Origin of the sequence: Shewanella sp. NKUCC01_JLK (assembly GCF_019345615.1) — a bacterium.
GTDB classification, from domain to species: Bacteria; Pseudomonadota; Gammaproteobacteria; order Enterobacterales; family Shewanellaceae; genus Shewanella; species Shewanella oncorhynchi.
The window spans coordinates 1-115,343 of record NZ_JAHKRD010000021.1 but is presented as its reverse complement, the minus strand read 5'-3'; the positions used below and the strand labels follow the sequence as shown (position 1 = coordinate 115,343).

At 46.7% G+C, this 115,343-nt stretch carries 94 protein-coding genes, 1 tRNA gene, 1 pseudogene and 1 riboswitch (1 of these 97 running past the window's edge); of the genes and pseudogenes, 33 read left to right on the top strand and 63 right to left on the bottom strand.

Annotated elements, in window-relative coordinates:
- On the bottom strand, window positions 1–233 hold the 5' portion of the coding sequence (gene murI, locus KO537_RS20130) for a glutamate racemase (RefSeq protein WP_173242618.1). The gene continues 592 nt to the left of window position 1, outside the view; only the first 233 of its 825 coding nucleotides appear in the window; its start codon is at window positions 231–233; its stop codon lies off the left edge, out of view.
- A 222-nt stretch (window positions 234–455) separates the two neighbouring features.
- Between murI and trmA the strand changes: the two genes are divergently transcribed.
- Complete coding sequence (trmA, locus tag KO537_RS20125) at window positions 456–1,553, top strand: tRNA (uridine(54)-C5)-methyltransferase TrmA (RefSeq protein ID WP_173242616.1); 1,098 nt, start codon at window positions 456–458, stop codon at window positions 1,551–1,553.
- A 107-nt stretch (window positions 1,554–1,660) separates the two neighbouring features.
- Here trmA and fabR read toward each other — a convergent pair whose 3' ends face one another.
- Window positions 1,661–2,275 (bottom strand): HTH-type transcriptional repressor FabR, encoded by a 615-nt coding sequence (fabR, locus tag KO537_RS20120; RefSeq protein ID WP_105251021.1) that lies wholly within the window; start codon window positions 2,273–2,275, stop codon window positions 1,661–1,663.
- Window positions 2,276–2,419: 144 nt separating this feature from the next.
- Between fabR and KO537_RS20115 the strand changes: the two genes are divergently transcribed.
- The 3 genes from KO537_RS20115 (at window position 2,420) to mnmH (ending at window position 5,786) form a co-directional block, all read left to right on the top strand.
- Complete coding sequence (locus KO537_RS20115) at window positions 2,420–3,526, top strand: fatty acid desaturase (protein ID WP_173242614.1); 1,107 nt, start codon at window positions 2,420–2,422, stop codon at window positions 3,524–3,526.
- Window positions 3,527–3,621: 95 nt separating this feature from the next.
- The gene (gene selD, locus KO537_RS20110; protein ID WP_173242612.1) at window positions 3,622–4,680 is read left to right on the top strand and encodes a selenide, water dikinase SelD; all 1,059 of its coding nucleotides are present in this window, start codon (window positions 3,622–3,624) and stop codon (window positions 4,678–4,680) included.
- Window positions 4,680–5,786 carry a tRNA 2-selenouridine(34) synthase MnmH gene (mnmH, locus tag KO537_RS20105; protein ID WP_173242610.1) on the top strand — a complete coding sequence of 369 codons (1,107 nt, stop codon included), beginning with the start codon at window positions 4,680–4,682 and terminating at the stop codon, window positions 5,784–5,786. Before selD ends, mnmH begins: the two co-directional genes overlap by 1 nt.
- 78 nt (window positions 5,787–5,864) lie before the next feature.
- Here the strand turns inward: mnmH and KO537_RS20100 are convergent, their stop codons facing one another.
- The 14 genes from KO537_RS20100 to KO537_RS20035 form a co-directional block, all read right to left on the bottom strand.
- On the bottom strand, window positions 5,865–7,727 hold the full coding sequence (locus tag KO537_RS20100; RefSeq protein ID WP_173242608.1) for an MFS transporter: 1,863 nt from the start codon (window positions 7,725–7,727) through the stop codon (window positions 5,865–5,867).
- Complete coding sequence (locus tag KO537_RS20095) at window positions 7,718–8,329, bottom strand: TetR-like C-terminal domain-containing protein (protein ID WP_173242606.1); 612 nt, start codon at window positions 8,327–8,329, stop codon at window positions 7,718–7,720. Before KO537_RS20095 ends, KO537_RS20100 begins: the two co-directional genes overlap by 10 nt.
- Before the next feature lie 312 nt (window positions 8,330–8,641).
- Complete coding sequence (locus KO537_RS20090) at window positions 8,642–9,085, bottom strand: GNAT family N-acetyltransferase (protein WP_173242604.1); 444 nt, start codon at window positions 9,083–9,085, stop codon at window positions 8,642–8,644.
- A gap of 7 nt (window positions 9,086–9,092) precedes the next feature.
- A complete protein-coding gene (cysQ, locus tag KO537_RS20085; protein ID WP_011848162.1) occupies window positions 9,093–9,905 on the bottom strand; it encodes a 3'(2'),5'-bisphosphate nucleotidase CysQ in 813 nt (270 codons plus the stop codon).
- 304 nt (window positions 9,906–10,209) lie between these two features.
- Window positions 10,210–10,791, bottom strand: coding sequence for an ADP compounds hydrolase NudE (nudE, locus tag KO537_RS20080; protein WP_212601707.1), 582 nt, complete (start codon window positions 10,789–10,791; stop codon window positions 10,210–10,212).
- A gap of 235 nt (window positions 10,792–11,026) precedes the next feature.
- A complete protein-coding gene (locus KO537_RS20075) occupies window positions 11,027–19,489 on the bottom strand; it encodes an Ig-like domain-containing protein (protein WP_173497011.1) in 8,463 nt (2,820 codons plus the stop codon).
- Entirely contained in the window at window positions 19,486–20,346 is an 861-nt protein-coding gene (locus tag KO537_RS20070; RefSeq protein WP_219235528.1) for a sulfotransferase, read from the bottom strand. The genes KO537_RS20075 and KO537_RS20070 overlap by 4 nt, the downstream gene beginning before the upstream one ends.
- Window positions 20,347–20,415: 69 nt before the next feature.
- Window positions 20,416–20,952, bottom strand: a complete 537-nt coding sequence (locus KO537_RS20065) for a tail fiber protein (protein WP_113941567.1) — start codon at window positions 20,950–20,952, stop codon at window positions 20,416–20,418.
- Window positions 20,953–20,963: 11 nt separating this feature from the next.
- On the bottom strand, window positions 20,964–21,494 hold the full coding sequence (locus KO537_RS20060; RefSeq protein WP_168826978.1) for a tail fiber protein: 531 nt from the start codon (window positions 21,492–21,494) through the stop codon (window positions 20,964–20,966).
- A 12-nt stretch (window positions 21,495–21,506) separates the two neighbouring features.
- Window positions 21,507–22,028 (bottom strand): tail fiber protein, encoded by a 522-nt coding sequence (locus KO537_RS20055; RefSeq protein WP_168826977.1) that lies wholly within the window; start codon window positions 22,026–22,028, stop codon window positions 21,507–21,509.
- Between the two features lie 84 nt (window positions 22,029–22,112).
- Entirely contained in the window at window positions 22,113–22,604 is a 492-nt protein-coding gene (locus tag KO537_RS20050; protein ID WP_219235526.1) for a GNAT family N-acetyltransferase, read from the bottom strand.
- A gap of 278 nt (window positions 22,605–22,882) precedes the next feature.
- Window positions 22,883–24,022, bottom strand: coding sequence for a sulfotransferase family protein (locus KO537_RS20045; RefSeq protein WP_219235523.1), 1,140 nt, complete (start codon window positions 24,020–24,022; stop codon window positions 22,883–22,885).
- Window positions 24,022–26,067, bottom strand: a complete 2,046-nt coding sequence (locus tag KO537_RS20040) for a phytanoyl-CoA dioxygenase family protein (protein ID WP_219235521.1) — start codon at window positions 26,065–26,067, stop codon at window positions 24,022–24,024. Before KO537_RS20040 ends, KO537_RS20045 begins: the two co-directional genes overlap by 1 nt.
- Entirely contained in the window at window positions 26,045–26,632 is a 588-nt protein-coding gene (locus KO537_RS20035) for an aspartyl/asparaginyl beta-hydroxylase domain-containing protein (RefSeq protein WP_173497006.1), read from the bottom strand. The genes KO537_RS20040 and KO537_RS20035 overlap by 23 nt, the downstream gene beginning before the upstream one ends.
- 160 nt (window positions 26,633–26,792) lie before the next feature.
- Between KO537_RS20035 and yrfG the strand changes: the two genes are divergently transcribed.
- Window positions 26,793–27,455 (top strand): GMP/IMP nucleotidase, encoded by a 663-nt coding sequence (gene yrfG, locus KO537_RS20030; RefSeq protein ID WP_219235519.1) that lies wholly within the window; start codon window positions 26,793–26,795, stop codon window positions 27,453–27,455.
- Between the two features lie 143 nt (window positions 27,456–27,598).
- Here the strand turns inward: yrfG and KO537_RS20025 are convergent, their stop codons facing one another.
- The 12 genes from KO537_RS20025 to gspC all read right to left on the bottom strand — a co-directional run bounded on the left by KO537_RS20025 (window position 27,599) and on the right by gspC (window position 39,265).
- Window positions 27,599–28,360 (bottom strand): type II secretion system protein N, encoded by a 762-nt coding sequence (locus KO537_RS20025; RefSeq protein WP_219235517.1) that lies wholly within the window; start codon window positions 28,358–28,360, stop codon window positions 27,599–27,601.
- Between the two features lie 14 nt (window positions 28,361–28,374).
- Window positions 28,375–28,851 carry a type II secretion system protein M gene (locus tag KO537_RS20020; protein WP_219235515.1) on the bottom strand — a complete coding sequence of 159 codons (477 nt, stop codon included), beginning with the start codon at window positions 28,849–28,851 and terminating at the stop codon, window positions 28,375–28,377.
- Between the two features lies 1 nt (window position 28,852).
- A complete protein-coding gene (gspL, locus tag KO537_RS20015; protein WP_168826965.1) occupies window positions 28,853–30,040 on the bottom strand; it encodes a type II secretion system protein GspL in 1,188 nt (395 codons plus the stop codon).
- 183 nt (window positions 30,041–30,223) lie between these two features.
- Entirely contained in the window at window positions 30,224–31,222 is a 999-nt protein-coding gene (gene gspK, locus KO537_RS20010; RefSeq protein ID WP_105251000.1) for a type II secretion system minor pseudopilin GspK, read from the bottom strand.
- Window positions 31,219–32,001, bottom strand: a complete 783-nt coding sequence (gene gspJ / locus KO537_RS20005) for a type II secretion system minor pseudopilin GspJ (RefSeq protein WP_105250999.1) — start codon at window positions 31,999–32,001, stop codon at window positions 31,219–31,221. Before gspJ ends, gspK begins: the two co-directional genes overlap by 4 nt.
- Window positions 31,982–32,350 carry a type II secretion system minor pseudopilin GspI gene (gspI, locus tag KO537_RS20000; RefSeq protein ID WP_105250998.1) on the bottom strand — a complete coding sequence of 123 codons (369 nt, stop codon included), beginning with the start codon at window positions 32,348–32,350 and terminating at the stop codon, window positions 31,982–31,984. The genes gspJ and gspI overlap by 20 nt, the downstream gene beginning before the upstream one ends.
- The gene (gspH, locus tag KO537_RS19995) at window positions 32,337–32,912 is read right to left on the bottom strand and encodes a type II secretion system minor pseudopilin GspH (protein WP_113941577.1); all 576 of its coding nucleotides are present in this window, start codon (window positions 32,910–32,912) and stop codon (window positions 32,337–32,339) included. Before gspH ends, gspI begins: the two co-directional genes overlap by 14 nt.
- Window position 32,913: 1 nt before the next feature.
- Window positions 32,914–33,348 (bottom strand): type II secretion system major pseudopilin GspG, encoded by a 435-nt coding sequence (gene gspG, locus KO537_RS19990; protein WP_105250996.1) that lies wholly within the window; start codon window positions 33,346–33,348, stop codon window positions 32,914–32,916.
- A 63-nt stretch (window positions 33,349–33,411) separates the two neighbouring features.
- Window positions 33,412–34,635 (bottom strand): type II secretion system inner membrane protein GspF, encoded by a 1,224-nt coding sequence (gene gspF / locus KO537_RS19985; RefSeq protein WP_105250995.1) that lies wholly within the window; start codon window positions 34,633–34,635, stop codon window positions 33,412–33,414.
- Window positions 34,636–34,638: 3 nt separating this feature from the next.
- Window positions 34,639–36,204: a type II secretion system ATPase GspE gene (gene gspE / locus KO537_RS19980; protein WP_212600805.1), complete on the bottom strand. Its 1,566-nt coding sequence runs from the start codon at window positions 36,202–36,204 to the stop codon at window positions 34,639–34,641.
- A complete protein-coding gene (gspD, locus tag KO537_RS19975; protein WP_219235513.1) occupies window positions 36,197–38,311 on the bottom strand; it encodes a type II secretion system secretin GspD in 2,115 nt (704 codons plus the stop codon). Before gspD ends, gspE begins: the two co-directional genes overlap by 8 nt.
- A 24-nt stretch (window positions 38,312–38,335) precedes the next feature.
- A complete protein-coding gene (gspC, locus tag KO537_RS19970; protein WP_131525237.1) occupies window positions 38,336–39,265 on the bottom strand; it encodes a type II secretion system protein GspC in 930 nt (309 codons plus the stop codon).
- A 253-nt stretch (window positions 39,266–39,518) separates the two neighbouring features.
- Between gspC and hslR the strand changes: the two genes are divergently transcribed.
- The 4 genes from hslR to KO537_RS19950 all read left to right on the top strand — a co-directional run bounded on the left by hslR (window position 39,519) and on the right by KO537_RS19950 (window position 44,349).
- Window positions 39,519–39,917, top strand: a complete 399-nt coding sequence (gene hslR, locus KO537_RS19965; RefSeq protein WP_011848177.1) for a ribosome-associated heat shock protein Hsp15 — start codon at window positions 39,519–39,521, stop codon at window positions 39,915–39,917.
- A gap of 14 nt (window positions 39,918–39,931) precedes the next feature.
- Window positions 39,932–40,792, top strand: a complete 861-nt coding sequence (gene hslO, locus KO537_RS19960) for an Hsp33 family molecular chaperone HslO (RefSeq protein ID WP_105250990.1) — start codon at window positions 39,932–39,934, stop codon at window positions 40,790–40,792.
- Window positions 40,793–40,990: 198 nt separating this feature from the next.
- On the top strand, window positions 40,991–42,532 hold the full coding sequence (locus tag KO537_RS19955; protein WP_173497001.1) for a phosphoenolpyruvate carboxykinase: 1,542 nt from the start codon (window positions 40,991–40,993) through the stop codon (window positions 42,530–42,532).
- 257 nt (window positions 42,533–42,789) lie between these two features.
- Window positions 42,790–44,349: an AbgT family transporter gene (locus tag KO537_RS19950; RefSeq protein ID WP_219235510.1), complete on the top strand. Its 1,560-nt coding sequence runs from the start codon at window positions 42,790–42,792 to the stop codon at window positions 44,347–44,349.
- A gap of 196 nt (window positions 44,350–44,545) precedes the next feature.
- Here KO537_RS19950 and KO537_RS19945 read toward each other — a convergent pair whose 3' ends face one another.
- Window positions 44,546–44,902 carry a hypothetical protein gene (locus KO537_RS19945; protein WP_219235508.1) on the bottom strand — a complete coding sequence of 119 codons (357 nt, stop codon included), beginning with the start codon at window positions 44,900–44,902 and terminating at the stop codon, window positions 44,546–44,548.
- 499 nt (window positions 44,903–45,401) lie between these two features.
- Here KO537_RS19945 and KO537_RS19940 point away from each other — a divergent pair, with 499 nt between their 5' ends.
- The 3 genes from KO537_RS19940 to KO537_RS19930 all read left to right on the top strand — a co-directional run bounded on the left by KO537_RS19940 (window position 45,402) and on the right by KO537_RS19930 (window position 50,468).
- A complete protein-coding gene (locus KO537_RS19940) occupies window positions 45,402–46,652 on the top strand; it encodes a dicarboxylate/amino acid:cation symporter (protein WP_105250986.1) in 1,251 nt (416 codons plus the stop codon).
- Between the two features lie 509 nt (window positions 46,653–47,161).
- On the top strand, window positions 47,162–48,298 hold the full coding sequence (locus KO537_RS19935; protein WP_219235506.1) for an FUSC family protein: 1,137 nt from the start codon (window positions 47,162–47,164) through the stop codon (window positions 48,296–48,298).
- A 133-nt stretch (window positions 48,299–48,431) separates the two neighbouring features.
- Window positions 48,432–50,468 (top strand): M14 family metallopeptidase, encoded by a 2,037-nt coding sequence (locus KO537_RS19930; protein WP_219235504.1) that lies wholly within the window; start codon window positions 48,432–48,434, stop codon window positions 50,466–50,468.
- A 26-nt stretch (window positions 50,469–50,494) separates the two neighbouring features.
- Here KO537_RS19930 and KO537_RS19925 read toward each other — a convergent pair whose 3' ends face one another.
- On the bottom strand, window positions 50,495–51,262 hold the full coding sequence (locus KO537_RS19925) for a class I SAM-dependent methyltransferase (protein WP_219235502.1): 768 nt from the start codon (window positions 51,260–51,262) through the stop codon (window positions 50,495–50,497).
- A 271-nt stretch (window positions 51,263–51,533) separates the two neighbouring features.
- Between KO537_RS19925 and KO537_RS19920 the strand changes: the two genes are divergently transcribed.
- The 3 genes from KO537_RS19920 (at window position 51,534) to KO537_RS19910 (ending at window position 53,912) form a co-directional block, all read left to right on the top strand.
- On the top strand, window positions 51,534–52,319 hold the full coding sequence (locus KO537_RS19920; RefSeq protein WP_219235500.1) for a hypothetical protein: 786 nt from the start codon (window positions 51,534–51,536) through the stop codon (window positions 52,317–52,319).
- Window positions 52,320–52,627: 308 nt separating this feature from the next.
- Entirely contained in the window at window positions 52,628–53,098 is a 471-nt protein-coding gene (locus KO537_RS19915; protein WP_219235499.1) for a hypothetical protein, read from the top strand.
- Between the two features lie 121 nt (window positions 53,099–53,219).
- Complete coding sequence (locus tag KO537_RS19910) at window positions 53,220–53,912, top strand: hypothetical protein (protein WP_219235497.1); 693 nt, start codon at window positions 53,220–53,222, stop codon at window positions 53,910–53,912.
- A 646-nt stretch (window positions 53,913–54,558) separates the two neighbouring features.
- Here KO537_RS19910 and KO537_RS19905 read toward each other — a convergent pair.
- The 3 genes from KO537_RS19905 to KO537_RS19895 form a co-directional block, all read right to left on the bottom strand.
- Window positions 54,559–55,620 (bottom strand): ATP-binding protein, encoded by a 1,062-nt coding sequence (locus KO537_RS19905; RefSeq protein WP_219235494.1) that lies wholly within the window; start codon window positions 55,618–55,620, stop codon window positions 54,559–54,561.
- Window positions 55,621–55,997: 377 nt separating this feature from the next.
- Window positions 55,998–56,453, bottom strand: a complete 456-nt coding sequence (locus tag KO537_RS19900; RefSeq protein WP_219235492.1) for a GIY-YIG nuclease family protein — start codon at window positions 56,451–56,453, stop codon at window positions 55,998–56,000.
- An 11-nt stretch (window positions 56,454–56,464) separates the two neighbouring features.
- On the bottom strand, window positions 56,465–58,600 hold the full coding sequence (locus tag KO537_RS19895; RefSeq protein ID WP_219235491.1) for a S9 family peptidase: 2,136 nt from the start codon (window positions 58,598–58,600) through the stop codon (window positions 56,465–56,467).
- Window positions 58,601–58,780: 180 nt separating this feature from the next.
- Window positions 58,781–59,012: riboswitch (FMN riboswitch) on the top strand.
- Between the two features lie 190 nt (window positions 59,013–59,202).
- Here KO537_RS19895 and ribB point away from each other — a divergent pair.
- Window positions 59,203–59,856 (top strand): 3,4-dihydroxy-2-butanone-4-phosphate synthase, encoded by a 654-nt coding sequence (ribB, locus tag KO537_RS19890; protein WP_105250977.1) that lies wholly within the window; start codon window positions 59,203–59,205, stop codon window positions 59,854–59,856.
- 435 nt (window positions 59,857–60,291) lie between these two features.
- Complete coding sequence (locus KO537_RS19885) at window positions 60,292–63,516, top strand: EAL domain-containing protein (protein WP_219235489.1); 3,225 nt, start codon at window positions 60,292–60,294, stop codon at window positions 63,514–63,516.
- Between the two features lie 72 nt (window positions 63,517–63,588).
- Here KO537_RS19885 and ftnA read toward each other — a convergent pair whose 3' ends face one another.
- Window positions 63,589–64,125 (bottom strand): non-heme ferritin, encoded by a 537-nt coding sequence (ftnA, locus tag KO537_RS19880; protein WP_105250975.1) that lies wholly within the window; start codon window positions 64,123–64,125, stop codon window positions 63,589–63,591.
- A 349-nt stretch (window positions 64,126–64,474) separates the two neighbouring features.
- On the opposite strand from ftnA, the gene glp reads away from it, so the two are divergent.
- The 4 genes from glp to KO537_RS19860 all read left to right on the top strand — a co-directional run bounded on the left by glp (window position 64,475) and on the right by KO537_RS19860 (window position 67,563).
- Window positions 64,475–65,728, top strand: a complete 1,254-nt coding sequence (glp, locus tag KO537_RS19875) for a gephyrin-like molybdotransferase Glp (protein ID WP_173242548.1) — start codon at window positions 64,475–64,477, stop codon at window positions 65,726–65,728.
- A 10-nt stretch (window positions 65,729–65,738) separates the two neighbouring features.
- Entirely contained in the window at window positions 65,739–66,509 is a 771-nt protein-coding gene (gene moeB, locus KO537_RS19870) for a molybdopterin-synthase adenylyltransferase MoeB (protein WP_173242546.1), read from the top strand.
- 128 nt (window positions 66,510–66,637) lie between these two features.
- Window positions 66,638–67,300, top strand: a complete 663-nt coding sequence (locus tag KO537_RS19865) for a Bax inhibitor-1 family protein (protein WP_168826929.1) — start codon at window positions 66,638–66,640, stop codon at window positions 67,298–67,300.
- Between the two features lie 17 nt (window positions 67,301–67,317).
- The gene (locus tag KO537_RS19860; protein ID WP_131525670.1) at window positions 67,318–67,563 is read left to right on the top strand and encodes a DUF333 domain-containing protein; all 246 of its coding nucleotides are present in this window, start codon (window positions 67,318–67,320) and stop codon (window positions 67,561–67,563) included.
- An 86-nt stretch (window positions 67,564–67,649) separates the two neighbouring features.
- Here KO537_RS19860 and rlmF read toward each other — a convergent pair whose 3' ends face one another.
- Window positions 67,650–68,750: a 23S rRNA (adenine(1618)-N(6))-methyltransferase RlmF gene (rlmF, locus tag KO537_RS19855; RefSeq protein WP_173242544.1), complete on the bottom strand. Its 1,101-nt coding sequence runs from the start codon at window positions 68,748–68,750 to the stop codon at window positions 67,650–67,652.
- A gap of 58 nt (window positions 68,751–68,808) precedes the next feature.
- Window positions 68,809–69,237, bottom strand: a complete 429-nt coding sequence (locus KO537_RS19850; RefSeq protein ID WP_105250969.1) for a flagellar basal body-associated protein FliL — start codon at window positions 69,235–69,237, stop codon at window positions 68,809–68,811.
- A gap of 170 nt (window positions 69,238–69,407) precedes the next feature.
- Between KO537_RS19850 and KO537_RS19845 the strand changes: the two genes are divergently transcribed.
- Entirely contained in the window at window positions 69,408–69,971 is a 564-nt protein-coding gene (locus KO537_RS19845; RefSeq protein WP_131525672.1) for a chorismate lyase, read from the top strand.
- 117 nt (window positions 69,972–70,088) lie between these two features.
- On the opposite strand, the gene KO537_RS19840 is transcribed toward KO537_RS19845, so the two are convergent.
- Complete coding sequence (locus KO537_RS19840; RefSeq protein ID WP_219235487.1) at window positions 70,089–72,680, bottom strand: immune inhibitor A domain-containing protein; 2,592 nt, start codon at window positions 72,678–72,680, stop codon at window positions 70,089–70,091.
- Window positions 72,681–73,005: 325 nt separating this feature from the next.
- Window positions 73,006–73,599 (bottom strand): YhgN family NAAT transporter, encoded by a 594-nt coding sequence (locus KO537_RS19835; RefSeq protein WP_173242540.1) that lies wholly within the window; start codon window positions 73,597–73,599, stop codon window positions 73,006–73,008.
- Window positions 73,600–74,082: 483 nt separating this feature from the next.
- Here KO537_RS19835 and KO537_RS19830 point away from each other — a divergent pair, with 483 nt between their 5' ends.
- On the top strand, window positions 74,083–75,735 hold the full coding sequence (locus tag KO537_RS19830; RefSeq protein WP_173497909.1) for a metal transporter: 1,653 nt from the start codon (window positions 74,083–74,085) through the stop codon (window positions 75,733–75,735).
- Window positions 75,736–75,796: 61 nt separating this feature from the next.
- Window positions 75,797–76,600, top strand: coding sequence for an NRDE family protein (locus KO537_RS19825; RefSeq protein WP_173496987.1), 804 nt, complete (start codon window positions 75,797–75,799; stop codon window positions 76,598–76,600).
- Window positions 76,601–76,639: 39 nt separating this feature from the next.
- Here KO537_RS19825 and KO537_RS19820 read toward each other — a convergent pair whose 3' ends face one another.
- The gene (locus KO537_RS19820; protein WP_105250965.1) at window positions 76,640–77,092 is read right to left on the bottom strand and encodes a DUF4440 domain-containing protein; all 453 of its coding nucleotides are present in this window, start codon (window positions 77,090–77,092) and stop codon (window positions 76,640–76,642) included.
- 133 nt (window positions 77,093–77,225) lie between these two features.
- Between KO537_RS19820 and KO537_RS19815 the strand changes: the two genes are divergently transcribed.
- Window positions 77,226–77,789: a lysophospholipid acyltransferase family protein gene (locus KO537_RS19815; RefSeq protein WP_113941259.1), complete on the top strand. Its 564-nt coding sequence runs from the start codon at window positions 77,226–77,228 to the stop codon at window positions 77,787–77,789.
- A gap of 26 nt (window positions 77,790–77,815) precedes the next feature.
- On the top strand, window positions 77,816–78,439 hold the full coding sequence (locus tag KO537_RS19810; protein WP_198573368.1) for a LysE family translocator: 624 nt from the start codon (window positions 77,816–77,818) through the stop codon (window positions 78,437–78,439).
- Here KO537_RS19810 and KO537_RS19805 read toward each other — a convergent pair.
- Window positions 78,436–79,704: a mechanosensitive ion channel domain-containing protein gene (locus KO537_RS19805; protein WP_198573369.1), complete on the bottom strand. Its 1,269-nt coding sequence runs from the start codon at window positions 79,702–79,704 to the stop codon at window positions 78,436–78,438. The two genes, KO537_RS19810 and KO537_RS19805, sit on opposite strands and share 4 nt — an antisense overlap.
- Before the next feature lie 209 nt (window positions 79,705–79,913).
- Between KO537_RS19805 and KO537_RS19800 the strand changes: the two genes are divergently transcribed.
- Complete coding sequence (locus KO537_RS19800) at window positions 79,914–80,492, top strand: porin family protein (RefSeq protein ID WP_219235484.1); 579 nt, start codon at window positions 79,914–79,916, stop codon at window positions 80,490–80,492.
- Between the two features lie 26 nt (window positions 80,493–80,518).
- Here KO537_RS19800 and KO537_RS19795 read toward each other — a convergent pair whose 3' ends face one another.
- Entirely contained in the window at window positions 80,519–80,911 is a 393-nt protein-coding gene (locus KO537_RS19795; RefSeq protein WP_198573371.1) for a DUF1090 domain-containing protein, read from the bottom strand.
- Window positions 80,912–81,126: 215 nt separating this feature from the next.
- Here KO537_RS19795 and KO537_RS19790 point away from each other — a divergent pair, with 215 nt between their 5' ends.
- The gene (locus tag KO537_RS19790; RefSeq protein ID WP_219235482.1) at window positions 81,127–81,747 is read left to right on the top strand and encodes a DUF3157 family protein; all 621 of its coding nucleotides are present in this window, start codon (window positions 81,127–81,129) and stop codon (window positions 81,745–81,747) included.
- Window positions 81,748–81,886: 139 nt separating this feature from the next.
- Window positions 81,887–82,882, top strand: a complete 996-nt coding sequence (locus tag KO537_RS19785) for a DUF481 domain-containing protein (RefSeq protein ID WP_219235480.1) — start codon at window positions 81,887–81,889, stop codon at window positions 82,880–82,882.
- On the opposite strand, the pseudogene KO537_RS19780 reads toward KO537_RS19785, so the two are convergent.
- The 4 genes and pseudogenes from KO537_RS19780 to KO537_RS19765 form a co-directional block, all read right to left on the bottom strand.
- A pseudogene (locus KO537_RS19780) lies at window positions 82,865–83,086 on the bottom strand (VOC family protein); the annotation flags it as partial. The gene KO537_RS19785 and the pseudogene KO537_RS19780 sit on opposite strands and share 18 nt — an antisense overlap.
- Window positions 83,087–83,184: 98 nt before the next feature.
- Window positions 83,185–84,483, bottom strand: coding sequence for a M23 family metallopeptidase (locus KO537_RS19775; RefSeq protein ID WP_219235478.1), 1,299 nt, complete (start codon window positions 84,481–84,483; stop codon window positions 83,185–83,187).
- 498 nt (window positions 84,484–84,981) lie between these two features.
- Window positions 84,982–85,404 (bottom strand): VOC family protein, encoded by a 423-nt coding sequence (locus tag KO537_RS19770; protein WP_219235476.1) that lies wholly within the window; start codon window positions 85,402–85,404, stop codon window positions 84,982–84,984.
- Between the two features lie 18 nt (window positions 85,405–85,422).
- Window positions 85,423–86,061 (bottom strand): MliC family protein, encoded by a 639-nt coding sequence (locus KO537_RS19765; RefSeq protein ID WP_131524607.1) that lies wholly within the window; start codon window positions 86,059–86,061, stop codon window positions 85,423–85,425.
- A gap of 450 nt (window positions 86,062–86,511) precedes the next feature.
- Between KO537_RS19765 and KO537_RS19760 the strand changes: the two genes are divergently transcribed.
- On the top strand, window positions 86,512–87,840 hold the full coding sequence (locus KO537_RS19760; RefSeq protein ID WP_113941250.1) for a M48 family metallopeptidase: 1,329 nt from the start codon (window positions 86,512–86,514) through the stop codon (window positions 87,838–87,840).
- Between the two features lie 45 nt (window positions 87,841–87,885).
- On the opposite strand, the gene KO537_RS19755 is transcribed toward KO537_RS19760, so the two are convergent.
- From KO537_RS19755 to fdhD, 5 genes are all read right to left on the bottom strand, one after another.
- Window positions 87,886–88,110 (bottom strand): sulfurtransferase TusA family protein, encoded by a 225-nt coding sequence (locus KO537_RS19755; RefSeq protein WP_107946198.1) that lies wholly within the window; start codon window positions 88,108–88,110, stop codon window positions 87,886–87,888.
- Window positions 88,111–88,130: 20 nt separating this feature from the next.
- Window positions 88,131–89,168: a YeeE/YedE family protein gene (locus tag KO537_RS19750; protein WP_219235474.1), complete on the bottom strand. Its 1,038-nt coding sequence runs from the start codon at window positions 89,166–89,168 to the stop codon at window positions 88,131–88,133.
- Between the two features lie 10 nt (window positions 89,169–89,178).
- Complete coding sequence (yedF, locus tag KO537_RS19745; protein ID WP_107946196.1) at window positions 89,179–89,412, bottom strand: sulfurtransferase-like selenium metabolism protein YedF; 234 nt, start codon at window positions 89,410–89,412, stop codon at window positions 89,179–89,181.
- Window positions 89,412–90,626, bottom strand: coding sequence for a selenium metabolism membrane protein YedE/FdhT (gene yedE / locus KO537_RS19740; protein ID WP_107946195.1), 1,215 nt, complete (start codon window positions 90,624–90,626; stop codon window positions 89,412–89,414). The genes yedF and yedE overlap by 1 nt, the downstream gene beginning before the upstream one ends.
- A 110-nt stretch (window positions 90,627–90,736) precedes the next feature.
- On the bottom strand, window positions 90,737–91,573 hold the full coding sequence (gene fdhD / locus KO537_RS19735) for a formate dehydrogenase accessory sulfurtransferase FdhD (protein WP_219235472.1): 837 nt from the start codon (window positions 91,571–91,573) through the stop codon (window positions 90,737–90,739).
- A gap of 141 nt (window positions 91,574–91,714) precedes the next feature.
- On the opposite strand from fdhD, the gene KO537_RS19730 reads away from it, so the two are divergent.
- Window positions 91,715–91,809, top strand: a tRNA-Sec gene (locus KO537_RS19730).
- 1,913 nt (window positions 91,810–93,722) lie between these two features.
- Here KO537_RS19730 and selA read toward each other — a convergent pair.
- From selA to hutC, 8 genes are all read right to left on the bottom strand, one after another.
- Window positions 93,723–95,144 carry an L-seryl-tRNA(Sec) selenium transferase gene (selA, locus tag KO537_RS19720; RefSeq protein ID WP_219235470.1) on the bottom strand — a complete coding sequence of 474 codons (1,422 nt, stop codon included), beginning with the start codon at window positions 95,142–95,144 and terminating at the stop codon, window positions 93,723–93,725.
- A gap of 96 nt (window positions 95,145–95,240) precedes the next feature.
- The gene (gene fdhE, locus KO537_RS19715; protein WP_105250948.1) at window positions 95,241–96,146 is read right to left on the bottom strand and encodes a formate dehydrogenase accessory protein FdhE; all 906 of its coding nucleotides are present in this window, start codon (window positions 96,144–96,146) and stop codon (window positions 95,241–95,243) included.
- Window positions 96,146–96,787 (bottom strand): formate dehydrogenase subunit gamma, encoded by a 642-nt coding sequence (locus KO537_RS19710; RefSeq protein ID WP_105250947.1) that lies wholly within the window; start codon window positions 96,785–96,787, stop codon window positions 96,146–96,148. Before KO537_RS19710 ends, fdhE begins: the two co-directional genes overlap by 1 nt.
- Window positions 96,784–97,695 (bottom strand): formate dehydrogenase subunit beta, encoded by a 912-nt coding sequence (gene fdxH, locus KO537_RS19705; protein WP_276572378.1) that lies wholly within the window; start codon window positions 97,693–97,695, stop codon window positions 96,784–96,786. The genes KO537_RS19710 and fdxH overlap by 4 nt, the downstream gene beginning before the upstream one ends.
- 2 nt (window positions 97,696–97,697) lie before the next feature.
- On the bottom strand, window positions 97,698–100,712 hold the full coding sequence (gene fdnG / locus KO537_RS19700) for a formate dehydrogenase-N subunit alpha (protein WP_158683032.1): 3,015 nt from the start codon (window positions 100,710–100,712) through the stop codon (window positions 97,698–97,700).
- A 675-nt stretch (window positions 100,713–101,387) separates the two neighbouring features.
- The gene (gene hutH / locus KO537_RS19695; RefSeq protein WP_219235468.1) at window positions 101,388–102,929 is read right to left on the bottom strand and encodes a histidine ammonia-lyase; all 1,542 of its coding nucleotides are present in this window, start codon (window positions 102,927–102,929) and stop codon (window positions 101,388–101,390) included.
- A 52-nt stretch (window positions 102,930–102,981) separates the two neighbouring features.
- The gene (hutU, locus tag KO537_RS19690) at window positions 102,982–104,649 is read right to left on the bottom strand and encodes a urocanate hydratase (RefSeq protein WP_173496972.1); all 1,668 of its coding nucleotides are present in this window, start codon (window positions 104,647–104,649) and stop codon (window positions 102,982–102,984) included.
- A 155-nt stretch (window positions 104,650–104,804) separates the two neighbouring features.
- Entirely contained in the window at window positions 104,805–105,512 is a 708-nt protein-coding gene (gene hutC, locus KO537_RS19685) for a histidine utilization repressor (RefSeq protein ID WP_219235466.1), read from the bottom strand.
- A 233-nt stretch (window positions 105,513–105,745) separates the two neighbouring features.
- Between hutC and hutI the strand changes: the two genes are divergently transcribed.
- The gene (gene hutI, locus KO537_RS19680; protein ID WP_219235464.1) at window positions 105,746–106,972 is read left to right on the top strand and encodes an imidazolonepropionase; all 1,227 of its coding nucleotides are present in this window, start codon (window positions 105,746–105,748) and stop codon (window positions 106,970–106,972) included.
- A 112-nt stretch (window positions 106,973–107,084) separates the two neighbouring features.
- Here hutI and KO537_RS19675 read toward each other — a convergent pair whose 3' ends face one another.
- The 3 genes from KO537_RS19675 to KO537_RS19665 all read right to left on the bottom strand — a co-directional run bounded on the left by KO537_RS19675 (window position 107,085) and on the right by KO537_RS19665 (window position 109,139).
- Window positions 107,085–107,837 carry a siderophore-interacting protein gene (locus tag KO537_RS19675; protein ID WP_219235462.1) on the bottom strand — a complete coding sequence of 251 codons (753 nt, stop codon included), beginning with the start codon at window positions 107,835–107,837 and terminating at the stop codon, window positions 107,085–107,087.
- Entirely contained in the window at window positions 107,830–108,390 is a 561-nt protein-coding gene (locus tag KO537_RS19670) for a MarR family winged helix-turn-helix transcriptional regulator (RefSeq protein ID WP_113941237.1), read from the bottom strand. The genes KO537_RS19675 and KO537_RS19670 overlap by 8 nt, the downstream gene beginning before the upstream one ends.
- Window positions 108,391–108,866: 476 nt before the next feature.
- Entirely contained in the window at window positions 108,867–109,139 is a 273-nt protein-coding gene (locus KO537_RS19665; RefSeq protein WP_014610083.1) for a hypothetical protein, read from the bottom strand.
- 673 nt (window positions 109,140–109,812) lie between these two features.
- Here KO537_RS19665 and KO537_RS19660 point away from each other — a divergent pair.
- Window positions 109,813–111,636 (top strand): glycerophosphodiester phosphodiesterase, encoded by a 1,824-nt coding sequence (locus KO537_RS19660; protein WP_219235461.1) that lies wholly within the window; start codon window positions 109,813–109,815, stop codon window positions 111,634–111,636.
- Window positions 111,637–112,011: 375 nt separating this feature from the next.
- Here the strand turns inward: KO537_RS19660 and KO537_RS23275 are convergent, their stop codons facing one another.
- Together KO537_RS23275 and KO537_RS19655 are read right to left on the bottom strand one after the other, a co-directional pair.
- Window positions 112,012–112,137 carry a hypothetical protein gene (locus tag KO537_RS23275; RefSeq protein ID WP_276572377.1) on the bottom strand — a complete coding sequence of 42 codons (126 nt, stop codon included), beginning with the start codon at window positions 112,135–112,137 and terminating at the stop codon, window positions 112,012–112,014.
- A gap of 313 nt (window positions 112,138–112,450) precedes the next feature.
- The coding region (locus KO537_RS19655; protein WP_219235459.1) for an InlB B-repeat-containing protein at window positions 112,451–115,343 on the bottom strand (2,893 nt) is incomplete at its 5' end.

Genomic DNA, 115,343 nt, shown 5'->3' with positions numbered 1-115,343 from the left:
GTACTTGCAGTATTGCAGGCAACGACCACTATCATTGCATTGGTACGAGCCACTAGATCGCATACTAATTCGACACAGCCAGAAATTAATACCTGCTCTTCCAGCTCCCCATAGGGCAACCTAGCGTTGTCGAAAAGATAGCAATAGTCGCTATGGGGCAAACTCTTGCGGATTTCAGCCAGTACAGATAGACCACCAATCCCAGAATCAAACACTAATATAGGTCGCGACAAGCGAATCTCCAGTTTCGGATATATAAATAAACTATACAGATTGGACGCATTAACGATTCGATGGCTGCTTTACCGACGGAATCCAGCCAAATACCATAGAACCACATTCAAGTGCGCGGATTTTCCCATAGCTTTGCGAAAACCGCAAAAGCAAGATACTGGACATTCGTGTCACCTAGTATAATATTTGCGCCCCAATTTACAGCAACGGTGAATCAAACAATGAACTTAGCAGCAATGGACCCTCAGACTTATGATGCGCAGTTAGAACACAAGCGTATCAAGCTAGAACAAGCCTTTGCCCAATTTGAAACACCGAGTGTTGAAGTTTTTGCCTCAGAGCCAGCTAACTACCGTATGCGCGCCGAATTCCGCATGTGGCATGATGGTGACGACTTATACTATTACATGTTCGATAAAGTATTGAATGAGAAAGTACGTTGCGATCAATACTTACCAGCTAGCGTACTCATCAATCAAATGATGTCGGCCTTAATCGCCGAGCTGAAACCGAATCCGAGTCTAAGGCACAAATTGTTCCAAGTGGATTTTTTGTCGACTTTAAGCGGCGAGATTTTAGTGTCTTTGCTTTATCACAGGCAGCTTGATGACCAATGGCGCGCCGATGCGGCTGCACTGAAAGCCAAGTTAAGTAGCCAGTTTAACGTCAACATCATCGGCCGTGCCCGTAAGCAAAAAATCGATTTAGATAAAGACTTTGTGGTTGAGTCATTACAAGTAAATGATAACACCTTCTTATATAAGCAAATCGAGAACAGCTTTACTCAACCCAATGCCAAAGTTTCCGTAAAAATGTTGGAGTGGGCTATCGATGCGACTCAAAACAGTAAGGGGGATTTACTCGAGCTCTACTGTGGTAATGGCAACTTCTCTATCGCACTGGCGCAAAACTTTAATCGCGTGTTGGCCACCGAACTAGCCAAGCCTTCAGTGGATGCAGCACAGTACAATATCGAAGTGAATGGTATTGATAATCTGCAGATTATTCGTATGTCAGCCGAAGACTTTAGCGATGCCATGGCGAAGAAACGCAGCTTTAGACGTTTAGAAGGTATCGATCTTGACAGCTATGTTTGCAACACCATTTTTGTCGACCCACCACGCGCGGGGATTGATCCTGATACGCTGGCGTTAGTCCAAGGTTATGAGCGGATTTTGTATATTTCCTGCAACCCTGAAACCTTAAAAGATAACCTGCAACAACTGAACGAAACCCATAGAGTGACCCGCTTTGCCTTGTTTGATCAGTTCCCTTACACAGATCACATGGAAACGGGTGTACTACTCGAGCGTCGTTAATCACTTCAGATACACTGAGCTCGACTGCATAACACTTAAACGTAAATTCGCTAAAAATAATGGAGCCTAAGGCTCCATTATTTTAGTAAATCTACATCTCACTCAGATTAGCGGTGTTCAACCTTATGCTGCAAAGCCTCGGCGCCTTTGGCGACCATGCGCAATTGCATGACTAATTGATCGGCAAGAATTTTGCGGTCAGCCCGTTTCATATCTAATGCTGAAGCGCCGGCATTAAACACCAGTGTCACTAAAGCTTCAGCCTGTGCACGAGCTAGCAAGGGGGTTCGCCCCGCTTTGGCTTCGGTATAATGAGCCAATTCAGAAATAAAATGCTCAATTTCGCGGGCAACTGCCGCACGGAATGCAGCCGAGGTTCCAGAGCGTTCATGCAATAAGATACGGAATACGTTTGGATTAGAATCAAGCACTTCCATAAAGGTATCAACGGAAATACGAATCACACTGCCACCCACTTCAGCTCGCTGACGGCCTTTACGCATCATCTGCCTTAGGGTTAACCCGCCCTCGTCAACCATAGTAAGACCGAGTTCGTTCATATCTTTAAAATGGCGATAAAAAGATGTCGGCGCGATATTAGCTTCCCGAGCAACCTCTCGCAAACTCAGACTTGAGAAACTGCGCTCAGCACTTAGCTGATTAAAGGCCGCATCGACTAAAGCTCTGCGAGTTTTCTCTTTTTGCTGTGCTCGAATACCCATTCTTAAATCCGCTAACTGAATGTAATAACGCGATAATACCGCTTTTAGGCATTAAACACAGCCCCATCGTCCTTGACCAAACAATATAGCTAAGCTAAATTAGCTTACAGATGTACGCTCAAAAGCGAATTTTGGAAACCTATAATGAAAAAACCCCCTATCATCTGGCTTAATGTCAGTCTGTTTGCCATCACTTTCCTCAGTGCGGTAATTTTAGTTCCATGGCGCGGTATTGTTCATGGCTATGGTGCCAGTGAATGGATCGCTTTTATTGTTTTAGCCTTTGCCAGTGGCCTGTCAATCACCGCGGGTTATCACAGACTCTGGTCACACAAGGCCTATAAAGCCCATCCGGCGGTGCGTTTTATATATGCCCTTGGTGGTGCTTTAGCATTACAAAACAGTGCATTGCACTGGGCATCTGATCACAGAGTCCACCACAAGCACGTAGATGATAACGACAAGGACCCGTACTCAGCCAAAATGGGATTCTGGTACAGTCATATCGGTTGGATGCTGCGTGAGTATCAGTCGCAACGCTATCACGATTATCAAAATGTGCGTGATCTGCAAAATGACCGCATTGTCATGTGGCAACACAAACATTACCTCACACTCGTGTTGCTGATGAACATTGGACTGCCAGTAATGCTTGGTTGGCTCAATGGTGACGTGCTGTCTATGTTATTGATGGCGGGTTTACTGCGTTTAGTGGTGGTGCATCACTGCACTTTCTTTATCAACTCTTTAGCCCACGTGTGGGGCAGTCAGCCTTATACCGATAAGAATACCGCCCGCGATAATGGCTTCTTGGCCATGTTGACCTACGGTGAGGGTTATCATAATTTCCATCATATTTTCGAAAATGACTATCGTAATGGCATTAAATGGTGGCACTACGATCCAACCAAATGGTTGATTAAGTCATTATCTTGGTTGGGATTAGCTAAGGATTTGCGTACGAGTCCACAGGAACGTATCGAGAGCGCACGCTTACAGATGCAGTTATTACGTACCAAGCGGAAGGTTAATAACCTACCTAATGCTGATGAAATTATTGAAAAAATCCAAGCAGAGTATGAGTTATTAAAGCTGCACTTAATGGATTACTATCAAGCACAGAAAACCTTGCTTGAGGCCAAGCGTAAACAACTTGTCGATCAGCAACTATTGCAACAAGTTGAAGAGCTAAAGGCGCGTTTCTTAGTCCAGCAAAAACATTGGCGCAGCCTGACCGCAACTTATAGCTAAGCCACAATTCTGCCCGAAAGTCATACGGCCACCTTGCATGGTGGCCGTATCTGATTATGATGATGCCTTAATCACTTAAATAGGCTGTTGAGATCATGTCAGATTCCCCAGTTACACTCCCAGAATCAATCAAGCTAACAGAATATAGTCATGGCGCAGGTTGTGGCTGCAAAATATCCCCTAAAGTGCTCAGCACTATCTTAGCCTCGCAATTACCTGTATTTACCGATCCAAATCTGCTGGTTGGCAATCAGAGCCGCGACGATGCTGCAGTGTACAAACTCAATGATGACATAGGCATCATTAGCACTACCGATTTTTTTATGCCAATTGTTGACGATCCATTCACCTTCGGTCGTATCGCAGCGACCAATGCGATCAGCGATATTTATGCCATGGGCGGCACGCCTATTATGGCGATTGCAATTTTAGGTTGGCCAATCAATAAACTACCCGCAGAAATCGCACAGCAAGTGGTCGATGGCGGCAGACAAGCCTGCATGGAAGCAGGGATCATGCTAGCCGGTGGTCATAGCATAGACGCACCCGAACCTATTTTTGGTCTCGCGGTTACCGGGCAAATTGCCTTAAGTGATTTAAAGCAGAATGATACCGCTAAAGCCGGCGATCGTTTATATCTCACTAAACCTATCGGCATTGGTATTTTAACCACAGCGCAAAAACAGAAAAAACTCCGCGATGAAGATAGTCTCATTGCGGTCAATGCTATGTGTCAACTCAATACTATAGGCGTGACCATTGCAAAAATTAGCGGTGTAAATGCCCTGACCGATGTCACAGGTTTTGGACTGGCGGGACACTTACTCGAAATGTGCCAAGGCGCCAACCTCACTGCGAAGCTTAAATTTGATGCAGTGCCATTGTTACCACGCGCCTTAGATTATTTGGCTTTAGGTTGTGTTCCTGGTGGGACTCACCGTAATTACGATAGTTATGGCGAGCATCTCCCTGAACTCAGCGAGCATCAAAAAGCGATACTGTGCGATCCGCAAACCAGTGGTGGCCTGTTAGTTGCCGTCTCGGCCGCAGCTGAAGCGGAATTAATCGCCCTACTCGATGCGAACCACATAACCCCAATCTGCATTGGGTCACTGGAAACACCGACCACTGCAGCGAATGTGGTGTTGTGCTGATGCCAAGCGCTATTATAGCCGCAGAGCAATATAGGGAGATCTTTCTCAATCAACATCCGATGATGGATGTGCGAGCGCCCATAGAGTTCACTCGGGGCGCGTTTCCCAACTCGACCAACTTACCCTTGATGCTGGATAGTGAAAGGGAAAAAGTCGGTACTTGTTATAAGCAATTTGGTCAGCAAGCCGCGATTGCACTAGGCCACTCACTGGTGAATGGTTCCATCAAGCAACAGAGAATCGAGGCTTGGGCTAGCTATGTTAAAGCCAATCCTAATGCTTACCTTTATTGCTTTCGCGGCGGCCTGCGCTCGCAACTCACTCAGCAATGGCTTAAAGAAGCGGGTATCGAAGTCCCTTATATTCAGGGTGGCTATAAGGCCATGCGCCAATATCTGATTGGCGTGATTGAAGCGGCACCGACTCAACAGCCGTTATTGAGTTTGAGCGGGATGACGGGCTGCGGTAAAACCGATTTTCTACTACAGCGTAAAGAAGCGGTTGATCTTGAAGGAATCGCTAATCACAGAGGCTCTAGTTTTGGAAAGAATATCGACCCACAGCCAACGCAGATTAACTTTGAAAATCAACTCGCCATTGCCTTGCTACAGCACCAAACAAGTGGCACGGCGTGTTTACTGCTCGAAGATGAAAGCTTCCTGATTGGGCGTTCGGCGCTGCCGCAGACATTTTACAATGCCATGCAAGCCGCTAATGTTTTAGTGCTAGAAGAGTCGGATGATGCGAGGCTCGAACGCTTACGCTATGAATATGTGCATAAAATGTATAGCGGCTTCTGTGAGCGCCTAGGGCCGGAAGCAGGTTTTGCGGCTTTCAGTGAATATCTATTACAGAGTTTAGTGAGCATTCGCAAACGTCTAGGCGGAAAACAACATCAAGAACTGCAAGATTTGATGCAACAAGCCCTCGATCAACAAATCAGTCAGAATGATACTTCGCTGCACTTAGTCTGGATAAACCTGTTATTGCACAAGTATTACGATCCTATGTATCAATACCAATTACAGAAAAAGTCTGAACGTGTACTCTTTAAAGGTTCGCACCAAGCGATGCATGAGTGGCTGGATAGCTATCAAACACGATAAATCGCCACCCTAAAATAAAATAACCGCGAACATTTGCTTCGCGGTTATCACTTCACTTTATTTCATACCTTAACGAATTTATGAATTGCCCAGCAGGCTCGCCACTTGGACTCTCAAAGATTCCTTATTCGCAAGCTTACCATCGACGGCATCCGTTAAATCCACCGACACCCTTGACCAAAAACGCTTGGGCATTTTAGCCAAGGCATGTCCGCCCTTGTGACTAAAGTAAGAACCCCATAATCCGTGCAATGCCATAGGAATGACTGGCACAGGATCTCTGGCCAAAATCTTATCAATTCCGGGACGAAAATCGCCAAGTTCACCGTCAGGTGTGAGTCGACCCTCAGGGAAAATACATACCAACTCGTCATTGACGAGCGCTTCATGAATCGCCTCGAAGGCACGATTATAGGTCTCTTCACTTTGCTTAGGCGAACAGATAGGGATCACACCAGCGTGGCGGAACAAATACTTCAACAGAGGAATTTCGCTGATGGATTTATCCATCACAAAGCGGATTGGCCGTGTCGACGCTCCCATAATAATCAATGCATCCACATAACTCACATGGTTACAGACTATGATGCCAGCCCCTTCCTTTGGAATTTTCTCTCGGCCTGTGACTGTCACTCGATACATGACATGACTGAGTAAGTAACTGATAAATCGTTGTGTAAATTCTGGTACTTGTGAATAAACATAGAGCGCGACTACAGCATTCATCACGGCGAGTAGCAGAAATAACTGTGGAATAGTCCAACCTGCAACGCCCAGAAACAGCATAGATAACAGTGCCGAAACCACCATAAACAATGAGTTCATAATGTTATTGGCAGCAATCGCCTGAGCACATTCGCCCTTAGGCGAACGAGATTGAATAAACGCATACAGGGGGACGATAAACAAGCCACCGCTAACGCCGATCATAAAGAAATCCAGCATCACCCGATAATGTTGCGACTCGCCAATAAAGACCTTTAATCCATAGACAAAACCAGCATCCACTGGCGCAGGTGGAATAGCCCAAAGCAAATCGACACCAAAGATAGTTAATCCCAATACCCCAAATGGCAGCAAACCGAGTTCCACATGGCCGTAGGAGAAACGTTCACAAACGAAGGAGCCAACAGCAATCCCGATGGAAAACATGCCTAATAATAATGACACCACAGTCGCACCAGAATGCAAATGCAGCTTAGCAAAGTTAGGAAACTGAGTCAGATAGGTCGCGCCTAAAAACCAAAACCAACTGATAGCGAGGATAGCCATCCAGATTGAAGGCGTTTGACGGGCTTTTTTGATGCTACGCCAAGTGCCCGATAACGGCCTGAAACGTATTTTTTCAATGACGCCCTGCGGTGGTAATGCAGGAATCGCTCGGCTCGATAAATATCCTGCAAAGGCTAATACAGCAACAGTAATCGCCGACCAAAGCGTACCGTTTTCATCAGAAACCAAGATCCCCGCACTCAAAGTGCCCACCAGAATCGAGAGAAAAGTGCCCATCTCAACCCAAGCGTTGCCTGTGACTAACTCGTCCTCTTTCAACGCTTGGGGTAACAAGGAATATTTAACCGGACCGAAGTATGCTGACTGGCTACCCGTTAAAAATAACAGTAATAACATCATCATGTAGCTCTCACTCAGAATCGCAATCGCGGCGCTAAACATGATGATGACTTCGAGTAATTTCAATCGGCGAATAAGTTTAGCCTTATCCATATTATCGGCGACTACACCCGCATGGGCCGAAAAGAGGAAAAATGGTAAAATGAACACCCCAGCCGCCAAGTTCACAAACATATCGACGCTTATGGGTAGGTCTTTCACTTGGCTAAAGGTCACTAATAGCAGCAACACATTTTTATAGATGTTGTCATTCAATGCGCCTAAGCACTGAGTCGCAAAATAGGGTAAAAAACGTTTTGTTAGCAGCATGATAGTTCCTTCTGGTAACCCATTCCTTGTAAATACGCTTGGACGTGACTCTCGAGTAAATCCTGCAGTGATAATGACTCAGCGAAGAGCTTATTATCGAGTGACAGAGAGGTCAGCCCATGAATCCCCCCCCATAATACCCGGCTCATACTGAGATGCTGTGTCTGCGTAACCTCGGGAAATAGTTGCGCCAATTCACGCTCAATCAGAGTAAATAACCCCGCTATCAATTGCCCTTGCGATTCAGGCAAGGGTTCAGAATCGAGTAATTGCAGCTCAAAAACCAGCTTGAAAGCTTGGCGCTGCTCATGGGCGAATTGACTATACTCCCACGCCATTGCAATAATTTTACCTAAACTGTCGGCTGCGCGAACACCCGTCAATCGGTCGTGCAAAGTCCTAAGCGTTGACTCAGAAACCGCCAGTAATAAATAGTTGTAGCTGCCGAAAATATTAATCAAGGTACTAGGGACATAACCAATTTGACTGGCCACTTTGCGTAAACTGAGCCCTATGGCACCTTGATCTATCAGTAACTCAGTTGCCGCTTGTATTGCCATCGCGCGAATTTCATCATGGCTGTGTTCTTTTCGTCTGGCCATAGGTCTCATCCCCTGTTGAATAGCAAGAGACTAACAGCAGTTAAAATAAAAAACAACGTTCAAAATAAGTTTATTTTACGTACAGGAGAGGGTAAATAATGAAGGATATTATTGAGGATGATGGATAAAGATAGGCACTCGAATTAGATTCCCTCAGCAAGCCGAACTGGATCCGTGGGATGACATCACCTAAAAGAGCATAAAAAACGGCGCACTCAGTCAGCACACCGTCCATTATTTTTAAAAATCATTCTTAATTCAAAGGTGATTTTTATTTGAGGATAATCTTTGGTTCAAAGATAAGCGCTCGATTTAAGGCCTGCGATAAGTCATCACAACCCTATCTGCGCCAGCGCCAAAATAATCGGCTTCAAAAGTTGAATCAATGAAACCTAAATGCTGATATAAGCCATGGGCAGGGTTACTCGGATCAACGGTTAAACACACCCGCTCAACTGACACGGGCAACTCGGCTAAACATTGTTGCATCAAACGCTTGCCGAATCCCTTCCCGCGAGCATTTTCACTCACTGCGATAGATAATATCCACATGCAGTTAGGATCGCTACTCTGGGCACTGAGCAAATAGCCTTGTAGCTGATTATCTGCATCCACGGCCACTAAAAATTGCTCTGGCCAACAATCAAATCCCTGACGGAAGAAGAAATCAGGATAGCTGTGCTCACCAAAAATGGCCTGTTCGAGCTGATAAACCGCGAATAACTCTGACTTTAATACCGGACGTATAGACTGCATTTGAAAATCATTCACCTATTAAAATCTTATCCCACTCTAAGTTGGGTGCGCCAACTACGATGAAATTAGGGTTCTCTAAGCTCTCGCGCTCATTGTAGGTTAACGGTTGCAGCTCAGTATCCATCAGCTGTCCACCCGCTTCCTCGACGATAATTTGCGCAGCTCCCGTGTCCCATTCACCCGTTGGTCCGACTCGTACATAACAATCAGCACGACCTTCCGCGACAAGACAGCTCTTCAACGCTGCGCCCCCCATCACGACTAACTCGCAGTGTTTGGGATGGTTGAATAGGGTCAACACAGATTGGGGGTCCTGACGGCGACTTACGGCCAATCTTAGGGATACCTTTTCACGGTGCTCAATTTGGCGACTGCTAATACGCACTTCTTGTTTATCCGTGCGTTTGTACGCCCCTAAACCAGCAATAGCGTAATAACACACTTGTGTCATAGGCACATAAACCACGCCCATCACGGGACGATTGTGTTCCACCAGCGCGATAATGACTGAAAAATCACCACTGCCGGCGATAAACTCCCCCGTACCATCGAGCGGATCCACCAACCAATAGCGCTTCCAAGATTCACGCACACTCAACGGAATGTCAGCGGCTTCTTCAGATAACACAGGAATATCAGGCGTTAAGGCGGTTAATCGGTCACAAATGATCTTGTTCGCCGCTAAATCTGCGGAAGTGACAGGGGTATTGTCAGACTTCATTTCTCGCTCAAAATTACCTTTGAGATAAATGTCACGGATAGTTATCCCTGCATCGGTCGCAATCGCAATAACTTCGTCGATCAACTCTTCTGGCTTCATAACAACTCCAATCGCCTGCTGAGCGAATGTTTTGCAAGCGTGCAAACTCTGAACGCTTAAAAGGAAAAAGATTATTTAAGTTATATACCCAAGCTACCTGAAGATACGAGTTTCAGAGCGCCTTGGGTGCTTCAATTCAAGGCGCATCAATGACAGAATGTCGGCCACCTTTTAAATTGATGCAACACCGAAGTGGAGTGCCCTAGGCGCTCCGTCCCGGCGGGTTTTAACGCACTTTATGCTGTGTTGGTTATTTTTAACTTAGCCCGCTAGGTCTGCAAATAACCGCCTTGCCTAAAGTGCGTTAAACTCCCGCTGAATCCTGCATCTTCAGGTTGTTTGGGTATAAATATTTTTGCGCCAAAAACAACGCGCTCACACTACGGGATTCAGAAAAATCGACATCATCGAGCAAGGCTTCCCAATCGGCGAGCGCCCAAGGCACCACATCAATTGGCTCAGGCTCATCACCTTCAAGGCGACTCTCATACAGATCTTCTGCAAGAAAAATTTGCATCTTACTAGAGAAATAACCCGGAGCTAGGCTGAGTTCTTTCAGTAAGGTGAGCTTATTCGATCCAAAGCCAATTTCTTCCTGTAATTCACGATTAGCAGCTTCTATTGCTGTCTCACCGGGATCGATCAAACCTTTTGGGAAACCGAGTTCGTAATTATCAGTTCCTGCAGCATATTCGCGTGCCAGTAGCATTTTCCCTTGATGAATAGGCACTATCATCACAGCGCCACGACTACCGCCTTTCATGCGCTCATATTGGCGCTCTACACCATTGGAGAACTTAAGATGCACTTGCTCAATTTGAAATAATCGGCTTCTCGCGACAACTTCGGTATGCAATATTTCCGGCTTATTCTGCCGTTGCGACATAACTGCCTCTGGATAAAAAAGCGATAAATTAAATAAGGTAAGTGACAATCTTACTATCCTGTCTTTAATCTACAACCTGAATTTATTACATGCTCCTAATGGTAAGCCACAAATCCTTTGCGATATGCATCACAAACCCAGCCCAGCCTTAAGTGAACACCTTCAAAATATTCTCAAATACGATGTTTTATTGGATAGTAAAAAGGGGCGAATGCCCCTTTTGATATGCTAACGCTTAAAATTGATATCGTAGATTGAGCTGGTAACTGAGGAAATCATTAGGCTCGATATCCACATATTGATATCCCAAACCTACAGACCATGACTCAGTAAATTGATAGCTAAAACGCACGCCCGCATACCAATCTGTACCATCAAGCTCTGTAGTTAAACGGCTATTGCCCATAGTGCTACTGATATCCGCTTGCCACCTAAACAACCCGATGGGTACTTCAAACCGCCAAGCTTCATGTTGGAGTAAAGTGAAACGTAATCCCAGCATGACACCATCGACCAGTACTGGCGTTACGGCTTTGACCTGCTCATGATATTGCTCAGGGGTGAGACTTGCGCCCTCAATCCTCGCAGTCCCATTACCAAAGTCGGCATAGCCTAATTCGATGGCAACAAAGGGAGTCCATTGATAACCGATACTCACACCCAAAGCAGTATCTTTATCATCAACCGATGTTACAAAGCCTGTCCCCGCTTGTGGCTGTAGATCTCGCCTGCTGCTATCAACCTGAGCTTGCCCGACAAATCCCTCGACATACCAGTTATCAGCCGCATTTGCTTGATTAACGGAGCCTGCGAGCAACACAGCGCCCAAGACTAATTTATGTAATTCCTTACGGCGAATTAACCCCATTGTAAGAATCAAACCTAATGCCCATAAGGACATACCGCCTCCACCCGACTTGTTATCTATCACCACATCTTGGTATGCCTTAACTGTGATTAACGCTTGCCCAGTTGCTTCGCCGCCCAATCCATCACTAATCTGATAACTCACAGTATCTACTCCATCAAATCCAGTTTTAGGGATATAACGTAGTTTATTAGACTCAACAGAAACCGTTCCTTGCTGCGCGGTTGCGCTGACTAAGGTTAAAACGTTGCCATCGGGATCGCTGTCATTACTCAACACATCGAGTAACAAGCTCGTTCTGTCATCTATGGCAGCACTATCGTTCACTGTCGTAGGTGCCGTATTGCCATTAACAATCACAGTCAACTCACTACTCGCAGTACCACCTTTACCATCAGTAATGCTATACACCAGCACATCTGTACCGATGAAATCGGTTGCTGGCGTGTAACTTAACTGCTGATTAGCCAAGATAACTACAGTTCCGAACTCGCTGGTGACTTGTGTTACCGTCAAGGCATCACCATCGCTATCCGTATCATTGGCGAGCACATCGACATCGAGACTCTGATTCCAAGGTAAAGATGCCGTATCTGGGTTCGCCACAGGTAAATGGTTACCATTGAGTATCACTGACACACCACTTGGGTCGACAATGGTTCGGTTAGCGACGCCATCGTCATCGTTTGGCCCGCCATCTTCTATGGTTAACTGCACACACCAATGGCCTTCAGTTAATCCTGAAGTCCAACGATTATCTCCAGGAGGAGGGCAGAAACCACGCTCACCTTCACTACTGGCGACACTATTGCGCGCATCAATCACAAAATCCTTCCAACCATTTTGGGCTTGATACTTACGATATACTGCATTGGCAGGAACTGGCGAACGTTGTGGTATCACCAGACTGTAACTCTGCCCTTGTTGCGGTAGTCCTGTCGCAATGAAGTCAAAAATCCCCCCCACATTAGCCGCGATACTGTCTTCAGGAACCAGATTAGGTAATAGTTGAATACCACTTTGCTCTTGCATCAGTGCAATATTACCTAAGCGTAAGCACACGCCCGCTTGCCCCTCAGCCAAGAAGTACACAGGCTGTAACTCACCTTCAGGCATCACGTTACAATCATTGATTGCATCCAAGTAATCTGGAATGCCATCGCGGTCTGTATCGGTAAATCCCTCTTGGTTATCAGGGATCAAATCACCGTCGGTATCAGTCCCTGTCAGAGGTGGCAAAGATGGGCGCACAACAATATAAACTTTCTCCGTAGTAGACAGCGCGGGTAAGCCGCTATCCGTCACAGTCAGGCTCACAGGATAAATGCCCGGCAAGACCTCTGTCGGCAAGAAGAACATCCCCGCATCATCGGACTGCAAGTTCAGCGCACCACTCGACCATACAGATGTCAAAGTATCGTTCATGTTGGCATCGCTAATCTGCGCATGAATATGAACCTCGCCACCATTTTGTGCCACGATCAACTGACGTTCACCCGCTTGAGTCACCTCAAGAGTCACACTCGGGGCAATGTTAGCCTCAGTGATCGACACTTGTGTTTGCTTCTTACTGCCTAAATTCAAACTTGGATCTAGGCTGATCAACACATCTTCTTCAGCCTCAACTTCCCCATCCTCTATGGTTCTAAAGTGAATATGAGCCAATGTACCTGAAGTAATCTCCACTACCGAATCGACTAAGTCATGATCATTGCTGTCTGCGGAACCTGCAACAGTATAAGGAACTGATATTGGATACTCAGGCGCGACACCGTTTAAGTGAATACTAACAACAACCTCATTACCCTCACCCACGACTTGATCTTTACTCAAGGAAATTAATGGATGCACTTTTACTTTCTGAGCCTTAGTCGCTTTGTTGCCATCACGATCTACGGCTTGCCAGTAAGCAAGGTAACTACCAGGGGCAAAGAATAAACGCTTATCGACCAAAGAAACGGGCAGTGGATGACCATTACGATCGACGGCCTTCGCAAACCCTAGATCCACCCGAGTGAACAAGCCTGTTGCATTAACCTCAACATCACTAGGTACAGTAATAACAGGTAAATTGTCAGCCTCCCCACCTTCTACCAGTAAGTTGACTTTTGCACTTGCGCGCCCTTTCTGACCATCACTAATGGTATAACGAAGTGCGACCGGACCAACATAAGCTGCAGGGGCAGTAAATATGAGTCCATCAGCAGTAATCTGCACACTACCTATGTCTGCTGCCGCGCCATCGATAGTCAAAGTATCACCGTCCACATCAACATCATTCTCTAGCGCAGGTAGTGTGTATTTATCATCCGCGGTGCTGGCTAGAGTGTAATTATCATCTACAGCTTGTGGGTCATCATTCACTGGTGTGACATTCATGGTGATAGTCGCAGGCTCAGAACTCAGTTCAGCATCCTTAGCAATAAAGCTTATCTGATCTGCACCGTTGAAATCTTTCTCCGGTGTGTATAACCACACAGTTCCATGCTGCTCCAAAGTGCCCGATTCAGGTTGGCTCACCACTTCATAGGTAAGAGGATCACTATCTGCATCCTCCCCAGTAAGCGTGATCATCACAGAGCTATCTTCCTCTAAGGTCACACTTGCACTCGTCGCAACAGGCGCATCGTTAACGTTAGTCACTGTAATGCTAAAGGACTGCTCAGCCGTTAAGCCATCCGTGTCCGTCACTCGTAAGGTGACAGCATGACTGCCCACATCCGCATTGCTCGGCGTACCACTGAGTAAACCTGTCACCGAGTTGAAACTCAACCAGCTTGGTATCGTCACCGCACTAAATGTCAGTACGTCGTCCACATCGACATCTGTAGCGGCAAAGGTATAGCTGTAAACAGCGTCTTGCACAGCGGCCGTAGTTTCTGTTGAAGTGATGGTAGGTGCATCGTTGCTATTAGTGACTGTAATACTAAACGATTGATCTGCTGTTAATCCGTCAGCGTCCGTCACTCGCAGTAACACAGCATGACTGCCCACATCCGCATTGCTCGGCGTACCACTGAGTAAACCTGTCACCGAGTTGAAACTCAACCAGCTCGGTTTGGTCACTACACTGAGGGTTAACACAGCACCCACATCTAAGTCGGTAGCGATCACTGTGTAACTATAAGCTATATCTTGAGTTGCTGTAGTGATGGCTGGAGAGCTAATCACAGGTGCATCGTTGACGTTGGTCACAATAACCATGAAGGATTGGTCAGCCGTTAAGCCATCTGTGTCGGTCACCCTCAGCGTCACTGGGTGAGAACCCACATCAGCATTAGTAGGCGTGCCGCTTAATACACCAGTCGCGACGTTGAAGCTTAGCCAGCTAGGCTTAGTTATCGCGCTTAACGTAAGTACATCGCCCACATCAGTATCCGCAGCCGTAAAGATGTAGCTATACGCTGCATCTTGGGTCGCTGCAGTCATAGCCATAGAACTAATCGTCGGTGCATCGTTGAGGTTCGTCACAGTTAAATTAAACGCTGGTAGACTCGCAGATAAAGCGCCATCAGAAACGCTGATAACAATTCCATTAGTCACACCAACATCTTGATTTAATGGAATACCAGACAACATGCCTGTCGCGGTATTAAACGTTGCCCACGTAGGTTTATTACTAATACTAAAGCTAAGTGTATCTCCCACTGAGTCAGACGCTGTTGGCGTAAACTGGTACGAAGCATCCTGATTCACTATTAATATCGGCGAACCACTAATAGTCGGTGCACCATTTGGCGTCACAGAGTTACTCGCACTTGAAGCATTACCACTTCCCACAGTATTCGCCGCAGTAACACTAAATGTATAGGCCGTACCATTTGAAAGCCCTGTAACTGTAATTGGAGATCCTACTCCCGAACCCGTAAAACCACCGGGGCTAGATGTCACTGTATAAGCCGTAATTGATGAACCGCCATTAAATATCGGAGCAGTGAAGCTAACAACCGCTTGGCTATCCCCTGCGATTGCGGCTCCTATGGTTGGCGCTCCAGCCACGACAGCATTTACCACAAAGGTTCTGCTCACCTGTGTAGCAGGTAAATAGCTACTATTACCTGCTTGATCTGCATTAATAGTACAGCTACCTGCCGTCACAAAGGTCAGCGCACCACCGGAGGTAATAGTACAAACGCCCGTAGTGGATGAAGTAAAGACAGGTGTTAAGCCTGAATCAGCTGTAGCCGTTAATGTTGGCGTAGTGCCAAAGTTCTGTGCACTTGGGGCAGCAAAAGTGATGGTCTGGATTGCTGCGGGTGTTATCTGATTGGATGCAACCGATGCAGAGCCAGTACCCGCCACATTATCGGCAGTTACAGTAAAGGTGTACGCTTGACCATTGGTTAAACCGGTCACCACAATCGGAGATGAACCACCGTGTACTGGAACGACATCCGCCGGGTTTACCGTCACGGTATAACCAGTAATCGCCGAGCCACCAATATTCACTGGGGCAACAAAGGCAACACTTGCCTGGGTATCACCGGCGATTGCAGTCCCTATGGTTGGTGCACCGGGAACTACGGGGCTAACGCTGAAAGACTGGCTCACCTGCGGTGCAGCCAGGAAAGACAAATCGCCCGCCTGATCCGCATTGACCGTACAGGTTCCTGTCGTTATAAAGGTCAACACACCGCCACTGGTAATAGTACAAACACTGGTGGTAGATGAGGTGAAAGTGACAACATAACCACCTCCTGCCGATGAGCTTGCGGTCAGCGTTGGCGAAGTACCAAAGTTCCGTGTTCCTGGATTAGCAAAGGTAATCGTCTGTGGTGATGCCGGAATGATCGAGTTGGAAGCTGCCGATGCTGCACCCGTCCCCGCCGAGTTGCTCGCGGTTACCGTAAAGGTATAGGCCACTCCGTTAGTCAACCCAGTCACAGTAATCGGCGAACTTGATCCTGTACCCGTGAAGTTGCCTGGGTTAGCGGTGACTGTGTAGCCTCCGGCAAGGATCGGTGCGCCGCCAGTGCTTACCGGTGCCGAAAAGGTCACAGTGGCCTGAGTATCACCTGCGGTCGCAGTACCAACAGTTGGGGCACTGGGAACGACGGCATTCACAGTAAAGGTTCGGGATACCGTCGGGGCAGGGTTGGTAGCAGAGTCGCCCGCTTGGTCAGCATCGATAGTACAGCTACCGGCGGTCACAAATGCCAGGTTACCGCCGCTACTGATGGTACAAACTCCTGTGGTAGATGAGCTGAAGCTGACTGTTAAATTATCAGTTCCTGTTGCAGAGTCTGCTGTGGCTGTAAGGGTTGGCGTAGTACCAAAGTTTTGCGCGCCGGGATTAGCAAAGGTAATAGTTTGATTACCTTTGGGGGTTGCCGAGTTGGAAGCACCGGAGGCCGTACTGGTGCCTATGGCGTTAGTCGCGGTAACGGTAAAGGTGTAAGCCGAGCCATTGCTAAGGCCAGTGACTGTAGCAGTACAAGCTGCGGGCCCAGCACAGGTGCCAAATGCACCACCGGGGCTAGCCGTAGCAGTGTAAGTGGTAATTGCTGAACCACCATTATTGCCGGGGGCACTAAAGGTTACTGATGCTTGGCCATCGCCTGCGGTGGCTGTACCTATCGTAGGGGCAGTTGGTGCTGTAGGAATAGCGACCGTATGGGTTGAACCACTGCTAAAGGCCGCAATACCTGCGTTACCCGCATCGTCAGTAATATTCGTCGAACCATTTAAGTTCAACTTGAAAACACCATTACCACTAATACCGTTGATGTTGATATTGACACTGCTACCCGATGCTGCCGACACACTGGCAATAGTCCCTGTAGCAGTTCCTGATGTAGTCGCCAAGGTGAAATCATCGGTTGAGATATTGCTGACCACCTCACTGAAGCTGGCGGTGAATGCCATGCTCGAATCAGTTGAAGCAGGAGTACCACTGAGCGCAATACCGCTCAGGGTCGGGGCGATATTATCGACTGTGGCGTTAGTAGTATCGGCAGCAGTTGTGACGTTGCCCGCGTTATCGGTTGCGCTGAAAGAGATATTGCGGTTGGTGTTATCAATCGCACCAGCGACTATGGTGTAGGTTGCAGTCCAGGTTCCCGAACTATTGGTTGCGGCCACTGCAGCACCACCACCAAATTGTGTGAAGTTGACGGTAGCTGAACTAATCGTATCGGTATTGTTATCACCACCAGCCGTGTTGTTCCAGGTCGCCGTAACCGTATCGCCAATTTTGTAGGCACCGCTGGTTCCAGTTGCGCCGGAAATACTGATGCGACCATCGGTAACCGTAGGCGCAATGCTATCAATGGTGGCATTAGTGCTATCCGCCGTAGTGTCGCTCCCGCCCGCACTCGTCGCCGTGACGCTCACATTGCGCGCAGTAAGGTCGATTGCACCGGCGGTGATTATGTAGGTGGCAGTCCAAGTTCCACTGCTATCCGTTGCAGTTACAGCAGCACCACCGCCGAATTGTGAAAAATCAACCGTTACACCGGTAACACCAGAATTATTATCGCCACCTGCAGTATTATTCCAAGTAGCGGTAACTGTATCGCCAATCTTGTAAGCACCACTGGTGCCAGTTGCGCCGGAAATGCTGATTCGGGCATCGCTTACTGTAGGTGGTGGTGGAGTATCTATTGCATTCGCGACGGTGAAACCATAAAACTCAAAGAACTCGGGGCCATCCGTTGAAGAATTACAAGCACTGGCACAATCAAAAAACAATTTAAAGCCTTTTAGCTTAACGCCCGAAAAAGACGCCAATTGTCCTGGTGCAAAGGTAAAGGTCTCTTTAACTCCGCTTCCGTTAACAGTCGAGGAGGTAACAGTTCCGCCATTCTGCAAGTAACCGACAATACGCAGATTAGTAAATTGAGCTGTATAGGAAGGATCAGCAGCCTCGCCTCCCGTTAATCCAGTTAACTCAAATGCAGTGGTATTGGTACCATCTGCGCGCAAATAAAAATAATGGTTAGTGCTAGTCTCACCACCATGCATGTAAGCAAAATTGCCAATGCTACTAGCTAGATTTTGAGTGACGCCATCACCACCCTTAGCGGTTAATCTGAAATGAGTTGTGCTGAGCTGTGCAGTTGCTTGCCCACTCCAACCTACAAAACCATAAGTGTTATTTGCAGCTGGCATCAGCACACCCGAAAAATCTGCCAGGGCTTTTTCAGAAAACACCAAAGTAGATTCAATATTTCCGCGGGTAACTTCTAAATCCCAGTCGCCCTGCAACTCGGCATTACCGGTTAAATTATTGGAGGCGGCAACATCCAAACCCGTGTTATTGCTAATGATATCCAGCAGCGCTTCACCGCTTTCATTCGCGGCCAGATCGCAACCGTAAAATAATAAATCGCCACCTTCACGCACCGCGCCTTTTAGCGCAGCAAATGCCTGCACTTCTTGCTGGATTGTCTCTGGGGTAATACGTGAATTGCCTAGCAGTATCACACCAGCTTGTGCGTGGGAGACCACATGAATAGCAGCGAGATTTTTGTGTCCCTCAAGTGTCTTAATTAATTGCGGTAATCCAGCGATAGAAGAATCTAACTCTACCAATTGAACACTAGGTTTAAGGGCGCGACGCAATACCGATTTATCAGCTTCAGCCACTGCACCATCAACAATCACCAGCTCACGCACCGGATGTGCACTCTGGATATCCAATTGATCGCCTGATAAATCAATTAGATCCTGTGGTAGAGAGGTGTCTGAACGCAATAATAGATCGGTCGATGCACTTATCGATGAACTCAAATAGGATCGCTGATAACTCGGCGCTGCAATAGCACCAGCACCATAGAGTCCGAATGGTAATAACAGCGAGGAAAGCCCACTAAGCAGTGCGTGTCTCATGATAAGTGATTCCCTTCATTTTTTGCGTTAGGTGCTACAGGTTTTTTACTTGCAATAATATTGGCTGCAGTGCCAGTACTATCTAGCCAGAAGTCCATTTCTTGATACTTCATAAATAAGTCAGGCGGTAAAATACTGCGCCTACTTTTGTATTCCACTTTCCGCTTAACGCTATGCAAACCTTTGACCCCAAGATTGTGGTCAAACTCATTTTCAGCATAGTCGACATTATTAAAATCGTGATCGAATTGCGGTTCGCCAATAAAACGATAGATTAACTCCAGCGTGCGTGCCGGATGCTGGGTAAGCAGATCATAATCCACTAATAGCAAGCGATTAGAAAACTCGCCGTAATAGGCTTCCTTGAGTGCGGTCCATGCACTTCCAACCGCACCACCAGCATTGATTAATGACTCGCAGCGGCTATAAACCGTCTGACGCGAGGCCGCATTGAACATACGGCTGTAATCAAATGGGTTTTTACGGTAAATCACTTCAAAACTATCCATAATCCAAGCCGGATTACGCACACAACAAATCACTTTAAAATCATCAACCAACTCTACCAATTGATGTAGACGGGCAGTCCAGTGACGGTTTGTGTCGAAAATAACCGGATGATTTTTATCTTGATAATAAGCATCAATTAATGCCCGACAAATGACCTTACGTTTATGTTCATCGAAAAATGAATAGGACTCACTACCAGCCCCCATTTGTTCGAGGGCACCATTCACAAGCCCCGCTACAGGGCTACTGATAGCCGCATGAAAGCGTGGATTTTGCCGAAGTATACCTGCGAGGAGCGTCGAGCCAGCACGTGGTAAACCTGAAATAAAATGTAATTTGTTTGGCATTAATGTGACTTACTAATTAAAAATGTTTATTAAAAACTTCCCGACAAACATGCCGGGATCATTCATCAATTAATTGCGTGCCGGAAATACACCATAAAGGGCAATACAATAATTCAATGCGATAAATGGCTGACGGTTTTCATGGGGTAGACCACCACCATTTAGACCTAAAGTCTGTGGTGCCATAGTGGTATTTAACGTACCTGGTGCTGCCTGCATATAGTTGACTATGCCACCACCACGTCCATCCTTCGCAAGATAGGTATTCGCTGCCGGAGAAGGCAAAGTCCCCTGATTATTCAAACCGGTCAGCGTGTGGTTGTGTGCTGGCATTTCAGTGGAGATCAGCGTCACCCCATTTTCACCAAACTGTTCGCCCCAATCCCAGGTTCTCAGCCCGGGGCCCTGACCTACACCAACTACGGTCTGCCCCTGCAAATTAGGCAATTGGAATGTGGTTGTACCATTGCCACCATAAGTAATTCCGATAATTGAAAACAACGCGGTATTACTTGCGATTGACAATATTTGGCCATTACACAGCGCCCAATTGTGGGGAGCGAAGCTGAATGGCAACAAACGGATTTCACCTATAAATGGATCCATAATTTCGCTCCTTAATTACGCGATGGGAAAATGCCTTCAATACATATGATGTAATTTATCGCTGTAGTAGGCATGATGTTATTGTGTGGTTGTGTTCCCCCTGAGGCTTGCACACTGAGTGCATTCATAACTTGGGGATCGGCACCGCTAGATGGCAAAGGAGCATAAATATTATCGGTATTACTGTGGGCAAAGACATTACCCATAGGGCTAGGTGATGTGGAGGGACTTGCAGTACTCGCCGACAAACTATGGCTGTGTGAAGGTATTTGCGGCGTTAATAAGGTAACGGATTCAACACCAAACTGCTGACCGATAACACGGGGAGTCAGACCAGGGCCATTACCCTGTCCAACCGGAAGGCGACCGCGCAAATCCGGCAATTGAAATGTTGTTACCCCATCACCACCATAAGTGGTTCCGATAATTGCGAAAAGAGTGCTTTGCTCACTAATACTTAATAGCTGACCAGCGCACAACATCCAACCTCTAGGTGCAAAACTACCCGCAAAAAGACGGATATCACCGATATAAGGATCCATAGTGATTCTCCTCTAGTTACGTGAAGGGTAAATGCCTTGAGTGGCAATGCAATAATTCATTACCAGTGAAGGCTGACAATTTTCATGGGCTTGATTGCCACCAGTACTGGATACCGTTGCAGGGTCCAACGCTTGTAAACTTGCAGCGGACCCATACAAATTGACCTCACCAGCTGCATTTTTGGCGGCGGCAATATTATTGCCTGCAAACAACGTGGTATCGCCGGCAGTAGAACTGGCCATCACAAGGTGATTGTGTACTGGCAGGTTGTTAGGTACTAGGGTTACATTTTCAACACCCGCCTTACTGCCCTGAGGCAAACCTGCACTAACATTAGGGTGAACTGGTACGCGACCACGTAAATCCGGCAACGCAAAAGTATTGATACCGTCGCCACCGTAGGTCGTACCCAAGAGTGAAAAAAGCGCTTGGTTGGTGTTGATTGGCAATAATTGCCCTGCACACAAAGTCCAATACTTAGGTGCCCAGTTGTATGGGAGAAGCTTAATTTCTCCGAGAAAAAAATCAGACATCCATGACTCCTTAATAAAAATAAACCTATCTATACATCATCAGTTTGATTACACACGCTTTCCTCTTCCCTCAAACAACACTACCTATGATGATGGCCACGATAGCCACTCTTGGGTAGGTGATATTTCAAAAGGTAAGAAACCCAAGCGAAGATATAACTGTTTCGCACGCATATTTTGTCGATCAACACTCAGACTCACACTCGCCTCTTTTGCTTGGGCATAGGCTTTTACCGAGTCCAAAATGACTGAACCATAACCATAGCCACGAAATTGCGGTGCGATGACAAAATCGACGATATGGACACCGTTAACAGAGGGATTAAGTATGATTTTGCCAATAGAAATTGATTGATATTCAATGATTAGAGTCACCGCTTGAGGGTATTGGGCAGCGTAACTCGCTTGCTGTAAGCGGTATTGTTGTTGCACTAACAGCTCTCGTTGCTGTGGGGGAAGCGGTAATAGAGACAGTTCCGTCCTTGCAGAACAAAATAGTACAAATACAAAAGCATCGTCATTTTTATACGCATAACGCAATGAATAGGCCTTAGGTAATACTATGTCTTCTACCATCAAATACATTCCCTGTAATAAGTAACTCTAACAGCGCGTTAATAGTTCTTTAATTCGTCGTGGCAGCTCGGGGTTAACGGGCAAAAAACTCAACAAATCGAATGACAGGTTTAAAGAGTGGCTCAGGGGAATGCGTTGGCAGAATAAAACGGCTAACGACTTGAAATGACATGATTGCATTTTCCATCCCTAGAATAAAAACGTTAACTTGCTGATATTTTTTAATATAGATAGTTGGCTAAAGCTAGTTCACATCACACAAAAATACAAGATTTATGTTAACCTTTAGTTTCAAAAAGGTGAAGATTAGACCAGTTACAATAACGGTGGATCTGTTCTTTTTGCTTAGCCGAAAAAAAACTTTGTTTAGATTGTGAATCTGCTACAAAGGGTTGCGTGGCTGTTTTAGAGTGTATTAACTGACATTGTTCGACTTGGCTGCACTCTTCTTTAGAGAGAGCCAACGAAAACCAGTTTGCGATTTTATTCGCTATTGCGGGTAACAACTCTTGATAATCCACGACCATCACTTGGTTGCGCTGACTCATCTCTAACCCATAACCCAATAACAAGCGCAATACCTTACATTGATAATCCAGTATCGACTCCCCCTCCTCTGGTACTGATAATTCAAGGAATAAAGGTCGAGACGGTTGTCGCACCATATGATATCCAGCAGACTTTTGCTGCGAGGCTAAGATCTCGACGGGGTCCCTAAGTAGCAATAACACGGGAACTTGAGGATAAAGTGATAGGATCAATGGCCAAAACTGCAAATCCCACGCATTCCATTTAATCAACAAATGCTGTTCAGGATGAAACAACTGACCTTGGGTATTAATGCAAAATATTAAAGCTGCGCGTCTTTCAGTGTCTGATAGGTTCCTATCCAATAGCACTTGAGTCAGCAAAGGCGATTCAGATAACACCCTGCATTTAGATAACCCCGCAAAACTGCGCGACACTAAGGTAGATCCACAGCGAGAGAGGTGAAATATAAATCCGGCAGGCTGCACTTGTTCTACTAGCCCAGAAAGATTTGGCGCAGGTAACAGAGCAGTTTGGGGTTTAATCAAGGCGGACAATAACTGACCCAGCACGGCAGAAATATGCTCCGAGTAGAAAGGATGAATCGGTTTTTCTGCGGCGGACATCCACTCTAATACTCTGCGTTTAGGGTCATAGTCTGCTGGCGCCCAAAACTGGCAGAAGAGTGAATAATCCGGCTCTATCCTTTGTCGATTACCAGTATGCAAGATGGCCAGTAACGTATCATCGCCACAGTCTGGTAAGTGCCAAAAAAGCCGCAAATATTGGCAAAAGTTGGTGAGAGTCATAACCTTGCCAAGCTCCCTCAGGGCGGCTGGATTATGAACTAACAACCAATAGCGTTGCTGTTGTTCTTTAAAATCAACCATTAGGAAGCCATAGGGTAAAAGTTAATGTATTGCACCATACGCGGTAACGTCCCACGATTAGGACTGGCGCCGTGGGGCAAGGCATGGTGCCAAATAATTAAATCGCCTGCTTTAGCCGCTATAGGTTTTACTTGCCAGCGATGCCAATCCTGTTGCTGAAGCTCAATATCAGACTTGTTCTGTTCGAGAAGCCACTCCTCTATCTTGAGATGAAATCCGGGGACACAACAGAATGCGCCTTGTTCCGCACTGGTATCGGTTAAATAAATTAACCCTTGCGTCGCAAACTTAACGGGTAGCTGTAGTGGCATATCCCAGTGCATATCCGGACCGGGGAAATGCCAAGTTGGCGTTTCAGGTGGATTAAAGCTGACTCTATCGGTTGTCATCACTAAATCCGTTTGCTGCCACAATTGTTCAAACACTTGACGAATTTTGGGGACTTGTCGATTCGCATCTAGTTGCGGATGGCGAAACAGTTGCAGCATGATTTTCTGCATAAACTCATGAGTTTGATACCAAGTGGTGGGATCTTGTTCATTGGCTCCTAACTGCTGCCAAATAAAATCTCGAGTTGCGGCGCATTGCTCTGCCGTGAGTACTTGCGGGATCACTAAGTAGCCTTCTCTTTGCCAAAAATTGAGTTGTGACTCACTGAGTACTGCCGCCGGATTTGAGTCTTCAACCTCCGCTGAATTGAAGTCTTCGACTTCTGGTACTATGACCGATGGCGTTAATCCATGGGAAATAGCACCTAATTGCTGATTAATCCCAGCAATATCCGCAGCTGTCAGCTTGGCGATTTGCTGAATGTAAGCGATAAAAGCTGACTGATGATCGTTTTGATATAAAGCTCTTAGACCCGGCTCTAGCCCTATTCCACAAAGATCCAGCAAGGTTTTATCTAAGTGCCATTCATTAGCCAGTTCAGTGAATAGCACTCCCCGTTTGCGTAGCTGTATCTTTTGCCAAAGCCGCTGCAAATGATAAATGCCTAAGCAGCTCAGATCGTCACTCGACACAAGCACAGGTTTTTGCTCTATAACATCAAACACAAAATCGGGATGAATACCCTGCTCATATCGAAAAGCAAGGCATGAGAGCGGCTTAAGCCAATATTCACGTCGATATCGAGGTAACGTGAGTTGAGATTGGTATTCGCTCAGCATGGAATTACCATAGACTTGAATGGAAGTCGTGAACTTAAGCGTTACCACACTCGGGCTGAAATCGGGCAATAGTAATGTACCAGCCAAGAAACTGCGGTCTCCACTGGCAAGCAAGCGTGCTGTTTGTAGGTTGAGCGCGAATAACGGTCCTAAATAATGCGTCTCCACAAAATCCTGCACAGTACGACACTCAAGCCAAGCGTCTAACTCAATATTTTGCGGGATGAGCACACCATCATCTGCAAGATACGCCTGTAAATGGGTAAAAATTTGCACTTGCGGCTCCTGTTGCAACAAGTGCTTCATGGTTTCGGAAAGAATCACATCAAACTTTACGACTGTATTTGGCTGCCAAAGCGTGGCGTCCGCACAGACACGCTCCACCACACGATCAGCTAAATCAAAGTGTTCAATAAGCTTGGTAACTTTATCTAACGAGGCTTGATGAATGTCGAGCAAGGTCACTTGAATTTGACTCGCAGAAAATAACGGCAGCAGAGGTAATAATAACCAAGCAAAAGGCCCAGTCCCCGCATATAAGATGTTCACAGTCTGCCCGGGATGAGCCTTTAGACGATCTTGTATTGCTTGATAAATCCCTTGTATAAAGACTCGGCCCCGCTCGGGATCTTCGGCACACTGCGCCGCGGTAGTGAGTGACACCGCCTTACCAAAAGGCGTATGGCTCGCCTCAGTATCCAAAAAAGACTCGGGGTGTAACTCCACTGCCGCAATTTGGCACAACTGCTTCAGCATGGGATCAATGAGCCGTTTAGACTCCCCTGCTGAGGTTGACAGCAGTAGCGCATTAGCAAACTGAGTTAATACAGCTACATCCAAACTATGCCCTAATTCAAGCTCTGATCTTTGCAGCATCGATTAACTCCCTTAACCAAGTATTGACCTCGCAATCAATCACTAAATTGATCCGCGCATCCTGCCCTTTATTTTCAACCCAATGGACTTGGTCGGCATTGATATACCAAAGCTCTCCGGCCTGCATGGGTACACGTTTATCGTCCACGTAAAAATTGAGTTGCTCATTCGTTTGCAGTGGCAAATGTAATCTTGCCTCGCCTTGTTCTAGGCAGAGTCCTTGATCTCTATGGGGTTTGATTTCTGCCCCCGCATGTAAGCGCATCAAACGCACGGATTTCACTGGGCAGGCTAAGGATTGCAGAAAATGGCATAACGCAGGGCTCGATTCGAGTTGAGGCAAATCTTGCCAGTGCTGACCGGTAGAAATTGAGAAGGCTTGCAAGATAGGATGAGCACCGCGATACTCTGCAGCACAGCGTAAGACGAGAACATCCCAACCACCCATATAATCACGCTGATTTACATGGGGTAACCAGTCTTGTTGCAGCAAAGCATTCAACTCTTGCTGTAAACTAAGGGAGTTTGAAACTTGAGCTAATAGGGCAAAAGAACAGATATCCATATCCAACCGCTTAATTTTCAGACTAAAAATAATTAATCATCCAAGACTAGCACAAAGATTTAAGCATACAAGTGACTCGAATCATCGTCATCACTGAGTATTACGCAGTGCAACAATCAATGCTAAGCGTTATTCAGTTTTGCAAAAATAGGAAATACCCATGTTTAACTGGAAGACTATCGATACGGTTCTGCTCGATATGGATGGCACCCTATTGGATTTGCACTTCGACAATCATTTTTGGCTGAATTTAGTACCGCAGGAATTGAGTCGACAGCAAGGTTTGAGCCACAACGAAGCGCAGCAATTAGTTGTGAACGCCTATGAGAAAGTCGTAGGCACGCTCGATTGGTACTGTCTCGATTATTGGCAGGAGCAACTGCAGCTCGACATTATGGGCTTGCACCGCACTTTAGTGGATCGTATTCAACTGCGCCAAGACAGCATGCCATTTTTAACGGCCTTGGCCTCTGCGGGTAAACGGCGCATCTTAGTGACCAATGCGCACCCCAAGAGTCTTGCCTTAAAGCTTGAACATACCGAGCTGGCCGCAGGGCTCGATGCCATGATCTCCAGCCACGAGACGGGTTACCCCAAGGAACACCCACAATTCTGGCTCACCTTGTTTAAGCAATTCAACCTTGAACCAAGTCGCTGTCTCTTTATCGACGATAGCGAACCCATACTCAAGGCCGCTAAACTTGCCGGTGTGGGTCATCAATTAGGGATTGCTAACCCTGACAGTAAAAAACCAATCAAAGTCTTTCATGATTTTCCCGCGATTACCGACTATCACTCACTACTGACTGATCTAACGCGATAAAAAAGCTACAAAAAAGGCACCTTAGGTGCCATCGTTTCTATTCATAGCGTTGTTTTATGATCGGATATTTAATCGCAACTCTCGCATTACGCCCTTCACATCTGAGCACTCACATTAAGTTTAAGTGCTCATCTAAAACAGCGCTATAACCCAGGAATCCGCCCCTGATATACCACAGGGAAATAACCATCCGCACCACGCTTACCTAAAATATTCAGCGACTCACGCATATCTTCCGGTTGCTCTGCCGTTTCTTTAATCTTAGCCTCAACCTTCACCATATTGCCTTCATCTAACTGTAAGGTACCAACAATACCAAGCTGGTTCTTGGTTTCATCTGTGGCCAATTGCGCTTTGCCTTCGACACAACTCAGTCCGAGTTCAATATTACCTAGAGGATAGTTACCAAACTGATTCTTAACATTGGTTTGATTCAAAAACAGCTTACCAGACAGCTGCTCGCACCAAGGCTTACCTTGCTCTAACGTCTCGACTAATAGGCTGACTTCACCGGATATTTCGGTTTTAAAAGGCAGTTTTGCATTGCCGAGTAAAAAGCTATCCGACGCTTCGAAACGTAAACCCTGCGCACTTAAGCCTCCCATAGACCAAGAAATTAATCCCTTAGCACTGACAGGTGTTGCGCGGCTGCCCACTTGAAAATCCACTTTCACTTTACCTAAAAATAGCGCCCAAGGACTCAGATCCCAACGCACTTGCTCTACCTGGCGCTGCGGCATACTTAAGGTTTCTATGCTGCCAGACCAAATACTGCCACTCACACCCGAAACACTGATATTCGCGGGCAATGGGGCTAACGCTATCGCAATCTTAGCGGGGAATAGAACGACTAAAAATATTAAATAAATCAGTACGCCTATGATGACTTTTTTTATCAAACTCACAGCTACACCTTAATTTATTGCGCTAATTGGATACGTCTCACTTTGACATAGCCAGGTACATCGGCCTCAGCCAAATCAACACTTTCGAGTGAAAGTCCTTTCTTCTGTACTAACTCACTCAAATAACCTAACAAGGCATCAAAAGGAACATCGTCCATCCACACTTGGATCTTATCGCCTTGGGGCTGCATGCGAGTAATCATTAACCCATAATTGCCCGCAGTTTGGTTAACCACTGAGCTTAAACTGCCCGACGTAGTTGGCTTAGCACCATTCTGCTTAAGACTCGCTATTTTATTCGCCGTTTGTTTTACATAGTTCAACGTCTGTTGTTGTGCATTGAGGTTACGTAATGCATCGGCTTCAGCATTGGCAATCGGCGTCCAAACACCCCAATAAAAAATACCAATGACTAAAAATACCGAGCAAAAGCCTACTAACTGCTGCTCGCGCGATGCGAGCCCTTGCCACCAAGTCCGCAAATTATCCATCTTATTTGCTCCTCAAGGTTAAGGTACTGGTGACTTGCTCTTCACCGCTATTCATAGTGCCGCCATCGAGTTGAAAACGACGACCAACAATCTCTTTAAACTTCTCGATCTGCGCGTAATTTTTCGCACTTACTTGCATGCGGATCTCGTTACGCGCGCTTTCGAATCTTAAGCTATTAGGTTTAAGTTCAGGCACTTGCTTAAAGGCATCCTGTAAACCATCGAGCATGGCAAAAAACTCGGCACCACTGCCCTGTCCCTGCAATGCACGTAATTGACTTTCCATCTGCGAACGTAGGTTAACAATGCGCGAATTTCCCGGGATCACTTGCTGATAAATGGATTCACTCTGGGCTTTAAGATCGGCAACCTGACCATTGACTTGATGTATAGTCAGCCCTTTATTCACTAAGGCCAGCACGCACGCGATGGCAATAACGATGGCCGCACTTTTCCACATCATCAACTGTTTGCTGTATTCACGCTTCGGCGTGTAAACGCCGCTCAGTAAGTTCACTGGCGCATGCAAAATACCGCGGGCCAACACTAACATAGGTAGCTCAAGTGACTGCGGCTTAAGCTCGACCCCCTCGAGTTGCATCTCGGTATAACTGGCGACAGAGACTTCGCCCTGTGCAGGCTTAAGTTGTTCTAACGCAATTGGCAACCAAGGCAGAGGTAAGCTCTGGCCCGAAGCTAATCCGGTACGCAGCAATAGCTCATTGCCAAAATTCATTGCCGCCCATTGGCACTCTTGCAATGGCAAGGCTAAACAATCAGGCACAATGCGCTTCACTTTTAAACCCGCTTCGGTCAAACAACTCAGCCAAGTCTGCATTTGCTCATGGGCCACTGCGACCACACTTAAGGCGTCACCGTCACGTGGACCAACAGTAAAATGCATAGCATCGACATCATCGGCTAAGGCTTCTTCGAGCATAAAAGGCAAGGCTTTCAAGGCTTGGCGTTGACCTTTTTCGGGCAAATGCACACTAGTGAGCGTCATTGCCGCGGCGGGCACTAACACATCGACGGGACGATTGCCCGCACGCTCAGTTAAGGTCGACAAACCTTGAGCATTGGCGAGCTCGCCAGAGGCGATAATTTCCTGTTCTTGCTCCGACCAAACGAGCCAAGAGCACGCTTGCTCTGCTGTTCTGCCTAAGCGAATAAATAGCCGTTCACTCACAGTTTTTCTCCACCAGTCCCAGTCAAGAAAGCGTGACTGAGCTCGTTGCTATTATTTTTGTCCACCAGATTCTGCCGGGTGAGCACTTCCATTATTGTTGGCCACCAGCATCAAACCCTGACGGGTGAGCACTGCCATTATTTTTGCCCACCAACATCAAACCCTGACGGGTGAGCACTACCATTATTTTTGGCCACCAAACTGACGGGTGAGCACTTCCATTTTATTGCCGCCGCTCTTTTTGAGCACACTTTCCATTCTAAATACGGCGTTATCAACCTTCGCCCCCGAGGCCAATAAAAAATATTGGCTATCGATGACAAAGCTCGACTTCATGGCACCTTCCCACTTGATCGATCCCATGGATGAGCTTTCATAAAAGTCATCTATCTTGGCAAAGCCATCGCCGGGGCGTTGGTTGATGATACTTTCTGCTTCGCCTACCGAAATCTGATTTTCGAGCATGCCAGCTAACAGTGCCGCTTGCTCTACTTCCAAGGTATTCACATTCAGTAATTGTCTGTCATTACCTGGGATAACGCATACATAGGGCAAGAGTTTCAAATAGATATCTTGGGTGTATCCCATCACTGCCCGTAATTCACTGCGATGATTCATCAGCGTATTGGCTGCACGGTAAGGCACATTTCGCGCTTCATATTCCGCATCTTCGGCACCATAAGGGCTAGCAGTGGTGTCTTCGTCGATATAATCTTTTAAGGTCTGGGTCAGACGGTCCGCACTAAAGTCGTCCATCCCTAAACTCACCAACAAGGCCTTATATTGCTTCGCCGCCAACGGCAGCTTAGGTTGACTGTTTTCCACCTCTTTCGTGGTCACAGACAAGGCATTTAAGTTAAAACAGGCGCGCATATCAGTGATCTTGCCAGCAATTTCACCGTATTCCGCCGGAAACACAACATCGGCCATGGCCCAATATTGTTGCCTGTGGACTCGACCTTCCGAGTCGTCTAAATCTTGTTTTAAAATCTTCTTCGCCAGTTCTTCGGCAGAAATAGCATACCAATAGGCTTGATCGTACTGGGCCAAGTTCAACGTTCGACGCATGGATAACTGATTACGGCCTGTGATATTTGTCGCGATGATCACCACCATGGCAACTATCAAGAGCACAACTATCAGTGCGACACCGCGCTGTTTAGACCGAGATTGGGTTCTCATTCGCGGCCCTCATCTTCAGGGTCGCCATCACCTGGATCACCAGAACCGTCACCTGGATCGTTCCCCGAGCCATCATCGACTCCATCACCATCTTTGTCTTTATCTTTGTTCGTATCGTCAGGATTTTCGTCTTTATTATCGTCATCCTTAGACTTTTCTGGTGCAACAGCACCCAGCGGCAACAAGAACTTACGTTGGATCTTGCCTAAACCTTCAATCTCAATCTCCATGGCGATCGCTTTAGGCAACTTAGTCGCCTCGACTTTGCGCTCCCACTTGTCTTCCATAAAGAAGGAATATTCCACCGACAGCACTTTGTCGATAATCACTGTCTTAATCGGCTCGGCGCCAAATTCAGGCTCAGGATAAGGAAAATACCAACGTTCCAGCCGCCCTTCATGCACCACATACGCCACAGACTGTAAGCTGCCCCGCGGTAATAAACCGTCGGGATTTAACCAGCCTAAACGGTAAAACACTAAGGCTTCCGATTCCGAATCTAAGATATCATTGCCCGTTTGGAAGACGGTTGAACCTCGACCACCTTCGAGTAATCTTGGTGTGCGCGCCACCATTTGCGCGAGATCACGCTCAATCGCACCAAAACCTTGCTGTAGAGCTTTAAGCCGAGTTGAAAACGCGCGCGTCACTTCATCGTTAGTCAGCACTGTGCTGAGTACCGCATTAGAAGCCAAACCTATCATGGCGAAAATCGCAATGGCGATCAGCATTTCCAGCAGGGTGAATCCCCGCTGCGCACTAGTTAGTTTTAAGGACATAACTGCTCACTTGTGCGGCAATACGCTGATAGCGTTCGTCTTCACTCACACTTATGCGGATCATACGAAAATTATCGTCCGTTGTTTTCACCACTTCTTTACGCCAATACCAATCCTTTCCTGCGAGCTCAACTTGACCTTCTTTTTTACCGATTTCAGGAAACTGTGGATCAAGTCTGGCATCGACCATCTGATTATCAGCCACCCACTGTGCCAAAGTGCGCGATTCCAGAATCGGCATGTTTGCCATCTGCTCGCCCAAACTTTTAGTGATAGACACAGCCGCAATCGAAAATACGGCAAGGGCCACAATCACTTCGAGTAGGGTCATGCCCTTAACGCGTTTCATCGGGGCGCCCTATGGTTAATCTGCCCAGCGCATCACCGACCACTAACGTTTCGGCCTGCTGGCCTTTGTTAGTTTTAGCGATAAACGTCAGCTCAAAAGCGCTCATTTCACCGCTCGGGAATAGCATGACCTGTGGCTCAGGGTGTTTCTTCTTATCATCGGCAGAAGGTTCAATCAGCGGTTCTTCGAACCAAGAATCGTCTTTCTCATCCTCTTGTACCAAAGGTAAACCATCGAGCACTAAGTTCAGTACAACCCCTGGCTCCATTTGCTTTTCAGATAAGAGTCTGTCTTTATCCAAAGGCTCCCACTTACCTTCTTTATAAAAAACAAACTGATAACTGGTTTTCTCAATCACAATACCAATAAACTGGCCACTTAAAACGGTTTCATCAAGCACCATTTCAGTGGCCGCAATAAACTGCCGCGCCGTTCTATCTAAGGCCTGTTGCGGCCCAGAATTGCCGATAGACATAGTCACAGCCGCAGCCGTGAGCCCCATCAACAAAATCACTAGCATCACCTCCATTAAGGTGAAACCAGCGTGACGCAGCTTTAGCATCTTATTGGAAATTCTGTAAATTCCAGTTACCGATGTCATCTTCGGTACCTGGTTGACCATCGGGGCCTGCACTGAAAATATCTAACTTGCCGTTTTCGCCAGGGCTTAACAACAGGTAGTTATTGCGCCATGGATCTTCTGGCAAACGTTTTACATAACCATCTTCACGGTAGTTACGTGGCTCAGGCGAAATCGTAGGCTTTTGCACTAATGCTTCTAAGCCTTGTTCGGTCGATGGATAAACACCGTTATCTAACTTATACATATCTAAGGCATTTTCGAGTGCAACTATGTCAGACACGGCTTTTTGTTGGTCAGCCTTATCTTTGTTACCCATCAAGTTAGGCACAACCATAGAGGCTAAAATCCCTAAAATCACGATAACAACCATCACTTCGAGTAAGGTAAAACCTTGATGTTTCTTGTTCATTTGCATCGACTACTTCTCCTAAAAAAATCCTATGCCAATCGACTTGGTCATAATCCATAAATTCAAAAATTAACCGCTAATCAAGTTATTCAAGGCTAAAATTGGCTGCAAAATTGCCATCACGATAAAGAGCACAACACACGCCATACTGACCACCAGCATAGGCTCGAATACACCCAATGCTATGTTGACGTTACCTTCGAATTCCCTGTCTTGGTTATCGGCGGCCCGCTCTAACATCTGCTCAAGTTGACCACTCTTCTCGCCCGACGCAATCATGTATAACATCATAGCCGGAAACAACTTAGTATTAGTCAACGCTGCACCTAAGCTAGTTCCTTCCCGCACGCGTGCGGTCGCATCGTCAACTGCGGCCCGCACTCGCATATTCTGCAACACTTCACTGGCGATACGCATACCATCGAGCAAAGGCACTGAACTGGCGGATAAGATACTTAACGTCCGAGCAAAACGCGCCGTATTTAATCCCTTACTCACGCGGCCAACAACTGGCATGCTCAATAAAAAATTATCGTACTTCATCCTAAACGCAGGTGACTTTAACATGCGCCGAAAGAGTGCGAACAGCAGCACTAAGGCGATGACCACAAACACACCATAGTTTTGAACAAAGTCAGAGGCCGAGATCAAAAATCGAGTCGAGGCGGGAAGCTCAGCGCCCATGTGCTCAAACTGTCCGACCACTTTAGGCACAACCGCTGCTAGCAGGATTGAAATCACCCCTATCGCCACTGTGGTCAAAACCGCGGGATAAATCATGGCTTGGGTCAGCTTAGATTTAAGCTGTTGGCGTCGCTCGGTATAATCCGCCAGACGATTAAGCACCACTTCTAAGTGACCGGATTTTTCACCCGAGGCCACCATGGCACGGTATAAATCATCGAAAATATGCGGAAATTCAGCCAAGGAATCGGCCAGACTATAACCTTCCACCACCCGAGAACGTACCGCCATAATCATGCTCGCGAGACGATCTTTCTCGCACTGCTGACCAACGGCTTTAAGGGATTCTTCAATCGGTAAACCCGCGGCCACTAAAGTCGCAATTTGGCGGGTGATCAAAGCTAATTCAGCAACTGAAATGCCACGTTTGAAAAACGAAAAACTGCTGCTCTTAGCTTTGGCTTCTTTTTCAGTAACAGGCAGTATTTCCAAGGGCATCATGCGCTGATCGCGCAGTTGGCTGCGGGCGTGCCTGGCGGTATCCGCCTCAATCACGCCCTTAAGCTGCTTTCCCTTGGCATCCAGTGCCTTATATTCAAATGCTGGCATAAATTACTCCTCGCGAGTCACACGTAGCACTTCTTCGAGAGTGGTGATGCCCGCGAGCACTTTGCTCATGCCATCGTGACGAATGCTCGGTACAAACTGACGAATATACTTTTCGATGGCTAACTCACCGCGGCCGCCATGGATCAATTCACGCACATTATCGTCAACCAGTAATAGCTCATGAATACCGGTTCGACCACGGTAGCCATTGTTACCACAGGATTTACAGCCATTGGCACGGAAAATACGTCTGTCGTCATCGGCGGCTATGCCCAGCAACTCACGCTCACGCGCATCGGGCACATGCTCGATTTTACATTTAGGACAAAGGGTTCGGATCAAACGTTGAGCCAACACGCCGAGTAAACTTGAAGACACGAGGAAAGGCTCTACGCCCATGTCTTGCAAACGTGTAATCGCGCCAGACGCTGTGTTGGTATGCAGGGTTGAAATCACCATGTGGCCAGTGAGTGACGCTTGCACCGCAATTTGCGCGGTTTCGAGGTCACGGATCTCGCCTATCATCACGACATCGGGGTCTTGACGCAAAATAGCGCGCAGACCACGGGCGAAGGTCATGTCGGCCTTAGTGTTAACTTGGGTCTGACCAATACCGTCTAACTCGTATTCGATAGGGTCTTCTACTGTGAGTATGTTGGTGTCTTTGGAGTTGATCTCCGTCAAACCCGCATACAAAGTAGTACTTTTACCCGAGCCCGTTGGGCCAGTCACCAAAATGATCCCGTGAGGACGACGAATAAGATCTTCAAACTTAACGCGAATACTGTCTGTCATCCCCAATTGTTCTAAATCGAGGTTGCCAGTATTTTTATCCAGCAGACGCAGTACAACACGTTCACCGTGGCTCGATGGCATGGTCGATACCCGCACATCCACCGCACGACCTGCGATACGTAGCGAAATACGGCCATCCTGCGGCACACGTTTTTCGGCGATATCGAGGCGAGCCATAACCTTAATCCGCGACACTAACAGCGACGACAGTTTACGGTTTGGCTTGAGGACTTCCTTAAGTACACCATCGATACGGAAACGCACCACAAGCTGTTTCTCGTAGGTTTCGATATGGATATCCGACGCTTCTTCTTTAATCGCTTCAGATAACAAGGCATTAATCAGTTTGATGATAGGCGCATCATCATCACCTTCAAGTAAGTCTTCGGTCTGCGGCAGCTCTTCGGCAAGGGTGAATAAATCCATCTCGTTGCCTATGTCTTCCATCAACTGCTGCGCTTCAGACGAGTTCGCCTGATATGCTTGAGTGAGTTTGGCCTCAAACTTCGCCACTTCGAGCTTAACCAAAGGCAAATCAACACCCGAATAACGCCGTGCTTCGAGCATAGCCGTTAAGGGTGTTTTACTCGTATAAAACAAGCTTAACGCGCCCGTTTCACCCAGCGCGAGCACCACATCGTGGCGGTGTGCAAAGGCAAAAGGTAAACGCTCTTTACTGCTCGAACGAAATACCTCATCACCTTCAGCTTCAAGGCCTAGCTCATTAGAGACTTGGCTGAGGTCATCGACTTGGGATAGTTGAATTTCACTCATTGGTTTTATCTTTGTTTTTGTTTTCATCGAGCGTTTTGAGCGTTGGATCCGTTTTACGCATCTGGGTCTCTAAACCTTTACCTTCTTTATAACGCTCTAAAATCTCATTAACTTCAGGTGGTAAATACTCAGACTGATTCCATTCATCTAGTACAGGCACTTTAGTATCAGGCATTAAGTTAACGCCACGCTCTTGCTGTTCAAGCTGTAATGCTCTGAAATAATTATATTTACGTCCAGCAATCCCTTCCATCGTGATGCCATCACGTATAATCGTTGGCTTGATGAAGATCATGAGGTTTTTCTTCGTTTTTTTGCTCGAAGAAGATTTAAACAAATGTCCTAGAATAGGGATATCACCCAAGAACGGTACTTTTTGTATACTTTCTTGTACTTCTTCGTTGATCAAACCACCGAGTACCACAATTTGACCAGAATCCGCCATAACGGTAGTGGTTAAGCGACGAGTCGCGAAGGAAATATCCACGCCTGTATTACCGTTAACCCCAGAAACTTCCTGTTCAATCGTCAGCTTAACTGAGCTGCCTTCGTTGATCTGTGGCACCACTTTCAGTTTAACCCCAACCTCTTTACGCTCAACGGTTTGGAATGGGTTACTGTTGCTCGAGCTGGCGGTAGAACCTGTCAGAATAGGCACTTCGTCACCCACAATAAACGAGGCTTCTTGGTTATCTAAGGTGGTAATAGAAGGCGTTGCCAGTACGTTTGAGTTAGTGTCACTCGACACTGCTTGAATTAAGGCGCCAAAGTCGCCCATGGCCACGCCCCAAGCCATACCGTTAACTTTGCCTAAGGCTTGGGCGAGTAGCGTTACATCTCCCTTAGTACTCGGGTTTTGACCTATCACCTGACCAGTGCTCGGGTTAGTGATGAATGTCCCTTCTTGATCTTGCGCCTGCCATACACCTGCACCAATTTCACCTATGGTTGGGCCTAAGTTATTAAACTGAGTACCACCACCCGCTTTCGCGGCCCATTGGACCCCAAAGCCGACGCTATCGCCTTCGGCGACTTCCACGATAATGGCTTCTACGAGTACCTGAGCACGGCGGATGTCGAGTTGATTAATCACGCTCTCGATAGTGCGCATCTGATCGGGTTCAGCACTGATCACTAAGGCGTTGGTTTCAGTATGCGCCATGATATTGATTTCATTACGGCGTTTACCACCTGCAGCCTGAGCGCTCGGATCTTTCTCGCCTTCCAACTTTTGGGCAAAACCGGTCAGCACTTCAACTAAATCTTCTGCTTTGGCATAACGTAGATAACGAACTTTTGTGTTACCTGTGCTGGCTTGTTCGGCATCGAGACGATGGATAAGCTCGACCACACGTTGGCGGCTCTTCTCATCACCGCTCACGACCACGGCATTGATACGTTCGTCAGCAACCACTTTTGGCGCTTGGCCTGGCAATTGAGATTGGTTAGCGGTAGCACGATAAAGTGTATCGATAATTCGTACCATTTCACCCGCAGAAGCAAATTCTAACGGCACGACTTGCACCGAGGTATCGCCTTGCTTATCCACTCGACGGATAATTTCGACTAACTTGTTCACGACAGCGGCACGGCCAGATAACATCAAAACATTGGAGGGGTCGTAGTTTACTACGTTGCCGCCACCCGCATTATCATTAAGTTGACGCAATAACGGCGCTAATTGCTTAGCCTCAGTGTTATACAAGGCCACGATACGCGTCACCATTTCATCACCAAGGCCGGGGTCGTTATCGTTAGCGACTCGAATTGCAGCGGTTTTGGCATCTTTGTCTTTAATGACTTTAATAACGTTATTTTCCATCTCGACGATGGCATAACCGTAAACTTGTAAGACGTTGAGGAAAAACTGGTAATACTGTTCATCGTTCAACAGATCATAACTGCGAACGTTGATTTTGCCGCGAATTGTCGGGTCAACTATGATGGTCTTATTCAGGTTTTTACCAACGATATTGATAAATTCTTGAATATCCGTGCCTTTAAAGTTGGCCGCATACTGTTCAGACCAAGCGAATTGGGAGGAGAACATGGCTGCACCCGCAACAACCCCAGCAATCAGCTTGCGTCGAATCCTTTTGTTATTCATTCTTTTTCTTTCCTCTAACGCGTGTTATTGCGGCAAACTAAACATGATTTCAACCAATTGTCCTTCCCGCTCAACCATAATAGAAACTTCGGTTAACTCGGGTAATTGGCTCATCATTTCTAACGCTTGACTCATTACGGTCAAGTCGTATCCATTAATCGATTTGGCTAAATCGTTAGCTTTAAAACCCGCCTGCTTAAACAAATTGGCGTCTTTCCCTGGATTCAAGCGATATCCCGCCACAGCGTCACCCTGTCTGACAGGTGAAATGGCAATATAATCGGTGATCTTACTGGGGTCGGCTAACAATTCGGTGCGGGATTCGGCGAGTTCTTGGGAGATTTCGGCATTTTTACGTTGATCGACACGGCTCACTGCCGAGCCAGTCTTATTAGTCTTAGCTTGTTGTAACTGTTGATTGGCTGGGCTTTGGCTAGTGTAAACTAAGCCATCGAGCATTAATGTCTCGTAACGGCCAGCGTTAGTAATGATAATACGGTCGGCATAGACTTCTTTCAGTGATGCCGAAGTGCCCTTGATTTTATCGCCTAAGCTGTAAGTCTCTTGGCTGCCGTTTGACTCAATGATTGCTAAGCCTTTCTGATCTGCTGTCGATGCAACAACGCCAGTGAGCTGAATAGATAGCGTGGTCTTAGGCGCGTCGGTCACAGTCTCAACAACCTCAGTTTTTGGCTTTTCAGATTTAGCATCTGCCTTACCAAAGAGACCAAGCTGCTGTAAACCCGCAAGATCAACCTGCCCAGCACCTTTACCCGTCAGGTTAACGGGCGTTGGCGACCAAGCACTGGGTGATGAGCTAGTAGGCACTAATTTCCATGTAATTTGCGCGGCTAACAACATGATCACAATAAAACCCAACCAGAAGACTATCCGGCTTAAGGGCTTATGGGGCATGCCAATGGCTTTTGCGATAACTTTATCTAATAAATCCATATTTTATGTGGACCCTCGATACAGGTCTCTGTTCTGATTATAATAATTAGGCGATTACCGTCTCATGCTAACCTAGGCAGCATTTGGCAACAAGCCCATAACAGCATTCAAATTGGCGAAAATAGGCCAATTATGCTAACTTTGCCCGCCATAAAAGGGTGTGAAGCACGCCACCCTTTAACATAATAGAAATGCTCTTCACGCATTTTCTTGCTCGGCATGTGAACTCATCGATCTTTTAGCTGGAGACACTATGACTCAAGGTCAAAGCGATAAAACAGACATTCGACTCGATAAGTGGCTTTGGGCTGCACGTTTTTATAAAACCCGTGCCATCGCCAAAGAAATGATTAACGGCGGCAAAGTACATTACAACGGCCAGCGTGCCAAATCTAGTAGGAATGCCGAGATAGGCGCCGTCCTTAAGATACGCCAAGGATATGACGATAAAGAGATCGTCATAAAAAAATTATCGCAATTACGCCAAAGTGGTGCGATTGCACAAGAATTGTACGAAGAAACCGCGACAAGTCTGGCTAAACGGGCCATTAATGCTGAGCAACGACGCCTCCACATGCTCAATAACCCGATACCCGATCAGAAACCAGATAAAAAGCAACGACGCCAGCTCATGCGCTTTAAAGACCTTTAACAGTGAGATACACGATGAACCAAGATACTTTACACCGCTACTTGTTCGATAATGCCGATGTGCGCGGTGAACTGGTGCAGTTACAAGACAGCTATCAACAAGTGATCAGCGCCCAAGAATACCCAGCCGTACTGCAAGTGCTACTGGGTGAATTAATGGCAGCCACCTCACTATTAACCGCTACATTGAAATTTAGCGGTGATATCAGCGTACAGTTACAAGGCAACGGCCCTGTATCTTTAGCGGTGATCAACGGTAACAATTTACAAGAGTTACGCGGTGTGGCTCGCTGGAATGCTGAACTCGCCGATGATGCTAGCCTCACAGAACTCTTCGGCCAAGGCTACATGGTCATCACCTTAACACCCGACGAAGGTGAACGCTACCAAGGTGTCGTTGCACTAGACAAGCCAACACTTGCGGCCTGTGTTGAAGAATACTTCAATCAATCTGAGCAGTTACCTACGGGAATTTGGTTATTTGCCGACGGCAAACAAGCGGCGGGCATGTTCCTACAAATTCTGCCAAGCCAGCAAGATCACAACGCCGACTTCGAACACTTGAGCCAACTGACGTCGACCATCAAGGCCGAAGAGCTATTTACTCTTGATGCAGAAAGCGTGTTACATCGCCTCTATCATCAGGAAGAAGTACGCTTATTTGATCCTATCGATGTGAGCTTTAAATGCACTTGTTCCCATGAACGCAGTGCCGGCGCGATCAAAACCTTAGATCAAGCAGAAATCGAAGCCATACTCGCCGAAGATGGCAAGATAGAAATGGGTTGCGAATATTGCCACGCTAAATACACCTTTGATGCCATAGACGTAGCAACCTTATTTGCTAACGGTCAAACATCAACAACCCAGCAGTAAAACGACTCCCGCTAAAAAATGGGCGCCCTATTTGGCGCCCATTTTTTATTCATACCTATAATCCCCTCACACATTGCACTCGGCTTAGGCTACAATCGCCCTCACTTTGTCACCTAGCACGACTCAGGCGATAAATAAAATTAAATCGGCAGACGATCGATATTAAAATAACCTTACAAATCAAATGGAGACCTCACTATGGCGGATGGATTAAACCGCGTTCACTTTAACCCCTCAACAGCACAACTTGTCGAATTTGCCCTGCTACGCGGCGAAGGTGAATTGACAGCCAATGGCGCATTAGTTGCTAAAACAGGCGCTCGCAGCGGTCGCTCACCTGGCGATCGTTTCATTGTAAGAGAACCCAGTTCAGAAGCTGATATCGAATGGGGCCCAGTCAATCAAGCTTTCGATCCAGGTGCTTTTGAAGGTTTATGGGCACGGGTTGAAGCTTACCTAGCCGATAAAGAACTGTTTGTATCTGATCTCGAAGTCGGTGCCGATACTGAACATTACCAACCAGTACGTGTTACTACACAATACGCTTGGCACCAACTGTTCGCCCGCAATCTATTTATCATTCCTGAAGAATTTAATCGTAAAGACAAACCAGTGTGGCAGATCATCAATGCCCCTGACTTTGTTTGCGTACCAGAACGTGATGGCACTAACTCAGATGCGACCGTGATTTTAAACTTCGCTGAACGTAAAGTGCTGCTTGCCGGCCTGAAATACGCTGGCGAAATGAAAAAGTCTATGTTCTCAGTGCAGAACTTCCTACTGCCAGCCCAAGGCGTGCTACCTATGCACTGTTCGGCCAACGTAGGTAAAGATGGCGACACTACGCTGTTTTTCGGTTTATCTGGCACAGGTAAAACCACACTTTCTGCCGATCCAAAACGCTTCCTGATCGGTGACGATGAACACGGCTGGGCACCCGGCGGCGTATTCAACATCGAAGGCGGTTGCTACGCCAAATGTATCGACTTAAGCCAGAAGAATGAGCCCGTGATTTGGGATGCGATTCGTTTCGGCACTGTGCTTGAAAACGTCGTTATGGACGAACACCGCGTACCTAACTACAAAGACAGCAGCCTGACGGAAAACACCCGCGCAGCCTATCCGCTGGAGCACATTGCCCAACGTAAAGAAGACAACTGCGGCGCTGAGCCACATGCGGTTGTATTCTTAACCTGCGACGTATCTGGCGTATTACCACCGGTTTCTATCCTGACCAAAGAACAAGCGGCATACCACTTCTTGTCTGGCTATACCGCCAAAGTAGGTTCGACTGAAATCGGCTCAACCTCGGCGATTCAATCCACCTTCTCAACGTGCTTCGGCGCACCTTTCTTCCCACGCCCTGCTGGCGTGTACGCAGAACTGTTGATGAAGCGCATTGAGTCATTCGGTAGCCAAGTGTACTTAGTCAACACAGGCTGGACTGGCGGTCCACACGGTGTAGGTAAACGTTTTGACATCCCAACCACCCGCGCCATCGTCGATGCGATTGTCAGCGGTGAATTGAAAGATGTGGAAACTGTCCACTTAGACACCTTGAACCTCGCCGTTCCTGTGGCAGTCACAGGCGTAGACAGCAATTTACTCAACCCAATCAACACTTGGGGCGACAAAGCGCTATATGCCGAATACGCCCAGAAACTAGCAGAAGCTTTCACTAAAAACTTCGCTAAGTATCAAGTGTCAGACGCTATCCGTAACGCAGGTCCAAAGGCATAAGCGCGTAGCGGCTCTGTTCGGTACGATTATTGAGTCAAAAATATCGTTCTATAAAAAAGCGCGGGTTCAGTCATGAACCCGCGCTTTTTATTTGCGGCTAAATTGATTTAGTGACGATGAAATCCACCCGCACTAAAGTCACTGCGATAGATTTTTATGTGTTTTATTTCTTATCGATTAGTTAAACCAAGCTTAAATTAATGCTGCGTTTTTATAATCGCCGATAACAATCATCATTTTTAGGAAGCGGCACCCAAATGGAAAATCATAAACCTGTCACTGGATTCCAGCGATTTCTCAATGGCGTCGAAGTCGTCGGCAATAAACTGCCTGATCCGGCGGTATTATTTGCGATGTTTCTGGGCTTAGTCTGGTTGATCTCTTGGGGATTATCGGGTGTCAGTTTTGATGAAATCGACCCTCGTACTGGTAACCCCATTCAAGTCGTCAATATGCTCGAAGGCGGCGCACTGACTGCATTTACCTCGAACATAGTCTCCACCTTTGTGACTTTCCCGCCGCTAGGTGTGGTGCTTGTGGCCATGCTGGGCCTAGGCGTTGCTGAACATACTGGCTTTATTAATGCAGGGCTGCGCTCCATTTTATCTGTTACCCCCAAGATGTTACTCACCCCGGTATTGATAGCCGTGGGTATTCTGAGCCATGTCGCGGTTGATGCGGGTTATGTACTCGTTATCCCACTCGGCGCGGTGATCTTCTATGCCGCGGGTCGTCATCCCTTAGCCGGTATTGCCGCCGCTTTCGCTGGCGTATCCGGCGGTTTTTCTGCAACCGTTGGCGTGCCATCCAGCCTTGATCCTATGTTAGCGGGCTTAACTCAGGCAGCGGCAAGATTATCAGCCGATCCCGCGGCCGCCACATTAACGATTAACCCACTGAATAACATCTTTTTTACTTCGGCTTCTGCCATTTTAATTATCTTAGTTGGCTGGTTCTTAACGGATAAAGTTATCGAGCCGCGCCTAAAAAACACTGCGGTGAATGGCGATCCCAGCACGCTCCCAACCCTAGATGAACTGCAACCCCATGAGCGCCGCGGACTCAAATTCGCCATGGCCGCCATGTTGTTATGTGCTTTAGGGCTGGTGTTTACCGCCTATGGTGACAACTCTGCCTGGCGTGGTACTGATGGCGCCCTAACCAGTGCTTCAGCGCCATTAATGCGCTCCATTGTGGCGATTATTTTTGTGTTTTTCCTCATTCCCGGCATCGTGTATGGCTATGCCGCTGGCACGGCAAACAACCACAGAGCCATTATTCAAGGCATGAGCAAATCCATGAGCGGCATGGGTTATTACATCGTCATGGCTTTTTTCTGCGCCCAGTTTATTTATGCTTTTGGTCAATCCAATTTAGGCGCATTAATGGCAATTAAAGGCGCATTGGCGTTAAAGGAATTAGCCCTTCCTATGGGTGTGACACTGGTAGGCATTGTGTTTCTCACTGCGTTCGTCAATCTATTAGTGGGTTCCGCTTCAGCCAAATGGGCATTAATTGGTGCCATTATGGTGCCCATGTTAATGGAACTAGGTGTGTCACCGGATTTGACTCAAGCCGCTTACCGAGTGGGCGACTCATCCACTAATATCATCACCCCACTGATGCCTTACTTTCCGTTAATTGTGGTGTTTTGCCAAAAATACGTTAAGGAATCAGGCATCGGCACCTTAGTGGCGCTGATGTTGCCGTTTTCAATCAGTTTTCTTTTACTTTGGAGCGGTTTCTTACTGGCATATTGGGCCTTAGGCTTGCCTCTAGGGATTGGCAGCTCGTTCTCCTTCCCCGCAATGCCTTAGGGCGTTCAAGAGGTATTCAGAGTGCTTGCGAAATTGAATTCATAATAAACAGGCGCTCAATACCTCAATAACCACTAAATGGTGCACAACTTATTACCTCGCCTTAAACACAAATGCCGACGTTAACCGTCGGTATTTTACCGCTAACAACACGTAATTTTATTTTATATAGAAACAACAAAATAAAAATAAACACTTAAATATCTATAAACGCATCTCGCTCATAGTAAAAGATAATAGCTTCAAGTAGTTCCTGTTCACTGGGCTGAGCTTTTTGCTGCATCAGGTTATCGATCACATCCTCAATCTGGTCCGTGTTTAGCAGATAACCATAGTCACTCCGGCCTAAGCTATCCTCAAAGGCATCGATTTCGTCATCCGATAGGTCTCTCATATCATTCACTATCGGGAATAATGGAGTGGTCAGTTGCAGGGATTCACTTTCATCAAGATCTTGATAAACCAGCCAATAACTTAATCCAGGTTGTTCGACGCACTTTCTTATCCAACACTGTAACGATTCGGGCGGGCCAAAAAATGAGGTGATGTTCATAATGTCCTCGAAATGGAGTTGTCATAGGGAAAACTGAGTGAGTCACAGAGTTGAATGGTCATGGAGGTTTTTTAGCTATTAACCACTCTCATGATTCATACAAGTAAAAGATGGGTGACCAACGACTCAAGCCGCCCCAAGAATACGAGAGGATATCTGCGCCCATCAAAGTAAAAATCACAATTCATCAATTCGGCAGTTAAAATTCCACAATTAAATAAGCTTTATTCATTTTTAAGCGCATAAATTTAAGCATTCCTCATTTAACGTTAACGTGATTTAGACTTTGGTTATTTTGAAACCAAGGTTGGTGATGTTTCACAATCCCCTGCTATGCAATTGTGGTACTTTACTCGGTCAAAAATGTCGGGCATTTGCCTTTAACATAGAGTGAACCTTTAGCCTAGAGTAAGCCTTAATCACTAAAGCTTGAGTCGTCTAGGTTCAAATCGTCTGTGCATGACACAAAATGCTGCGGCAACTGGGGAGTTTCGCAAGAATGAAGAGCAAGAGTTTATTAGGTAACATTGGTGTGCAAGTGGTTATTGCCATGATTATCGGCGCACTGGTGGGTTTTATCATGGGCGAGAGTGCAAGTGTGTTTGCACCACTCGGAACCATTTTCATCCATTTAATCAAAATGCTAGTGATACCACTGGTATTGGTTTCTATCATCAGCGGCGCGGCGAGCTTAGGTGACAGCCCATCGGCGGGTAAGATTGGCATTGGCACTTTCGGCTTTTTTATTGTCACGTCGGGCTTTGCCGTTGTGCTTGCACTCTTGATGGGTAATCTGTTCCAACCGGGTGCAGGCGTTGATTTTACCGCCCACAGCAGCACAGACTTGATGGAAGTAACCAAGGAACATGGCGCATTACCCGGGGTAATGGATACCTTTATCGGCATGATCCCAACCAATGTGTTCGAGTCGCTGAACGGCGGTAACATATTACAAATCTTAGTCTTTAGTATCTTCTTCGGCATCGCATTGACTAAAGTTAAAGGCGATGGCGCTAAGCCTATTTTGGCCGCACTCAACACAGTCGTCGATGCCTTTGTGTGGATGATCAACTGCGTGATGATCATTGCCCCTATCGGTGTATTTGGTTTGATGGCCGATTCTGTCGGCACCTTCGGTTTTGATGCACTAGAAGTCGTGTTTAAGTTATTCGCCGTGTTTGTGGCTGCGATTCTGATCTACGGCTTTATCTTCTTCCCATTAGTGGTACAACTCTTCTCAAGAGTGTCTGCGCGCCAGTTTATTTCGGCAATGAAGAAGCCGCAGGTGATGGCCTTATCGACCGCCTCTTCAATGGCAACTCTGCCAGTGAATATGGAAACCTGCGAGGAAGATCTTAAAGTCTCTAAGGCAACCACGGCTTTTGTACTGCCGTTAGGCGCCACCATTAATATGAGCGGCAACGCGATTTATTATGGTTTAGTGGCCATGTTCTTCGCCCAAATGTATAACGTTGATCTGTCGATGACAGCCTATGCGGCCATCATTTTCACCTCAACCTTAGGCGCAATTGGTCAAGCAGGTGTGCCGGGCCCATCCTTCTTAGTGGTGGCAGTGCTGTTAGCTGCGGGAATTCCTATCGATGGTTTACCTTTGCTGTTTGCGTTAGACAGGGTTTTTGACATGATCCGTACCGCACTCAATATCACAGGCGATGCGGCTTGTGCCTTGATCATGGATAAATACACAGAAGTTGACGTTAAAGCGGATAGTGAGCGCAGCTTAAGCTAACTCAAACACTTTAAATATAGGCTTGAATAGGCAATGCTTATTCAAGCCTTTTTTATATCTGCAGCACGGTATAATGGCCTGCCTCTACACGCATCAGTTAAGCCTATTTAACCTGAACTCGGGATAACGAGTGTCGAAAAATCTAAATTTAACAAATAAAATCAATGGTATAAAATTATTCGTTTAAAGCGAAAAATCTATTTCCTGACTGAGTGCGCAGATTTTTGCGCATATCAAGGCGCTCTGTCGTACGCCATAGCGAGCTATGGTTAGACAGAGCAACGCAGAGAGGCCCGAAAAGATGCCTATTCAGCGGCTCTGCTTATCCCGAGCTCAGGTTATTTAATCTGAGTGTTAATGTGATCTCTCCCGCGCCATCCACTAAGCTCAATTTGCTAGATTTCGCAATTTACATTTCTTTATGGCGCTATGGCCGCAAGTGACACGGTTTTTCTGCGATACTGCCACCAGATTAACAGCGCTAAGTTAGCTCAAAGGAATTCTGCCCTATGTCTGTATTTGCCCCAGCCACACCCTTTGCCGACTTTATCTATCGCCATTTCCGCTCAATCCACGCCCTAAAGCTCGGGCTAGCCTTACTCGTTGCTGTCACTATTAATGCCATTTGGGCGCCACCGCATTTTATTTGGAGCATGGTCACGATAGTGATCATTATGATGAGCTTACCTCAAGTAGGCGGCGCGATTGAAAAGTCGCTACAAAGGGCGATAGGCACTTGTTTAGGCTCAGCTTATGGGGTGATGTTAGTTGCCACTGTGGACAGTTATTGGCTAATCATGAGCCTGCTGATCTTAGCCGTTAGCTTGATTTGTTTTATCTCGGCCGGACGTTACAGCTATGCCTATTTAGTGGCTGGATTTACCATCATAATCGTGGTCGGCGACGCCAACCATGACACCTCTGAGGCACTATGGCGCACGGCCAACATCCTCTCCGGCTGCGTGATTGCTATTTTGGTCTCACTGTTCATTTTTCCGATTAAAGCTAAACAAGATTGGCGCTCCCAACTCACCCATGCCATCGACAATATGGCCGAAGTATTAGCCGAGCATCTTCAGGCACCCGCCAATCATGAGCTCGATTTTCGCGCTAGACTGGAGGCTGCGATGAAGGCCGTACTCACTCAAAAGAAACTGTTTTTCTCCTTGGAATGGGAAAGTCAAACCCTCAAAAAACACAAAGTGCTACTGTCGCAGTTAGCCAATAAACAAGTGCGCTTAATCACCTTACTCGAACTATTACCCTTAACCCGCTGGCAGGAAGAAGACAAAGACGCCTATCTGCAGATTAATGCGGTTGCCTCTGAGCTTGCCTTCTATTTGCAACAACTTGCAGAATTTGTGGCGGGTAAAGCTCAACAATTGCCGACACTGCCTGAATGCTTAGATCAAGAATTACAACACAGACTCCAGCTTGCCCTAGTCGCAGCCACTCAAGCATCAACCGCTGATCCAGTGACTGCCGTAAACGACCAAGTGCCGCAGGGATTTGCGCTCACAGGTTATAGCTGGCTAATTTATCAGCTCGCGATTGCCGTCGAAGCACTTTATAAAGACATTGCCATTATCGACATTGCCTATAACAAGCGGCCAGCTTCTCAGATAACGCCCAACAAAACGGCTTAGTCGATTTTACCATTCCGCTTAGTGCTTAAATCCATGTCAGAAATGCCGGATAACCCTTAGCCGCCCTTGCGTTAACGGGGCGTTTAATGAAAAGATACCGTCCTAATAAAAATTCGATAGATGGACTCTTTTCATGCGCTTGTTTTCTTTCTCCGTTATCGCCATTGCCTGTCTCTCTACGGGCAATCTGTACCCTGGGAATGCTTTTGCCAATGATGCGAAAACCACAACCCAAACAACTCCGGCAGCCACTATGGCGCAAGCCTCTACCACAGAAACATTGGCAGTTGGCTCCCCAGTAATCACAACGTCACAGGATGCAAGTCCAGCAGCGAATAGCCAAGCAACTGAAACTGCGACTAATGTACTGGCCGATACCACAGTTGCAGCGCCAGAAGCACAACCAGCGCCCATTCCTGAACGAGCCAACACCTTTGTCAACGATGCGATTTTACCGCCAAGCATCACTTGGCATGGCGCCAGCGAATCGCTCATGTTAAGTGTTGATAGCGAGTGGGCGACCCCCTTTGAGCAAAGTGGCAGTATTGAAAGTCCAAGCTACGATGCCACTATCGCTTGGCTCGACAAACTCGCGGGCGAGACAGATAAATTACAAAAGGTGAGCTTAGGTAAGAGCCCACAAGGGCGCGATATTTGGATGTATATCGCCAGCAGTGAAGGCATTAATGAATCGGCACGCCTCAAACAAAACACTAAGCCGACAGTGCTAGTGCAGGCGGGGATTCATGCAGGAGAAATCGACGGTAAAGATGCTGGCATGATGCTGCTACGTGACATTATCCAAGGCGATAAAAGTGCCCTGCTCGATAAAGCCAACCTCTTGTTTGTGCCTATTTTTAGTGTTGATGCCCATGAGCGCAGCGGCGAATTTAATCGGGTGAATCAACGTGGCCCTGTGAATATGGGCTGGCGCACTACGGCTAATAATCTCAACCTTAACCGCGATTATGCTAAGGCCGACAGCTTAGAAATGCAGCATATGCTGCGCGCAATCAACGTATGGCAGCCAGACTTGTATATCGACGTGCATGTTACCGACGGCATCGACTATCAATACGATGTTACCTTTGGTTATAACCTTGCCCAAGGCTTAAGCCCTGCGAGCTACCGCTGGCTCGAAAACAGCTACAGACCTGCAGTTGAAGCGGCATTAACGGAACAAGGCCATATTCCCGGCGCACTGATTTTTGCCGTGGATAACGCCGATATTAACAAAGGCATGTCGCTGTGGAATCCAAGCCCGCGCTTCTCTAACGGTTATGGCGATGCTCGCCATTTGCCCACCATTCTGGTTGAAAACCACAGCCTAAAGCCCTTTAAGCAAAGGGTGCTCGGCACTTATGTGATGTTAGCGCAAACCCTCAAAACCGTGGGTGAACAGGCGACAAAACTTAAGAGTGCGATTCAAGAAGATAAATACCGCGCCTCACCGCTAATCACCCTTACTTGGAAATTAGCACCATTAGAAAAAGGCTGGGATTTTAAAGGCATAGATTATCAACTTGAAAAGAGCCCCATCAGTGGTGCTGAAGTTGTGCGCTGGACAGGTGAACCTAAGCTTTACCCTAACTTGCCTGTGATGGCTGAAACAGTGCCCGACATTAAGGTCACTCGTCCGAGTGCTTACTATATTCCAGCTCAATGGACTCAAGTGATTGATCGTCTTAACGTGCATGGCATTCGCATGACCACGCTCAAAAAGCCAACCGAGTTGAAATTGCAGCAATATACTCTCAGCAATCCCGTGTTTAACACTAAGGATTTTGAGGGCCGCCAAACGATCAAAGCCGAGTCAGAGTTAACCAAAGTCAGCACCACTCTGCCCGCTGGCACCATTAAAATCAGTACAGATCAACCGCTAGGCGATCTGGCGATTTTACTGCTTGAGCCACAATCACCAGATTCTTTACTGCAATGGGGTTTCTTCAATCCTATCTTCACTCACACTGAATACATTGAAGATTATGCGGTAGAGCCACTGGCAGCCAAGATGCTGAAAGAAGATCCTAAGCTACAAGCTGAGTTCGACAAAGCACTGACCAATGCAGAGTTTGCCGCCGATCCTGAGGCACGCCTACGCTGGTTCTATGAACGCAGCCCTTACTACGATAACCAATACCTTAAGTATCCGATTTACCGTAGTCGCTGATCATCGCGATTACAAAACGGCAGTGATTAAGCGGGCTTACGCGCACTGATGCTATACACCAAGGGCACCTTCTGCCCTTGGTGTGTTAACACATAACGACCATCTTCTTGCGCTTCGAGCCCTTCAAAGCAGTTATAGGGGCTGAAATCAAATTCGTGGAAAAACTCCAACACTAAGCCCGCCTGCAATAACGCATTGATCACTTCAGATAAACTGTGCGACCAGCACATTAAGGTTTGCTGATCATCACCGGTATTTTCGGTATATGTGCCTTCCAGCTCTATGTCTGGCTCACCCCGATTAAAATAGCTATAGCCATCGAACAACTGCTGCGCCGGATGAAACTCGGCCATGTAAAACTGTCCGCCGGGTGTTAAACAGTCGGCAACCGTCTGCGCCCACAGGGTTAAATCCGGCAGCCACACAATGGCACCATAGGACGTAAACACAATATCGTGAGGCTCAACCTTGCTCGCCACACTGTAAACATCGCTACAGATAAACTCGGCGGACAACTGTGTCCGTTCTGCCAGCTTTTGCGCTTCAACAATCGCGACCTCTGACAAATCGACGCCAGTGACTCTGGCTCCCATTCGCGCCCACGACAAGGTGTCTAAGCCGAAATGACATTGCAGATGCAGCAAACTTTTACCTGCAACCTCGAGTTCACCTAGCTCAATTTCCCGCAGCGAAGTCTTACCATTAAGAAAACCCGCCACATCATAAAAATCAGAAGTTAAATGTACCCGAGTGCGCGCATCCCAAGCCGTTTTGTTCGTCGTTAAATAATCCATCTGCATCCCTTCTTGTATTTTTTTGTATTTTTGATTCCGCGTGACTTACGGAGCTTAAACTAACTTAATAAATGAGCAATTTCACTAATCTATGAGTAAATCACCCATGTAGCGGACATGTCCGCATAGTGAACCTCGGACACTTTTTAGCTTAACCAATTGATTATAAATAAAACTTAAAATTGGCATGGGCTGTGCAATGTCTTATTCATCGCAAGACGACTCAGCACTCACCCAAAAAATCGAGTGCCAGATAAACAAGGAAGCTAACATGTCACTACGCCCATTTATATTCACCCTCGCTTTTATAGTGTTTTTTACTGCTGGGGTATCGCTCACTGGCTGCATTCTTAATGTGAACGCAGCAGGCATGCCAGACTTAGACCACCAGCAACGCGAACTCACACTCGATAGCCAAGATTTACAAGGCCTGATTGCAGAAACTGGCGCAGGCAGCTTGGAAATTATCGGTGTCGAAGGCCTAACCCAAATTAAACTCGTCGCCGACATCTATAGCAATAAGGACGACAATGATGACAGCAAAGTCATTCTCACCCTTGAGAAAAAAGCCAATAAAGCCAAGCTCAAGGCCAACTTTGAGCAAACAGATTCTAACAATGACTCGCCCTATATAGACCTAAAACTGCAAGTCCCTGCGAACTTTACACTGGATATCGATGACAGTTCAGGGTCTATTTTGATCAGCAAGATGACGTCAGACATGAACATCAAAGACGGTTCGGGGGAACTCACTATCAACGATGGTAACAATATCAACATAGAGGATGGCTCAGGTGATATTGAAATCAGCCAAATCAACGGCAGCCTAACCATTGAAGATGGCTCTGGTGCCATCAAGGTGACCGATATTCGCGGCAATATCGCAATTGATGACGGCTCGGGCAACATAGAGGTCGCCAATGTGAAAAGTGCAGTGACCATCACAGACGGCTCAGGCAACATTAATGTCTTTAACACTAAGGGATTAACGATTCTTGCGGCAGGTTCTGGCGATGTGACATTTAACAAAATCGACGGCCCAGTGAGCATGCAATAACGCGCCGTTTTACCCCTCTACTCCCAAAGGCTTTACCCACTTCCCGGCGTAGAGGCTGATGTTGCAACGGTTCCCAGCCAAGATGTCAGTCTTCTACCCACCCTTTTAAGCGTATGCCCGACTTATGCATTTATGCCACTAACCCCTTGTAGTGGCATTTTTTATACCGAAATTAAGCTTGAGTTTGCAGAAATGACGTTGATTTTATTCAGACCGTTACGCTTTAACCTTGTGGATTTGCTAAGATTGTCAGCCTTCCCACTTCAATAGTCGAAAAGTCACACTGTATTGCCAGTAAGGTCGAGAATATGGATCAGTTTTCGGAATACCAAAAAGAAATTGAAGCGCTTTCTCTATCGGATAACCCTAGGCAGATAATGGAAGGACTAGGGGATATTTGTTTTAATGGCGAATCTTTTTATCGCAACGGCAATAAAGCCCTAGCCAAACACATTTTCAAGTATATTTACGCCTTAGATGCGCGATCAGACTATTTCTCACACGCCAGAACTGTCGCAAAAGCCTTTCTTATAACCTTGGGAGAAATTTCCCCTATCTCCCTAGAAGAGGTTATTTTACAGATAAAGCATGAGCATGCCTCATTAGCTGCACATCAATTAAATCTGCTGATTGCAAAGCGTCTTTTTAGGGAATTTAGTCACCATCAAGACGCTATCCACATCACTATGCAATATCTCACCAAAGCCGAGGCACTTACCCCTCTGAGCAAGAGTGACCTTCGCTTTAAAGCTTTAGTCAGCTCAAATAAGAGTGAGTAAAGGGATAGCGTGACAGAATAAATCATCAGAATTTAGAGCCGTTTCTCAAAAGAAATGCAAAAATATACCAGAAGAGATCAACGTTCTGAATTCGACAACCCAATTTTAATTAAGTGATAATATGGACATTTCATCTTTTAAGAAATATATAAAGTTAGCACCAGAAAATGTTTCAGAATGGCAGAGGTGGGAAAATTCATTACCTACCTTCGATTCTATATTACCAATATTGGATTATGTATATAACGCTGAGTGGCAGCGAGAAGATTGGAAAGCCATAATGGCATTCATTCGGAAAGGTTATGTTGAGCAAAATGAATCATCTGAATTGGTTGACGGGATTAAGCATGTAAATATATTCAACTCCAAAGTCATTAATCTAAAAGTTGATGTCGCAATTTCATTAAACTGCTCCATTGTTCGTTCATTAGAGTCAATTAATTTATGCTCAGACTCAGTTGAATCATTAAGTGTGTCCCATGCAAGCAAACTCTCTGATATTACCGGAAACACCCAGAATTTAAGCTACTTATCTTTAAATAAATGTCAAAAGTTAGATTTTGGTTCTATCATTTCAACGCTTGACAGCGTAAAAATTTTAGACCTCAGTGGAAACCCACAGTTGTCCAGTATTGACGAATTACGTGGAAATAAAAATATTTTTGCGTTGTATCTTGTTGAAACAAATGTAATTAAGACTAAAGAGACAGTAGAAATATTGGCTTCGATACCAAACTTGAAAAAACTTTGGATTAAAGCAAACAAAAAGGAGTTGGAACTTTTAAGAGAAGCCCTACCAGGGATTGTAAATTAAGCATAGAAAAAGGCCGGACATGTAGTTCGAGAGCGCGAAAAGATCTGTGTAAGTGGCATTCTTAGCCTGTTGAATGGAGTTCAGAATACCAATAGCAGACAAACTTATCGCTCAGCAGAAGAAAAATCGACGCTCCCCAATGCAGACCAGTCTTTGGTGGCAAAAAAGTCTTAAACACTTGATTTATTATGGAAGTTAATCGTTAAGCTATTAAGCACTGTCATTCTAGTGACTCGCCGCCCTTTCGTTTAACAAGAAGTGTCCCTATAGGCTCAACGGCAGCATCTGCTGCATACGGAAGTGCAAATGCCGCGATCACCTAGATGTGAAAGAGCGGCCATGCCGCCAACGGTCACTTCCATGACAGTGCTTAATTCCGCGAGCTAAATCGTATTCTGTTAGTCTGAAACAGCACCTAAGCGTGACATGAAAACCGAACGAACAATCTCAGCAGTCATACATCTTTAAGCAAGTTAGCCACGATCAATAGCTTACGTAGCAAAGTTTAACAATGGGTGTCTCGACAAACTTTGCCTACTGTAGGCTTTCGCCAGCTCATGTATTAGTCGCACCAGTGGTAGTCGAGTAATGCCTATTACTGACTTTCGAGTCAAAATTTAACAATAGGTGCCTAGATAAACTGCTACTACTTACCAATATATTCGGAGACAAATTCCTCAGGAAACCTAGTTTTGACATATCTCTTATATGCTCTTTCATCAAGTAAGCGGTCGCTTGAAGGATTATTCCTTATGAAAAAACTTTTGTTATCCCAAACAGGGAATGGGGAAGGATTTACATCAACCATAAGCACAAACAAATTCATACCAACATCTACAAGACTCCATTCAACCAAATTAGAAATTTCCCTCCCCAATCTGTTGAAAACAGTATCTTTGAACTTAAGAAGGAAGTTGTCTTGAACGTTAGCGACATAAGATAAGTCCTTTTGTAATCCAAGAATTTTACCATAATCATCAACACCAACGAGTAACGTTCCACCTCTGGAGTTCAAGAAGGCCGCTATCGTCTTTGTGCATTCATATTTAAGCTCCTTTTTTATTGACTCCAATTTAACGTCATACTCGAATGAAGATTTGAACTCAAGCCGCCTCCCTTCCTTATCTTTAGCAAGATGAAGTATTCTTATGGCATTTTCACTCAGTATATCACTGTTAAAATTAAGAATTTTCGCAAGATAATCTGAATCTGATTGGCCGCCTCTAGCAGTTAGGTTTGAAGCGTGTTTGATTATTTGATTGATTTCTTTAGAGCCTAATGGATACTTTCTGCATACTTCGCTCACTTTTTTATAAGCTTGTACGCAGAGTTTATAATAGTTTGGTACGCATTCTTCGTAATGTCCGCCACTGTTAATGTAATTAATCAATGCATCAACATTGGTCTTGCTTTCATCAAACAAAACATCTAAACAAAGTCTAGAAGCAACATAGAGCCAATTTTGCAGTGACTCTGGAAATAGCTTTTCATATGGCAGATTTATTGAGTCTTGAATCGCTAAATATGCCTTATATACATTTGGGTAATGATGAACAATTTCACGTATCTCAGCCAACATAAATTTTTTTTCGCGAACTCTAATAAGTAGTATCCATTCGCAATAAAAATACTGAATTTTTGGGTTGGAAAAAATGCGCTCATGGTCAGACAGAAAGCGCCTTGCACCCTCGATAAAATATGATGCCATCAGTGATACCCTTTACAAAATTCAAGCAAATACATCCGAATAATCAGATATATATCAGATATATATCAGATATATATCAGAATATAAAACGACATGCTAACCAAAATTCAGAATTACTTTCTAACATTTGATTCGAGGTAAACAGAGTTTATCGGGACACTCGCTGTTAAATTTTGCAACGTAACGACAGAATTGGGATATGTACATGCTAACAGAATACTCAGTGGTTAACGGGATTAAGCACTGTCATGGAAGTGACCGTCCGTGACATGGATGTCACGATCGAGCATACAGGGATGTACTTGCTGCGAGTCACTGTAATGACAGTGCTTAATCATTGTATACAAATACCAATGACTTAATAGGATTTTGCTCTTTCATATCGCACTATGTTCGACAGACTCAATCAATGCCAGCTTTTGACTGCGACTCAGCTTTTTAACTGCAATCTCACGGCGTAGTGCATCGCCGTGACTGCCAACCTGCTCTTGATACATCAGCGTTAACGGACCTTTACCACGCAGATACTTAGCGGATTTGATGCCACCCGACTGATGCTCGCTAAAACGCCGCGCCACGTTGGTGGTGACACCTGTGTATAAATGCCCGTTGGCGCAGCGGACTAGATACAAGTACCAGAGGGGTGCTGACTTTATGGGTGTAGGCTTCTGTGGTGCAGGATTTAATGGTACGGGATTCAGCGAAGCTTCTGTCACTGCATCTTTGGTAGCGACAGCGCTAGTCACTGGGGCAAGTGTGTCTGCCACCAGTGACTCATGTTGCTGTAAAGCGCCTCTGTCAGTATTGCCTAGGTTGACGGCTGATCCAGTCACTTGCGAATGACCTACTTCGCCATACCTAACAGACTCAAGAAGAAGGCATATTCTTGGGCTGTGTCTTGGTATTGGCGATAGCGACCACTCTTACCGCCGTGGCCAGCTTCCATATCCACATTGAATAACAACACCTTATCATCCATCTTGTACCACTTATTCTGTACATCGCGCAGTTTAGCGACCCACTTTGCAGGTTCAAAATACTGCACTTGGGAATCATGCAAACCTGTCGTCACTAACATGTGTGGATATTCTTGCTCGGTGACATTGTCGTAGGGCGAGTAACTCAGCATGTAATCGAAATAGGTTTTCTCGTTCGGATTGCCCCACTCGTCATACTCATTGGTCGTCAACGGAATCGACTCGTCCAGCATAGTCGTCACCACATCAACAAAAGGCACATGGGCTGCAAGGGCGAAATACTTATCCGGCGCTTGGTTAGCAATCGCGCCCATTAGCAAACCACCCGCGCTGCCGCCAGAGGCAACTACCTTGTTTTTGTCGCCATAACCTTGCGCCGTTAATGCCGTTGTTACGTCAATAAAATCATTGAAGGTATTCTGCTTATTCAACAGTTTACCATTGTCATACCAAGGGCGGCCGAGCATTTCTGAGCCGCGCACATGGGCAATGGCATACACAAAACCGCGGTCAAGTAGACTGATAACGGATGAAGAAAAATCGGGTTCTACTGTGTAACCGTAAGATCCATAACCGTATTGATACAGAGGGTTAGTGCCATCTTTCTTGAATTTATCTTTGCGATACACCAAAGAGACAGGCACTTTCGCACCGTCGCGGGCCGTCACAAATATCCGTTCGGCACGATACTGGCTGGCATCGAAGCCGCCTAAAACGTGATCTTGTTTCAATAAATCCCGTCTATCGGGATTCACCAGTGAATATTCGTATACGGCTTCTGGCGTCGTTAGGCTGGAGTAAAATATGCGTAACTTATTGCTGTCTTGCTGGGAATTAATCTCTAAACCCATCACATAAGCAGGCTCATCAAAGCTCAACTCGAAGGGCTTTTGACCATTGAGCGGCATCACTTTAATCCGCGTTAGGCCGTTTTCACGGGTCTGAATAATCAGATAATCCTTGAGCACTAACTCGTCTTCGATACGGGCATTGGGATTATGCGCAACCACTTCTTGCCACTTCGATTTATCCGCCGCATCTTTGATGGCAACTTTCATCAAACGGAAGTTAGTCGCCTGCCAGTTGGTGAGAATGTAATAAGTATCACCCAGCTTAGACACACTGTATTCGTGACCTTCTTCCCGCGCTAATACTGGCTTGAATAAACCTAAAGGCTCGCTGGCATCGAGAATAGACACTTCACTCGTCGTGGTGCTTTCTTGGAACAACACAATTTGCGACTCATCTAAGGTTTTGCCGAGTGAAATATAAAATGAATCGTCTTGTTCTTCATACACTAAGACATCGCTCGATTGCTTAGTGCCCAGCTCGTGGCGATACACTTGATAGCCCAGCAAGGTTTTTAGATCTTTGGCGATATAGAACACATGCTTGTTGTCGTTCGCCCACACTACGCGACCTTCGGTATTTTCAAGCACGTCGGTGATCATGTCGCCCGAAGCCAAGTCTTTAAAATAGATGTGATATACACGGCGGCTGAGGACGTCTTCGCCAAAGGCCAACATGGTTTCATCTGGGCTGACACTGGCGCCGCCTAAACCATAAAACTCATGGCCCTTAGCTCGCTCGTTAACATCGAGCATCACTTGCTCAACACCATCGGCACCCTTACGGCTGATCAGCGGATATTCGCTACCCTCTTGGTATCTGTGATAGTAGCTGTGCTGATGCCATTGATACGGCACACTCGACTCATCGGCGACTAAACGCTCGGTTAACTCTTTATAAAGACCATCTTGCAACGGCTTTAATGGTTTGAAATAAGCCGCGGTATAGCGATTCTCAGCGTTGAGATAGGCCAACACTTTAGGATCTTTGCGCTCATCATCACGCAGCCAATAGTAATCATCGGTACGCGTTACGCCATGTAAAGTCATCACATGGGGAATTTTTTCAGCAACCGGGGCGGGTACTTGCCCTTTGGAGGTCGAACAAGCGGATAACAACATAGCAATACCTAAAGTGAGTAGCAGAGAGCGCATTTATACGTCCTTATGACGTCCATAACGACCGTCGAAGAATGCGACGGCAAGTCAATTAGCTTATGTGTTCAGTATGATAGTGGTCAGGTGTGCACTAGCGCAAACATTGAACGCGAGAAGTTGCCATTCGCGGTAAATAAGAGCAACATAACCGCGTTTTTGAGCGCAAATGGCTCAAAAGCAAATTCTCAGGGCGGGGTGAAACTCCCCACCGGCGGTAAATGGGTAACGACTAAGTGATTATTTTGCTGAGCGACACCCAAAGCCCGCGAGCGCCCGAAATCACTTTCGGGGTCAGCAGATCTGGTGCCTTAGATTTTGCCTAGTGCAAAACTGACTATTCCAGAGCCGACGGTAATGGACTGTTTGCTTTAATGGCGACAGTGCTGAGTCCGGATGGAAGAGAATGTAAGACAACACCTTGCGGTATTTAAGTGCAACGCGCTTATGTATTGCAGTGTTAGCCTCATGTTTTGCAATAACTTCACCCCAAGTGAAGTGATATTGCTACAGCAAAATCGAGCCTTTTGGTTTGATTACGTTGTATTTCTGCACGCCCTGATTCTGGATATTCCAATGTCGTTTATTTAAGGATATTAACCATGAATCAGTCTTTACTTGCTCCTTTTGGTACTGCTATCGAACGCGTTGAAGCGGGTCTTAATGCCCTGCGTCAAGGCCAAGGTGTGTTAGTTGTCGATGACGAAGATAGAGAAAACGAAGGCGATTTAATTTTCGCTGCCGAGACGCTGACTAACGCGCAAATGGCCATGCTCATCCGTGAATGTAGCGGTATTGTTTGCCTGTGTTTACCCGATGCAAAAGTCAAAGCCCTCGAGTTGCCCCCTATGGTGGAAAACAACTCGAGCCAATACGGCACGGCGTTTACTGTGAGTATTGAAGCTAAAGTCGGTGTGACTACAGGGGTTTCTGCCGCCGATCGCGTGACCACCATTAAAGCGGCGATTGCCGATGGCGCTAAGCCAAGTGATCTCGCTCGTCCTGGCCATGTGTATCCACTTCGCGCCCAACCGGGTGGGGTATTGACCCGCCGTGGTCACACTGAAGGCACTATCGATTTAATGCAACTCGCGGGCTTAAAAGCCGCTGGCGTATTGTGTGAAGTCACTAACACCGATGGCACTATGGCGCGTTTACCCGAAATTATTGCCTTCGGTGCGCAGCACAATATACCCGTGTTGACGATTGAAGATATTGTCGTTTATCGCAAATCATTGCTGGCCAATGTCGGCTAGATAACATGCCAATCGCCTGAATCTAGGGCATTGATTTAAATAGAAGGACGTTTAGCTGCGGCAAACGTCCTTTTTATTTAAATAGATTTACCGTTAACAATCGCGTTCAACCTAATGCACTAAAAAAACCGATAAAAGGTAAAGTTAAACAAGTCATTCTTTCGAATGATGAAATACTGCTTCACATCACAGACAAAGCAAATGCTTGTTTGATAGGTGCAAAATAGGTTAATAAAAATAGTCTCTTAGCATGATATATAACAATTTGCTTAATTTCGTGACCTAGATTAGATATCCATAAACTAAAGGTCGCGGTGGCTGGCCGCCTATGTTAAATATCCTCACCCTGTGCCTAGTCCTATTTGTAACTCGGATTCAACGTTATTACGTTGAATTTTCTTTTTCTGCCTAGGTGAACGAGTGGAGTGATCTTTAATGCCGTCAGCGCTACACCATCTCAGTTTGAAGCAAAAGCTCATTCTGTTTTCGTTAGTCCCATTATTAATGATGAGCTTTTTCATTCTGACGCGCATGCATGACTTGATAAAGGAATCACACTCGGCCAAGCACAATCATCTTGCGGTACAAACGACGGTACAAATCACTGAGCTACTCTATCAGTTGCAAAACGAATATGGTCTAAGTACAAATCAGCGACCAACCGATGAAGTGCTATTACAGCAACAAGCGACTAGGTCAAAAGCACTCGATGCATTACTGAACAGTGAGCCTTTAGAGCATCTTCTGGAGGCGCTCGACCCTAAAAGTATTGAAGCAAACAAAATGAACGCATTGTTGGATGCGCTCAAACTCACAGGCAACAAACTCGCTAACGTTCACCAAAACCACACAGACGAAACACTGAGTCAGTTTACGGAACTCTATAATCAATTCCACACTCAGCTTTTACAGCTCATCCAGTTATTACAGTTACAAACCAATGAAATCAGTCAGTCCCGTGCCTATACCGATCTATTGAACCTACTTATGGTGCAGGAGTTGGCCGTAAAAGAACGAAGTGCCATCAATCAATTACTGCTCAGCAAGTCACTCAATATTAATGATTACCGCACCATAATCTCCTTTATGTATGAATATGAGCGAGCCGTGATGCACGCGAGTAATGCATCAATTTCCGATAGAAGGTCCTTACTACAAAACCTACAAGATTCGCCAGAAAATCAACGCATTCTGCAAATCAGCAAGCAAATTGAACAACAAACTCGCATTAGCGCTCTGGCACAAAATATTAATGCCTACTTAGGTTACGGTGGCTTAATGGGCAGTTTTCAGGACTATTTGCTTAAGGGCGATGAGATTTCACTGCAAAAATTTAATGCAGCACTTGCGACGATTCAGCTTAATTTGGATGAACTCAGTCACGAGACTCGTTCTCTGCCCGAATTTAAGGCGGCGCTGAAAACCATTGAGGACAGCATAAATCAATACCAGTTCAGCATGGTCAAGTTGCAGCAACTGCAGCAACAAGGTTTGCCGATGACGAAGATCAAAGCCATCGCGCAAGTCCCAGCCAGTGAGGACAAATTAAGCCAAGCGATGAGCCAACTATTAATGCCACCACATCCAATTGATAGCCAGGAGTGGTGGGATCTCACCACTCAGCGTATCAATCAACTACATTTGCTGGCGCAAAATATCACCAAGAACATGGCGCAGCAGAGCGAATATCAACAAAACCACACCTTAATCTTACTCGGCTTATACTTATTCTCGGCTTTGTTCACCGCGACCATCACACTTTGGCTTGGACAAAAGATCATCCGCAATTTTATGGATAAGATCACTAAGATTGCCAATGACATGCAGCAAATGGCAGCAGATCCACAGCTCAATATTAATATCCAAGTCTCAGGCACAGATGAACTCGCCCGCATGGCCCGTGCCATGAACCGTATGATTAGCGAACGGCAAAAAGCGAACCATGCCCTAAGCCGCGCTGCAGCTGTGTTTGACTATTCTGCCGAAGGCATAGTGGTGACAGATGCCGACAACCATATTGAACTGGTCAACCCCGCGTTTTGCCACATTACGGGCTATTCATTGGAAGAAGTAAAAGGCCGCAGTCCCTCCCTACTCAGCTCTAGCCGTCATCCTAAGCACTTTTACACCGCCATGTGGGAATCACTACAAAAAGAAGGGAAATGGGAGGGTGAAGTTTGGAATAAACGCAAAGATGGCCAAGTATATCCCGAGTATCTAGCGATCACTGTGGTGCGAAATGAGCAAGGTAAAATAATCCAACATATTGGTTTATTTATGGATATCAGTAAGCGTAAGCAATATGAGCAGGATCTTTGGTATCAGGCCAACTTCGATGGGTTAACTGGGCTGCCTAATCGTAAGCTGTTCAATGAACGACTACAGCACGAAATCCATGTGGCGCAGCATGACTCTCGCAAGCTGGCTATCTTGCTGATTGATTTAGATCAATTCAAATATATCAATGATGTACAAGGACATGCCACTGGCGACTTATTACTTAAAGATGTCGCAAAGCGCTTAGAAGGCATTGCGGGGAAAACCGATTTTATCGCACGTATCGGTGGCGACGAGTTTGTACTTATCTTGCCACGACTGACTAACGAACTCGCCATCGAACACATGGCAACCCGAATCATTGAAACCTTAGGTATGCCGTTTAACTTAAATGACCGCGAGATCCAGATTTCGGCCAGCTTTGGTATTGGCGTCTATCCCGAAGATGGGTTAGATACCGGCTCACTCACCCGCAATACCGAAACCGCCATGTATCAAGCCAAAGACGCAGGGCGGAACAATTTTAAATACTTCACCGCGGGTATGAATCAAGCCATGTTCGCCCGGATGGAGTTAGAACAACGTCTACGCCGTGCCGTGGCACAAAATGAATTTGCCCTGCATTATCAACCTATCGTGGATATGCAAACGGGAAGTGTCTGCAGCGTCGAAGCCCTTATCCGCTGGCAAGATCCCGAGCTTGGGTTGATCCCGCCGGATCAATTTATCCCATTAGCCGAAGAAACCGGACTGATAGAGCCTATGGGCGAATGGGTGCTCAACCAAGCCATGCATGATCTGAGGCAATGGCAGAAAAGTGGCTTAAATATTAATGTCGCGATTAATGTTTCCAGCCGCCAATGTATCAATACACGCGGCATGGGGTTCGACCAAGTGTTGCAAGAGTGCTTCAACCGCCACCACGTCAACCCACGAAATGTGCATATTGAGATCACTGAAAGCATGCTGATGGGCGATGCCAGCCATTGCTTGAGCACGCTCGAGTCTATTCGTCATTTAGGCTCGCAAATCTATATCGATGACTTTGGCACGGGTTATTCTTCCCTGAGTTATCTAAAAAAATTCCCGATTTCAGTGATTAAAATCGACCGCAGCTTTGTGGAAAATGCCCTCGAAAATAACTCGAACGCCAACTTAGTCAAAGCGATTGTCATGATGGGGCAAAGCCTAGAAATGGAGTTAGTTGCTGAAGGCATAGAAACCGAAGCACAGTGGCACTTCCTACGAGATTTAGGTTGTCACTTCGCTCAAGGGTATTTGATCTCCAAACCGCTCCCCTTCAACGAGATCACTCCCTTGCTACGCATCAAGCACACAGCGCTGTTGAATGATGGCTATCAAGATAAATGCGTGAATATCTAAGCTTATAAAAAATAAAACAATAAAGAGCAAAAAAGCAGCCTAGGCTGCTTTTTTGTGGCAAATAAAACGGACTTAAGCCTGTGGTTGGCCTTGGCCGTTCATTATGCTTTCGCCACCCTTAGAGGCTAGCTTAGCTAAATCTTTATCGATAAAGAACAGTGCCTTACCATCTTCGCCCACTAAACGTATCTTATCGACAATCGACTTAAACAGCTTTTCTTCTTCGTGCTGCTCAGCGACATACCATTGTAAGAAGTTAAAGGTTGAGTAATCTTGATTCGAAAATGCGGCATGGGCCAAGGCATTGATCTGACGGGTAATCAGCTGCTCATGCTCATAGGTTAATTCAAACAACGCCAGTAAAGAATCGAACTGTGACTGCGGCGCCGCAATCGCACCTAACAAAGGTAAGCCACCGGTTTCACTCACATACGTGAACAGACGACGCATATGGCCCATTTCTTCATCCGCGTGCTCACGCATAAACTTAGCTGCGCCTTCAAATCCCTGATCTTCACACCACGCACTCATTTGCAGGTATAAATTTGAGGAGAAGAACTCCATATTAATTTGTTCATTCAACTTTTCGATCATAGTTGCAGACAGCATAGTAAATCCTCTTTTGCATTCGAACTGAATCATGGGGGACATTGTCATCAAGGGGGTCGACAAAAGCAACAAAATTTACCTTTGGATTTCTTGCTAAGTTAATGATTCATTGATAAAAATGATTTTAATTTGTTCATCGACTCGCGTTCAACCCTCGAATTAGCGCAGTAAATTGTGTGACTTCTAGCGAGGTTATCGCCCAAAGTGGCAGAAAAAACTGACTGGCCTATCACAGAAACTCACATGCAAATCATAGCCATCCCAGATCACCGTGGCATAATAGCCAGTCATAATCAGGTGGAAATTCATTCAGCGTCATTACGACCCATTGCATATAAGGCAGACCCTAATGTCCGTAACAGCCGATCCTTGTTCGCAACCTAGCTTAATGCATCCAGATCAAGCTATTCCCCTTTTGCTCGAGCAAGTTAGCCCAGTGTCAGACACCGAAGTCGTATTGCTTCCCCATGCCCTTGGCCGCGTCCTAGCAGAAGATTTAGCTTCCTGCATCGATCTGCCGCCCTTTAACAACTCCTCTATGGACGGCTATGCCTTCCGTTTTGTCGACTTAAATACGCAAACCAATCAGACCGCATTGCGCCTTATCGGCAGTTCCTTCGCTGGCCATGGTTTTAAAGGTGAAGCCAAACCTAATACCTGCGTGCGGATCATGACAGGCGCGCCTGTGCCTACAGGTTATGACACAGTGCAAATGCAGGAAGAAGCCGAGGTTGAAGGAGAGATTATTCATATCCGCCACCCTAGGGCGCAAGGCGCCAATGTGCGTTGCCGCGGTGAAGAACTCACCCAAGGCACTAAAGTGCTCAGTGCTGGCATTCAAATTGGTGCCGCCGAACTCGGGGTGTTAGCCACGATTGGCGTTAGCCAAGTGCGAGTTTATCGTCAGCTTAAAGTGGCATTTTTCTCCACTGGCGATGAACTGCGTCCCGTTGGCAGCGAATTAGCCCTAGGACAAATTTACGATTCAAACCGTTACTCGATCCAAGGCTTACTCAGCCGCGCTAATGTGGAATGGCTCGATTTAGGCGTGATTGCCGATGATCCTGAAGCCATACGCCAGGCATTTCGCCATGCTGCCAGCCAAGCCGACATGGTATTAACCTCGGGTGGCGTGTCGGTCGGTGAAGCGGATTTCACTAAACAAATTCTTGATGAGGAAGGCAAAATTACCTTCTGGAAACTCGCCATCAAACCAGGCAAGCCCTTTGCCATGGGCCGTATCGGCAAAGCGATATTCTGTGGTTTACCGGGGAATCCCGTGTCTTCTATGGTAACGTTTTACAAACTCGTTTGGCCAATACTGAACAAGATGCAGGGGTTAACCCCAGTTGCACCTTTGATGTTAGACGCTACGCTCACCACGCCTGTGCGTAAACAACCGGGCCGCGTCGAATATCAACGGGGCATTTTAAGCCGTAATGCACAAGGTAAACTTGAAGTTGCCATTACTGGTAGCCAAGGTTCTGGCATGTTGACTTCGATGAGCTTAGCAAACTGTTTCGTTTTATTGGAGCAATTCCAAGGTGATACTCCCGCTGGCACCCAAGTGACTGTCGAGCCATTTAACAGCGTGCTTTGCTAGGAAAATCCCAATGAATGTGCCAAAAGATATTCTCAGCGACAGCGAACTCTTAAGATACAGCCGCCAAATATCCATCAAGGCTATGGATATCGACGGTCAAGAACGCTTAAAACAAGCCAAAGTGCTGATGATAGGCGCTGGCGGTTTGGGCTGTGCCGCCAGCCAGTACCTCACGGTTGCGGGTATTGGTGAGCTGACACTGGTCGATTTTGATACAGTTGAATTATCCAACTTGCAGCGCCAAGTGCTGCATCAAGATGCCAATGTCGGCCAGCCTAAAGTCGAATCGGCTAAACAGAGCCTCATGCAGCTCAATTCCTTTATTAAGATCAACATTATCAATGCAGTATTAGATGATCATGAGATTGACGCCCTAGTCGCCGATCACGGCCTAGTGCTCGACTGTACCGATAATGTCAGTGTGCGCGAGCAACTTAATCTCAGCTGTTTTAAGCATAAAGTGCCCTTAGTGTCTGCCGCGGCAATTCGGATGGAAGGCATGGTCACTGTGTTCGATTATCACAGCGAAACGCCTTGTTATCATTGCTTTAGCGCCCTATTTGGCGAGCAACAACTGAGCTGCGTTGAATCGGGTATCCTAGCCCCTGTGGTCGGTATGATAGGTTGTTTGCAGGCGGTTGAAGCTATCAAAGTGATTACTGGCATGGGTAAAACCTTAGCGGGACGCATTTTGATGATCGATGCGATGACGATGGAGTTTCGCGAGATGAAGTTACCGAAACAAGCCCGCTGCAATGTTTGTGGCACTGAAAAGGCTTAGGTTGTTCTCGATTGAAAAATGGCTTTATTTACAATAACTTAATTGCCACCGCTTAATTTGCCGTCATATAGCTCAACACTGATGACGCTTAATGGCCCGTTAAAATAAGGAAATCATAAGGAAAACATATGGATTCGGAAAACAGTGTATTTGACCGCATGACCACAGACGACCCCATAGTTGGCGCAGGTATTTATAACCTCGTTATCGGCCTCACGCTGATTTGGGGTTTTGCCGTTAACTATTGGATGGTCACCAATATCGACCCAGAGGCGATTGCCAGTGTTAATCCTTGGATTTTCTTTATCGGCTATTTCGCCTCCTGTTTCTTTGGGATTTATCTGTTCCAAAAATCGACTAATCCCGTTGTCAGTTTTATTGGCTACAACTTTGTAGTCGTGCCCTTCGGCTTAATTATCAATATGGTGGTCAGTCAATACGATCCCGAATTGGTGACTGAGGCCATTCGTATCACAGGGTTAGTGACCATAGCCATGATGTGCTTAGGCACACTCTTCCCCGCCTTTTTCCAAAAAATTTCCGGCGCACTCACGATTGCTTTATTGCTCGTTATCGTCGTCGAACTGATTGAAGTGTTTATCTTTAATACTCACCACGGCATTTTAGATTGGATAGTCGTGCTGATTTTCTGCGGTTATATTGGTTATGACTGGGGAAGAGCGAATCAAATCCCTAAAACCATAGATAATGCTATCGATAGCGCCGCCGCTTTGTATATGGATATCATCAACTTGTTCCTACGGATCCTGCGGATTTTAGGGCGAAAATAACTCACCAAGGAGTGTCTATGAAAATCAAATTCCTACTTGTTACTGCTCCACTTCTGGCGAGTGTGGTATTAGTCGGATGCAGTGATACTGAACAAGTAAAAATAGCCAATCCCGCCTCTGAGTATTGTGTCTCCATTGGTGGCAAATTAACAATTGAGAAAACCGCTGAAGGTGAACATGGGATCTGCACCTTACCCAGCGGTGAAGCAATTGAAGAGTGGGCGTTATTCCGTCGCGATCATAAGGAAGAAAAGCCGCAGTAACAGTGGCTATTTTTACCTTTAATAAAAACAGGCGCCATTAGCGCCTGTTTTGTTAATAGTACTTAATTGGGTCATACCCAACAGTCTTAACGGGCTAAGTGTTCACCGCGCCAGATTTTGCGCTTAACTGCTGACTGGAAGCTCCACGCTAAAACCCGCGTAATTTTATTGCCCTGCTGCATCTCAATCGTTTTCACAGTATCGACTTTCAACTGCGCTAAGGCTTGATAACAAGGTTTCAGGTTTTCCTTCTTCGACACTAGACTGCTAAACCATAAGCATTGATCTGCAAACATTTGGCTCTCACGGATCATAGTCGCTAGAAACTGTCGTTCACCGCCTTGGCACCAAAGCTCAGCCGCTTGACCGCCGAAATTCAGCTTAGGGGAAGACTTGACCAAGCCACCCCGATTGAGCTGCAGATTATTCACCTTACGCTTTGTACCTTCGCTCGCCTCAGCCATAGAGGCATGAAATGGCGGATTGCACAGGGTTAACGCAAAACATTCTCCGGCTTGAATGATTCCCTTGAAGACCGCCTTGTCATTTGGCTGTAATCGTAAACCTATCTGCCCTTGCAGCACTGGGTTTTGCTCAATAATACTCTGCACATTACTGAGTGAATGGGCATTAATATCCGAGGCGACAAATTGCCAACCGTATACTTGGCAACCCAATATGGGATAAATACCGTTCGCGCCAGTGCCAATATCTAATACCCTAGTTTTATCCAAAGCAAATACATCATCGCCTTCGGCTAGAAGGTCTGCTAAATAATGTAAATAATCGACTCGACCGGGAATAGGAGGACATAACGCTCCATCAGGAATATCCCAAGATTCAATCCCATAATGGTGTTTCAGTAGCGCCGCATTAAGCATCTTAACCGCTAACGGATCGGAAAAATCGACCGATAAAGCCCCATAAGGCGTGGGTCGAACAAAGGCTTTTAGCTTAGGGAATGAACTCATCAGCGCCGGAAAATCATAGCCGTTCAAGTGTACATTTCGAGGATGCAAAGCTTTTTTGATCTCAGCACTGCGCCTGTTTTTGACCGACTTGGCTTTGCCTTTCACCTCAGTTCTAGCCTGCTTTGGTGCTTTAGTTTTTGCATGACCAATGTTGGCTGTACTCGTTAGGCGTTTCGCAGTCACTAATTGGACGGGTTTAACGGCAGGTTTTGACATAATAGCTCTTGTAACGCAATGGGCCGACCTGAGTCAGCCCATGGAATGGGGCAGTAAATTAATCGTACAGATAAGAGGTGAACAATAAGTTTACGATCAAGGGTTTACCAGCTTCTTTGGTGATCAAATTGTTGACCATTTCAAAGCACTCACGACGAATCTCTTCACGACCCGTGAGTGACTTAATCTTCTCTTCCGATTGATTGCCTAACACTTCAACAATTGCGGCTCGTAATAATGGATTATGGAGCTCAATTGTCACTAGATCATCTGGACTCTTTACCATTAACTCAACGCTAATCTTCACAAAACCCAATTTCTTGCGATTAGAAATGTAGTTAGTGACAATTTCGGGTTCGAAACCATAGTAGGCATACTCACCCGTAGGTGGGGTTGCTGCTGCAGGTGCAGCTTCTTTTTCATCGGCCGCATAAACACTGAAAACACTTGTAAACAGGATAAGACAGACTGAGAGTAATTTTTTCATAGCGACTTACGGCTCCCTAAAACAATAATGATAATGGAAGAAACTTCCCAATCTATATAGCCAAACAACCTGAAGATGCAGTATCCGTATCTGGAAGTAGCTTGGGTATATATGCTCGCGTCGCGACATGCTAGACTGCCGACGTTTGTTTATATTGTAACGAGTATTTAATGAATGTGACTAGCTTAAGCTTTCCCTATGGTGAATCTATTCAGTGGTTTTCAGCCGATCTAGCCGACAAACTCCCCAAATCGCCCTTGAAAGAATGGTTGCTTGCCACTGGCAGCCTAACGCAAAAACTCAAAACTTGCTGCGCTCAATTTGAAGTAAAGATACTAGGCGAAGGACTGCATGCTCCCTTAGAGGGCGAATATCCCCAGCAAGGTGCTGTATGGATCCGTGAAGTCTTGCTTTGCCTCGACTCGATACCTTGGGTATTTGCCAGAACCTTAATCCCTGAAAAATTAATGGCCGAGCGCAAAATGGATTTCCTTAGTTTGGGTACTCGCCCCTTAGGTGAATTACTGTTTAGCCAAGATAACTTCATCCCCGGTAGAATCGAAGTGGCCAGTTTCGAAACCTGTAGTCGCCTTGCCCACTTAGCTGAAAGTTTAGATCAAAGTGTCGAACATGCACTCTGGGGACGCCGCCGCTATTTCCATCACGGTGAGCATGAAATGATCGTCAGCGAAATCTTTCTTCCAGCGGCCGAGCAAGCTATCCGTCAGTTGTAAACTTTAGACTTCATCCAAAGCTTAGTCAGATTTTAGCCTCAAGACAGATAAAAAATGCCTCTAGATCAGAGGCATTTTTGTTCGGGTTTCAAACAATCAACTTAGTGGACATTTAACTTAGTGCACATTTAACTGGCGGCGCCAAGTCAATAAGCCAAGGAAAGCAAGGCTTAACCAACCTAAGCTGCCGCCACCTGAACTCTCACTGGCCGGCGGAGTTACTGGAGGCGTAACAGGTGCAACAACCGTTACCGTCGAACTGCTAATCGCCTTAGTATTTTGCGCATCTGTCACTGTAAGCTTCACAGTATAAGTGCCAGCCTTCGCATAGGTATGGGTTGGCGCCGTGACAGTGCTTGTCGTGCCATCACCAAAATCCCAAGCGTAGGTTAATACTCCCATACCACCATCAACGTTACTGGTGAAGTTCACCGCTAATTGACTAACTGTCTTACCAAAACTGACAGTTAACGGCGCTATAGCATCAGAGTTCGCATTAGCAAGACGAATAACCGCAGTACTATTGTTGCTGGCTTGAGATAGTACCTGCATTGTCAACCCTAGCTGCTGCAACACCATACCTGACTGTGGCTGTAGTGGCGCACTGTAATCAAAACTGTCATCGAACAGGCTGACAGCATCGCGATGATTGTCCTCCAAATAGAAGGTTTGATTTACTGTACTAAAGGCCGCATCACGAATTTGTACGTCGGTAGAGCGAGTGCCAATCATATTTTGGTCAGCATCAATCACGCCAATCAAGCCATGGCCAGCGTGGTCTGAAACGTTATTGTCACTGTAGCTAAAATTTTCTAACCAGAGTAAAACTCCGGGATCAAAGCTTTTTGCTTTCAAACCCGCATCGACACCATTATGGCTACGCAGCTGGATAATATAACGAGACTGAGATTTGGGATCCGGACGAGAATCCTTAATCCGGCTATAGCCGTAAAACGTCATTTTATCCGCGACTTCAGCGTTATCACTATATAACTCAGTGGTATTTTGTTTAATGCTGATGTTATCAATAGCGATCCCTGACTCAGAGGTATAATCATCAGTGACATAGTTGATTTCGACAGCAACAGATTTTCCAGAATATGCTGATAAATCATATTCTAATGTTACCCAAGCATCGCGACCTTCCGCCTGAGCAAGCGCAGACGATTCACCAGTGATGATATGACGAGCACTATTCATTGCATTGTTCGACTTAGTGTAATTACCCGCAATGGCCACACCATCCACTTTCACCTGCATGTAGTCATAGTTAGGCTCAATACTCCAACTAGCCTTCATACTCAGAATCAGTTTATCTGTGGTTACGGCAGGTAAATTAACATTAAAATTCATGCTGTTATTCAGCATATTTCCTTGGCCAGAATAGTACTGATAACTGCCCTGATAAGGTGTTTTAAAAGGAATTAACACAAGAGGGAGCGGAATAGAGATCTGATTAACCGCCTGATGATTAACCGCCTCATTCAACGTCACTTCCATGCCTGATTTGGGAATGCTATCTAAGGTGATTTCACGTTCATTCAACCACTTACCTTTGTATCTTTTCTGTAGATAAGATCGAGCATAAGGACTAAAACCACTCGGCTGAGCGCCAGGAATAGCACCAGCCCAACTACCACCAGACATTAAAGACCATAGCCCCACAGGCGAGCCGTCTTTCTTATCATTTTCAGAGGTATCGTACTCATCAGGCAGACCTAAATCATGGCCAAACTCGTGGGTACACACGCCCGTTGCCGCATCGATAGGCTGGATTGTATAACCGAATACTTTTTTGTTCGTACCAGGAAGCGCATAACCATTGGTTGCTTGGTCGACATAATATCGATGCGACCATATCGCACTCGATCCTAGTTTTCCGCCGCCGACCTCTTCGCCTACGCTAGAGTGGAAAATCATCACATGGTCGATAATGCCATCGGGCTCATCGTAATTACCGTTATTGTTCAAATCATTTTGGTCTTCAACATCATAACTCGCCAACTCAGCTGCAGACATATTTGCAACAGCTTGAGATACGGCTTCTTTTACCAATTCAGCGACCTGTGAATCACTACGGGTATCTGGATCATTAACACCATAGTATTCGGCATTTTGCGAGGCGGTATACCAGCCCTTCACATCCCCAGTAAAGGAGAAGGTTTGCCCAGAAACCGCTTGATAATATTGATACCCCGAATCTAACGTCTGCCCCTGTGGACCTTTGAAGCCCGTAGGCGAAAAGAGTAATTCCTTGTAGTGGGACGCAGGATAACTCGGGTAATACATGTCTGTATCCCCCGCTTTTAAGCCATTGTTATCATGTTTTAGATCAGCAAAATCCACTAATACCGTGAGCACTTTTACGGTTTTCTTTACATCCGCATCGGCCTGTAAACGCTGTGCGGATGAGCGCATCATTTGCGATGACTTAGCTCTTTGTAGACGCGCATGTTCAGCTTCAACTTCGATGCGCGGCGCTTTAGGTTGTGCCAAAGTGGCGCGATGAATATAAGCTTCTATCGCCTCCTGCTTTACGCTATCACTGGCATCGGCGGCCACTTCGCCACGCTTAATCAACCAATATAAAATTCGATCTTTATTAATCACCCCCGCATCTGCAGGCGTATGATTCGGAGCCGCAATACTCGCGCCGCTAATCAATGCCAACATCAGTCCAAACGCTGTTACGCCTTTTGTACTTCGCATTTTTAACATCCTTCTATAACAGCCAACGCCGTTTACGCTATTCAATTTATTGAGACTAGTGTCTCTTTGCATTAAGACAAATTACCTTTAATTAGTAACCTACTCAGGGTTTATCCGTCTTCAAGTGATAGAGACAGAGTTTTCGACATTAGCAGCACTGCACCTCAGTAACAACTTGATACACCTGTTCGCAGGTAAGATTTGCACTTTTGTCAGCAAATATTCAGCAAACCTCTGTGCTGACTCAATTCCAAGCCAAATCTCAGCCATAAAAAACCGCATTAACAACGTTAATACGGTTTCGTTTTGATCAAACTAGATAAAGTTAGCCAGCGGTTTTCAGATAGTTTGAAATACCGTCGAGGAACATTTGCACTGAGATCATGACCAGCACCATACCCATCAAACGCTCGACTGCTGTGAGCCCCTTTTCCCCCAGCACACGGGTGAAAAGTTTATAAAACATTAAGATCACCGCACTCGCCCCCCAAGCTGACACTAACGCTATGGTCCAATCGCCCATACGTGAGCTATCGGTATGCGCCAGTAAAATCAAGGCTGCAAGAATCGATGGGCCAGCCATCAAGGGAATAGCCATAGGCACGATAAAAGGCTCTTCTCCCGCGGCTAATCCAACGACACCACCGGGTTGGGGGAAAATCATCTTAATCGCGATCAAAAACAGAATAATACTGCCTGCAATACTCACAGATTCGGAACGAAGATTTAAGAAACTTAAAATGGCTTCACCCGCATAAAGGAAAGACAACATGATCACTAAGGCGAAAAGTAATTCGCGGATCAGTACCTTACGACGTTTCTTGGGATCGATATGCCGTAGAATCGACGCGAAAATCGGCAAATTCCCCAAAGGGTCCATGATCAGAAACAACATTACCGCAGCAGAAAATATATCCATTTAACGTATCAACACCCAAGCCAACATAAGCCGATATTATATACCCAAACAATCTGAAGATGCAGGATTCAGCGGGAATGTAACGCACTTTAGGCAAGGCGGTTATTTGCGGACCTAGTGGGCTAAGTTAAAAATAACCAACACGGCATAAAGTACGTTACAACCCGCCGGAACGGAGCGCCTAGGGAGCTCCACTTCCGTGTTGCAACAATTCAAAAGGTGGCCGACATTCTGTCATTGATGCGCCTTGAATTGAAGCACCCTAGGCGCTCTGAAACTCATATCTTCAGGTAGCTTGGGTATAGTACCTTTTCTCGAGTTAGATCTGAAAATTTCTCCGCAGAATGGCCAAAGTGAATAAAATTCTCCCCTTCAAAACACAGTATAAAATGTCAGTTGAGTAAATTGCCTGCAAGTCACTGCTCACTTTGCTTTACAGCTGGTATACTATGGCGTTTTTTCAGCAAATTTTCCGTGGAATCCATGCTCTATCTTCTTGCTAGCTGTATCGCACTCTTAATTGGCCCTCTGTTTTATCGCTACTTCTCATCGAGTAGTGGCTTACAAAAGGGGCTCGATGGTTTTATATTCGTCTCATTAGGCGGATTAGTGCTGATCCACATCTTGCCAGAATTACTCGAGCATGGTGGCATGCTTGCGATCGTCTTTGTACTCCTCGGCATCTGGGGGCCTACCGCCAGCGAACGCCTATTTCACCGTTATTCAGAAGTCACCCATAATTTTACGCTTTTCTTGGGTATTGGTGGCTTATTACTGCATACCATCACCGATGGCACCGCTATGGTTTTGGCGCAGCAAGACGATAACTCCATTCTGCTAGCTCTTGGTGTCATACTCCACCAATTACCCGTCGGTTTTGCAGTATGGTGGATACTTAAACCCCATCTCGGAACACGTTGGACACTTATGATCTTTGCAGCCCAGATGCTATTTACAGGCATAGGCTATTTCGCCGGTGAGCAACTACTTCCTTATTTAAATATCGATGACACTGTCTACTTACAAGCCTTTATTACAGGCACAATTCTGCATGTGGTACTACATCAACCCCATGGTCAGCATGAAAGTGATACGCAAGGCAAATATGAATACCAAGCTGGCATAGGTAGTTTGCTCGGCATCGGTTTACTCGTGATGCTGCTATTAATGGATTCAGGCGGCCACGAACATGCCCACCATGATCACAGCACAGAGCAATTAATAACTTGGCTATTAAAGCTCGCACCCGTGTTACTGCTGAGCTATGGTGCGGCTGCGCTGCGCTTTAAATTAGGTTTGACGCCGCAGGATAGCAGTTTAGCCCGTCGCTGGTTCCAACGCTTAGCTGGGCCTGAAGCCTTAGTGATCACAGCTCTACTTCTTGGTCCTTGGTTAGCATTATTCCAATTGCTTGTAGTGTTTATTCTGAGTGCGTATTTAAGCCATGCTAACGTCACCATTACCGATCCACACACTAAATTACCCAGCAATTCACTGCGTTTCGGCTTTGCTCATTTAGTCGATCGCAGCGCACCTTGGATTTTACTTAGCCTAGTATTAGTGAATTTAATTGGCCACCCTTCAATGCCCTTAAGCAATCCATTGCTACAGGTTGTTGTGCTATTACTTGTATTTTTACCTATGCGTTTCTGCAACTTAGGCGCCGCCGTACTCGCTCTTGCACTGGCTTATAGTGGCTGGAGTCCTATTGCGATTATGATGCCGCTGATTGCAGCACCTGTACTCAACATAGCTCAGCTTAAGTTAATGACATGGACGCAAAGGGCAATATTACTGAGTATTATTGCGCTGAGCTTAGCCGCAGCATTACGCTTGCCACTATGGTTCTCCTTATTTACCTTGCCTGAAGTCGTGAACTTAATTGCTCTACTGATCCTCTCAGGGGTGTTTGCCGCCAGCTTACTGCGCTTAGGTCCACGTAAATTTTTACGCCGCTTAATGCTCAGCAAACCTGCAGTTCATGCGCATAGTCACGCCCATAGCCATTCCCACGAGAATACACATACTCACGAATCTAGCGCTTCGCACACAGACGAGCAGAAACCTGTTGTGACACCTAGTGCCGATAAACATGCACATGAACACACAAAAACAGATAAGCACTCGCACCACTAACGCTGTTCATTTGTGAGCAGACAGGCTAAGTTAATCTACCTTTGGATTAATTTAGCCTGCTATGTGCATACTCTTTGTCGCCATTAATGCCCATCCTAAGTATCCCTTAATCATCTGCGCCAACCGCGATGAGTTTCATCATAGACCAACTGCGCCAGCGCATTTTTGGCCGCCGGAAGAAAACATACTCGCGGGTAAAGATCTGCAGGCCGGTGGCACTTGGTTTGGCATCAATAAACAAGGACAAATCGCAGGCATAACCAATCTGCGCGTTCCGCAAAAGAACCCTGAAGCCATGCGTAGTCGTGGCGAGCTAATTACTATGACGCTCAACTCAGGGTCGCTCGTGTGCCCTAATTGGCTCGTTGAACATAGCGACAATTATCAGCCGTTCAATCTCATCTTCGGCCAAGGCACTGACTTATATTGTTTTAACAGTATCAATAAAGACACAGTAAAACTTGCCGATGGATTTCATGCCATTAGCAATGGTGCACTCGATGATATTTGGCCGAAAATGGCGAAGGGACAGCAGGCGTTAGAAGCGGCAATCAGCCAGTCCAGCAGTATAGAAGTGCAAGTACTGTTACAACTAATGAAAGACGATTCCCAGCCGCAAGATAATGAGCTGCCTAATACGGGAGTCGGGATCGAGTGGGAACGGCGTTTAGCTGCGATTTATATTCGTCACCCCGACTATGGCACCCGCTCCACCAGCATTCTGCTTGAAGATGCTGAGGGCGGTATGCATTTCACCGAAGTGAGATACGATGGCAAAGGTAGACAGCTTGGACAGCAGGATTTCCATTTAACCCTGCCCGCCGAGCCGCCAGCCAAACCAGACTGTTTATTATCGCAAATCTAATTTGAACTGCAGTGCAGCACTGAGTGTAAAGGACACGGTTTAGTCTGAACTGTGGTCCATAGTGATCACCCAACGATCGTCGATTTTTTCAATCAACAGAGTAAACACGCCCGTTGGGGCATCTTTTATCCGCCGTAAATCCCAGCGCCCAACAACCATAGCGGCGTAATTACTGAGCATTTTGATTTCTTTGATAGTGAACTTCAGTTCACCAAGCGCTTCTTTATTTGGATAATTTTTCTTATAGGCAGCGAGAGTTTCTTCCCAGCCAAAACGAAACTTACCATTAGAGACAAAACGCAGTTGATCACTCTTCCAATAGCCTTGCATATAAGCATCGAGATCGCCGCGATTCCAGGCGTCTTCTTGGCCTTTGAGCATCTGCGTAATTTCATCCGTCGGCACCGCATTAACATGACAAGTCAGCAAGAGTAACAGTGCCGCAAAAACACGCTGCCAGATAACCTTGTTTAATAGTCCATTTTTCAACATAGTATCGTTCCCCCACAATCAATCAGGTTAAACTGTACTATAACGAATTAAGTACAGACTATCTTGTTTAAGCCAGTTTAAAATCTAAAAAAGCTGATGATATTATTAATTTTTCGACTCTGGGCACCGAACTATGTTTACACCACTTTGCCGTTGGCTACTTAAAACTTCAGGCTGGCAGATAGAAGGCCAACTGCCCGACTGTGCTAAATACATCATCATAGTTGCGCCGCACACTAGTAACTGGGACTTCATTGTCGGCATTTTAGCCCGTGGTGCCCTAGGTATCCGCATTCACTTTCTCGGCAAACACCAACTCTTTATCCCGCCTTGGGGCTGGTTTTTCCGCGCCATTGGCGGCAGTCCGGTGGATCGGCGCAAGAACAACAACTTAGTCGATGCCGCCGTGCAGCTGTTTGAGTCAAAATCCGATTACAAGTTAGCGCTAGCGCCAGAAGGCACCCGCGGCCCAGTGACGCGCTGGAAGTGCGGCTTTTATCATATCGCCAGCAAGGCCCAAGTACCCATTACTCCCGTAGGCTTAGACTTTAGCCGCCGCACTGTCGTTATCCGCACGCCACTGCAACCCAGTGACGATATCGTGACCGACATGCAAGAGATTTTGAGCTTCTATCGCACCATTAAAGGCCGTCATCCTAAGGTGATCCCTGATTTTATAGCGAGTGCTAAACATTAACATTTATTCCATTTAGAGCAGCAAATATGCAACCCGAAACTTGGTTACTCTATCTCTTTGCCATTGTATTGATTGGGATTTCACCCGGCCCTATCGCTATGTTATCTATGTCCCATGGGATCCACTTCGGCAAGATGCGTAGCATAGCCACAGGCCTTGGCAGTGTTAGCGCCGCTTTAATCTTAATGATGGCGTCAGCGGCAGGACTGGGGGCGATTATTAGCGCCTCAGAATACGGTTTTACCCTGCTCAAATGGTGCGGCGCGGCCTATTTAGTATTTTTAGGTATTAAGCTGTTATTGACGAAAAACCAAGGTCAAGCCCTTGAAGTTAGCCCGTCAGAGGGCAAAGGTACGCCTGCGCAGCTTTATAAGCAGGCGTTTCTAGTGGGGATCAGTAATCCGAAGGATTTACTGTTTTTTGCCGCCTTGTTTCCGCAATTTCTCAATCTTGCCGCGCCGCAATTACCGCAACTGACCATTCTTGCAGTCACTTGGGCCGTGGTGGATTTTAGCTTTGTGATGATTTATGCCTGCATGGCCAATGTACTTGCGCCCAGCCTAAAGGCGAGCAACAAGCTGCATTGGTTTGACAGAACCAGCGGCGGTATATTTATCACCTTAGCCGCGATTCTGATCAGTCGAGACTAACCCTCGACCTTCACCGATTTTAAACTGCGAATATCGTTACCCGTTGGCGCTTGGAACGCCTGCAGGCCAAACTCAGGTAATACAGCAAACACATGATCGAAAATATCCGCTTGTATCGCCTCATAAAACGCCCAACGAGTGTCGTTAGTGAAGATATAAATCTCGATCGGTAACCCTTCAGTGGTCGGCGCTAGTTGGCGTACCATTAAGGTCATATCCTTGTGGACTTTATCGTGACGCTGTAGGTATTCCTGCAGATAAGCGCGGAAAGTGCCGACGTTAGTCAAATGGCGGCCGTTCACTTTCATATCGAGATCCGACACTCTGGCATTCGACTCACGAATTTCGTTTATTTTTGCGGGGAAATATTCTTTTAAGCAATTGATCTTACTGAGACGTTCGCGCTCTTCCTCGGTCAAAAACTTTATGCTGTTGATATCGATATTGATCGCGCGTTTGATCCTGCGACCGCCCGACTCAGACATACCCCGCCAGTTGCGAAACGCATCCGACACTAAGGCATATGCAGGGATCATAGTGATGGTTTTGTCCCAGTTGCGCACTTTCACTGTGGTCAGCGAGACTTCTTCTACCGCACCGTCGGCGCCGTATTTATCCATCTGGATCCAGTCGCCTTTACTCACCATACGGTTAGCCGCTAACTGAATGCCCGCCACAAAACCTAAGATAGTGTCGCGGAACACTAACATCACAAAACCCGTTGCCACACCTAAGCCGCTGAGGAAGTACACAGGTGATTGATCGGCCAAGATTGAGATAGAAACGATAATCCCAACAAAGAATAAAAATAGCTTAGTTAACTGTACGAAACTCTTAACAGGCAAGCGCCGACTCACCAGATTCACATCTGAAATTTCATCAACCGCATCCATACCTGCATACATAGCGCGGATAATCAGCACCACTAACCAAATACTCAGTAATCGGTCGACTAGCCCGCTTAGCAGTGGATGCTCAGTCAGCGCGATTGGCACCAATAGATTAAGTACGATAGCGGGCACAAGCATGGCCAGCTTTTCAAGTACCTTATAACGCATGAATACATCGTCCCACGTCGCCTTAGAGCGCAGGATCACCATATTCACCGCACGAATCACCACGCGTCGGACAATAAAATAAGCGATGCTCGCTAACAGTAAGCAAGCAATGACCATAACTGTGGTCGATATTCCATCAGAGGGTTGGCTATCAATCCCAAAGCCCGCTAACCATGCCGAAATTTCGAGCCTTATTTCCTGATCCACAATTTCACTCCAACGTAGGCGCTAGCGCAACAAACCCATACAAAGGTAACTGCCGAGTTGACCTCGGTTAAATGTCACCCTAGAAAACACTCAAATCAAAACACAAAATATTTACAAATACTTATTTTAAAAGAGATTTTAGCATTTTGAATTGACCCCGCACACAGGAAAATGAACAATATTTCCCCTACCCCTAAGGAAACCATCCCATGTGTCGTCATTCATATACGCTTGCCTGTCTTAGCATTGGACTCCTGAGCCTATGCCAACCGCTTCAAGCGGCCGAATATAGCACTTCTAAGCAATTAGTTAGGCCAGATAAATCAGACGAAACTGCCAATGCACCTTATATCGCCCTTATGCTCGATTATATTCCCGCCACAGATAATCTCTATGGCATTACAATCGCCCCCTATCATTTCGATAATAATTACCAGCAATGGGGTTATTACCTAGGCTATGCCCGCAGTCGTGAAACCGATATTATCGTGCCAGAACCCGCGCAGTCCTATCGCCAAGAAAGCCTCTTCCGCTTAGGCTTAAGCTACAGCTTAACGGCAGATTTAAGCTTTTATGCCGGCGGCAGTGGCTATATCAGCACAGTGTCTTACACGAATAACATTTCACCCAAAATTGTCGATGGCAAACCCACATGGGAAGAAGATAAAACAACCCGTTGGGGCGCAGAAGCTGGGCTAAGATATCGAATCACTGAGCACTTCATACTGAGTGCCGGTTATAACTCCAGCACAGAATCCACTATTTTAAGCATAGGTTACGCGGGCTAAGCTCCTAGCGATTGGGCTTGAGCTATTTATTGCGTTAGCTCGGCTCGCGCCTTAGCAAGTTCAGCCTCGACTTCGGCGACTTTATTGCGTTTCTTGTTGATTTTATCCATAGAACGACCTTCTTCTATGGCTTTGGCCAATTCGTTTTGGCGCTCGGTGAGTTTTTCCTCTAAGGCCTCAACTTTAGCGACTCGCTCGGCGTATAAGCTATCATCGTCGCAATGGGTTGAAACTTCGTCATAGGCCTTTTCAAGTCCCGCGACTTTATACTTATTACCTGCCGCTTTTGCTTGGGCAAGTTCGGCACTAATGGCATCTAATTTCGCCGCGCAACCCACTTTCGGTGCTTCAGCAGCCAAAGTGACAGTGCTAAATGCCAATCCAATCACTAAGCCATAAATTCCATGTTTCATCTGCATCTTAATCTCCTGTTACTTTATTCATTGAGCATACCGCTCATGTACACCTATCTAATAGTGCCACAGTCAGCTAGCTCAATCTGTACTAGCGTTAAAATCTCGCCATTAATCCACTTTATTCATCAAAACACGACTTAGACAGTGACTAACATGCGGCAAATTGTTTATGTTAGGGCAGAATATTGACTCAGACGGATATCGGAGCCAGAAAATTAATGCACACTTCATTACGCCTTAGCGCACTTAGCTCATTGTTATTGCTAACATCATCGGTTATGGCGGCCGACGTAGCCAATATCACCCTAGAAAATGGCGCCCAAGTCAGACTCAAAGACGACTTTACCTGGGAATACGTGATCACTGAAACCAAAGCCGCGCCCAATGCCTTAGCCGCTGCAGCCGTAGCAAGTGCATCGAGCAATGTTGCCAGTGCCGCAGTGACCACTCAAACTGTTGCTGCGCCAGTCACCACATTGACCGCCACTGCGATTACCCAACCTGAGCTATTAGGCTCAACGGCAAAAGATGGGATCAAAGTCAGCTTTGCTGAAGGTCAATGGAAAGGCGACAAACTCGGACTCAGCTTCGATCTCGCCAGCACCAGCAATGAACACGTTACCTTAGTTGAAGTTGAAGCTAGCTTCTTCGCCGATAATGGTACTTTGCTCAAAACCGAAAAACTCGAAGTGTGGGAAGCCATTTTCCGCATGCCTGAGACCTATCTACGCAAAGGCGAACAGCGTAAAAGCAGCGTCATTTGGGTCGAAGGCATAGATAAAGCCCAATGGCAGAAGCAGCTCATTAACCTCAAAATCACCGAAATTAACTCACGCTAACATGGCAAAGAAGTAAGGGATTGCGAACCCGTTTTCAATCCCTTATCAACACTTTTATCAAATGTTATTGCTTTGTAGAGCCTGTGTTCGAGTAGAATGACAACACTAACTCTCCCCTTATTTTGAGCCCACGAGCAAGATGCATAATCTGATATCCAATCCAGCATTGTACCTTGTTGCTACGCTCTGTAGTGTCAGCCCCTTGTGTTATGCCGACACAGTTTTTTTGCTCAATGGCGATAAAATTAGCGGTGAAATTAAAGAGTTTAACGATCAAAATCTCATCATCAACACCAGTTATGCCCCTAAAATTACCATTCAACGCAGTGCTATTCTCAGCCTCGAAGTCACAGATACTAGACCTTGGAGTGTCAGTCGTTCCATACAGGACATAAGTATTCAAGCCTCTAATGAACATGGCATGGTATTAATTAATAACCAGCACACTCCCGTGAGTGAGTTGAGATTCTCGCAGCACTATGCAAACTCAGATTGGAATTTTAACGGTAGTGTAGAAACCACACTTGATGTTACCAAAAACAAGAAAAATAGTCAGAAGCTACATATCAAAGGCGATATCACAGCGGAAACCTTGCAATGGCGACATAATATCAAGACCGAAGTGCGCTACGAAACCGAAGATGACGTGACTAAGCGCAACACCCTCGAAGGACATTATTCATTAGACTATCTGCTCAATGAGCATTGGCTGTTACGTCAGGAAGATTTTTATGAAGAAGATAAACTCGGCATCGATAGCCATAGTTATTATGCGGGGCTCGGTCCTGGTTATCGCTTTTGGGGTGCTGGGCGCGATAAATTAGACTTCGTCGTAACCTACAACCATTTTTGGCTTGAACAACAGTCCTTTAAACTAGAACTAAATGCTTGGGCGGCCTCACTTAACTATAAACAATATTGGTTTGGTGGCATTTTAGAGTCCTATGCCGATCTGCAAATTGCTTTCCCAGATATGCCTTCGATTGATTACATCTCAAACTCGACAGTAGGACTTAAATATCTACTAACTCAGCGGATTTATTTGTCATTTAAATATGACTTCAACGACACTAAAACAGTGATAGGCAATACGAGAGATACCAGCTACACCTTAGGATTAGGGGTTAACTTCTAATCCTGGCTCCCGATACGCTAACCTGTGAGCCATAGGATGTTCATCATTCAATTGCAGTAAATCCCATAAGTTACCGTAGAGATCTTTAAACACAGCGACTGTGCCATAGTCTTGTTCTTGCGGCTCGCGCGCAAACTCCACGCCATCGGCGACCATACGTTGACAATCCCGCCAAAAACCACCGGTATTCAAGAATTTAAACAGGGGGATATCCAAACAATTTGAGGATTCAGCTAGCTTAGCGAGCAACGGTTTTCCTCGCATTATATCAGCCCCTCGATTGAGGGGCTTTCTATCATTGATTAGAGACTTCCAGCATTATACAGCGGCGCCCAAGCGCACATTGTACGATTGTTACTTACATCAAACAGATTGAAACGACTACAGTTATTGTCATAGTTGTAACTACCAATGTTGATTCTATATTGCCCCAAATACACACCTTGCAACGACACATGGCGCCCATCCTTTAATAAAGAAAAATGCAAATGGGGCCCAGTTGAACTCCCACCTTCACACAAGGCTGCATTTTTATTATTTGCATAAATGCCCATCACGGTATTTTGGTTTACATATTGACCATTACGCACTGTAATTTGATCCATATGATAATAGTTAGTCGCCCAACCATTAGCATTGGTCACCCGAACTTGGCAGCGAGACAACACATTGACAGTCCCACCATGTGCGGAAGCAACCGAATAAGTCGGACTCCCCCATTGCGGCCAATCGTAGGATACATCGATTGATGATAGCGGATAGCCAGACCCAGTATGCGAATGAGCACCATTGGATTGCCATGAATATCCCTGTCGCCAAGGCATTTGCAGCATGTTACTGGGTGGCAGACTACTCACGGTAATATTCGCCAATGGGACGACTTGTTGCATCGACTGAGTTGAATCAGCTACAAGTGGATTTTTAGCAACTGAACTCATTAACAACTCACGGTCAGTATTGCCAAATAATAATCTAAACTGCTCAATGAATGGGTCCAATCCCAAAGCGTGCTCACCCGTCATAACGGCATGTTGCTGTTGCTCTATCCTACGACCGTTTAACAAAGCCAATAATGCGAAACTCGATGCGTTAACTGCGTCGGTACTTGGCGGGTATAGGCCTTTTAATTGAGACTCTTCATAGGCATAAAAACGTTGTGATAGCTGAGCCAATACATCTTGGAGTTGTTCCTCAAAACCCTGTTTATCCGATAATGTTCCCAAAGGTCGGTTAAGCGCTTCAGCTGTCGGATACGAAATTAACTGAGATTGCATTTCCATCAAAGTCAGTATGACTTTGGGGTTAATACTATAATATCCAGCCCAATGCGTAATCGCCTCTTCTTTATCAATTAAGTCAGGAACATTGACGTAAATAAAGTCAGCTAAATCAAACTGCGACGCATCTACGCCATATAAAAATATCAGATTATTAAATGGCAGTAATACGCTAGGCATATCTACCATTTTTATTTCTTCTGCATCAATATGATACTGACTGGTTGGCATATCAGATGCCATCGATGGTAACGCTATTATCGCGGAGACACTTAACGCGCGGCCTATCCATAATGCCGTGCAACGTATTTTAAAAAAATTCATACTTATCAGATTCCTTTAGTAAGTCACTCAGATTAAATATTATTTTAAAATGCCAGCTTGCTTTAGACGTAATGATATTCACGACTAAATTTTTATAGCTAGAGAACATTAAAGAAGCTAAGTGACAATAATCGCCGATGCAAATAAGTGACGTATAAAACTGTCAACAAAAACTGACGCTCATTAATTTAAATGTGAGTTAAATACTAAAGTACGAAAAAAGTGAATAGGTAATTATAAGAACAAAAGAGTAATTTATTCGATAGGCATTGAATTTTTAATAAAAACTTTTGAATAAAAACATAATGGCATTGGCCGATCCATTATAAAATCTATCCGTTCCATAAGAATAAATTGAAATTTACAGTGAATGCCCAATAAAAATGATCAATAACTGATAATTTTCGAGGAACTTAACAGAGGTCAAACACTAAGAGTATTCCTAGTGTTTGACTGCATTAAATAGCTTGCGCGGTAATTCATACGAAATACTGAATCTTAACTCATTCGCTTAGCCATGACATGATTCGGATTCAATTGCAGTAAATCCCATAAGTTACCGTAGAGATCTTTAAACACTGCCACTGTACCGTAATCTTGTACTTGCGGCTCACGCGCAAACTCCACGCCATCGGCGACCATACGGCGATAATCACGCCAAAAATCATCGGTATTCAAGAATAAAAACACCCGACCACCCGCCTGATTACCGATAAAATTGAACTGCTCAGGTTTAGACGCCCGCGCTAACAAGAGAGACGCGCCCTTAGAACCCGGTGGGGCAACAACGACCCAGCGCTTATCTTGCTCAGCTTGATAAGTGTCTTCGACTAATTCGAATTTTAATTTATTCACATAAAAATCAATCGCCTCGTCGTAATCTCTTACGACTAAGGCGATATGCACGAGAGCTTGTTTCATGGCGACCTTAAATCAATCCTATTTGGTCACCAGTTTACAGGTCATTTCTGGTGCTTCGTAGCCCCAAACCACTTTAGCTTCGCCTTGATGTTCCCATAGGCTTTCATTGCGGCCTTGATACTTAGCGCCGCTGCCGCTGGGTTGCACAAACATTAATGAAGTACTATCACCATGTTCAGCAATCAGGGTGGCAGGTTCGGTTTTAAAATAAGTCACGACCACTTCGTTAGCTGGATTGCCGTCACAGGCATAAAACACTGGGCCGGTCATGTCGACTAAACGATATTGTGCCTGCAGTTCGGCAATGCGGGTTTGATAGCTAGATTCAATACACGCGTGCTTATCGTCGCTCTTCCAGCATTCATTACGGCCTTTCACCCAACCACGTTGCATCGCCTTTAAAGTAGGAGGTTGTTCATTCTTCGCTTTTTCAAGCGCTTGGCTATAAACCTTAGCTAACTGGTTATCAAGTTGGTTCAGCCCTGCATCCTTACAGACCATGTCTTCAATACTGCCAGCATTCACTTTCGTGCAGTCAAAAGAAGGTGCATTAGCCGCCATTACTCCCGCACTTAACGCGCTAACCATCACGCCTGCGGCACAGTACCATTTGAAACCCAATCGATTACTTATCATCTTATTTGTTAACTTAGCCATCTCAATTCCTTTGTATTTCTGTGGTTTGTTTCAACGCTTGCCATAGCTAACCCTATATAGGCTTAACCGAGCCTGACTCAAAGCACTATGCCTTGAAGAACCATGCCTTAAAGTGCACTCATAGTAATGTAATTTACTTTTATCTCGGTTCTAACTTAAGACTTAACCCTCAGCCGATATGCTGCGAAAACACCTAATTCTAGTGCGCTGCGAGGAAAATGCCCAGAGACTAAGAGCCACTTACCAATCTGTTCCGCCTGCATAATCGGACTCTCTAGCGCTAAAAAACCACAAAATTCTGATGAAATCGACCTACTCCAATTTGCGCATAGCTGATTAAACTAATGACAAAACGGTTAATTTTTTGCTTTGCACGCGATAGTGGTTGAATTTTCGAGTAAAATTGACTACTTTCACGCCGTTTGTCTCTTCACAAGGAAAAGGATCAACATGGAACAAGTTATTACCGCAGGGAACGAGAATCCCATTCAAATGACAGATATTGTCTATTCGAAGGAAAAATCGCTGTTCACTCTGTTAGCTATTATTTCTGGGATCGTCTGGGCGGCATTGATCATAGGCACTTTTGGCATGGCGCTGCTCTATGTGTTGATGTTTTTCATTATTTATCTCTTTAGCCACTCCGCCTTTATCAGCTACTTAAAAGGCACGGCTGTCGAAATCAATGCAGAGCAGTTTCCTGAATTACATAAACAATATTTAGCGTGTTGCGAACGTTTAGAAATGCGCGAGCCACCACGCGCTTACTTATTGGCAGCCGATGGCATGTTAAACGCACTGGCGACACGCTTCCTCGGTCGCAACTATATAGTGCTATTTTCATCGATTGTGGATGCGCTTGAGTCAGATAAAGATGCGCTCAACTTCTATATCGGCCACGAGTTAGGCCATATTCGCCGCAATCATATAGGTAAAGCGCCCTTCTTAGTCTTCGCCACTTGGTTACCTTTAGTCGGTGCGGCTTATTCTCGCGCCTGTGAATATACCTGCGATCTCCACGGATTACGTTGCTGCAACAGCTTACGTTCAGCCACAAATGCCGTTGCTGTGTTAGCCGCTGGTGTCGAGCAATGGAAACGTATGAATGTGGATCAATATATCCGCCAAGCCAGTGAGTCGAGTGGTTTTTGGATGTCGCTGCACGAGCTTAATGGCAGCTATCCTTGGTTGACCAAGCGCATGGCGAGAGTCCAAGCCAAAGCACAAGGAGTGGAATATGCACCGCCATCACGCAGTGCATGGGCCTATGTACTCAGCTTCTTTATGCCACGTTTAGGCACAGCGGGCGGTGGATTGATAATCTTCGCTGCGATTATTGGTATTGCTGCAGCAGTCGCGTTGCCAGCGTATAAGGACTATCAAGAGAAGATGGGTGCCGCCACGAGTTATGAGGCGCCAACCACGACCGAAGCCACACCAGCAGCATTGAATGTACCCGATGCGGCACTGGCCATTGCCAGTATCGACCAGCAACATCAAGCACTGGCACCGATCACTGACATCTTAGTCGGCTACTATCAAACCAACAAAGCTTGGCCAACCGAATTGGATGTGCTTGGACTCACGGACGAGCAGATTGCGACATTTAATCTGTACACAGATGGCATAGTCGGTTTTATAGGAAGCGAAGCACTCGGGGATTATCAAGGCTATGAAGTCTATCTATCGCCTCAAGTTGATGAGCAAAATAATATCACTTGGGTTTGCAGCAGCAACGGTATTCCGGATGAATATCTGCCAGTAGATTGCCAAGGCTAAGATCAAAAAGCGCTGCAAATGCAGCGCTTTTTAGTTGAGGACGAGTTAGCCTTTTTGAATCGTCATAGTCCAAGCAGCATCGCCCTTCTGGGCAAAGTGTGTCACCTCATGCCCAGCTTCAGCCGCCCAGCGGGGAATATTCTCAGTTGCTTGGCCACAATCGTAATCCAGTACCACTTTATCGCCAGTCTCAAGACTCGCAATTAAGCGTTGTAACTCAATTAAAGGAAAAGGGCATAGCTTACCCGTTGTGTCGAGATACTGTTCCATATACAGCTCCTTTATAAAAGTTAAATCTGCGCAAGACGCATTGGCCTCAGTAGCGCAAAATAGTTAAAGCACCAACTGCCAAATAAAATAGCAGGGATAAATAGCCAGCCTTGCCACGACAAATAAGCCGTGCCAACGAGCGCATTACCAAGCATGCAACCTCCGGCAAGTCCGCTCCCCACGCCCATCAACAGGCCACCAATAAACCCAAATAACGCCACTTTATGACCAGGGTAGCGCCAGCGCTGCTCAGCACTGCCCCGGGCAGCGATAAAAGCGCCTACAAATAATCCCAAGAGAAAATATCCAGGCCAACTAAAGAACTTAGTGTTACCTGTGGTGACAAGATCCCATAACTGCGCACTCGGGCCACTTATCCCAACACTGCCTACACGGCCACTTTCAAGACTTGCAGGCCATGCAAGTAGCGCCAGTAAACCAATCAGCAAAGCACTTACAAAGGGATGCCAGCGCGCTTCAAACAACCAATGAGCTAAACCCGTTTTACGGGGTGCCATCAGTGCAACCGGACGTTTGCGGCGTTTGAGATAACCCAATGCCAACCACAATGTGAGTAATACGAGGACAAGCACGATCACCCAAGGGGAAACGCCCAGAGTTTGATAGAGCGTTTGGTCCTCAAGTTGATGCTGTTTAAAAGGTTTAAGTAGACCTTTCACCTCATCAAGACGCACTAATTTACTGGCAGCAATAAAACCGAGAACGGCCATCACACTAGCAGCCAACCCTTCGGCAGCGCGGTAATAGGCGCCAGTGGAGCAGCTTCCCGCTGCTGCCATACCCACACCAAACAATACACCACCGACTAAGGTTGCCAACCAAGGGAAATGCCCTTCTGGCAATTTAACCCAACCCCATTCGTAAAACAGGAACAGCCCTAGACTTTGGATGCTGATGGCAATCAAAATAGCGATCACCATGGTAAAGTCTCGTTGCAGATAGGTATCGCGGATCCCGCCCGCCATACAAAATCTACCCCTTTGCATCACAAATCCCATGGCTAAGCCAATACCTAAGCCACTGAGAATAGTCAACATAGTCCTATCCTCAACGCTGGATCAGATAACGAATAGTCGGACCATTCTGCTCAATTTCCAGCACTTTATAACCATGATTTTTAGCGTCGAGGGGAATGTTGTTAATAGACTGCGGGCAGTCACTAATCACCTCGAGAATTTCACCGGGCTTTAACTTTGGCATAGCCTCAAGGGTAGCCACTGCGGGATAAGGGCAAGGTTCACCCACCATATCGAGTTGATAATCTGGAATATATTGAGCCATTACGCCGCCTCCGCTAGCAATTGTTCATCACGCTTCGCCTTACGGGCAAAGAAACGTTTTTCCCACAGCAACATAGCGCCAAAGGAGAGCCCCAGCAGCACATAGGTCAGCAATAATCCGCCTTTATCGCCAAAGCTGGTCAGTAAATTAACTTTGTCCCAGTTCGTTGCTAATGGCTGAGCGATATCATCCCAGTAATACGCCAGTAAGGTTGAACCCAACACGTTACCTAAGCCCACCCACCAGAAATGCACTTGGCCTTCGACTGCACGATACATCCAACCCGTTTCACAACCACCAGCCAGTACAATACCAAAACCAAACAGTAAGCCGCCGATCACCGCATTAGGGCCAGCCCACATGATCTTAGGTGGCACACCCAGTTGCACATAGCTGTAAATACCTATCGCACTGACCGCCATGCCTAAGATAATCGCCTTCGCCATGTGAGTACGACCAGTGATCCACATATCGCGGAACGCTGAGGTAAAGCAGATTTGGGCCCGTTCGATTAATAAACCAAAACCAACACCACAGAGCATAGCAATGCCGAGTTTTGGCGCATTGAACATAGTTAACAACCCCCAACCGACGATGCCTACAAACACCAACATACCGATGCGGAAACGACGTCTAGCTTGGTTTTCGTCCTGCTTGATTGAAGTCGCTTTATTTACCTTTTTCAGTTTTATCGGAATACGGAACATAGGTAGTAAGGTAAATCTTGCACCAAAGTAAGAACCTGCCGCAGTCGCCAAAGCAAAGAACCAAGCATGTAAAGAGAACTGCGGAATACCCGTGAAGAAGGCGGCAAGGTTACAACCCATAGCTAAACGGGCACCAAAGCCAGCAATAATGCCGCCGATCAGTGCCTGAGCAATACGGATACGGCTCTGTGGCATACGCAGTTTGACGTTATTGGCCCAAAGCGCAGCAGCAATACAACCGCCAAACATACCGATAATCATCATGCCGTCGATACGATCTAGAGGAGAGCCCTGCAGACCTATCACTTTGAAATAACCCCAAGTTTCTGGTTCTGCACCTAAAAACTGCAGTAAATGACCACCCCAACGAGTGAATTCCCCAGTAACGGCCCAGAAGGTTCCGGTCAAACCAAAATAGTAAGTAGAAAGGATACCCGCAGCGATAACCGCTGGCATAGGCGCCCAAAAACGGACTAAATATTCTTGTTTAAATTGTTGCCATGTCATGTCATTACCCTAATGAACGAGACTATAAAAAATAAGCGCAATGCGCTTATAACCTGTGTGCCAGAGTGATTGAAGTCGTTCGACAACTTCAATCACAAGTGGCCTCACGCTTAAATGGCTTTAGCTAAGCTGACACACTGCTGCCCCAACAGGCGATAACCGTGGGTGTAAAGCGTTGCCCTGCCATTACGGCAAAAACCGATAAGCGTGATATTGCTTTTCTCTGCTAATTCCAACGCCAGTGAAGTCACGGCGGACATAGCAAACAGAATTTGGATATTGGCACTAGCGGCCTTTTGCACCATCTCAAAACTCGCGCGACTGGTGAGCAATACGGCCACTGGACGTTCCACATTGTGAGCGGAAAAGGCGCCAATTAGCTTGTCTAGTGCGATATGCCTGCCTATATCCTCATAGGCGGCGATGATCTGTCCTTGATGGTTAAGCCCCATGGCCGCATGAGTGGCGCCCGTCAGCTTAAAATGTTGTTGATTCTCTTTAATTTGCCCAAGTGCGACCTGTAAATGTTCGATATCGAATCTGGCATCTGAGTCTACCCGCATCACAGGCTTGACGGCCTCTTCGAGCTGGGCGACGCCGCACAATCCACAACCTGTGCGCCCCGCCATATTGCGCCTTTGCTGCTTGAGTTCCATAAAGCATCGTTGGTTGATTTCCACTTGGATCAACACACCTTCACTGGTGAACTCGAGCTCCACCCCTTTGATATCATTGATATGGGAAACGATACGTTCAGATAACGTAAAACCAATAGCGAAGGCTTCTAAATCTTGAGGACTCGCCAACATCACGGTATGGGCTATGCCGTTATAGACCAGTGCGATCCGCACCTCATTAGCTAAGTAGTCTGTCAGCTCAGATGCCTGTCCCTGTTCTAAAAGGGTCACTTTTCTTTCTGTGACCACTGCATGTGAATGATATTCCATAGCGACCCTCTAAACTCATAAATTCAAATAAAAACAATAAGTTTGCTTGTATATTACGACTCAAGTCACAAACCTATTAATGAAATGCAAATACACTTGATTCATCTTTACGCATTTTCTACTATCCCTAGGTCTTCTATTGGAAGAACGTCGTCTCCGGTGAGGCGTCCGGATTTCAAATCCGGGTAGGGCTGCCAGCAGTCCTGGGTAGGTTCGACTCCTATGTTCTTCCGCCAATTCTCATGGGAAAAAAACAACTCGGCATCCCGAACTTCTCGGCTATTACTGCGATACTTCCTACGGGTAAAACCACTTCTGTCAAAGAACTCAAGCAGTTGAATACTCACCTTACGCCCAAGCCCAACCATGTCTTTAAATTCTGCCGTTTCGAGCTTGCCGTGTTCTGCAATATGAGTACGCACTAAGCTGGCGTAGTAACAGATTTGCTCGCTGAGCAAATATCTGTCCTTCACCACAGCAGTAATAAATCCCTGCTGCACCAGCTGGAAACACAGCAGCCTTAATTTGGCAGGTTCTAGCGCAAGGTATTCGCCCATTTCGGTGACCCATACAGGGGCGGTTTGCTGAGCCAGCCAAGGCGCAAGCGCCTGCCAACAATGCTGAGCCTCAGCATCTAGCACTATTTTGTGCTCGGCCAATTGCAACAGGGCGCCACGCAATACCATGCGTCCCTCTTGGCAAAGCGTGTCGAGCACTTTATTGGCTAATTCGGGCGGCAAAGCGCTATGGCTCATGCGTTGCAGGCGATTACGTCCCAACCCAAGTTGGTCGGGATGCTGTTGATGGAACTCGCTAAGTAAAGTAATAAACTGTTGTTTTTCTTGCTCAAGTAAACTTGTCGCTATAGCAAATGCCCCAAAACGGACTAAACCCGCTTGGGCTAACAGCATAGCCAGCCCTTCGTCAGTTAATTGCCAACGCCACGCGATTTCATCAAGCTCTAGCGCCTGAGTTTGGCCGAGTAAAGCCACCACATGGGCAGGATTATCCAAGCGTGCTAATTGCAGTAATCTCGCGACTCGTTCAGGCGTACGTTTCTTACGATTAGGGACTTTCAACGCCAACACTCGCCCCGCACCTAAAGTCTGTTTACCCCCAATGTGTCGCAGGACAATTCGATCGTCCTGACATAGGAGTAGTGGCTTTTCGAGTACTAACTCCGCCAGACAGAAGCCTTCTTCATCAGCTTCATTTAACAGGGAAACTCGACCTAAAGTATGATCGGCGCCATGGTGACAGTGGACATTTTGCCAATGCACTAATGACTCACAGCCTAAAAAATCGAAGGCTCGAATGTGCACAACGGGGCGGCTACAGAGCTCTGCTTGAGGCAAACTGCTCAGCCAATCGCCACGCTCTGGCTCCCTATGGTTATCGACACCCGTTAAATTGAGTGCTACGCGTGTACCCGTGACAGCCCTTTGGGCTTCTTGTCCCTGACAATGTATGCCTCGCACTCTGAGTTTGGCCTTTTGCCCTGAGCTAAAAAGACTATCCCCCACACATACGCTGCCGCTGATCACTGTGCCCGTCACGACACAACCCGCACCTTTCACACTAAAGGCGCGATCGAGCGTCATCCTAAAGCTGCTGGCATCCTCCGCTCGCTTTGACTCTTGCTCACCTAAATCAAGAATATGCGTCTTCAGCGCCGCCACGCCATTGGATGCTAAGTCGGCGGTTCCATTCGCCGACACTTCAAAAACACCACTGGCCTCAATGCCATACTCGGCCAGCAAAGTAAGTCCATCGGCGACAAGCTGTGCCGCCGTGCCACTATCAACTAAATCCCGCTTAGTTAGCACTAAGGTCAAACTGTGCAAAGGTAAGAGCGCAAGAATTTGCAGATGCTCACGGGTTTGCGGCATTACGCCATCGTCACAGGCCATCACCAACAGGGCGTGTCGAGCATGACTCACGCCCACCAGCATATTGTTGATAAATTTTTCGTGGCCGGGCACATCGATAAAGGCAAGGCGCGAACCATCTCGAAGTGGCATAAACGCATAGCCAAGATCGATCGTCATACCACGGCGTTTTTCCTCCGGCAGACGATCGGTATTCATCCCAGTCAAAGCGCGAATAAGCGTACTCTTGCCATGATCGACATGACCCGCAGTCACAATGATCACAACTGCACACCTAACGTACTCAACTCGGCGAGGAGTTCAGCTTCACTATCAAGACCGCGCAGATCTAACCTGAGTTGGTCCTGACTCATGCGACCTATGATAGGCCGTGCCGCCTGCTTAAATTGTTGTTCTAACAAACTTAAACTACCGCCATTGAGTGCGGTAAAACACAACGCCACTGAGGGTAAAAAAGTATCTGGCTGTGAGCCACTGCCGACTTGTGTTTGGCACTCGACTAACTCAATGCGATAACAAGGTTCAAAATGTGGAACCAAAGCTTGCTGTAAGCGACGACCAATCTGCCATAACGTCTCTTGGCTACGGGCAAATTTCGCCATAATAGGCAGCTCAATGTCTAAGGTTTCAGGGTTAAGATAGTGGATCAATGTCGCTTCTAACGCCGCCAAAATCAGCTTATCGCAACGCAGGGCGCGCTTTAGTGGATGACTCTGTAACTTCTTAATCAGCGACTGTTTGCCAACGATCAAACCAGACTGAGGGCCACCCAATAGTTTGTCGCCGGAAAAACTGACTAGATCAACCCCATCGACTAGCATGGCTTGGGGCGTAGGTTCTTGTTTTAGGCCAAAGCGGCGCAGATCCGTCAGTGAACCGCTGCCAAGATCTGAAATGAGTGATATGCCACGCTCACGGCATAACTGACCCAGCCTTGCCTCCTCCACTGCGGCAGTAAAACCACTAATATGATAATTACTGGTGTGGACCTTCATTATCGCAGCGGTATTTTCAGTAATGGCCTGCTCATAATCCTTAAGGTGAGTCCGATTGGTGCTGCCGACCTCGACTAAGGTGCAGCCCGCTTGGCGCATAATGTCAGGGATGCGAAATGCGCCGCCAATTTCCACCAACTCACCACGGGAGACTATGACTTCTTTCCCCGCCGCCACCGCAGAAAGCATCAACAAAACCGCAGCGGCATTGTTATTCACGACACAACAAGCCTCGGCATCTGTTAAGCGCTGGATTAAAGCACTGATTGCATTATCCCTGTGACCACGTTCACCTGCCGCAAGCTCAAACTCCAGCGGTGTGGGGTAGCGCATAACAGAAGTCACGGCTCGAATTGCCGCTTCTGACTGTTGCGCTCGGCCAAGGTTGGTATGCAATATGGTGCCAGTGAGATTCCACACAGGTTTTAAGCTGTGCCTGTAATCATTAGACAGTCGATCAACCAAACATCTGTGCAATTGCGCAAGCTCGCCACACCATGTCGGCAAACGGTGCTCGCGGCCGATTAAGCTGCGCGCCGCCTTTAACTGGTTATCCAGTGCGGCCTTTACTGCCGCTTTGCCGTAGGACTGCTGCAATACCACAAAACTAGGCTCTGCAAGTAGGCTATCCATTGAAGGCAAAGCTCGGTACAGAACTTGTAGTGTTTCAGGTGCTTGGGTCATCATCTGTGTCATTTTGTTTATATTATTGCCATTGGTTTATAAAAAGCAGGAAGGGATCAGCAACCCGACTCCCTCCCGCATTTGTTTAAGCTATGTGGCTTACGTGGTTTCGTGGGCCAGTAGCAGTGGGTTCAGTGTTGTTGCACCAAAGCCCTTAGCATTTAGCTCACTGTCTAACATCAAGGTTGCGAGATCGTCTGCCGCCACATCCATAGACGGCGAGTTTTCGACGAACATCATCTTGGTATAGCCATGACATTCATCGCAGCTTTCGATCCGCACTTGAGCCTTGGCATCATCTAGCGACCAAATCGTCATCTCTTTGTCCTGACCGCAACTGGTGCAATGGGCACGAATGTAATGCCATTCGCTCTCGCACAGACTGCAATGCAGGTAGCGCAAACCAGCTCGGGGCTGATCGACAATCACACTCGCCACCGGATGACATCCACAAACGGGACACATACTCTGCTGCGCCACCTTGCACGGATCCATCCGCTTGATGACCATAGGTGCCCAATGCGACCAATAAACGCCCATCGCCGCCCAGATGAATAAGCTAAAACGGGCAGGCACTTCACTGACATGCCCTTGGCGTAGTGAACGCCCCCACGAACTCAGTTGCTCGGGTGATTGCTGCATCAACAAACGCACTACCCGAGCTATGGATTCATCCACCTGCGGCAACAAATCACTTAACAGTTGCTGTAGCAGTCCTTGCCAATAGCTATCTGCCTCTGAGCCCAACAGAGAAAGCGGAGTCGCCTCATCTTCCCCCCAAGCGAGAAGCTTACCGAAGTCAGCCTCCTGCGCTAACCTGGCCTGTATAGAGACCAAACGGCGACATAGCTCAAAGTAATCAGCCAGCGGCGAGTCCTTGGCCAATGACAGCAAACGCTGCGCCCTTCTGTGATACACAGCTTGGGGATCTGCCGCTTTTAACGGTTTAAGTTCCAGCGGCGATTCGCTGCCTTGGGCCAGAGGTATCTCGGCTGTATGACTCATTAATGTTTCTCCACGTCCGAATGTTCATCCAACATCACAGGGTGATGTTTGCGGCACCAAGCCTTAGAGACTTTGCCGTAAAGCATGCCCTTAACCGACCCTTCTACCCATGTCGCCATCCAAAAATGTACCATCACAAAAATCAACATGATGAGCGCACAAATGGCGTGCAACAGAATCGCCCAACCCACCACAGTGGCTGAGAAATAGGGCGCAAAGTAAGGCTGCCACATGATGATTCCCGTCACCGTTAAAGTGATAGATGTCAGCACGAAGGCGCGAAACAATACCTTTTGCCCAGGGTTGTAATGGCCGATAGGCGGGATTTTCTCCTCGTTCTCGAACATCACATCCTTAATGGCGAGCATCCAAGCGAGGTCGTGCTTTTCCCATTTGTTGTGTTTGTAGTAACGCACCAACATCAACATCAGAGGTAAGCACATCATCAAGCCCGCAATGGGATGAATAAACTTCGCCAATTGCGGTGTGCCCGCTATCGCCCCAAGCCATTGAAACGACGGATAGAAGAAGGAAAAGCCAGTGAGAAATGTCACTAGGCCAACCGCCACAATGAACCAATGACAAATGCGATCGAACAGCTTGTGACGCACTATCATTTCTTGCTTATCATGCTTGCTCATTTGTCGGCCCCCTCTTCCTGCTTAGCCTCTTCCTCTGGCGGTTGATAACCCGGTTGGTCTTCTTCGACTATATTGCGACCGACGGTGATCTTATGCAGACAAGCGACGGCGGCAGTGGCAAGAATGCCCATAGTGCCTAAAGGTTTGACCCAGTTCTGCCACAGAGTGAGTGACAGTGGGATCTGCGGGTTATCGGGCATGTTGTAGCTTTCGGGCTGATCGATATCGTGCAATATCATCATCATACCCGTACCACCTACGCCCTCAGGGTTATAAAGTCCTGCCTTAGCAAAGCCCTTTTCCTTCAGTTCTTCGACCCGTTTTTGCGAGTAGAACAACATGTCCTCACGGGTGCCAAAACGCAGCGCCCCTGTGGTACAGGACTTAACGCAGGAAGGTTCCAATCCCACAGCCAAACGGTCAGAGCACATAGTGCACTTGTAGGCCTTGTTATCCTTAGGATCGATTTTGGGCACATCGAAAGGACAAGCACTGGCGCAATAACCGCAGCCGATACATTTGTCCGAATCGAAGTCCACCACACCATTGGCGTGCTGGATAATCGCGCCCGAGGTCGAACAGGCCGTTAAGCAGGCAGGGTCGGCACAGTGCATACAGGCCGAGTGGGTAAATTGCCAACGCAGCTTGTTGCTTTCCATCACCTCATGGAACTCCATCAGGGTCCAACATTGGCCCGATAGCGACATAGGGTTTTGGTAACTGCCTTGGAAAGTACCTACCTCTTCCCGTAAATCATTCCACTCAGAACACGCCACTTGGCAGGCTTTACAGCCATTACACTTAGTGGCGTCGAACAGCTTGGCGACCTTTTCTGACGAATTACGCCCCTTTGCCGCAGGCGTCACCGCTGAAGTACCGGAGCGGCGGATAATGTCTTGTGATGCCATAATCAGATCCCCTCCGCTTTAGTGATGTTAACCAAAAATGCTTTGAACTCAGGCACCTGTGTATTTGCATCCCCCACTTCCGTGGTGAGTACGTTACAGGAGTAACTCTTACGAGTGAGTGCATTATGGCTGCCGTGACGGGGTAACCCGACGGTATGGACTAACTGGCCATTTACCTTTAACGGCTGTAGCCGTTTAGTCACTAAGGCTTTGGTTTCAATGCTGCCGCGTTTAGAGCTGACAGTGACCCAATCCCCATTGGCGATACCTTTTTCTGCCGCTAACATTTCATCGATTTCGACGAAGGTTTCAGGCATAGAAATCGCAGCTAAACGAGCATGCGTAGACCAGAAGTTAAAGTGTTCAGTTACACAGTAAGTAGTTGCCACATAAGGGAAGTCCTTATGGGAACCTAAGGTTTCCTTCACACCCGGTAACATACGTACCGCAGGGTTACTGGTGACCTTGTGTAACGGGTTCAACCCAATAGGCGACTCCATCGGCTCGTAGTGCTCAGGGAACGGACCTTCGGCCAATAATTTAAGGGCGAAGAAACGACCCACACCTTCGGGTTGCATGATGAAGGGGCCAGCGGATTCCTGTGGTGTTAACTTCATATTGAAGTCGCCCACATCGATACCGTGCCACTTACCGTCAACCCACTCGACGATAGTGCGTTTTGGATCCCAAGGTTTGCCGTTGATATCGCAAGAAGCGCGGTTATACAGCACACGACGGTTTGCTGGCCAAGCAAATGCCCAACCCGGAGTAATACCTTTACCCGAAGGATCATGGTTGTCACGGCGAGCCATCAAGTTGCCTTCTTCGGTCCAAGAACCCGCATAAATCCAACAGGCGCTGGCGGTACTACCATCGGCTTTCAGTTCAGCAAAACTACTGAGCTGACGTTGAGTCACGAGATCCTTACCGTTAAGCTCGCGAGCGATTTCTTCAGCGTGCGGTGAGTGAGGATTGTGGTAATTCCAGCTCATCGCATGTACAGGCTCAGGCAACTTACCGCCCTCTTGTTTGTACAGTTCACGCATTGCCATTAAGACGCCAGAGAGAATCTCAGCATCTGGCTTAGCTTCACCCGGCGGGTTAGCCCCCTTCCAATGCCACTGTATCCAACGGCCAGAGTTGACGATGGAACCTTCTTCCTCGGCAAAACATGTCGTAGGTAAACGGAACACTTCCGTCATAATTTCAGCGGGATTGACTTCATTGAAGCCATCGGCATTTTGCCAGAAGGTTGCGGTTTCCGTTGCCAAGGCATCCAACACCACCATGTACTTAAGATTACTCAAGGCTTTGAGTACCTTATTACGGTTTGGCATAGAGTTAATGGCGTTAACACCTTGGATAATGTAGCCATTCACTTCGCCGTGGAAAGCCATATCTAAGTGTTTAGTAAAGTCGTACTGCTTGTCCCATTTCGGCAACCAGTCATAACCAAAGTCATTTTCAACCGTAGCGTTATCGCCCCAAAAGCTCTTCATTTGCGAAACAAAGAATTTAGGGTAATTTTGCCAATAGTTGGTTTGACCCGGACGCAGAGCGACAGGGGTATAGTTGTGGAGATAGGTTTTAAGATTAATGTCTTTTTCGTTCGGTAACTTGAGGTAACCGGGCAAGCTTTGACACAATAAACCCATATCGGTCGCGCCTTGCACGTTCGAGTGTCCGCGCAGAGCGTTAACACCACCGCCCAACACCCCAATGTTACCCAGCAGCAACTGCACCATGGCCATAGAGCGAATGTTCTGCGCCCCTTTACTGTGGTGAGTCCAACCTAAGGCATACATAAAGGTCGCGGCTCTATCGTGGGTATGAGTGCTACCAATTTGTTGGCAAACGATCTCATAGTCCGCAATCGGCGTACCGGTAATATTGCTTACTGTTTCAAAGTCATAGCGTTCTACATGTTGCTTCATTAAGTTCCACACACAGCGTGGATGTTCGAAGCTAGGATCGATTTTCGCGTAACCCTGTTCGTCTAACTCGTAATACCAAGACTCTTTATTGTAGCTATCTGTTTCTTCATCGAAACCACTGAACAGACCTTCACTAAAAGAGAAGTCTTCGCGCACTATGTAACTGGCATTGGTATAAGCCTTCACATAGTCGTAGTTCACTTGTTTGGTTTCAATAAGATAGCGGATCACCCCGAGCAGGAAGGCGATATCTGTGCCCGAGCGGATCGGCGCATAGTAATCGGCCACAGCGGCGCTACGGGTGAAGCGAGGATCGACCACCAAAAGTTTAGCGTTGTTATGTTGCATAGCTTCTGTAACCCAGCCGAATCCGACAGGGTGAGCCTCTGCAGCATTACCGCCCATAATAATGATCAAATTAGAGTTTTTAATATCGATCCAGTGGTTGGTCATGGCACCACGTCCAAATGTCGGAGCAAGACTTGCTACCGTTGGAGAGTGTCAGTTACGCGCAATAGTATCGATTGCAACTAGGCCCAGTGCCCGTGCAAATTTCTGGGTGATATAGCCGCCTTCATTCGGCATCGCCGACGAGGTCATCATCCCAGTGCTAAGCCAACGGTTAACCGTCATCCCAGCAGAATTCTTTTCAATCAAGTTAGCATCACGGTCATTCTTCATCAGACGGGCGATGCGTTGGTAAGCTTCAGTCCAGCTGATACGAGTCCATTCATTACTGCCTGGCGCACGGTACTCAGGATATTTAAGACGATTAGGGCTGTTCACATAATCCACTAGACCAGCACCCTTAGGACACAAGGCCCCGCGGTTGACTGGATGGTCTGCATCCCCTTCGATATGGAAAATACTTTGTTCGGCGTTTTTGCCGTTACTTCCTTTGCTGTACATCAGCAATCCGCAACCCACTGAGCAATAGCAGCAGTTATTGCGGGTTTCTTTCGCGCTAATGAGTTTGAATTCTCGAACGGCCGCATAGGCCTTTTCGGACATCAATCCCAACGCTGAAATTGCTGAGGTGGCAGCTCCGGCAGCACACAGTCTAAAAAACTGGCGTCTGTTCATTGCGTCCTCTCACACTCTTGTCGTTATGAGTCTAGTGGTTGCTGTGGTAAAAATGGCAACCGATTGAGTGAGTCCTACTAAAGACCACACTTAATTTAAGATTATCCCCAAAGAAGAAATAGATAACAAATAATGACATGAGATCAAGATCTCAAATAAACAACCACAGAACTTAACTCCAAAAAACATTTCAAATAAAGCACCAAAGACCAATAAATGATAATAAAAGCACAATTTAAGGAATTAAAAACTAATAAACCACAAAAGACAATTTGTCCAACATGACAACCCCATATTGTCCCACATAATAGAGTTATGGTTATTAAAAATGATTATATGCATTCAAATATGCATAATGATGGCGGATAAAAACACAAAGGTAACGGTTTCTAGATGGATAGACAGCCACAAAAACTGACAATGTAAAGATTAGGGCAAAAAGTGCAGAGTCTGCGGTGTTAAACACACCAAAATGGCAAAGACAAAGATCGAGGAAAAGCAGATAAAAACCAAAGAAAAAGGTACAAGCAATCTGCCTGCACCTTAAATTTTGCCTTTTAACGCTTATTTTTAGCGCATTGAGGCGCAAAATCTGGGCGCGATAACAAAAGCGCCTCAGTGCAGCCTATTCCCGCGGAGTAAACACCTGTTCAGCCATTAAACTAAAACAAACGCCTAAAAGCTGGCTAGCGTTCCTGCTGGCAGATAAGTGTTAAAGCTCGCTGTATACAACAAATCTGTCGCGGCTTCGATATCTGGCGCGAAGTATCTGTCTTTATCGTAATAAGCGACGACTTCACGTAATTCGGCTTTAGCCTTAGCTACTGCGACACTTGGGGCTAAAGGAGCGCGGAAATCTAAACCCTGAGCCGCCGCTAACAATTCAATTGCCAGTACACCACGGGTATTTTCGCTCATATCGCGCAAGCGGCGCGCCGCAAAGGTCGCCATAGAAACATGGTCTTCTTGGTTTGCCGATGTTGGCAAGCTGTCAACTGATGCCGGATGAGCGTAGGTCTTGTTCTCAGACGCCAATGCCGCCGCCGTCACTTGGGCGATCATAAAGCCCGAATTCACCCCGCCGTTTTTTACCAAAAATGGCGGCAGTTTAGATAGGCTAGAATCGATCAATAACGCAATACGACGCTCGGCAATGGAGCCCAGTTCAGCAATCGCAATCGCCAGATTATCCGCCGCCATAGCCACGGGTTCGGCGTGGAAGTTACCGCCAGAAATGATATCGCCTGTATCTTGGAACACCAGTGGGTTATCGGTTACGCCATTGGCCTCTGTGCCTAACACATCGGCCGCGTGACGAATTTGGGTCAAGCAAGCACCCAGCACCTGTGGCTGACAGCGCAGTGAGTAAGGATCTTGCACCTTTTCACAATTAACGTGACTTAAGCTGATCTCAGACTCTTCACCCAGTAGATGACGGAAGACCATGGCCGAATCGATTTGACCTTTCTGACCACGCGCCGCATGGATGCGAGGATCAAACGGGCTACGGCTGCCCATAGCCGCTTCGACACTCATAGCACCGATCACTGAACTTGCTGCGAACAAGTCTTCAGCGTGGAATAACCCTTCCAGCGCCAGCGCAGTCGACGCTTGCGTGCCGTTAAGCAAAGCGAGTCCTTCTTTGGCCGCTAAATCGATTGGCTTAAGGCCAGCGATTTCTAAACCTTCGGCGGCAGAAATTAACTCGCCTCGATAGCTCATTTCGCCTTCACCCAGCATAGGCAAACACATGTGCGCCAGTGGCGCTAAGTCACCCGAGGCGCCGACTGAACCTTTTTCTGGCACGCAGGGATAAACTTCGGCGTTCACTAAACTGATTAAGAAGTTAATCACTTCTAAACGAATGCCTGAAAAACCACGGCTTAATGAGTTGATTTTTAACACCATCATCAAGCGCACTGTGGCATCTTGCATGTATTGCCCCGTGCCAGCGGCATGTGACAACACGATAGAACGTTGCAGCAATTGCAGATCTTCGGGCGCTATCTTGGTATTGGCCAACAAGCCAAAGCCCGTGTTGATGCCGTAAACAGTACGGCCTTCATCCAACACTTTTTGCACGATTTGCGCACTGGTGTTGATATCAGTAATAGCATCTGGTGCGAGTTCCAGTGTCAACTTATGACGGCTGATTTCGCGCAATTGCGCTAGGCTCAAGCTGCCCGGCGTTAACACTAAGTGATTCACAGATTTCATATTTTTAGCTCCAAGCTTTTAGTTATTATTGTTATTGAGTCGTTAGCATCGGCTAGTCTTGCATAGGTAAATCGAGGCCCTGCTCCTTGGCGCAGTTTTTCGCAATCTCGTAGCCCGCATCGGCATGGCGCATCACGCCTGTCGCTGGGTCGTTCCACAACACGCGGCCAACCCGTTTTGCCGCCGCATCGGTACCGTCACACACAATGACCACACCCGAATGTTGGCTAAAGCCCATGCCGACGCCGCCGCCGTGGTGCAAAGATACCCAAGTTGCACCGCTAGCGGTGTTGAGTAGCGCGTTCAATAATGGCCAATCGGATACCGCATCTGAGCCGTCCAGCATAGATTCGGTTTCGCGGTTCGGGCTGGCCACTGAGCCAGAATCTAAGTGGTCGCGACCGATTACCACGGGCGCCGACAACTCGCCATTTTTGACCATTTCATTGAAAGCTAACGCCAAGCGAGCGCGATCTTTTAAGCCAACCCAGCAAATACGCGCTGGCAGACCTTGGAAGGCGATACGCTCGCGCGCCATGTCTAGCCAATTGTGCAGGTGTGGATTATCTGGGATCAGTTCTTTGACTTTAGCGTCGGTTTTGTAGATATCTTCGGGATCGCCAGATAACGCCACCCAGCGGAACGGGCCAATGCCTTCACAGAACAGTGGGCGAATATAAGCAGGTACAAAACCTGGGAAATCGAAGGCATTTTCAACGCCCATTTCAAACGCCATTTGGCGAATGTTATTACCGTAATCGAGCGTGGCTGCACCCGCGGTTTGCAGGTCGAGCATGGCTTGTACTTGCACCGCCATCGAAGCTTTCGCCGCTTTCACTACGCCCGCTTCGTCGGTTTTACGCATGGCGGCGGCCTCAGCCATAGTCCAACCCTGCGGCAGATAACCGTTTAACGGATCGTGTGCCGAGGTTTGGTCGGTCACCACATCTGGGGTAACGCCGCGGTTAACTAATTCAGCAAACACATCGGCGGCATTCGCTAATAAGCCCACTGATACTGGCTTACCAGCTTGGTTCGCTTCTTCAATCATGGCTAATGCTTCATCGAGCGAAGTGGCTTTTTTGTCAACATAACGAGTACGCAGGCGGAAATCGATGCGGGTTTCGTCGACTTCACAGGCTAACACTGAGAAGCCAGCCATAGTGCCCGCCAGCGTTTGTGCGCCGCCCATACCACCTAACCCGCCAGTAAGGATCCATTTGCCTTTAGAGATGCCCTCAAAGTGCTGTTTTGCGACCGACACAAAGGTCTCGTAGGTGCCTTGGACTATGCCTTGAGTGCCGATATAGATCCAAGAACCCGCCGTCATCTGACCGTACATGGCCAAACCGAGCTTGTCTAACTCGTTGAAATGCTCCCAGTTCGCCCAGTGTGGCACTAGGTTTGAGTTAGCAATCAGCACGCGCGGTGCATCCGCATGGGTGCGAAATACGCCCACAGGTTTGCCCGATTGCACTAATAAGGTTTCGTCGTCTTCGAGGCGTTGTAAAACTTCGATAATTTTGTCGTAACAGTCCCAATCGCGGGCGGCGCGGCCGATACCACCATAGACGACTAAGTCTTCTGGGCGCTCGGCGACATCGGGATGTAAGTTGTTCATTAACATACGCATTGGCGCTTCAGTGAGCCAACTCTTACAGCTTAATTGCGTGCCATGCGGTGCAATAATGCGGCGGCTTGGGTCGTGGCGCTTATCCATTGAATTTTCCTCTTTCAACCTGTGGTGCTAACTCATATTCGCTAAGTCGCTAATACGGGTTAGCACTATTGTTTTTATTGTGTTTTTATCTTTTAACTTATAAGGGTACAGCTATCAAAGTTACTGATTTACATCTGTTAATCACGCCACTGGCGTTACTTGCTAAAGGTTAAGTGGCCGCCGAGTTTAAAGCGGCTACCTGGGTGAACTAATTTTGCGAAACTCACGACGCCTTGGTGTGACCAAGTGCGGCGTAAAATCTGTAGACAGGGCTCAGTGGCGGGGATTTCGAGCCTTTGCTGTAATTCTTCACTGGCGATAATCGCTTCAATCGTGTGATGCGCCTCGGTCAGCGGTGCCACTTGGGACAAATATTCGTGGGGTGTCTGCTGGGTAAAATCCTGCCATAAATAATCGGGCACCAACTCGGGATTCACATAACGCTCTTCGACTTGCAATGGTAAGCCCTGCTCGCAATGCACTAAGATCGAATGGAAGACTGTCGCACCGTACTCAAGTCCAAGGGAAATTGCGACACTCGTACTCGCCACGACTTGTTCTAACACCCATTGCTGCACGCTATAGCCGTGGCCACGGTCTTTTATCTCATCGGCAATATTGCGGATCGCCAACATAGACGACTGGGATTTACACCCTGCGACAAAGGTGCCTAGCCCTTGAGAACGCTCAAGCACACCGCTATCCGTCAGTTCGGTTAACGCACGTCGCGCCGTCATTCGGCTGCAGGTAAACAAGTCGGCCAGCTGATTCTCGGAAGGCACGCGGGCGTTTTCTTCCCACTCGCCAGATTCGATAGAGGAGATAATGTATTGCTTAATTTCTGCAAACTTAGGAATAGCCAAAACACATCCTCTTAAATTCAGCTTCTTGTTCCTGTGCCCTTGCGAAAGTCATGCTTGCTAAAGGGGCACAGACGAAGGCGACAAAGACACGGGTCTGTCATGCCACTTTCAAACGGTGAAAATAGCGGCTACAATCCTAGCTTGTATATACAAGTAAATACAAGCTAGCTCACATAAATTTAATAAACCGTTAATCACTTGGTTAACATCTGCCAGCACAGCGAGGGGAATACATGTCTTGGGATCAGGTTTGGATTGACGTTAACTTAGCCACAATGGACCCTTCCATATCAGCACCTTATGGCGCGATCACCAATGCGGCTATCGCAGTTAAAGATGGCAAAATTGCTTGGCTTGGCCCCCGCAGCGAACTGCCCGCCTTCGATGTGTTGTCCATTCCTGTTTACAGAGGCAAAGGCGGCTGGATCACCCCAGGATTGATTGATGCCCACACCCACTTAATCTTTGCCGGTAATCGCGCCAATGAATTTGAGTTACGCCTACAAGGCGCGAGTTACGAAGAAATTGCCCGCTCAGGTGGCGGCATTATTTCGACCGTTAAAGCCTGCCGCGAAGCAGATGAAGCAGAATTATTTGAACTCGGCCGCCAGCGCTTAAACGCGCTCGCCAAAGAAGGGGTGACTACGGTTGAGATCAAATCAGGTTACGGCTTAGATACTGAAACTGAATTGAAAATCCTGCGTGTCGCCCGCGAGCTCGGCAAGCATCACCACGTAGATGTGAAGACCACATTCCTTGGCGCCCATGCAATTCCGCCAGAATATAAAGACAATAGCGACGGCTACGTCGACTTAATTATCAATAAGATGCTGCCCGCAGTGATCGCCGAAAACCTCGCCGATGCGGTAGATGTGTTCTGCGAGAATATCGCCTTTAACCTTGAGCAAACCGAACGGGTACTCTGCGCAGCCAAAGCGGCGGGCTTAGAGATTAAGCTCCATGCCGAGCAGTTAACTAATATGGGTGGCAGTGCACTGGCAGCACGTCTTGGTGCTAAGTCTGTAGATCATATCGAATATTTAGATGAGACAGGCGTAAAAGCCTTAAGTGAAAGCGGCACCTGCGCCGTACTACTGCCGGGCGCCTTTTACTTTTTGCGGGAAACCCAAAAACCACCTATCGATTTACTGCGCCAATACGGCGTACCTATGGTGCTCGCCAGCGATTTCAACCCAGGTTCATCCCCCATTTGCTCAACCCTGTTAATGCTGAATATGGGCTGCACCTTGTTCCGCTTAACGCCAGAAGAAGCCTTAAAAGGCCTCACCTTAAATGCCGCCAAGGCACTCGGGATTGAAGATAACGTCGGCAGTTTAGTCATTGGCAAACAAGCCGATTTTTGTCTGTGGGATATCGCCACGCCTGCGCAGTTGGCCTACAGCTACGGCGTCAATCCCTGCAAAGATGTGGTGAAGAATGGCAAGCTAGTTCACCAGTAGCATAGTTCCATCAATAATAGGTGCATCAATAATAGGTGCATCAGCAGCAAAAACGGCATAAGCGAAACGTTAGATAAGGTCGCAAAATCAAACTTGGCGACCTTATCTGAATTTAAACACTGGCCCCATTTTCTAACTGCTCATCTTCTTGTTTTACCAGTTTATGCTCACCTTCGTTACAACCTATTTTCCAATAGCTCGAGGTATAAAAATGGCTCTTAAGCAATGAATGCGCTTGCTTAAAGTATCTTCTTAGCGCGCGCATGCTATTAAATTCACAGGCAATCCATACGGCGGGCTCGCCAGCAAGCCAAGGTAATTGGGCAATTCGCTCGACCAAAGGGCGACCTTCGGGATCGGTTTCAGGATTGATCACCCAATGCAGCTCAACATGTTCAGGATGTACTAAAGGCTGAATGTCGGCTTCGCTCAATACTTCAATCACAGCGTAACCCACGGCATTGTTTGGCAATTGTGCCAGATTCACGCTGATAGCGGGCAAGGCGGTCATATCACCTGCGAGTAAAAACCAATCCGCCTCAAAGTTGATCAGTTTTTTAAGCCCGGGTCCGCCGATTTGAATAATATCGCCCACCTGCGCCGTTTTCGCCCAACTCGATGCGGGGCCGTCGGTATCGTGCAGTACAAAATCCACATCGATTTCATCATTGCGTTGCTGACGGATAGTGTAAGTTCGCATTAATGGACGCTCACCCGCTTGTGGGAATAACAACTTGATATAGGCACTCTCTTGATCGGCAGGAAATCCAGCCAATCCCGCACCGCCTAAGGTGATACGTAGCATATGCGGGGTGATATAAGTCGAGCGGATCACTTCTAGCTCACGTGGTGCAGGTTTATTCATTATGATTTTCTCCTATTGCGTTTTCTGCCGTTAAGCGCAACTCAATGGCTCCTTTTCCAGCCGTATCTTTTGGCTTACTAGATGGTCTTTTTTGAGTAAGGCAATCAGTTTCACTTTTGGCGGCAGCGGCATCATCCACACTTTTACTGATCCTATTGGCAAGTTTAATAAAAGTATCAACTTCGTCTGAACTGAGCGCCTGCGTCATGCGCGCCACGGTTTTACGTTCTGAGGCATTGATCTGAGTCATGATCTTTTCCCCCTCAGCCGTGGGTCGCAGCAACTGGCTGCGGCCATCCTTAGGGTTGTCGATTTTAGTGATCAACCCACTCTGCTGTAGCTCATTGAGAACACGGGTAATTTGCGCTTTATCCCGCTGCATACGCAGGGCGATAGACTGGGCTGTCGATTCAGGATTGCGACACACGCCCTTCAAGGCTCGGATATGAGTGACAGGTAAATCAATCTCTTGTGCAGCAATATCGCTACGCAATTGCTTTTTGTAGGCATGCACTAATCTGTGTAAAGTTTCACTGAGTGACAATGACGACATAGAAGGCTCTCGATATAGTTGACTGTATCAACAATATCGAGATTAGTTGATTGTGTCAACTAAGCAACCCTGTACTGAGTGTGCGGCAATGTGCAAATAATCAGAAAATGATTAAGCACTGGCTTTCCAGTGACGCGCCATAAACTCATCCTTGAGGGCTCGACCGTGACATCCCTGTCACGAACGGTCCCTTACATGCCAGTGCTTAATCTCATCAACTCCCGCGCATATTAACGATCTAATTTAGCCATTAGCCTTATGCAATTTGAGTTACAGGAAACTGCGCCGCCATCACAAACTCGTTATGTTGATAATGTGGCATCATCAAGATGGCTTGAATCAGTTCTTAATGAATTTGATTCATTTTAGGGTAAAAAAATGCCCTCCAATACCCGATAACAGGGCTTAAGGGCATGTTTTGGCGGTGTGATGAATCAGTCTGGGGTTGAGTGATTCACTGACATGAACCAGAAAACTTAGTGAATCAATCCGCCAGCTCTTGCGATCCCTACAATACCAATCAAAATCCAAAAACCATTAAGTAACGTGTAAGCGGCATCTTTGCGTAAAGCGGCACACCATGTTAGCAAAACAGCATCTATCGTGTTGAAAATCCAAACAAACATAAAAGGACTTTCAGGGCCAAGCCAACTGACAAGTGAGAAACTAAATATGCGCATTAGAACACCAACCATTTCAAAGGTCCGCATGTTTGCGTTCAAAAATGCATTAAATTTTTTATAAGACAATTTATTACTACTCTTTTATTTATAAGCAAATTCTTATCATGTAGAACGACATAAAAGAACGACTGTTACCAACGCAATCCCTTTGACACGGGTAAATTGCGTGAAATTTTAGTATGTAAACCAGACGAGGTAAATCTGATTCACGGATTTTAACGAGGCAAACATGTATACACAGGTCTTACCTAGATTAATCACCAAATTTACATCTCAATATTTTGATTTTTATCCACAAAAAAATCAAAATATTGAATAAGCAACAAAACATAGACAGGCTTAATCTGCGATATTGTGCACTTCTGGGATAAGTAATTTATTTATAATGTCGACTCAACATGAGAATAGGATAGAAGGTATCACCATCAGCACACTCACAGCCGAATATACTCAACCCAATGTTTAAAATAGAGAAAGATTGCGATACCAATAAACTTGGCGACGATACTAAATCGAGTGAACCAACTTAACGAGCTATCTATTATTACACTTTGAAGAAAGCTCAATGACAAACGACCCGACATAGGCGCAGCTCGGAAACTTGAAATAATCAGTGTATTTATTGCTTTATGGATAATAACAACTGACTCACCAGCTCAAAACATTGCACGAATGACTAACCGTCAACCTGAAACGCTGCTAAATTACAGTCCTAAACTCGCACGATTAAGGAAGCTGCATGCTCAATCCTGAACACAGTTACTGGCATGACACGCTTAAAGCCATTCGTCGCTGCGGTAGAAAACTCATTGAATTTGAACTGCTATTTACCTTAGTGTCGGCGGGTATTATCGTCCCGTCTTTTGGCTGGCTATTGCGCCATCTGATTGCCAAAACGGGCAATGTCACCATAACCAATTACGACTTGATCGCCTTCGCCATGTCTCCCTATGGCTTGCTGTTTATGGTCATTACTCTATTCAGCAGCTTTACCGTGTTTTTTACCCAACGTGCTGGAGTCACGATTCTCGCAGCATCTGGCTTATACGATATTCCCATTGGCCCAGTGCGGGCGCTGATTTTCGCGACTGCGCGCTTACCCGTATTTATTCGCCTTGGTAGCATTTATGCGGCTTGCTTGTTGCTGCTCAGCGTACCTTTTATCGGGTTAGGGTATCTGATTTTCAGCGTATTTCTACAGGGACACGATATTAATTACTACTTGTATTTCAAGCCTATAGACTGGTATCTCGCCTTAACGAGTATGGCCTTCTTAGCGATAATCTATGTCCTTGTTGCCTTATATCTGTGGGCTAAAGCGGCCTTTTCACTGACGATTATTGTCAGTGAAACGACCGATGCTTTGACGGCACTCAAACGCAGCTGGCAATTAAGCGCAGGCAATGAACGCCCGATTATGTGGCACGCTGCGGGTTGGTGGTTGAGGATAGGTGCTTTGGTGTATCCCTTAATACTGCTGATCTCCTGGGGAGCCGATACTTTACTCGATAGGGTTACGCTGACACTTTCGGCAGAATTAGCCATATTGGCCCTCGTCTCTGCACTGATTTTTATGCTCAGTGCGGCATGGTCCTTACTCGGCATGTTTGGCGAAGCTTTTATCATCTTGCTGTTATACCGCCAACTGGGAGAAAAACCCGCAGGGTTAGAACGCCTTGGGCGACAAACGGTAAAAAGAACGTCTGAGCTGTCGCTTTATACGATAAGCGGGGTATTGATCGGCACTTTTTTAATCATGTTGGGATTAGGGGTATATGCCCTCAATAGTGAACCACAAAGGGATGACATCCTGATTACTGCCCACCGTGCTGGCGCTGCTAGGGCACCAGAAAATACCCTTGCGGCTTTGCGTTTAGCGATTGCAGAAAAGGCGGATTATGCCGAAATCGATGTGCAAACGGCATCCGATGGCACCTTAATGGTATTGCACGATGCTGATTTAATGCGCATAGCGGGCGATTCTAGGCGAGTTGCCAACCTCAGTGCGAGTGAAATACAACAACTCGATGCGGGGAGTTGGCACAGTGCCGCCTTTACAGGTGAATCCGTACCAACACTACTAGAGATGCTTAATGAGGCACGCAACAAAATCGGTTTGAACATTGAGCTTAAATATAATCAAGCCGATCCCAGCTTAGCGCAGGCCGTTGTCGCCTTATTGCAACAAGAGAAAATGACACAACAAGTGGTGATTACGTCGCTCGAAGCAAGAGCCATTGAAGAAGTGCAACGACTCGATCCTTCCATTCACACTGGCCTTATCGTCACTCAATCCATTGGCGATCCCATTAAAGCGAATACACAATTCTTAGCGGTCAATCAATCGATTACTAACGAAAAATTTATCGCCCGGGCACACAAAGGTGGCAAGCAAGTGCATGTATGGACTGTAAATAATCCACGGCAAATGCTGCGCATGTTGGCGCTGGGAGCCGATGTGCTCATTACCGACTATCCGCAGGAAGCCGTGGAAATCCGAGAACAGTGGCTCGCGTTATCCCCTGTTGAACAAACGGCACTACGCCTACGCTATGTTCTGTAAATTCTGCTTATTTACTAGGCCTCGCCTCGAAGCGCTTAGCTCTGCGTTGGAGCAACCAAAAGAGGCTGAGCACCCCAAATGAAGCGGCTAAAGTGGTCAGCGTGAGTGCAAGAAATCCGGCCACCCAAGTTAAAACAACATCATTCACTCGGAGTTTAGATTCAAGCAACGACAAGTCATTAAGTCGCAAATAAACCGACAAGGTATAGTTCAAGTGGATGATGGCTAAATAGTGCTATTTAACTGAAAAATAGTGATTTTTAGTCAGAGTCACACAGCCCATTGTTTGGTTGGCGGTGTAGAAAGGTAAAGCCAATGACTAAGTTTGAAGTCAGCCACGTTGAGGTACTGGCAACAAAGCGCAAAGTGTCATCGTCACTTTTCTAAGTGTTCGCAATGATTATCTGAATCTGGGGTAAATTCTTGCAAGGTTTCAACAGGGCCATGAAACAACTTGCCAAGCTCAGCGATGGTCATAGTTTTTAGCCGAAAAAGCATCATTACCCCATACTCTTTATCTACAAAAGAGTGCACGCCAAACGACACGACTGCAGTAATAATAGAAATGGGGGATATTAAAAAGCAGTTCGACACTCATCTGAGTTCTTCTTGGGCGCGGCATAGCAAGTCCTCCACATCAAGACTTTTGTTGAGTCGAGGATCCTAAATAATGCGATTTAAGCTGAGTAGCTCGATTTTCGGCGCGGACACAGTCAGATAACTGCGCACACATAAAAAACCCCGCAACAAAGGCGGGGTCAACAATAGAAAGCTGCCAGCGACTAAAACTGTAATTTGCCAGCAGTTAACAAGATCAAAAATGCCACTGAATACCGACAGCGGTCAGATTACTGACTTGTGGTGATGTCTGATAGCTACCATAACTAAGCTGAACGGACCATTGTTCTGACAAGGTCCAGCTTAGACCCGCGGTGTAGGCAGCTTGCCAATTTTGCTGCGAGCGTGATTCAGCAGCAGTATCAAATAACTGCTGCCGCTGCATTAAATACCAGCCACCAGCAGTACCAAACACGGACACCGGGCCAGCCAGAGGATAAGACAAGCGCACCGCCAATGTTGGACCATAACCTGAACCGCTGACCAGTCGTGCAACATCAGGCAACTCAGTCTGTTGCAACACACCAGGCAGGCGCACCGTTAACTCACCAGCATCCAACCAGCCGCCTTCCAGCGCCAGGTATGTATTTAACTGATAACCACCCTGCAGTTGCCAGGCCAGCCGCTGCTCCTGCTCCGCGCTAAATTGCTGACCTTGTAACTGAAAACGGCTGTCGGTATCCATCTGACCAACAGTCGCACGCAGATATATCTTATCCAGCGCCATGGGCTCTGCGACCACAGGTGTAGAACCCGCCACTAGCAACAGCAGTCCAACCCGACGCCGCAGCACCAATGCCAACAAACCGACCAAAGACCACCAGCCGGTGCTGCCACCCGCAGTGTTATAGACTTTATCGGTCCGTACAACCTGCGCCAGTACTCCGGGATCAACAATGACACCATTGGCTTTACCATCAGCATCATTTGGACCGCCATCTTCAATAATTAACCGCACACATTCATCCTTCGCAGTTAAACCCGGTGTCCACACCACATCTGACACCAACGGACAACGGCCTTCACTATTTTTGCCTGCACTAAACAACTGATTACGGCTGTTTTGCACAAAATCAAACCAGCGGCCATTGTGATGTTTACGCCAGACACTTTCAGTATTGATCTGACGACCTTGCGGCAACGGGATCACAACAGGCACACTTTCACCCTGATTATTCAGGTTTCGGATCTCAAAATCGACCAACTGGCTTTGTTGCTGGTAGCCTTGATCAGGTAAAGCGCCGTCATTCAACGCCACGCCAAACTGACCACTGGCCCAGGAACTGGCCTCACTTTGTTGACCCAGCGTCAGTTGATATTGCGCCGGAATTTCCAAATAACTAACGCCTGCTTCGGCCGGGGTACAGCTACTGACTCGGCCATTCTGGTCCTGCTCAACTTTTGGACAGAGTGGTAATCGGCCAGGCTGGGCAGTGAATAAATTCGCTGCCGCTGGCAGACCGCTCTGGTCAAGCTCGCTGCCACAATGATCATGCGCGCAACCAGCCACCACCAACAACACCACATCCGTTTCCAGAGTTTGGTTATTGTCAGTCGCTTGCAGCTTAAACTGATAACGGCCTTGTAACTTGGCAGGATCCAGCATCATCACATCAGCTTCCACCACAGCAGCGACAGCTAACTCGCCTAACTCCCAGCGATAATCCAGCACTTTGTCGTGACTATTGCCAGCCTGCAACCTGATCAAACCAGCTTCCTGCCTGACGGCATAACCAGATAAACCGTCCTGTTCTATGCTGACCTGCAACGCAGCAGTGCTGGCCATAGCGCCAGTCTGCAGTTGATGGATCGCCGGTGTGCCCAAAACCGCATTGTCTGAACTGACTGCGGTCAGCTTGATCGTGGCATTATTACTGGTCTGCTCCGATAACTGATAACTGCGACGCCGCTCGTCCTGAAGGTCAATCAACAACTTCTCCTCGCTAAGCTGAACGCCTTCAGCGCTAAACTCTACCGTCACCGGATAGCTGATCGCTTCATCACTGAGCCAAATACTGATTTTGGCTGCCGTTTGCTGTGCAACCTGTTGTGAGGCGGCAGTAAAAGCAACAAATGGATGCACTTCCAGCGTCAGTATCTGAATTTGCTGGCTTTGTTCATCCTGCAACTGCAACTGATAACGACCGGTTTGCTGACTGCTAAAGATAAATTCAGTGGCGGAAACCGCCTTGAAGAGAGTGCTGACTTGTTCTGGCGATAGCTGCTGCAGCTGGTTCGCTCGCAACACCTCACCACCCAACCAGCGGAACTGGCCACTACCACCGCTGACAGTTACCGCAACCGACTGATTGGCAGTGACCAGATTCGTCTGGACGGCTGCTTGCACCGCAAAAGCAGCGAAACTTTGCAATTCGACCATACAATCTGCCGTAATGGCGGTGGTGTGGATGGTTTGTTGTCGCAGCACAGCACCGCAACCATGCACTTGCAGATAAAGCGCCGGATCGGTTTGCGTCAGACTAAACACCGCAGATTGGCCATGGGGAATTGCTTGTTGCGCTGGGCTGATCGTCACCCCTGCGACCGTATTGACACTGACCTGATATAGACGATCTTTATACTGGGCCTTTACCGTTAAGGCAGCAGTGATTTTGCTAAAGTCCGCATCCCAGCCAGTGAAGGTATAACCTTCCCGCTCTGGTGCCGTTGGTGCAGTCGCAGCCCGGCCATGAGTAATTTGCTGGGTCGATAACACCTGACCTTCGGCATCGACAAAGCTTACGACATACACATTCTGGCTGTATTGCGCTGTCACTGTTAAAGCTGATGTCACTTTAGCAAAACTGACATCCCAACCGGTGAAAGTATACCCTTCCCGCGCTGGCACAGCTGGCGCTGTTGCCGACTGACCATGAGTAATTTGCTGGGTCGATAACGACTGACCTTCGGCATCGACAAAGCTTACGACATACACATTCTGACTGTATTGCGCTGTCACTGTTAAAGCTGAAGTGATATTAGCAAAACTGACATCCCAACCGGTGAAAGTATACCCTTCCCGCGCTGGCACAGCTGGCGCTGTTGCCGACTGACCATGAGTAATTTGCTGGGTCGATAACGACTGACCT

Coding starts and splice junctions, on each gene's coding strand:
- KO537_RS19940 (WP_105250986.1), top strand. CDS start 45,402: ATGAAGAGCAAGAGTTTATTAGGTAACATTGGTGTGCAAGTGGTTATT.
- yedF (WP_107946196.1), bottom strand. CDS start 89,412: ATGGCTCAATATATTCCAGATTATCAACTCGATATGGTGGGTGAACCT.
- KO537_RS19840 (WP_219235487.1), bottom strand. CDS start 72,680: ATGCGAAGTACAAAAGGCGTAACAGCGTTTGGACTGATGTTGGCATTG.
- KO537_RS19755 (WP_107946198.1), bottom strand. CDS start 88,110: ATGGAACAGTATCTCGACACAACGGGTAAGCTATGCCCTTTTCCTTTA.
- gspF (WP_105250995.1), bottom strand. CDS start 34,635: ATGCCAGCATTTGAATATAAGGCACTGGATGCCAAGGGAAAGCAGCTT.
- selA (WP_219235470.1), bottom strand. CDS start 95,144: ATGATGACCCAAGCACCTGAAACACTACAAGTTCTGTACCGAGCTTTG.
- KO537_RS19935 (WP_219235506.1), top strand. CDS start 47,162: ATGTCTGTATTTGCCCCAGCCACACCCTTTGCCGACTTTATCTATCGC.
- nudE (WP_212601707.1), bottom strand. CDS start 10,791: ATGTCGCAACGGCAGAATAAGCCGGAAATATTGCATACCGAAGTTGTC.
- hslO (WP_105250990.1), top strand. CDS start 39,932: ATGAACCAAGATACTTTACACCGCTACTTGTTCGATAATGCCGATGTG.
- gspJ (WP_105250999.1), bottom strand. CDS start 32,001: ATGTCCTTAAAACTAACTAGTGCGCAGCGGGGATTCACCCTGCTGGAA.
- trmA (WP_173242616.1), top strand. CDS start 456: ATGAACTTAGCAGCAATGGACCCTCAGACTTATGATGCGCAGTTAGAA.
- yrfG (WP_219235519.1), top strand. CDS start 26,793: ATGTTTAACTGGAAGACTATCGATACGGTTCTGCTCGATATGGATGGC.
- KO537_RS19770 (WP_219235476.1), bottom strand. CDS start 85,404: ATGAAACAAGCTCTCGTGCATATCGCCTTAGTCGTAAGAGATTACGAC.
- KO537_RS19930 (WP_219235504.1), top strand. CDS start 48,432: ATGCGCTTGTTTTCTTTCTCCGTTATCGCCATTGCCTGTCTCTCTACG.
- KO537_RS19810 (WP_198573368.1), top strand. CDS start 77,816: ATGCAACCCGAAACTTGGTTACTCTATCTCTTTGCCATTGTATTGATT.
- KO537_RS19865 (WP_168826929.1), top strand. CDS start 66,638: ATGGATTCGGAAAACAGTGTATTTGACCGCATGACCACAGACGACCCC.
- KO537_RS20040 (WP_219235521.1), bottom strand. CDS start 26,067: ATGCTGCAAAGATCAGAGCTTGAATTAGGGCATAGTTTGGATGTAGCT.
- ftnA (WP_105250975.1), bottom strand. CDS start 64,125: ATGCTGTCTGCAACTATGATCGAAAAGTTGAATGAACAAATTAATATG.
- KO537_RS20060 (WP_168826978.1), bottom strand. CDS start 21,494: ATGGATCCTTATATCGGTGATATCCGTCTTTTTGCGGGTAGTTTTGCA.
- KO537_RS19830 (WP_173497909.1), top strand. CDS start 74,083: ATGCTCTATCTTCTTGCTAGCTGTATCGCACTCTTAATTGGCCCTCTG.
- selD (WP_173242612.1), top strand. CDS start 3,622: ATGTCAGATTCCCCAGTTACACTCCCAGAATCAATCAAGCTAACAGAA.
- KO537_RS20090 (WP_173242604.1), bottom strand. CDS start 9,085: ATGCAGTCTATACGTCCGGTATTAAAGTCAGAGTTATTCGCGGTTTAT.
- KO537_RS20100 (WP_173242608.1), bottom strand. CDS start 7,727: ATGCTGCTAACAAAACGTTTTTTACCCTATTTTGCGACTCAGTGCTTA.
- cysQ (WP_011848162.1), bottom strand. CDS start 9,905: ATGAAGCCAGAAGAGTTGATCGACGAAGTTATTGCGATTGCGACCGAT.
- KO537_RS19820 (WP_105250965.1), bottom strand. CDS start 77,092: ATGTTGAAAAATGGACTATTAAACAAGGTTATCTGGCAGCGTGTTTTT.
- KO537_RS20070 (WP_219235528.1), bottom strand. CDS start 20,346: ATGCCAAACAAATTACATTTTATTTCAGGTTTACCACGTGCTGGCTCG.
- KO537_RS19835 (WP_173242540.1), bottom strand. CDS start 73,599: ATGGATATATTTTCTGCTGCGGTAATGTTGTTTCTGATCATGGACCCT.
- KO537_RS19785 (WP_219235480.1), top strand. CDS start 81,887: ATGCATAATCTGATATCCAATCCAGCATTGTACCTTGTTGCTACGCTC.
- ribB (WP_105250977.1), top strand. CDS start 59,203: ATGAATCAGTCTTTACTTGCTCCTTTTGGTACTGCTATCGAACGCGTT.
- rlmF (WP_173242544.1), bottom strand. CDS start 68,750: ATGTCAAAACCTGCCGTTAAACCCGTCCAATTAGTGACTGCGAAACGC.
- fdhE (WP_105250948.1), bottom strand. CDS start 96,146: ATGAGTCATACAGCCGAGATACCTCTGGCCCAAGGCAGCGAATCGCCG.
- fdhD (WP_219235472.1), bottom strand. CDS start 91,573: ATGGAATATCATTCACATGCAGTGGTCACAGAAAGAAAAGTGACCCTT.
- KO537_RS19675 (WP_219235462.1), bottom strand. CDS start 107,837: ATGAATAAACCTGCACCACGTGAGCTAGAAGTGATCCGCTCGACTTAT.
- KO537_RS19710 (WP_105250947.1), bottom strand. CDS start 96,787: ATGAGCAAGCATGATAAGCAAGAAATGATAGTGCGTCACAAGCTGTTC.
- gspG (WP_105250996.1), bottom strand. CDS start 33,348: ATGCAAATGAACAAGAAACATCAAGGTTTTACCTTACTCGAAGTGATG.
- KO537_RS20065 (WP_113941567.1), bottom strand. CDS start 20,952: ATGGATCCATTTATAGGTGAAATCCGTTTGTTGCCATTCAGCTTCGCT.
- KO537_RS19925 (WP_219235502.1), bottom strand. CDS start 51,262: ATGGATTATTTAACGACGAACAAAACGGCTTGGGATGCGCGCACTCGG.
- KO537_RS20045 (WP_219235523.1), bottom strand. CDS start 24,022: ATGGTTGATTTTAAAGAACAACAGCAACGCTATTGGTTGTTAGTTCAT.
- KO537_RS19905 (WP_219235494.1), bottom strand. CDS start 55,620: ATGGCATCATATTTTATCGAGGGTGCAAGGCGCTTTCTGTCTGACCAT.
- hslR (WP_011848177.1), top strand. CDS start 39,519: ATGACTCAAGGTCAAAGCGATAAAACAGACATTCGACTCGATAAGTGG.
- KO537_RS19790 (WP_219235482.1), top strand. CDS start 81,127: ATGCACACTTCATTACGCCTTAGCGCACTTAGCTCATTGTTATTGCTA.
- KO537_RS19760 (WP_113941250.1), top strand. CDS start 86,512: ATGGAACAAGTTATTACCGCAGGGAACGAGAATCCCATTCAAATGACA.
- KO537_RS19950 (WP_219235510.1), top strand. CDS start 42,790: ATGGAAAATCATAAACCTGTCACTGGATTCCAGCGATTTCTCAATGGC.
- gspC (WP_131525237.1), bottom strand. CDS start 39,265: ATGGATTTATTAGATAAAGTTATCGCAAAAGCCATTGGCATGCCCCAT.
- KO537_RS20095 (WP_173242606.1), bottom strand. CDS start 8,329: ATGGCCAGACGAAAAGAACACAGCCATGATGAAATTCGCGCGATGGCA.
- KO537_RS19825 (WP_173496987.1), top strand. CDS start 75,797: ATGTGCATACTCTTTGTCGCCATTAATGCCCATCCTAAGTATCCCTTA.
- KO537_RS19945 (WP_219235508.1), bottom strand. CDS start 44,902: ATGAACATCACCTCATTTTTTGGCCCGCCCGAATCGTTACAGTGTTGG.
- KO537_RS23275 (WP_276572377.1), bottom strand. CDS start 112,137: ATGATGCTTTTTCGGCTAAAAACTATGACCATCGCTGAGCTTGGCAAG.
- gspD (WP_219235513.1), bottom strand. CDS start 38,311: ATGAATAACAAAAGGATTCGACGCAAGCTGATTGCTGGGGTTGTTGCG.
- gspK (WP_105251000.1), bottom strand. CDS start 31,222: ATGAGAACCCAATCTCGGTCTAAACAGCGCGGTGTCGCACTGATAGTT.
- KO537_RS19955 (WP_173497001.1), top strand. CDS start 40,991: ATGGCGGATGGATTAAACCGCGTTCACTTTAACCCCTCAACAGCACAA.
- hutI (WP_219235464.1), top strand. CDS start 105,746: ATGTCTTGGGATCAGGTTTGGATTGACGTTAACTTAGCCACAATGGAC.
- KO537_RS20055 (WP_168826977.1), bottom strand. CDS start 22,028: ATGTCTGATTTTTTTCTCGGAGAAATTAAGCTTCTCCCATACAACTGG.
- KO537_RS20050 (WP_219235526.1), bottom strand. CDS start 22,604: ATGGTAGAAGACATAGTATTACCTAAGGCCTATTCATTGCGTTATGCG.
- KO537_RS19775 (WP_219235478.1), bottom strand. CDS start 84,483: ATGAATTTTTTTAAAATACGTTGCACGGCATTATGGATAGGCCGCGCG.
- KO537_RS19920 (WP_219235500.1), top strand. CDS start 51,534: ATGTCACTACGCCCATTTATATTCACCCTCGCTTTTATAGTGTTTTTT.
- moeB (WP_173242546.1), top strand. CDS start 65,739: ATGAATGTGCCAAAAGATATTCTCAGCGACAGCGAACTCTTAAGATAC.
- fdxH (WP_276572378.1), bottom strand. CDS start 97,695: ATGGCATCACAAGACATTATCCGCCGCTCCGGTACTTCAGCGGTGACG.
- fabR (WP_105251021.1), bottom strand. CDS start 2,275: ATGGGTATTCGAGCACAGCAAAAAGAGAAAACTCGCAGAGCTTTAGTC.
- hutU (WP_173496972.1), bottom strand. CDS start 104,649: ATGGATAAGCGCCACGACCCAAGCCGCCGCATTATTGCACCGCATGGC.
- KO537_RS19845 (WP_131525672.1), top strand. CDS start 69,408: ATGAATGTGACTAGCTTAAGCTTTCCCTATGGTGAATCTATTCAGTGG.
- hutH (WP_219235468.1), bottom strand. CDS start 102,929: ATGAAATCTGTGAATCACTTAGTGTTAACGCCGGGCAGCTTGAGCCTA.
- mnmH (WP_173242610.1), top strand. CDS start 4,680: ATGCCAAGCGCTATTATAGCCGCAGAGCAATATAGGGAGATCTTTCTC.
- yedE (WP_107946195.1), bottom strand. CDS start 90,626: ATGACATGGCAACAATTTAAACAAGAATATTTAGTCCGTTTTTGGGCG.
- glp (WP_173242548.1), top strand. CDS start 64,475: ATGTCCGTAACAGCCGATCCTTGTTCGCAACCTAGCTTAATGCATCCA.
- KO537_RS19750 (WP_219235474.1), bottom strand. CDS start 89,168: ATGTTGACTATTCTCAGTGGCTTAGGTATTGGCTTAGCCATGGGATTT.
- KO537_RS19660 (WP_219235461.1), top strand. CDS start 109,813: ATGCTCAATCCTGAACACAGTTACTGGCATGACACGCTTAAAGCCATT.
- KO537_RS20075 (WP_173497011.1), bottom strand. CDS start 19,489: ATGAGACACGCACTGCTTAGTGGGCTTTCCTCGCTGTTATTACCATTC.
- KO537_RS19850 (WP_105250969.1), bottom strand. CDS start 69,237: ATGAAAAAATTACTCTCAGTCTGTCTTATCCTGTTTACAAGTGTTTTC.
- KO537_RS20035 (WP_173497006.1), bottom strand. CDS start 26,632: ATGGATATCTGTTCTTTTGCCCTATTAGCTCAAGTTTCAAACTCCCTT.
- gspI (WP_105250998.1), bottom strand. CDS start 32,350: ATGAAACGCGTTAAGGGCATGACCCTACTCGAAGTGATTGTGGCCCTT.
- KO537_RS19895 (WP_219235491.1), bottom strand. CDS start 58,600: ATGCGCTCTCTGCTACTCACTTTAGGTATTGCTATGTTGTTATCCGCT.
- KO537_RS19910 (WP_219235497.1), top strand. CDS start 53,220: ATGGACATTTCATCTTTTAAGAAATATATAAAGTTAGCACCAGAAAAT.
- KO537_RS19795 (WP_198573371.1), bottom strand. CDS start 80,911: ATGCAGATGAAACATGGAATTTATGGCTTAGTGATTGGATTGGCATTT.
- KO537_RS19915 (WP_219235499.1), top strand. CDS start 52,628: ATGGATCAGTTTTCGGAATACCAAAAAGAAATTGAAGCGCTTTCTCTA.
- KO537_RS19860 (WP_131525670.1), top strand. CDS start 67,318: ATGAAAATCAAATTCCTACTTGTTACTGCTCCACTTCTGGCGAGTGTG.
- KO537_RS19885 (WP_219235489.1), top strand. CDS start 60,292: ATGCCGTCAGCGCTACACCATCTCAGTTTGAAGCAAAAGCTCATTCTG.
- KO537_RS19765 (WP_131524607.1), bottom strand. CDS start 86,061: ATGGCTAAGTTAACAAATAAGATGATAAGTAATCGATTGGGTTTCAAA.
- KO537_RS19800 (WP_219235484.1), top strand. CDS start 79,914: ATGTGTCGTCATTCATATACGCTTGCCTGTCTTAGCATTGGACTCCTG.
- gspE (WP_212600805.1), bottom strand. CDS start 36,204: ATGAGTGAAATTCAACTATCCCAAGTCGATGACCTCAGCCAAGTCTCT.
- KO537_RS19670 (WP_113941237.1), bottom strand. CDS start 108,390: ATGTCGTCATTGTCACTCAGTGAAACTTTACACAGATTAGTGCATGCC.
- gspH (WP_113941577.1), bottom strand. CDS start 32,912: ATGCTAAAGCTGCGTCACGCTGGTTTCACCTTAATGGAGGTGATGCTA.
- KO537_RS20115 (WP_173242614.1), top strand. CDS start 2,420: ATGAAAAAACCCCCTATCATCTGGCTTAATGTCAGTCTGTTTGCCATC.
- KO537_RS20020 (WP_219235515.1), bottom strand. CDS start 28,851: ATGGATAATTTGCGGACTTGGTGGCAAGGGCTCGCATCGCGCGAGCAG.
- KO537_RS19815 (WP_113941259.1), top strand. CDS start 77,226: ATGTTTACACCACTTTGCCGTTGGCTACTTAAAACTTCAGGCTGGCAG.